General features: G+C 66.5%; 90 protein-coding genes (1 of these 90 cut by a window edge). 24 read left to right on the forward strand and 66 right to left on the reverse strand.

Annotated elements, in window-relative coordinates; translation table 11 throughout:
• The 9 genes from sufA to ACEQX1_RS17740 form a co-directional block, all read right to left on the reverse strand.
• On the reverse strand, positions 1-277 hold the 5' portion of the coding sequence (gene sufA / locus ACEQX1_RS17700; RefSeq protein ID WP_370194925.1) for a Fe-S cluster assembly scaffold SufA. 101 nt of this gene lie to the left of the window's left edge; only the first 277 of its 378 coding nucleotides appear in the window; its start codon is at positions 275-277; the stop codon falls past the left edge of the window.
• 118 nt (positions 278-395) lie between these two features.
• A complete protein-coding gene (locus ACEQX1_RS17705) occupies positions 396-815 on the reverse strand; it encodes a VOC family protein (RefSeq protein WP_370194924.1) in 420 nt (139 codons plus the stop codon).
• Positions 816-825: 10 nt separating this feature from the next.
• The gene (locus tag ACEQX1_RS17710) at positions 826-1,179 is read right to left on the reverse strand and encodes an SUF system Fe-S cluster assembly protein (protein WP_009209657.1); all 354 of its coding nucleotides are present in this window, start codon (positions 1,177-1,179) and stop codon (positions 826-828) included.
• A 147-nt stretch (positions 1,180-1,326) separates the two neighbouring features.
• Entirely contained in the window at positions 1,327-2,577 is a 1,251-nt protein-coding gene (locus ACEQX1_RS17715) for a cysteine desulfurase (RefSeq protein WP_370197258.1), read from the reverse strand.
• Positions 2,578-2,672: 95 nt separating this feature from the next.
• Positions 2,673-3,908 (reverse strand): Fe-S cluster assembly protein SufD, encoded by a 1,236-nt coding sequence (sufD, locus tag ACEQX1_RS17720; RefSeq protein WP_370194921.1) that lies wholly within the window; start codon positions 3,906-3,908, stop codon positions 2,673-2,675.
• Between the two features lie 2 nt (positions 3,909-3,910).
• Positions 3,911-4,666, reverse strand: coding sequence for a Fe-S cluster assembly ATPase SufC (gene sufC / locus ACEQX1_RS17725; protein ID WP_188076730.1), 756 nt, complete (start codon positions 4,664-4,666; stop codon positions 3,911-3,913).
• Between the two features lie 14 nt (positions 4,667-4,680).
• Complete coding sequence (locus ACEQX1_RS17730; RefSeq protein WP_228241001.1) at positions 4,681-4,998, reverse strand: antibiotic biosynthesis monooxygenase; 318 nt, start codon at positions 4,996-4,998, stop codon at positions 4,681-4,683.
• Entirely contained in the window at positions 4,995-6,518 is a 1,524-nt protein-coding gene (gene sufB / locus ACEQX1_RS17735) for a Fe-S cluster assembly protein SufB (RefSeq protein WP_024351749.1), read from the reverse strand. The genes ACEQX1_RS17730 and sufB overlap by 4 nt, the downstream gene beginning before the upstream one ends.
• Before the next feature lie 133 nt (positions 6,519-6,651).
• Complete coding sequence (locus tag ACEQX1_RS17740; RefSeq protein WP_370193433.1) at positions 6,652-7,839, reverse strand: cysteine desulfurase family protein; 1,188 nt, start codon at positions 7,837-7,839, stop codon at positions 6,652-6,654.
• Between the two features lie 187 nt (positions 7,840-8,026).
• Here ACEQX1_RS17740 and ACEQX1_RS17745 point away from each other — a divergent pair, with 187 nt between their 5' ends.
• The gene (locus ACEQX1_RS17745; protein WP_024351747.1) at positions 8,027-8,701 is read left to right on the forward strand and encodes an alpha/beta hydrolase; all 675 of its coding nucleotides are present in this window, start codon (positions 8,027-8,029) and stop codon (positions 8,699-8,701) included.
• A gap of 28 nt (positions 8,702-8,729) precedes the next feature.
• Here the strand turns inward: ACEQX1_RS17745 and ACEQX1_RS17750 are convergent, their stop codons facing one another.
• Complete coding sequence (locus tag ACEQX1_RS17750; RefSeq protein WP_370193434.1) at positions 8,730-9,905, reverse strand: anhydro-N-acetylmuramic acid kinase; 1,176 nt, start codon at positions 9,903-9,905, stop codon at positions 8,730-8,732.
• 89 nt (positions 9,906-9,994) lie between these two features.
• Here ACEQX1_RS17750 and tyrS point away from each other — a divergent pair, with 89 nt between their 5' ends.
• A complete protein-coding gene (gene tyrS, locus ACEQX1_RS17755; RefSeq protein WP_370193435.1) occupies positions 9,995-11,248 on the forward strand; it encodes a tyrosine--tRNA ligase in 1,254 nt (417 codons plus the stop codon).
• A gap of 29 nt (positions 11,249-11,277) precedes the next feature.
• Here the strand turns inward: tyrS and ACEQX1_RS17760 are convergent, their stop codons facing one another.
• Positions 11,278-14,499, reverse strand: coding sequence for a hypothetical protein (locus ACEQX1_RS17760; protein ID WP_370193436.1), 3,222 nt, complete (start codon positions 14,497-14,499; stop codon positions 11,278-11,280).
• A gap of 255 nt (positions 14,500-14,754) precedes the next feature.
• Between ACEQX1_RS17760 and ACEQX1_RS17765 the strand changes: the two genes are divergently transcribed.
• The 3 genes from ACEQX1_RS17765 to ACEQX1_RS17775 all read left to right on the forward strand — a co-directional run bounded on the left by ACEQX1_RS17765 (position 14,755) and on the right by ACEQX1_RS17775 (position 17,559).
• A complete protein-coding gene (locus tag ACEQX1_RS17765; protein WP_370193437.1) occupies positions 14,755-15,231 on the forward strand; it encodes a peroxiredoxin in 477 nt (158 codons plus the stop codon).
• Complete coding sequence (locus tag ACEQX1_RS17770) at positions 15,228-16,064, forward strand: ferritin-like domain-containing protein (RefSeq protein ID WP_188076723.1); 837 nt, start codon at positions 15,228-15,230, stop codon at positions 16,062-16,064. Before ACEQX1_RS17765 ends, ACEQX1_RS17770 begins: the two co-directional genes overlap by 4 nt.
• Positions 16,065-16,221: 157 nt before the next feature.
• A complete protein-coding gene (locus ACEQX1_RS17775; RefSeq protein WP_370193438.1) occupies positions 16,222-17,559 on the forward strand; it encodes a M23 family metallopeptidase in 1,338 nt (445 codons plus the stop codon).
• A gap of 84 nt (positions 17,560-17,643) precedes the next feature.
• On the opposite strand, the gene prfB is transcribed toward ACEQX1_RS17775, so the two are convergent.
• The 3 genes from prfB to ACEQX1_RS17790 form a co-directional block, all read right to left on the reverse strand.
• Positions 17,644-18,772, reverse strand: a protein-coding gene (prfB, locus tag ACEQX1_RS17780; protein WP_155898541.1) for a peptide chain release factor 2 whose coding sequence is annotated in 2 segments (ribosomal slippage) — positions 17,644-18,702 and positions 18,704-18,772 — 1,128 coding nt in all. Because the reading frame shifts where the segments join, the coding sequence is not laid out codon by codon here.
• Between the two features lie 126 nt (positions 18,773-18,898).
• Positions 18,899-21,349, reverse strand: a complete 2,451-nt coding sequence (locus ACEQX1_RS17785) for a penicillin-binding protein 1A (protein ID WP_024351738.1) — start codon at positions 21,347-21,349, stop codon at positions 18,899-18,901.
• Between the two features lie 234 nt (positions 21,350-21,583).
• Positions 21,584-22,780, reverse strand: coding sequence for an N-acetylmuramoyl-L-alanine amidase (locus ACEQX1_RS17790; protein ID WP_370197263.1), 1,197 nt, complete (start codon positions 22,778-22,780; stop codon positions 21,584-21,586).
• A 714-nt stretch (positions 22,781-23,494) separates the two neighbouring features.
• Between ACEQX1_RS17790 and ACEQX1_RS17795 the strand changes: the two genes are divergently transcribed.
• The gene (locus ACEQX1_RS17795) at positions 23,495-26,353 is read left to right on the forward strand and encodes an Rne/Rng family ribonuclease (RefSeq protein WP_370197265.1); all 2,859 of its coding nucleotides are present in this window, start codon (positions 23,495-23,497) and stop codon (positions 26,351-26,353) included.
• Between the two features lie 120 nt (positions 26,354-26,473).
• On the opposite strand, the gene ACEQX1_RS17800 is transcribed toward ACEQX1_RS17795, so the two are convergent.
• Positions 26,474-27,622 carry a pyridoxal phosphate-dependent aminotransferase gene (locus ACEQX1_RS17800; protein WP_372521795.1) on the reverse strand — a complete coding sequence of 383 codons (1,149 nt, stop codon included), beginning with the start codon at positions 27,620-27,622 and terminating at the stop codon, positions 26,474-26,476.
• 137 nt (positions 27,623-27,759) lie between these two features.
• Between ACEQX1_RS17800 and ACEQX1_RS17805 the strand changes: the two genes are divergently transcribed.
• The 6 genes from ACEQX1_RS17805 (at position 27,760) to aat (ending at position 33,077) form a co-directional block, all read left to right on the forward strand.
• Complete coding sequence (locus ACEQX1_RS17805; RefSeq protein ID WP_370197267.1) at positions 27,760-29,142, forward strand: M48 family metalloprotease; 1,383 nt, start codon at positions 27,760-27,762, stop codon at positions 29,140-29,142.
• 59 nt (positions 29,143-29,201) lie between these two features.
• Positions 29,202-29,981: a DsbA family protein gene (locus ACEQX1_RS17810; RefSeq protein WP_370195932.1), complete on the forward strand. Its 780-nt coding sequence runs from the start codon at positions 29,202-29,204 to the stop codon at positions 29,979-29,981.
• A gap of 117 nt (positions 29,982-30,098) precedes the next feature.
• Positions 30,099-30,533, forward strand: a complete 435-nt coding sequence (aroQ, locus tag ACEQX1_RS17815) for a type II 3-dehydroquinate dehydratase (RefSeq protein ID WP_370195927.1) — start codon at positions 30,099-30,101, stop codon at positions 30,531-30,533.
• A gap of 31 nt (positions 30,534-30,564) precedes the next feature.
• Entirely contained in the window at positions 30,565-31,044 is a 480-nt protein-coding gene (gene accB / locus ACEQX1_RS17820; protein ID WP_228241015.1) for an acetyl-CoA carboxylase biotin carboxyl carrier protein, read from the forward strand.
• A gap of 10 nt (positions 31,045-31,054) precedes the next feature.
• Positions 31,055-32,404: an acetyl-CoA carboxylase biotin carboxylase subunit gene (accC, locus tag ACEQX1_RS17825; RefSeq protein WP_024351730.1), complete on the forward strand. Its 1,350-nt coding sequence runs from the start codon at positions 31,055-31,057 to the stop codon at positions 32,402-32,404.
• Between the two features lie 4 nt (positions 32,405-32,408).
• Positions 32,409-33,077 (forward strand): leucyl/phenylalanyl-tRNA--protein transferase, encoded by a 669-nt coding sequence (gene aat, locus ACEQX1_RS17830; protein ID WP_370197269.1) that lies wholly within the window; start codon positions 32,409-32,411, stop codon positions 33,075-33,077.
• On the opposite strand, the gene ACEQX1_RS17835 is transcribed toward aat, so the two are convergent.
• From ACEQX1_RS17835 to ACEQX1_RS17875, 9 genes are all read right to left on the reverse strand, one after another.
• On the reverse strand, positions 33,017-33,424 hold the full coding sequence (locus tag ACEQX1_RS17835; RefSeq protein ID WP_009209683.1) for a DUF2155 domain-containing protein: 408 nt from the start codon (positions 33,422-33,424) through the stop codon (positions 33,017-33,019). The two genes, aat and ACEQX1_RS17835, sit on opposite strands and share 61 nt — an antisense overlap.
• Positions 33,425-33,582: 158 nt before the next feature.
• Positions 33,583-33,963, reverse strand: a complete 381-nt coding sequence (locus ACEQX1_RS17840) for an NADH:ubiquinone oxidoreductase subunit NDUFA12 (RefSeq protein ID WP_370195922.1) — start codon at positions 33,961-33,963, stop codon at positions 33,583-33,585.
• A gap of 104 nt (positions 33,964-34,067) precedes the next feature.
• A complete protein-coding gene (locus ACEQX1_RS17845) occupies positions 34,068-34,574 on the reverse strand; it encodes an N-acetyltransferase family protein (protein ID WP_370197271.1) in 507 nt (168 codons plus the stop codon).
• The gene (gene gatB / locus ACEQX1_RS17850; RefSeq protein WP_024351726.1) at positions 34,571-36,070 is read right to left on the reverse strand and encodes an Asp-tRNA(Asn)/Glu-tRNA(Gln) amidotransferase subunit GatB; all 1,500 of its coding nucleotides are present in this window, start codon (positions 36,068-36,070) and stop codon (positions 34,571-34,573) included. Before gatB ends, ACEQX1_RS17845 begins: the two co-directional genes overlap by 4 nt.
• 96 nt (positions 36,071-36,166) lie before the next feature.
• Positions 36,167-36,400, reverse strand: a complete 234-nt coding sequence (locus ACEQX1_RS17855; protein WP_370194822.1) for a hypothetical protein — start codon at positions 36,398-36,400, stop codon at positions 36,167-36,169.
• Between the two features lie 4 nt (positions 36,401-36,404).
• Complete coding sequence (gene gatA / locus ACEQX1_RS17860) at positions 36,405-37,886, reverse strand: Asp-tRNA(Asn)/Glu-tRNA(Gln) amidotransferase subunit GatA (RefSeq protein ID WP_370197273.1); 1,482 nt, start codon at positions 37,884-37,886, stop codon at positions 36,405-36,407.
• On the reverse strand, positions 37,883-38,353 hold the full coding sequence (locus ACEQX1_RS17865; protein ID WP_370194824.1) for a GNAT family N-acetyltransferase: 471 nt from the start codon (positions 38,351-38,353) through the stop codon (positions 37,883-37,885). The genes gatA and ACEQX1_RS17865 overlap by 4 nt, the downstream gene beginning before the upstream one ends.
• A gap of 7 nt (positions 38,354-38,360) precedes the next feature.
• Positions 38,361-38,648, reverse strand: a complete 288-nt coding sequence (gatC, locus tag ACEQX1_RS17870; protein ID WP_009209688.1) for an Asp-tRNA(Asn)/Glu-tRNA(Gln) amidotransferase subunit GatC — start codon at positions 38,646-38,648, stop codon at positions 38,361-38,363.
• Positions 38,649-38,791: 143 nt separating this feature from the next.
• Positions 38,792-39,493, reverse strand: coding sequence for a metal-dependent hydrolase (locus tag ACEQX1_RS17875; protein WP_187389626.1), 702 nt, complete (start codon positions 39,491-39,493; stop codon positions 38,792-38,794).
• Between the two features lie 107 nt (positions 39,494-39,600).
• Here ACEQX1_RS17875 and ruvX point away from each other — a divergent pair, with 107 nt between their 5' ends.
• Positions 39,601-40,071 (forward strand): Holliday junction resolvase RuvX, encoded by a 471-nt coding sequence (gene ruvX / locus ACEQX1_RS17880; RefSeq protein ID WP_187389625.1) that lies wholly within the window; start codon positions 39,601-39,603, stop codon positions 40,069-40,071.
• Here ruvX and ACEQX1_RS17885 read toward each other — a convergent pair.
• The 3 genes from ACEQX1_RS17885 to ACEQX1_RS17895 all read right to left on the reverse strand — a co-directional run bounded on the left by ACEQX1_RS17885 (position 40,032) and on the right by ACEQX1_RS17895 (position 42,748).
• On the reverse strand, positions 40,032-40,370 hold the full coding sequence (locus ACEQX1_RS17885) for a DUF6105 family protein (RefSeq protein WP_024351720.1): 339 nt from the start codon (positions 40,368-40,370) through the stop codon (positions 40,032-40,034). The two genes, ruvX and ACEQX1_RS17885, sit on opposite strands and share 40 nt — an antisense overlap.
• A complete protein-coding gene (locus ACEQX1_RS17890; protein WP_370197275.1) occupies positions 40,370-40,927 on the reverse strand; it encodes a hypothetical protein in 558 nt (185 codons plus the stop codon). Before ACEQX1_RS17890 ends, ACEQX1_RS17885 begins: the two co-directional genes overlap by 1 nt.
• A gap of 165 nt (positions 40,928-41,092) precedes the next feature.
• Complete coding sequence (locus tag ACEQX1_RS17895; RefSeq protein ID WP_370197277.1) at positions 41,093-42,748, reverse strand: acyl-CoA dehydrogenase family protein; 1,656 nt, start codon at positions 42,746-42,748, stop codon at positions 41,093-41,095.
• A 72-nt stretch (positions 42,749-42,820) separates the two neighbouring features.
• Between ACEQX1_RS17895 and ACEQX1_RS17900 the strand changes: the two genes are divergently transcribed.
• The 4 genes from ACEQX1_RS17900 to dprA are packed head-to-tail and all read left to right on the forward strand — an operon-like array spanning position 42,821 to position 46,820.
• Positions 42,821-43,774, forward strand: a complete 954-nt coding sequence (locus tag ACEQX1_RS17900; RefSeq protein ID WP_009209692.1) for an aspartate carbamoyltransferase catalytic subunit — start codon at positions 42,821-42,823, stop codon at positions 43,772-43,774.
• Complete coding sequence (locus tag ACEQX1_RS17905) at positions 43,771-45,084, forward strand: dihydroorotase (RefSeq protein ID WP_370192756.1); 1,314 nt, start codon at positions 43,771-43,773, stop codon at positions 45,082-45,084. Before ACEQX1_RS17900 ends, ACEQX1_RS17905 begins: the two co-directional genes overlap by 4 nt.
• Positions 45,085-45,693, forward strand: coding sequence for a glycerol-3-phosphate 1-O-acyltransferase PlsY (gene plsY, locus ACEQX1_RS17910; protein WP_370192754.1), 609 nt, complete (start codon positions 45,085-45,087; stop codon positions 45,691-45,693).
• Complete coding sequence (dprA, locus tag ACEQX1_RS17915; RefSeq protein WP_370192753.1) at positions 45,690-46,820, forward strand: DNA-processing protein DprA; 1,131 nt, start codon at positions 45,690-45,692, stop codon at positions 46,818-46,820. Before plsY ends, dprA begins: the two co-directional genes overlap by 4 nt.
• On the opposite strand, the gene ACEQX1_RS17920 is transcribed toward dprA, so the two are convergent.
• On the reverse strand, positions 46,809-46,985 hold the full coding sequence (locus ACEQX1_RS17920; protein ID WP_370192751.1) for a hypothetical protein: 177 nt from the start codon (positions 46,983-46,985) through the stop codon (positions 46,809-46,811). The two genes, dprA and ACEQX1_RS17920, sit on opposite strands and share 12 nt — an antisense overlap.
• 252 nt (positions 46,986-47,237) lie before the next feature.
• Between ACEQX1_RS17920 and topA the strand changes: the two genes are divergently transcribed.
• From topA to ACEQX1_RS17955, 7 genes are all read left to right on the forward strand, one after another.
• Positions 47,238-50,024 carry a type I DNA topoisomerase gene (topA, locus tag ACEQX1_RS17925; RefSeq protein ID WP_370192749.1) on the forward strand — a complete coding sequence of 929 codons (2,787 nt, stop codon included), beginning with the start codon at positions 47,238-47,240 and terminating at the stop codon, positions 50,022-50,024.
• A 3-nt stretch (positions 50,025-50,027) separates the two neighbouring features.
• Positions 50,028-52,298, forward strand: a complete 2,271-nt coding sequence (gene rnr / locus ACEQX1_RS17930; protein WP_370197280.1) for a ribonuclease R — start codon at positions 50,028-50,030, stop codon at positions 52,296-52,298.
• Positions 52,295-52,732 carry a DUF983 domain-containing protein gene (locus tag ACEQX1_RS17935; protein ID WP_188076703.1) on the forward strand — a complete coding sequence of 146 codons (438 nt, stop codon included), beginning with the start codon at positions 52,295-52,297 and terminating at the stop codon, positions 52,730-52,732. The genes rnr and ACEQX1_RS17935 overlap by 4 nt, the downstream gene beginning before the upstream one ends.
• A complete protein-coding gene (locus ACEQX1_RS17940; protein WP_370194251.1) occupies positions 52,729-53,487 on the forward strand; it encodes an NUDIX domain-containing protein in 759 nt (252 codons plus the stop codon). Before ACEQX1_RS17935 ends, ACEQX1_RS17940 begins: the two co-directional genes overlap by 4 nt.
• A gap of 20 nt (positions 53,488-53,507) precedes the next feature.
• The gene (locus ACEQX1_RS17945) at positions 53,508-54,707 is read left to right on the forward strand and encodes an MFS transporter (protein WP_370197282.1); all 1,200 of its coding nucleotides are present in this window, start codon (positions 53,508-53,510) and stop codon (positions 54,705-54,707) included.
• Between the two features lie 192 nt (positions 54,708-54,899).
• The gene (gene rpmG / locus ACEQX1_RS17950; RefSeq protein WP_024351709.1) at positions 54,900-55,067 is read left to right on the forward strand and encodes a 50S ribosomal protein L33; all 168 of its coding nucleotides are present in this window, start codon (positions 54,900-54,902) and stop codon (positions 55,065-55,067) included.
• A gap of 144 nt (positions 55,068-55,211) precedes the next feature.
• Positions 55,212-56,219, forward strand: coding sequence for a hypothetical protein (locus ACEQX1_RS17955; RefSeq protein ID WP_370194253.1), 1,008 nt, complete (start codon positions 55,212-55,214; stop codon positions 56,217-56,219).
• Positions 56,220-56,274: 55 nt separating this feature from the next.
• Here the strand turns inward: ACEQX1_RS17955 and ACEQX1_RS17960 are convergent, their stop codons facing one another.
• The 38 genes from ACEQX1_RS17960 to ACEQX1_RS18145 all read right to left on the reverse strand — a co-directional run.
• Positions 56,275-57,807, reverse strand: coding sequence for an acyl-CoA carboxylase subunit beta (locus ACEQX1_RS17960; protein ID WP_370197284.1), 1,533 nt, complete (start codon positions 57,805-57,807; stop codon positions 56,275-56,277).
• Between the two features lie 103 nt (positions 57,808-57,910).
• The gene (locus tag ACEQX1_RS17965) at positions 57,911-58,633 is read right to left on the reverse strand and encodes an ATP12 family chaperone protein (RefSeq protein ID WP_370192296.1); all 723 of its coding nucleotides are present in this window, start codon (positions 58,631-58,633) and stop codon (positions 57,911-57,913) included.
• A gap of 93 nt (positions 58,634-58,726) precedes the next feature.
• A complete protein-coding gene (locus tag ACEQX1_RS17970; RefSeq protein WP_370192295.1) occupies positions 58,727-59,434 on the reverse strand; it encodes an HAD-IA family hydrolase in 708 nt (235 codons plus the stop codon).
• Positions 59,434-60,420 (reverse strand): RluA family pseudouridine synthase, encoded by a 987-nt coding sequence (locus ACEQX1_RS17975; protein WP_024351704.1) that lies wholly within the window; start codon positions 60,418-60,420, stop codon positions 59,434-59,436. The genes ACEQX1_RS17970 and ACEQX1_RS17975 overlap by 1 nt, the downstream gene beginning before the upstream one ends.
• Before the next feature lie 37 nt (positions 60,421-60,457).
• Positions 60,458-60,835, reverse strand: a complete 378-nt coding sequence (crcB, locus tag ACEQX1_RS17980; RefSeq protein ID WP_370192293.1) for a fluoride efflux transporter CrcB — start codon at positions 60,833-60,835, stop codon at positions 60,458-60,460.
• 141 nt (positions 60,836-60,976) lie between these two features.
• The gene (locus tag ACEQX1_RS17985; RefSeq protein WP_370197286.1) at positions 60,977-62,593 is read right to left on the reverse strand and encodes a BCCT family transporter; all 1,617 of its coding nucleotides are present in this window, start codon (positions 62,591-62,593) and stop codon (positions 60,977-60,979) included.
• A 146-nt stretch (positions 62,594-62,739) separates the two neighbouring features.
• On the reverse strand, positions 62,740-64,098 hold the full coding sequence (locus tag ACEQX1_RS17990; protein ID WP_370197288.1) for a replication-associated recombination protein A: 1,359 nt from the start codon (positions 64,096-64,098) through the stop codon (positions 62,740-62,742).
• Between the two features lies 1 nt (position 64,099).
• The gene (locus ACEQX1_RS17995; RefSeq protein ID WP_370197290.1) at positions 64,100-65,656 is read right to left on the reverse strand and encodes a DegQ family serine endoprotease; all 1,557 of its coding nucleotides are present in this window, start codon (positions 65,654-65,656) and stop codon (positions 64,100-64,102) included.
• A 191-nt stretch (positions 65,657-65,847) separates the two neighbouring features.
• Complete coding sequence (locus ACEQX1_RS18000; RefSeq protein WP_370192291.1) at positions 65,848-66,243, reverse strand: hypothetical protein; 396 nt, start codon at positions 66,241-66,243, stop codon at positions 65,848-65,850.
• 10 nt (positions 66,244-66,253) lie between these two features.
• Positions 66,254-67,288, reverse strand: coding sequence for an NAD-dependent epimerase/dehydratase family protein (locus tag ACEQX1_RS18005; RefSeq protein WP_370192290.1), 1,035 nt, complete (start codon positions 67,286-67,288; stop codon positions 66,254-66,256).
• 145 nt (positions 67,289-67,433) lie between these two features.
• The gene (rplQ, locus tag ACEQX1_RS18010; protein ID WP_009209711.1) at positions 67,434-67,856 is read right to left on the reverse strand and encodes a 50S ribosomal protein L17; all 423 of its coding nucleotides are present in this window, start codon (positions 67,854-67,856) and stop codon (positions 67,434-67,436) included.
• Between the two features lie 149 nt (positions 67,857-68,005).
• Positions 68,006-69,034, reverse strand: coding sequence for a DNA-directed RNA polymerase subunit alpha (locus tag ACEQX1_RS18015; RefSeq protein ID WP_009209712.1), 1,029 nt, complete (start codon positions 69,032-69,034; stop codon positions 68,006-68,008).
• A 116-nt stretch (positions 69,035-69,150) separates the two neighbouring features.
• A complete protein-coding gene (rpsK, locus tag ACEQX1_RS18020) occupies positions 69,151-69,540 on the reverse strand; it encodes a 30S ribosomal protein S11 (protein WP_009209713.1) in 390 nt (129 codons plus the stop codon).
• Between the two features lie 104 nt (positions 69,541-69,644).
• Positions 69,645-70,013 carry a 30S ribosomal protein S13 gene (gene rpsM, locus ACEQX1_RS18025; protein WP_009209714.1) on the reverse strand — a complete coding sequence of 123 codons (369 nt, stop codon included), beginning with the start codon at positions 70,011-70,013 and terminating at the stop codon, positions 69,645-69,647.
• A 209-nt stretch (positions 70,014-70,222) separates the two neighbouring features.
• Positions 70,223-70,876 (reverse strand): adenylate kinase, encoded by a 654-nt coding sequence (locus tag ACEQX1_RS18030; RefSeq protein ID WP_370192288.1) that lies wholly within the window; start codon positions 70,874-70,876, stop codon positions 70,223-70,225.
• Positions 70,873-72,216, reverse strand: a complete 1,344-nt coding sequence (gene secY, locus ACEQX1_RS18035; protein ID WP_024351698.1) for a preprotein translocase subunit SecY — start codon at positions 72,214-72,216, stop codon at positions 70,873-70,875. The genes ACEQX1_RS18030 and secY overlap by 4 nt, the downstream gene beginning before the upstream one ends.
• 137 nt (positions 72,217-72,353) lie before the next feature.
• Positions 72,354-72,821 (reverse strand): 50S ribosomal protein L15, encoded by a 468-nt coding sequence (gene rplO / locus ACEQX1_RS18040; RefSeq protein WP_009209717.1) that lies wholly within the window; start codon positions 72,819-72,821, stop codon positions 72,354-72,356.
• A 120-nt stretch (positions 72,822-72,941) separates the two neighbouring features.
• On the reverse strand, positions 72,942-73,145 hold the full coding sequence (gene rpmD / locus ACEQX1_RS18045; RefSeq protein WP_024351697.1) for a 50S ribosomal protein L30: 204 nt from the start codon (positions 73,143-73,145) through the stop codon (positions 72,942-72,944).
• Between the two features lie 54 nt (positions 73,146-73,199).
• Positions 73,200-73,757 (reverse strand): 30S ribosomal protein S5, encoded by a 558-nt coding sequence (gene rpsE, locus ACEQX1_RS18050; RefSeq protein ID WP_009209718.1) that lies wholly within the window; start codon positions 73,755-73,757, stop codon positions 73,200-73,202.
• Between the two features lie 89 nt (positions 73,758-73,846).
• Positions 73,847-74,209: a 50S ribosomal protein L18 gene (rplR, locus tag ACEQX1_RS18055; protein ID WP_009209719.1), complete on the reverse strand. Its 363-nt coding sequence runs from the start codon at positions 74,207-74,209 to the stop codon at positions 73,847-73,849.
• A gap of 8 nt (positions 74,210-74,217) precedes the next feature.
• Positions 74,218-74,751 (reverse strand): 50S ribosomal protein L6, encoded by a 534-nt coding sequence (gene rplF / locus ACEQX1_RS18060; protein WP_009209720.1) that lies wholly within the window; start codon positions 74,749-74,751, stop codon positions 74,218-74,220.
• A gap of 41 nt (positions 74,752-74,792) precedes the next feature.
• Positions 74,793-75,191, reverse strand: coding sequence for a 30S ribosomal protein S8 (gene rpsH, locus ACEQX1_RS18065; RefSeq protein ID WP_009209721.1), 399 nt, complete (start codon positions 75,189-75,191; stop codon positions 74,793-74,795).
• Positions 75,192-75,203: 12 nt separating this feature from the next.
• The gene (gene rpsN, locus ACEQX1_RS18070; protein ID WP_009209722.1) at positions 75,204-75,509 is read right to left on the reverse strand and encodes a 30S ribosomal protein S14; all 306 of its coding nucleotides are present in this window, start codon (positions 75,507-75,509) and stop codon (positions 75,204-75,206) included.
• A gap of 25 nt (positions 75,510-75,534) precedes the next feature.
• Positions 75,535-76,098, reverse strand: a complete 564-nt coding sequence (gene rplE, locus ACEQX1_RS18075) for a 50S ribosomal protein L5 (protein ID WP_024351696.1) — start codon at positions 76,096-76,098, stop codon at positions 75,535-75,537.
• Positions 76,091-76,405 (reverse strand): 50S ribosomal protein L24, encoded by a 315-nt coding sequence (gene rplX, locus ACEQX1_RS18080; RefSeq protein WP_009209724.1) that lies wholly within the window; start codon positions 76,403-76,405, stop codon positions 76,091-76,093. The genes rplE and rplX overlap by 8 nt, the downstream gene beginning before the upstream one ends.
• A gap of 15 nt (positions 76,406-76,420) precedes the next feature.
• Positions 76,421-76,789 carry a 50S ribosomal protein L14 gene (rplN, locus tag ACEQX1_RS18085; RefSeq protein ID WP_009209725.1) on the reverse strand — a complete coding sequence of 123 codons (369 nt, stop codon included), beginning with the start codon at positions 76,787-76,789 and terminating at the stop codon, positions 76,421-76,423.
• Positions 76,790-76,851: 62 nt separating this feature from the next.
• A complete protein-coding gene (rpsQ, locus tag ACEQX1_RS18090; protein WP_024351695.1) occupies positions 76,852-77,100 on the reverse strand; it encodes a 30S ribosomal protein S17 in 249 nt (82 codons plus the stop codon).
• A 10-nt stretch (positions 77,101-77,110) separates the two neighbouring features.
• A complete protein-coding gene (rpmC, locus tag ACEQX1_RS18095; protein WP_009209726.1) occupies positions 77,111-77,311 on the reverse strand; it encodes a 50S ribosomal protein L29 in 201 nt (66 codons plus the stop codon).
• Positions 77,312-77,322: 11 nt separating this feature from the next.
• Positions 77,323-77,736 (reverse strand): 50S ribosomal protein L16, encoded by a 414-nt coding sequence (gene rplP, locus ACEQX1_RS18100; RefSeq protein ID WP_009209727.1) that lies wholly within the window; start codon positions 77,734-77,736, stop codon positions 77,323-77,325.
• Positions 77,737-77,763: 27 nt separating this feature from the next.
• Positions 77,764-78,471 (reverse strand): 30S ribosomal protein S3, encoded by a 708-nt coding sequence (gene rpsC, locus ACEQX1_RS18105; RefSeq protein WP_009209728.1) that lies wholly within the window; start codon positions 78,469-78,471, stop codon positions 77,764-77,766.
• Entirely contained in the window at positions 78,471-78,860 is a 390-nt protein-coding gene (gene rplV, locus ACEQX1_RS18110) for a 50S ribosomal protein L22 (RefSeq protein WP_009209729.1), read from the reverse strand. Before rplV ends, rpsC begins: the two co-directional genes overlap by 1 nt.
• Before the next feature lie 2 nt (positions 78,861-78,862).
• Entirely contained in the window at positions 78,863-79,141 is a 279-nt protein-coding gene (gene rpsS, locus ACEQX1_RS18115; RefSeq protein WP_024351694.1) for a 30S ribosomal protein S19, read from the reverse strand.
• A gap of 12 nt (positions 79,142-79,153) precedes the next feature.
• Entirely contained in the window at positions 79,154-79,990 is an 837-nt protein-coding gene (rplB, locus tag ACEQX1_RS18120; protein ID WP_009209730.1) for a 50S ribosomal protein L2, read from the reverse strand.
• A gap of 23 nt (positions 79,991-80,013) precedes the next feature.
• Positions 80,014-80,307 (reverse strand): 50S ribosomal protein L23, encoded by a 294-nt coding sequence (locus ACEQX1_RS18125; RefSeq protein ID WP_024351693.1) that lies wholly within the window; start codon positions 80,305-80,307, stop codon positions 80,014-80,016.
• A complete protein-coding gene (rplD, locus tag ACEQX1_RS18130) occupies positions 80,304-80,924 on the reverse strand; it encodes a 50S ribosomal protein L4 (protein ID WP_009209731.1) in 621 nt (206 codons plus the stop codon). The genes ACEQX1_RS18125 and rplD overlap by 4 nt, the downstream gene beginning before the upstream one ends.
• Positions 80,924-81,649 (reverse strand): 50S ribosomal protein L3, encoded by a 726-nt coding sequence (rplC, locus tag ACEQX1_RS18135; protein ID WP_024351692.1) that lies wholly within the window; start codon positions 81,647-81,649, stop codon positions 80,924-80,926. The genes rplD and rplC overlap by 1 nt, the downstream gene beginning before the upstream one ends.
• A gap of 25 nt (positions 81,650-81,674) precedes the next feature.
• On the reverse strand, positions 81,675-81,983 hold the full coding sequence (gene rpsJ / locus ACEQX1_RS18140) for a 30S ribosomal protein S10 (RefSeq protein ID WP_006205468.1): 309 nt from the start codon (positions 81,981-81,983) through the stop codon (positions 81,675-81,677).
• A 166-nt stretch (positions 81,984-82,149) separates the two neighbouring features.
• The coding region (locus tag ACEQX1_RS18145) for an elongation factor Tu (protein WP_370197195.1) at positions 82,150-82,276 on the reverse strand (127 nt) is incomplete at its 5' end.

An 82,276-nucleotide genomic window follows, 5' to 3' on the forward strand; every position in this document is an offset into this window, starting at 1 on the left:
AGCCGGACCGCAGGACGGTCTCCTCGTAATCCATCTCCGTACCGAGCAGGAACAGGACCGCTTCCGGGGCGACCAGCACCCTGGCGCCGTCCTTCTCGATCATGTCCTCGTTGGGGTTGGCTTCGGTTGCGAGGTCGATGGTGTATTCCATCCCTGCGCAGCCGCCCTTCTTGATGCCGACACGCAGGCCGAGCGCATCCGCGCCCTTGCTCGACGTGATCGCCTTGACCCGCTCGGCAGCGGCGTCGGTCATGCTCATCACGGTGAAGCGGCTCATGGCAGCCTCCTTTCGAGAAAATCTGTCACGCGGACACTATCAGAAAGATGGGGCGTTTCGCGAGGCGCCACAAGGCGAACGCTGCGTCGGCGTCCAGGCGCGGGCCATGCAACACCGCTCAGGACCGCGACCAGAGTTCACGCGTCGCAAGTTCGGCGGCATGACCGTCGGGATCGCGGAAATACAGGCTGTGGCCCCGTCCCCGCGACCATCGAACCTCGCTCTCGACCATGACGCCGCAGGCTTCGAGATGGCTGCGCCATTCATCCACCGAGCCCGGCGGAATGCCGAGCGCGAAGTGGATCGGACCCTGGCCGTCATGGGGCGGGATCGTCCCGTCCGGCGTCGCCACCGGTTCCAGCGTGGAGCCGCGGGCGAAAAGGATCAGGACCGTGCCGTCGGGCAGGCGGAAGACGCAGATGCGCTCTTCCTCGAACAGCGGCTCGATGCCGAGCAGCGCCGCGTAGAACGCCTTCGACCGCGCCATGTCGTCGACATAGAGGCAGGTTTCCAGCAATCCCGACAGCGGCGGTGTCATGGCGTCAGCGTCAGAACCAGCCGACGGCGACCTGCGCCTCTTCGCTCATCCGCTCGGGCGTCCACGGAGGATCGAAGACGAGGTCGACGCGGACCTGGCCGACACCGTCGACGGAGCTGACGGCATTCTCGACCCAGATCGGCATTTCGCCGGCCACCGGACAGCCCGGCGCGGTCAGGGTCATCTCGACGTCGACATTGCGCTCGTCGTCGATGTCGATCTTGTAGATCAGGCCGAGCTCGTAAATGTCGGCCGGGATCTCCGGGTCGTAGACGGTCTTCAGCGCGCCGACGATGTCGTCGGTGAGGCGCGTGAGCTCCTCGGCCGGGATCGCCGATTGCGTGCCGTTGTCGCCGGACGCCATGGCGACGTTGGCGGCGGCCGTGTCGTCTGCTGCGGGCTTGGGGTCGGCTTGGTCGGTCATGCGGTCATCCTTGCGGCCTGCCCCGGTTTCGCGTGATCGCGATGCTGCGGGGCCATGCCTTCAAAATCTTCTCTGGCGTGCGCCTGATCAGGCGAAGAAGCGCCGCGCCTTTTCGAGCGCCTCGGCCAGGCGATCGATCTCGTCGGTCGTATTATACATACCAAACGATGCCCGGCATGTGGAAGTCGCGCCGTATCGCTTCAAGAGCGGCTGGGCGCAGTGGGTGCCGGCGCGCACGGCAACGCCCTCACGGTCGATGACCATAGAAATGTCGTGGGCGTGGATGCCCTCCAGGTCGAAGGAGACAATGGCCCCCTTCCCCGGCGCTTCGCCATAGATGCGCAACGAGTTCACTGCGCGCAAACGCTCATGGGCGTAGTCGCGCAGGGTCTCCTCGTGGCCGGCGATCGCCTCGCGGCCGATGTGGCGCATGTAATCCAGCGACGCACCGAGGCCGATGGCCTGGACGATCGGCGGCGTGCCCGCCTCGAAGCGGTGCGGCGGCGCGTTGTAGGTCACCGCGTCCTCGGTCACCTCGACGATCATCTCGCCGCCGCCATTGAAGGGCCGGGTGCGCTCCAGCATGTCGCGCTTGCCGTAGAGAATGCCGATGCCGGTCGGGCCGTAGACCTTGTGTCCGGTGAAGACGTAGAAATCGCAGTCGAGATCCTGCACGTCGACCGGCAGGTGCACGGCGGCCTGGCTGCCGTCGACGAGCACCGGAATGCCCCTGGCATGGGCCATCGCGCAGACCGCCTTTACGTCGACGACGGTGCCCAGCACGTTCGACATGTGGGTGGTGGCGATCATCTTCGTGCGCGGCGTGATCGTCCGCTCGAAGGCGGCGACGTCGATGGAGCCGTCTTCCTCGACCGGGACGAAGACCAGCTTGGCGCCCTTCTTCTCGCGGATGAAGTGCCAGGGCACGATGTTGGAGTGGTGCTCCATGATCGTCAGGACGATCTCGTCGCCCTCGCCGATCTCGTTCATGCCGTAGCCATAGGCGACGAGGTTGATCGCCTCGGTGGCCGACCGCGTGAAGACGATCTCCTCGGCGCTCGGCGCGTTGAGGAAGTCCGACACCTTGCCGCGGGCCGCCTCGAATTCCTCGGTCGCCTTGTTGGAGAGGAAATGCAGGCCGCGATGGACGTTGGCGTAGTCTTCGGAATAAGCCTTCTGGATCGCGTCGAGCATGGCCCGCGGCTTCTGGGCCGAGGCGCCGTTGTCGAGATAGACCAGCGGCTTGCCGTAGACTTCCTTCGACAGGATCGGGAAGTCGCGCCGGATGGCGTCGATGTCGTAGGCGGGACTGGCCGCAGCCATCACGTCAGCCTTCATGGCACGGGAACTCCGGTTTGCGCGCGGGTCGCCTCGGCATGGCCAAGGGGCGAGACGGGCGCGGCCGAGATGTCGGCGCGCCCGTCAGGACCGCATTATCGCTCGTGTGCGAGCCAGGCGTCGATGCGCTCCATCAGCGCGCCTCCGGCCGCTTCATCTTCCAGCTCTTCCACGACCTCGGCGACGAAGGCCTTCACGAGCAGCGCCCGTGCCGGCTTCTCCGGAATGCCGCGCGACATCAGGTAGAACAGGTGATCGGCGTTGATCTCGCCCGCCGTCGCGCCGTGTCCGCACTGCACGTCGTCGGCGAAGATCTCCAGCTCGGGCTTGGCCGAGAAGTCACCCTGGTCCGACAGGAGCAGCGTGTTGCAGGCCATCTTCGCGTCGGTCTTCTGGGCGTCCTTGGCGACCTTGATCATGCCCTGGAAGACGCCGTGGCCACCCGTGACCACGTTCCGGAAGGTCTCCGTCGCGGTGGTGTTAGGCACCTGATGGCGCAGGGTCGTCGTCACGTCGACATGCTGGCCCTCGGTCAGAAGGTTCACGCCGCGGATGCGGATCTCGCTGTTCTCGCCAACGGATTCGACGTGAACCTCGTTGCGCACCAGCGCGCCGCCGCTGTTCAGGACGAACAGCTTGAACACGGCATTGGCGCCGACGGTCACGTTGAGCTGGCCGAGATGGGCGGCCGACATGCCCTTCGCCTGATCGATGATCCAGAGCACTTCGGCCCCGTCGGCGATGGTCAGGTGCGACACGCCGGTCGAGGGCGCGCCCGTGGCATTGCCCTCGATGCGCTCGACGAAGGTCGCGCGGGCACCCTCGCCGACCGTGCAGCGGGCAAAGCCGTGACCGCGCTCGCCGGTGCCGGCGCGCAGCTCGATCGCGGACGCCAGCGCCGTTCCGGCGGCGACATTGACCACGACGGCCGGTGCGCCGAAGGCGGCATTGACCAGGCGAACCGTATCGATCGGCCGATCGAGATGGTTCGGCGACTTGTTCCAGTCCGCCGCCTCGCTCACCGCCGCGATCTGCACGCCCTCGGGCGCGGTGGTCGCGGCCGGATCGCTCATCTCGACCACATGGCTGTTGTGCAGGAGCGGCGCCAGCAGCGCCGAATCCTCGCTCGCCGTTGCCTCGGCCGCCGGCAGGCGCCCCATCAGGGCGCGCAGATCGGTGTAGTGCCAAGCTTCGGTGCGCCGGTTGGGCAGGCCTTCACGGCGCAGGGCGTCGATGGCGGAGGCCGCCGTCGCAACGCTGCCGGCCCGCTCGGCGCTGTCGATCAGCGCCGCCTCGGCCGGGCTTCTTGTCTTGAGCTGATGCACCGACATGATCAGGCTGCCTCGTCGATCAGCTGGCCGTAGCCCTCGTTCTCGAGCTGCAGGGCCAGGTTCTTGTCGCCGGTCTTGATGATGCGGCCCTTGTAGAGGACGTGCACCGTGTCCGGCACGATGTAGTCGAGCAGGCGCTGGTAATGGGTGATGACCAGGAACGAGCGCTCCGGCGAACGCAGCGCGTTGACGCCGTCGGCGACGATCTTCAGCGCGTCGATGTCGAGGCCGGAATCGGTCTCGTCCATGACGCAGAGCTTGGGCTCGAGCAGCGCCATCTGGAGGATCTCGGCGCGCTTCTTCTCACCGCCCGAGAAGCCGACATTCAGCGGCCGCTTCAGCATGGCGGCGTCAATCTTCAGATCGGCGGCCGCAGCCTTCACCCGGCGCATGAAGTCAGGCGTGGTCAGCTCGGCCTCGCCGCGCGCCTTGCGCTGGGAGTTGAGCGCAGTCTTCAGGAAGGTCATCGTGGCGACGCCCGGGATCTCCAGCGGATACTGGAAGGCCAGGAAGACGCCCGAAGCGGCGCGCTCGGCCGGGTCCATCTCGAGGATCGACTCGCCGTTGTAGAGGATGTCGCCCTCGGTGACCTCGTAGTCGTCGCGACCGGCGAGGATGTAGGACAGGGTCGACTTGCCGGAGCCGTTCGGCCCCATGATCGCCGCGACCTCACCGTCCTGGACGGTCAGATTGACGCCGCGCAGGATCTCGGTTTCGTCGTCCGCCACGCGGGCATGAAGGTTCTTGATTTCAAGCATGTCAGTTCCTGCGATCAGTAGCTGCGCGTGTCGCGCAATTCATAGTGTTGCGAGCGTTCGTCGAACCGTTTCAGGACGCGCCGCGCCTCGTCGGGGACGTAGCTGCGCTCGTGGTCATCGCCGACAAAAGCCTTCACGTTGTCGATGGAATCGAATTCCATGATGGTGATGAACTCGACCTCGTCGGCAAGCGGGCGACGCAACACCTCAATGCGGCGGAACCCGGGAATGGCCTTGCCTTCGATGCCCTTGATCACCTCCGAGCGAAGGATCGCCTCGTACGTTTCGGCGTTTTCCGGCGTCGTGTATCCATGCCAGATCCGTTTGATCATCCCACCGAGCCTTCGAGGCTGATGCCGATCAGCTTCTGGGCCTCGACGGCGAACTCCATCGGGAGCTGCTGGATCACGTCCTTGACGAAGCCGTTGACGATCAGCGCCACGGCCTCTTCCTCGGGGATGCCGCGCTGCATGCAGTAGAACAGCTGGTCGTCCGAGATCTTCGAGGTGGTCGCCTCGTGCTCGAACTGCGCGGTGGCGTTCTTTACCTCGATATAGGGCACCGTGTGCGCGCCGCAGTCGTTGCCGATCAGCAGCGAGTCGCACTGGGTGAAGTTGCGGGCATTCGTCGCCTTGCGGTTGGCCGAGACCTGGCCGCGATAGGTGTTGTTCGAATTGCCCGCCGAGATGCCCTTGGAGATGATGCGGCTAGACGTGTTCTTGCCGAGATGCAGCATCTTGGTGCCGCTGTCGATCTGCTGGCGACCGTTGGACACGGCGATGGAATAGAACTCGCCGCGGGAATTGTCGCCGCGCAGGATGCAGGACGGGTACTTCCAGGTGATCGCCGAACCGGTCTCGACCTGGGTCCAGGAGATCCGCGAGTTCTTGCCGCGGCAGTCGCCCCGCTTGGTGACGAAGTTGTAGATGCCGCCCTTGCCGTCCTTGTCGCCCGGATACCAGTTCTGGACGGTGGAGTACTTGATCTCGGCATCGTCCAGGGCGATCAGCTCGACCACGGCCGCATGCAGCTGGTTCTCGTCGCGCTGGGGCGCCGTGCAGCCTTCCAGATAGGAGACGTAGGAGCCCTCGTCGGCGATGATCAGCGTGCGCTCGAACTGGCCGGTGTTCTTCTCGTTGATCCGGAAATAGGTCGACAGCTCCATCGGGCAGCGAACGCCCTTCGGCACGTAGACGAAGGAACCGTCGGTAAAGACCGCGGAGTTCATCGTGGCGAAGAAATTGTCGGACACCGGCACTACCGAGCCGAGATATTTCTTCACCAGCTCGGGATGCTCGCGGATCGCCTCGGAGATCGGCATGAAGATGACGCCGGCCTTCTCGAGTTCCTTCTTGAAGGTGGTGGCGACGGAAACCGAATCGAAAACGGCATCGACGGCGACGCGGCTTTCGCGCGGCGCGATCTCGTTGCCGTCCTCGTCATAGGTCGGCTCGGCCGCAGGCTTGACGACGCCGGCCAGCATCTCCTGCTCGCGAAGCGGAATGCCGAGCTTCTCGTAGGTACGCAGGATCTCGGGATCGACCTCGTCCAGCGAGGCCGGGCCGGACATGGATTTCGGCGCGGCGTAATAATGGATGTCCTGGAAGTCGATCTCGGGATAGTCGAGACGCGCCCAGGACGGGCTCTCCATCGTCTTCCAGCGCTCGAACGCCTCCAGACGCCAGTCCAGCATCCACTGGGGCTCGCCCTTCTTGGCGGAGATCAGCCGGATGATGTCTTCGTTGAGGCCCTTGGGCGCCACATCCATCTCGATGAGCGTCTCGAAGCCGTATTTGTACTGATCGACATCGATCTTGCGGACCTGATCGATGGTTTCCTGAACTGCTGGCATTCCAATTCTCCATACTCGCCGGATTCAAGGTCCGGTGGTCGGCGCGCCGCCGAAGCGCCCGGCCGCGCGGTGTAGATAGCAACGAAGCGCCCCGATTTTTAGGGCGTAGCCGATGTCCTGCGAACTCTTATCGTCACGCCGCGCGGTGGGCCCTCGCCGCCGGTGCGGCGCGCCCCGCCAGGGCGGCATATTCGCGAACGAAACGATCGAGATCGTGCGTTGCGGTGTCATAGCCGAAGCTGATGCGGATGGCACCGTCATCGGCAGAAATCTGAAGGCCTCCCCGCACCATCGCGTCGACCACATGGCTGCGACCGACCTTGCCCGACGAACATGCCGATCCGGCCGACACGGCGAGCCCGGCGAGATCGAGACCGATCTGGGCAGTTTCGGCACGCAGACCCGATGCTGCGATCGCCACCGTGTTGGGCAGGCGCGGCGCATGGCCGCCGAGAAGGGTCGCCTGCGGCACTTGCGCCAGAAGCGCGGTTTCCAGATGCCGGCGCAACGCCATCAGATCGTCGGGCGCATGCTCGAGCCGCTGCCGCGCAATACGGGCCGCCGCGCCGAGGCTTGCGATGGCCGGCACGGCCTCCGTTCCGGCGCGGCGCCCCTTTTCCTGGCCGCCGCCGCGCACGAGCGCGAAAGGCCGCGTCGCGGGATCGCGAAACATCATGGCGCCGACGCCCTTGGCCGCACCGAATTTGTGCCCGGAGACGAAAGCCGCATCGGCGCCGCTCGCCGCAAAATCGAAACCGATTCGGCCGATCATCTGGACCACATCGAGGATAAGCCGGACCGGACGATCGGCAATCGCCGTCCGGATGTCGTCCAAGGGCTGCAGGACACCGGTCTCGGAATTGGCCAGCGTCAGCGCCAGAAGGCCGGTCATGCCGTCTTCGAGGGTCTCGGCCCATGCGGCCAGGGCGGCGCAATCGACGATGCCGTCAGCATCGACCGGCAGGCGCGTCACGTCGGCGGAGGCGAAGGCACCGCCGTCACGCACGCAAGGGTGATCGGTATCGATGACGGCGAGACGCGAAACCCGCGTCTCCTGCCCATCCACGAGCCAGCGCGGCGACAGGCAGGTGGTGGCCGCCTCACTGGCGCCACTTGTGAAGGCGATCTGTTCGGCGTTGCAGCCGACGAGCCGCGCCAGTTCGTCGCGGGCGCTCTCCACCAGCTTCCTGGCGGCACGTCCTTCGCTGTGAACGGACGAAGCGTTGGCGGCATCGAGCGAGTCGATCAGCGCGGCGCGCGCTTCGGCCAGAAGCGGCGCACTCGCATTGTGATCCAGATAGAGACGCTCGTCTCTGCTCATTGCCTCTCGCAACGGTTCGGTCCGGGGCGCGATGCGCAAAAATCTTGAATTTTCGACGACGCCCGGACTACAAGACGCCTGATAGACGCCCGTAGTTTTGAATCATTCTAAACTGGACCCTACGAGGCCACTTCGGCTTCGTCAAGTCAGGCCAGCCGAGCCATCCCGCTCGCCAAGGAACATTATTATGCCCGAAGTGATCTTCAATGGCCCTGCCGGCCGCCTGGAGGGCCGTTACCAGGCCGCCAAGGAGAAGAACGCCCCGATCGCCATCGTCCTGCATCCGCATCCGCGCTTCGGCGGCACGATGAACAACCAGATCGTCTACAAGCTCTTCTACATGTTCGTGGAGCGCGGCTTCACCACCCTGCGCTTCAATTTCCGCGGCATCGGCCGCAGCCAGGGCGAGTTCGACCACGGTTCGGGCGAATTGTCGGACGCCGCCTCGGCGCTGGACTGGGTGCAGAGCCTGCATCCCGATTCCAAGCAGTGCTGGGTCGCCGGCTATTCCTTCGGCGCCTGGATCGGCATGCAGCTCCTGATGCGCCGGCCCGAGATCGAAGGCTTCTTCTCGATCTCGCCGCAGCCCAACTCCTACGACTTCTCCTTCCTCGCCCCCTGCCCGTCCTCGGGCCTGATCATCCATGGTGACAAGGACCGGGTGGCGCCGCCGAAGGACGTCCAGACCCTCGTCGACAAGCTGAAGACCCAGAAGGGCATCGTCATCACCCAGAAGACGATGGAAGGGGCCAACCACTTCTACAGCGAGCACACCGACGAGCTGCTCGGCGAATGCTCCGAATATCTCGATCGGCGTCTGGCCGGCGAACTCAGCGACCCGCGGCCGAAGCGCCTGCGCTAGGCCTCAGAACCCGGCACCGGGACGCCTGTCAGCGATCGGTGCCGGCCTCGGCGTCTCCGGCATCATCCGGCAGCGACAGGACACCGCCGGTCACCGCCTCGCGGCAGCCGGTGGTCGTCGGCCAGGTCAGCGGACGGCGGTCGAGCGACCGGATGGCGAGATAGCCCCAGGCCTCGGCCTCCATGGCATCGCCGTCGAAGCCGACCTCCTCGGCCGAGACGACCGACGCATCGGGCCCGGCGCCGGCTTTCAGATCGGCCATGATCGCCGGATGGTGGCGCCCGCCGCCGCAGATGATCCAGAGCTTCGGCTTGGCCGGAAAATGCTCGGCCGACTTCAGGATGGCCGCGGCGCTGACGAAGCATAGCGTACGCGCCACATCCTCCAGAGTGCCGCTGCCGGGCGGTGGGACCGGAAAATCGAAACGGTCCAGCGACTTCGGCGCGGGCCGGGCGAAGAAGTCCGTCGCCAGATAGCGTTCGGCCATGCCTTCGATCAGACCGCCCTCGCTGGCAATGGCGCCATTCTGGTCGTAGGGAATGCCCGCCTCGCGCTGCAGCCACTGGTCGAGAAGCGCATTGCCCGGCCCCGAGTCGAAGGCGACCGGATCGGTTTCGCCATCGAGCCAGGTGACGTTCGAGATACCACCGATATTCACGAAGACGACCGGATAGGTCCGGCGATCCGCCGGCAGGCTGCCGGCCAGCGCCGCGTGATAGGCGGGGACGAGCGGCGCGCCCTGCCCGCCGGCCACCATGTCGGCCGCGCGCATGTCATGGACCACCGGCAGGACCAGTTGGATGGCGAGGAGATCGCCCCGGCCGATCTGGACCGTCAGCGCCTCGGCCGGGCGGTGCAGCACCGTCTGGCCGTGAAAGCCGACGACATCGACCGACGCCCTGTCGATGCCGCACTCCTTGAGGAAGCGCGTGACCGCTTCGCCGTGACGGTGGGTGAGCGCGACTTCCAGCGCCGCCAGGTCGCCGGGACGTGCGTCGCGCTGCCGGATTGTCTTGGCGGTCTCCAGCGCCGCGGCGAGCTGGTCCCGGAAGGCCGCGTCATAGGCATAGACCCGCGCCGGTCCGCGTTCGACGACGGTATCGCCATCCGTGTCGACCAGCGCCACGTCGATGCCGTCGAGCGACGTGCCGCTCATCAGGCCGATGGCGCGGCGCAGCTTCGGTTGGCGCAATTTCGGCTCCACAACTGGAATTCTGGCGCAGGGCTGATAAACCGCACCCCACATCTAGCGGAGCGCCTGCCGCTCCGGCGAAAGAACAGGATCACCATTCCATGACCCGCTTCAAGTCCGAGTTCCTGGCGACACTCGCCGAACGCGGCTTCATCCACCAGACATCCGACGACAGCGGCCTCGACGAGCTGTTCCGCACCGAGACGGTCACCGGCTATATCGGCTTCGACCCGACGGCCGCCAGCCTGCATGTCGGCTCGCTGATGCAGATCATGATGCTGCACTGGATGCAGCAGACCGGCCACCGGCCGATCGCGCTGATGGGAGGTGGCACCGGCATGATCGGCGATCCGTCCTTCAAGGACGAGGCGCGCAAGCTGCAGACCGAGGACACGATCGCCGCCAATCTCGCCGGCATCAAGCGGTCGTTCCAGCCTTACATCCGCTTCGGCGACGGGCCGACCGATGCGGTCATGGTCGACAATGCCGAGTGGCTGCTGGAGCTGAACTACGTCGCCTTCCTGCGCGATGTCGGCCGGCACTTCTCGGTCAACCGCATGCTGTCCTTCGATTCGGTCAAGCTGCGGCTGGACCGCGAGCAGTCGCTGTCCTTCCTCGAATTCAACTACATGATCCTGCAGGCCTACGACTTCGTCGAGCTCTACAAGCGGACCGGCTGCAAGCTGCAGATGGGCGGCTCGGACCAGTGGGGCAACATCGTCAACGGCATCGATCTCGGCCGGCGCATGGAGGGTGCGGATCTGTACGCTCTCACCTCGCCGCTGCTGACCACCTCGTCGGGTGCCAAGATGGGCAAGACCGCCTCGGGCGCGATCTGGCTCAACGACGACATGCTCAGCGCCTATGATTTCTGGCAGTACTGGCGCAACACCGAGGACGCCGATGTCGGCCGCTTCCTGAAGCTCTACACCACCCTGCCGATGGACGAGATCGCGCGGCTCGAAGCGCTGGGCGGCTCGGAGATCAACGACGCCAAGAAGGTGCTGGCCAACGAGGTCACGGCCATGCTGCACGGCCGCGTCGCTGCCGAAGCCTCCGCCGAGACGGCGCGCAAGACCTTCGAGGAGGGTGCCCTGGCCGACAGCCTGCCGACCATCGAAGTTCCGGCGGCGTTGCTGGCCGAGGGGCTGGGCCTACTGTCGCTGCTGGTCTCGGCCGGCCTTGCCGGCTCCAACGGCGAAGCACGTCGGCACATCAAGGGCGGCGCCGTGCGGGTCAACGACGCGCAGGTGACCGACGAGCGGCTGACGGTCGGCACGAACGCTCTCGTCCAGGGAGTCGTCAAGCTGTCGGTCGGGCGCAAGAAGCACGTGCTGGTCCGGCCCGCCGACTGAGCAGCGGCACGCGCCCGCGCTGCGGGGCGTCAGTACTCGAAGATGCGCCGGAAGATGCCCGGCGCGATGGCGGAGATCGGGTTCACCGACAGGGTCGGGTCGTCGAGCGGCCCGGCCAGACGGTAGGTGATCCCGATCAGGCCGCCCTCCTGGCCATTACCCAGAATGCCGCCGAAGAAGGGGATCGCGCCGAACAGGCGGTTCACCCCATAGGCGGGCATGAAGGACCCGTCGATGGCGATGCGCTGGGCGTCGTCGACGATCACGCCCTCGAAGCTCGATCCGAAGATCGGCCCGCGAATGATGCCGTCACGGGCCACCAGCCGCGACCCGTTCCAGGCGAGTTGGGCCGAGGCCGCGTCGAAATAGGCATCCGAGGTCTGCAATTCCTGGCCCACGGCGCCAGCGAGACTGGCCTCGCGGTCGCGGGTCGTGCCGACGAGCCGCGCCAGCCGCGATTCGTTCACCAGCGTGAAGTCCTGCAGCGCCAGCTTGCCGCCATATTGGGCGGGCTGGTTGCCCGCCATGGCGAGCCGCGCCTTGCCGCCATACATGTTGGAATAGAGCCCGGTGAAGCGAAGCAGCGCGCCCGCGTCATCGGTGCTGAGTTCGACGCTTCGGCCTTCGCCGCGCTTCTGGATCGCCATCCGCAGCGGCGAGCCGTCCGCCGCCACGGCGGCGATGTCGGCCACCGGCGCGCCGGACGACTGCTGGCGAAAGGCGATGGTAGCATTGCGCAGTTCCTCGCCGCCGAAGCCGATCAGGCGATCCACCGCGATCGACAGGTCGAGCGGCGCCTGGCGGGTTCCGGTATCGGTCGCCGATGCCATGCCGCCGGCGCGCAGCCGGGCAAGGCCCGCCCGCGCATCGAGGCTACGTCCCGTCAGCGCCACCTTGAAGCCGCCGTCCTCGCGCCGGACGCTGCCGGAAAAATTGTCCGACCGGCTGAAGGCCGCCTTGTCGATCGTCACCGATTTCAGGCCGCCGCCATCGGCCTCGGCCCGCCCCTCGGCGTGGAAGCCTTCGCCTTCGAGCTTGGCGTTGGTCAGGCTGAGCGTGTTGTCGTCCGTCGTCATGTCAAAGGACAAAGAGGCCGGCACGCCGGGCCCCTTGCTCCAGCCCGTCGCCGGCAGCCGCAGGCGCGCGGCGGACAGATCGATCGCGGCGCGGTAGGTGTCGCCGGACCGCACCAGCGTCGCCGACAGGGCGCCGTCCACGACGTCGTCCAGGGTCGGAAGAATGGCCTGGAGCTGGCTCTTTTCCAGTTCGGTCGTGATGGTCAGGGACCGCTCGCCGACCGGGTTCGGCTTCAGCGGTTCGGCAAAGGCGATCCGGGCCGGGACGCCGTCGATCGTTGCGTCCACCTCGCCGAAGACCGTGCCCGGCGACAGGCTCGCCATGCCGGTGATCGCGCCGAGCTGGCGCCCTTCCAGCCGGCGTTTCAGCCCCACGTTGTCGAGGTCGGCGATTACCGTCCAGTTCTGCAGGACGGATTTCTCGCCCGGGCGGCCGAGGAGGAAGCGGGCATTCACCCCGGCCGTTGCCGCACCCGAGACCTCGTCGCTCTTCCAGCCGATCTTATCGAGTGCATTGACGGGGTCCCGGTCGGCGATCTCCAGAAGCGCCTGGGCCGGGCCGCCGATATTCAGCGAGAGCGACGCGATCACGCCGGCCTCTTCGCGTTCGAACTGGAGCGACGATGGCAGGATTGTCACCTCGGGAACCGCCGCGACCGTCGCCGAAGCGACCGAGATCACCGTCCTGCCGGCCCGAAAATCCAGATCGCCCGTGACGGCGGAGAGGTCGGGAAGATCGCCGACCGTGGCAAAGGCGGCACCGTCGATGGCAAGGGCGAGATGCATCTCCTCGGCGCTCGGGCTGATCTCGGGGTCCAGGATCTTCGGCAGCCGGTCGACGGACACGTCGAGCGTAAAATTGCCGCCCTCCACCCTGCCCGCATCGCCGGCATGGTCGATGACCCAGGATCGCGCCTCGGGCGAGATGATGATCGGCCAGAAGGCCTTCACCGTGGCCGCGTCGACATTGTCGAAGGTCAGGTCGGCCCGGATGCGGTCCTCCGGCTCCATCCCGCCCAGTGCTGCGGCCCCGGCCAGCCCGCCATCGCCGGTGTCCAGGACCAGACGCTCGATGTCGGCCGCCGCATCGGCCGGATCGAACCAGCCGCCCAGCGTCAGCTCGGCGGATCGTGGCGCGCCATCGCCCCCCGCGGTCGAGATCAGACGCGAACTGGCAAGGCTGAAGCCGTGATGGCCGGCGGCGTCGGCGACGAGGTTCAGCCCGCCGCGAAACTCAGCCTCGACCGACGCGGTCTCGATACGGCCGGCGGAGACGCGCGCATAGCTGCGCCCCTCGTCGAGTGTCAGTTCCAGGACGCCGCTCTGCAACGCGACGGGCATGCGGCCGATCAGGCGGCCTTCGCCGGCGTCGAGCCGTACGCGCAGGTTCCGGCCGGCGTCGGTGGTGGCGAGTTCGGCGGCCAGCGAAGCCGCCCCCTCGAAGGCGACGGATCGGTCCGCCACGTCCTGCGGTGGTTCGCCGAAGGCCAGCGGCAGCGGAGCGGTCTGGAGCGACAGTCCGGCCAGCCTGTTGCCGTCCGGGGCCAGGGTGGCGCGCCCGGTCACCGCGATGTCGCGACCGGCAAGGTGCGCCGTCAGGTCGATGGCGGTTTCACCCTGGCCGACGCGGCTGACCGTCAGGCGGTCGAGCCGCGTGTCGGGATCGGCGTTCAGGCTGGCGACGTCGGCCACCTCCAGCAGGCGCAGCCCGGCGTCATCGAGGGCCGTGAAGATGCGATCGGCCGTCCGGAAGATCTCATCCGGTACGAAGGGCTCGCCATCGTCCTCGCCCTCCAGGCTGCCCGGGTCCAGTCGCACCCGCTCCACGGCGAGGGTTTCGAGCGCGAGATTGCCGGACAGCAGGCTGGAGACGCCGATGCCGGCGCGCACCAGCGCCACCGTGCCGACCGTTTCGCCGGTCTCGCGATCGCGCAGGGCGACATCGGAGAAGCCCAGCCCGATCCGGCCGCTCGGGCCGATGCCGATCGTTTGCTGGCCCAGCGCGACGACATAGCCGGGACCAAGGGCGTTCGAGGCGAGCTCCTCGGTCTTGCGCCGCAGCAGGTCCTGGCCCGAATCGGTCCACAGGATGGCGGCGGCAAGCCCGCCGATCAGCAGGGCCGCGCAGATCGCGATGCTGGCCGTGCCGGCCAGGATACGGACGACAATCTTCATCTTCGGCGAAACGCCTCCGGACTGCGACCAGCCTCGTGCGCAGGACGGAATGGAATCTGCGCAGACATGGCGTCTCGGCGCTCCCCTGTCGACGCCGTTTCGAACCGGACGCCGCGCGTTGAACAATACGTCGCGCGGAGCATGCTTTCGCCCGCGCATCTCATCCGGCATCTTCGCCACCAGATCGTCAGCCGCCGGCTGATTCGTCCAGTCACCCTCTCCTGACGCACGATTTCCCCGAAAGGATGGCACGCCATGCCGATTTCAGCCGGTGAACCCTGTCCGACATTCAGGCTGCCCGACGATCACGGCGCGGTGGTCGCGTCCGACGATCTCCTCGGCAAGCCGTATGTCCTCTATTTCTATCCCAAGGACGATACCTCCGGTTGCACGCTTGAAGCTGTCGAGTTCACGCGGCTGAAGAGCGATTTCGACGCGATCGGCGTTCCGGTCTTCGGTGTCTCGCCGGATCCGGTGAAGAAGCACGGCAAGTTCCGCGACAAGCACGAGCTCACCGTCCGGCTGCTGTCGGACGAGGAGAAGACGCTGCTGTCGGCCTTCGGCATCTGGGTCGAGAAGAGCATGTACGGCCGCAAATACATGGGCGTCGAGCGGACGACGGCGCTGGTGGCGGCCGACGGCACGGTGGCGCGGCTCTGGCCCAAGGTGAAGGTGCCGGGGCACGCCGAGGAGGTTCTGGAGGCCGCGCGCCAGCTGTCTGCCACGACATGAGCAGCGAACCGCGCGAGGCCGGCGCCCCGGCAACGCTGCGCCAGGCCGCGATCGAGGCGCTCATGGCGGCCGATCTCGATGAAAAGGTCGAGCGCACCAACCTCGCCTGCCGGCTGTGGTTCGGTCGCCGCCTCGGGCTGCACGCTCCGCACGATCCGGCGCTGCCCGACCGGCCGGGCCGCCCGGCCGAGCCGGTCCTCGTCTCGCCGCGCACGGTCAAGCGCCGCTCGGTGCACACCGAAACAGGCCGGATCGCGCTGATCCACGCGCTCGCCCATATCGAACTCAACGCCATCGACCTGGCGCTCGACATCGTGGCGCGCTTTGCCAGCGAACGCGTGCCGCGTTCCTTCTTCGATGGCTGGATGACGGTGGCGCTGGAAGAGGCCAAGCATTTCCGGCTGCTGTCGCGACGGCTGGAATCGCTCGGCAGCCATTATGGCGCCCTGCCCGCCCATGACGGGCTCTGGCAGGCGGTGGAGGCGACCGCCCACGATCTGGGCGCACGGCTGGCGGTGGTGCCGCTGATCCTCGAAGCCCGCGGGCTCGACGTCACCCCGTCCCTGCTGGAAAAGCTGCTGGAGGTCGGCGACGCCGACACCGCCGCGATCCTGGAGATCATCTACCGGGACGAGAAGAAGCACGTGGCGATCGGCGCCAAATGGTTTCGCTTCCTGTGCGCCCGCGAGGGCCGCAATCCGGCGCAGCGGTTCCAGGAACTGGTGCGGGCGAGCTTCCGCGGCGACGTGAAGGCGCCCTTCAACGATCGCGCCCGCGCCGAGGCCGGCCTGACACCCACCTTCTACCGGTCACTCTCGCCGCTCTCGAGCTGAGCTCGGGGGCCGGTCACGCCTGCGAAAACGGGTCCGGGCGCCCGTCGGCAGCGGCCGGAAGGCGGTCGATCGGCTGCCGATCAAAGGAATGTTAACCTTACCCGAGTGTAATCAGGCGGTCGACGGGACATCGCGTCCCGGTATCCGGGGATGGGTAATGGCTGCGGTGAAGCACAGGCGAACATTCGGCGATCGACGCGAACCGCATACGGTGATCATCGCGCGCGGCGAACAGGTTCGCTACTTCACCATCGGCCGCAAGGCCCTGATGCTCGGCTCGGCCCTCGCCGCCCTCGTCGTGGTCACCTGCGTCGCGATCCCCTCCTACTATCTCCTGCAGGACGACCTCACCGTGCGCTATGCCGAGCGCCAGTGGAAGGTGACCCGCGACTACGAACAGCGGATCGCGGCGCTGCGGGCGCAGCTCGACACCGCCACGAGCCGGCAGTTCCTGTCCGAGAAGATGGTCGAGACCAAGGTGGAAGTGCTGCTCGACCAGCAGGAGGAACTGACCGCCCGCTACGACAAGCTGCAGCCGCTTCTCGAACGGGCCAAGGCCACCGGGATCATTACGACGGCCGTCCCGCTGCCGACGCAGAACCCCCGCACCTCGCCCGCCGATGAGGCGCCCTTGGAGACGGAGCCGGCGCTCGAAGCTCATGGCGATTCGCTGGACGAGGACGAGCCGATGCTCGACACGATCCGCACCAGCGCGATTCCCGGCGATGACTGGCGCACCGCGCCGATGACGGCCGCGGCGACCGCAGCGGCCGCGAAAGTCGGGCCGCGCCGCTTCGACGTCTCAGAAGCCGCGATCCGTCAGATCGGACGCTCCATCGACATGGCCGAGCTTCGCCAGATCGGCGACCTCCAGAGCCTCGCCGCCAAGGCACGCACCCGCACCGTGCGCATCGCATCGGCACTGACCGCGATCGGCATCGACCTGCCGCCGGACACCGTCGGTTCGGCCGTCGGCGGACCCTACGAGCCCGCGCCCGCCGATTTCGATTTCGAGGAATCCTACGCCGAACTCGATGCCGCGCTCGATACGCTGAAGAAGCTGCATGACGTCGCCGAGCGGCTCCCCCTGACCGAGCCGATGCCAGCGAGCACCCGCTCGAGCACCTTCGGCATCCGTTCCGACCCGTTCCTCGGCAAGCGCGCCCTGCATGCGGGGATCGACTATGCCCGCCCGAGCGGCTCGGCGGTCTCGGCCGTTGCGCCAGGCAAGGTCGTGCGCGCCGGTCGGGCCGGCGGCTACGGCAATCTGGTCGAGATCGACCACGGCAACGGCATCACCACCCGCTACGGCCACATGTCCCGGATCGACGTGTCGGTCGGCGACGAGGTGGGGCGCGGCACCCGCATCGGCGCGGTCGGCAGCACCGGTCGCAGCACCGGGCCGCATCTCCACTACGAAGTGCGCCGCGACGGCAAGGCCGTCGATCCGATGCGCTTCCTGCGCATTCGCGACCGGATCCGCCTGCCGTCCTGACACGGGGCCACGGTTTGCACCGGGCGCAACGCAAAACGGGCCACCGTTTCCGGCAGCCCGCTGAATGCTCTTGCGTCGATGGCGTCAGTCGATGTCGTCGACCGCGGCGTCGCCGCCATGGACCCGGTGCGCCAGCGCACCCTCCATGAACGGGTCCAGCCCGCCGTCCAGGACTTCCTGCGGCGAGGTGCTCTCGATGCCGGTCCGCAGATCCTTGACCATCTGGTACGGCTGCAGGACGTAGGATCGGATCTGGTGGCCCCAGCCGATATCCGTCTTCGAGGCCGCCTCGGCATTCGCCGCATTCTCGCGACGTTCGAGCTCGGCCTCGTAGAGCCGGGCGCGTAGCATGTTCCAGGCGGTCGCCCGGTTCTTGTGCTGCGAACGCTCGGCCTGACACTGGACCACGATGCCGGTTTCCAGATGCGTGATGCGCACGGCCGAGTCGGTCGTGTTCACGTGCTGACCACCGGCGCCGGACGCCCGGTAGGTGTCGATGCGGACATCGGATTCGTTGACGTCGATGTCGATCGAATCATCGACCACCGGATAGACCCAGACCGAGGCGAAGGACGTGTGCCGCCGCGCCTGGCTGTCATAGGGCGAGATCCGCACGAGCCGGTGGACGCCGGATTCGGTCTTCATCCAGCCATAGGCGTTGTGGCCCTTGATGAGCAGCGTGGCCGACTTGATGCCCGCCTCTTCGCCGGAATGCTCTTCCAGGACCTCGACCTTGAACTTGGCGCGCTCGGCCCAGCGCATGTACATGCGCTGCAGCATCGCCGCCCAGTCCTGGCTCTCGGTGCCGCCGGCGCCCGAATGAACCTCGACATAGGTGTCGTTGGAATCGGCCTCGCCGGAGAGGAGCGTCTCGATCTGCCGCTTGTCGGCCTCGGCCTTGATCTCGCGGATCGCAGCCTCGGCTTCCTTGACGATCTCGGCGTCCTTCTCCTCCTCGCCCATGGCGATGAGTTCGATATTGTCCTGCAGCGACTGGTTCAAGCGGTTCACCGCGCCGATGGCGGTGTCCAGGAACTGGCGTTCGCGCATGAGCTTCTGCGCTTCGGCCGGATCGTCCCAGATGGTCGGATCTTCCGCCTTGTTGTTCAGCAGGTCGAGGCGTTTGAGAGATTTCTCCCAGTCAAAGATGCCTCCTCAGCAGGCTTATGGCCTGCTTGATTTCGTCGACAAGGTTCTCGATCTCGGCGCGCAAGCCGCAATCTCCTAAATCCTGAGGGTATGGTCTCGCACCGGCGAGGAAGGCCTCGCCGTCGCGCGGGCGACGCCGGAGCCGGATCGCCGGTCGGGGTGGCTCTATAACGGTCCGTGGCCGGCTTGGCTAGAACAGCCCGCCGCCACCACCGCCCTGGACGATGGCCTGCTCGGCCTCCTGCGAGACCTGTCCGGAGCCGAAGCCACCGGCCATCTCGTCGGCGCCGATGATGTTGAAGGTGTCGGACGGCCCGGTGCCGGGCTTGAACGCCTCCATGATGACGTCGCCGCCCGAACCGCCGGAGCGCATGCCCGTCTTCCGGTTCACGGCGATCAGGTCCATGCCCTCGGGCACCTTGAACTCGACCGGCGGCACGCCTTCCAGGGCATCCTCCATGAAGTCGATGAACACCGGTGCCGCCATGCCGCCGCCGGTGGCGCCGCGGCCCATCGGGGTCGGGTTGTCGTAGCCGAGGAACACGCCGGTCACGAGGTCCGGGGTGAAGCCGACGAACCAGACGTCCTTCTCCTCGTTGGTGGTGCCGGTCTTGCCGGCGATCGGAACGCCGAGCGCAGCCACACGGGTGGCGGTGCCGCGCTGGACGACGCCCTCCATCATCGAGGTGATCTGGTAGGCGGTCATGGGGTCGAGCACCTGATCGCGCTCGTCGACCAGTTCCGGCTCGCTCTGGCCGTCATAGGCCGGCGCGTCGCAGGTCTGGCAGATGCGCTGGTCATGCTTGTAGATGGTCTTGCCGTAGCGATCCTGGACCCGGTCGATCAGCGACGGCTCCAGCGAGCGGCCGCCATTGGCGATGACCGAATAGGCCGACACCATGCGCAGCACGGTGGTCTCGCCGGCGCCGAGGGCCATCGGGAGGTATTTGCCGAGATTGTCGTAGATGCCGAAACGCTCGGCATATTCCGCGACAAGGTCCATGCCCATGTCCTTGGCGAGCCGGATCGTCATGAGATTGCGGCTCTTCTCGATGCCGAGGCGCAGGGTGGAGGGACCGGCCGAGCCGCCGCCGTAATTGGACGGCTCCCAGACACCGCCATTGCCGTCCGGCAGTGAGATCGGCGCATCCATGATCACCGAGGACGGCGTGTAGCCGTTGTCCAGCGCCGCGGCGTAGACGAAGGGTTTGAAGGACGAACCGGGTTGGCGATAGGCCTGGCTGGCGCGGTTGAACTCGGACTGGGCGAAGGAGAAGCCGCCGACCATCGCGACGACACGTCCGGTCTTGGGCTCCATCGCCACCAGTGCGCCCTGCACCTTCGGCGGCTGGCGCAGCCGGTAGCCGGCGCCCTCTTCCTTCTTCTCCACATAGACGACGTCGCCGCGCGACAGCACCTCGGCGGCGGAGCTGACATTGCCCTTCCGATCCTCGGTGTTCAGGCGCAGGGCCCATTTCATGTCGTCCCTGGCGATGCTCGCCAGCTCGCGCTCGGCGCCGCGGGCGCCCGACATGTCGCGCGGCGGCTGCAGGCCGATCTCCACGCGGCCCGCCTCGGCGGTCAGGACGACGGCCAGACGCCATTCGGGGACATCGGCGAGCGGCTCGATTTTGGCCAGCGACTGACCCCAGTCGCTGCCGATCTCGACCCGGGTCACCGGCCCGCGCCAGCCGCGCTCCTCGTCATATTTGATCAGCCCGTGCTGGAGCGCCTTGCGCGCCTCCGCCTGGAGCGTCGGATCGAGGGTCGTGCGGACGGACAGACCGCCCTCGTAGAGTGCGTCGACGCCGTAGCGCTGGATGATCTCGCGGCGCACGTCCTCGGTGAAATATTCCGACGACGCCAGATAGGTGCCGGTCGGCCGCGGATTGACGTCGAGCGGCTTTTCCTGCGCCTCGCTGGCGGCCTCGGCGGTGATGAAGCCGTTGGCGGCCATCTGGTCGATGACCCAGTTGCGGCGCTCGATCGCCCGGTCCGGATCGCGGAACGGATTGTAGTTCTCCGGCGCCTTCGGCAGCGCGCCCAGATAGGCGGCTTCCTCGATGGTCAGCTCGTTCACCGACTTGTCGAAATAGGCCAGCGCCGCGGCGGCGACGCCGTAGGAGCCGAGGCCGAGATAGATCTCGTTCAGATAGAGCTCGAGGATCTTGTCCTTGGAATAGGCCTGCTCGATGCGCAGCGACAGGATCGCTTCCTTGATCTTGCGGTCGAAGGTGCGCTCGTTGGTCAGAAGGAAGTTCTTGGCGACCTGCTGGGTGATGGTCGAGGCGCCCTGCATGCGGCCGCCCTTGGCCAGCACCATCACGGCGCGCGCCACGCCTTCGATGTCGACGCCCGGATGCTGGTAGAAATTCTTGTCCTCGGCGGAGAGGAAGGCGTTCTTGACCAGATCCGGCACCGCCTGGATCGGCAGGAACAGGCGCCGCTGGCGCGCGTATTCGGCCATCAGCGAGCCGTCGGCGGCGTGCACCCGCGTCGTGACGGGCGGCTCGTAGGCCGCCAGGACCTGATAGTCCGGCAGGTCACTGCCCATCTTCTCGATGTACCAGGCGAAACCGCCGGCCACCACGAGGAAGAAGACGGCACCGATGGCAAAGAAATAGCCGAGCAGTCTGATCATCGAAACTCCGTCCGCCCTGCGCCGCCGCGCCGGTCCGGTTCATGCTCCCCGCATCGGCTCGCAAGCCTTGGCCGGGAATTTGCAACATCCGCCGCGCATGGGACGCAGCGAACGTCCTTTTAACGTTTTCCTGCTGCGCAAATGCGGCGAGGCCATGGACATGGGTGCATGACGGCCCCGCAATGCAGGCAAGCGTTGTCGATTTACCACATCCGCCCGGATGCGCGTGCCCGATTAGCCGGGCTTGCGCGGTTCGGCGACCTTTTCCCCGAAGAAATCCATCACCGCCCGGGCGATCGCCGCGGCGGTGTCCTTGCGCCAGGCGTCGTCCGTCAGGAGCTTCTCGTCCTCGCGATTCGACAGGAAGCCGAGTTCGACCAGCACCGAGGGGACGTCCGGCGCAGTCAGCACCTTGAATCCGGCCGAGCGTTTCGGCCGGTTGATCAGGCGGATGTCCTCGCGCCGCAGGTCCCGGACCAGCGACGAGGCGAAATGCTCGGAGAAGCTGACGGTCTCGCGCCGGGTCAGGTCGAGAAGGATGTCGAAGACGGTCGGCTCGTCGCGCTGCCATTCCTCGCCGGCGAAGCGGTCCGCCGCATTTTCCGACGCGGCGATCTCGCGCGAGAGCTCGTCCGAGGCGGTCTCCGAGAGCGTATAGACGGTTGCGCCCCGCAGATCGGCGTAGCGGATCGAGTCGGCATGGATGGAGATGAACAGGTCGGCGCGTTCGCGGCGGCCGATCGCCGCGCGCTCCTCCAGCGGAATGAACGTGTCGTCGTCGCGGGTCAGCGTCACCTCGACATCGCCGCGGGCCTGCAACGCATCGCGGAGAGCCAGCGCCATGGCGAGGTTGATCTCCTTCTCCAGCGTGCCGGATTTCGACACGGCGCCCTTGTCGACGCCACCATGTCCGGCGTCGAGCACGACCTTCAGGACACGCCCCTGCGGCACGGCCGCCGGCACATCGGGTCCGGCGTCGGCGGTCTCCGGCGCCGGCCTCGACGGTGACGCCGCAGCGATCTTGCCGGACGTGGCCGGACGAATGGTCAGGGAGAGCGTCTCGCCATTCGCCGTCGCGGCGCGGTCGAGTTCGGCGCTGGCCGCACCCTTGAGGGTGAAGATGAAGCGATAGCGGTCGGCCGCGACCAAGCCATGGCGGCTCGCCGAGACGAGCGCGTTGTCGGGCGGCGCATCCAGCGCGGCAGCCGAGAGGGTGTCCTCGAAATCGACGGCGATGCGCTCGGGATTGCGCAGATGCAGAACCCGCGCCTCGGGCTTGCCGATGACGTCGAACGCGACGGTGAAGGCGTCTGCGTCGGCCGCCTGGGTCACCGCGGTGATGATCCGGTCCTCGGCCAGCGCGGGATAGTGGGCGCCCCACAGCAGGAGCGCCACCACAGCCGCCAGGGCTGCCCGGGCAAGCTCAGCCACCACGTTCCGGCATCGTCCTGTCATTGCACCCCTTCCCGGTCGCAGCGTGTCGCGTCCTCTGCGCGATAGGCCATCCCTGCTGACGCGACAATGTTGATGAGACTGGGGCGACGGCTCAAAGTCGCGCGGCCGAAACGCTGCGGCGGCTGTCGCCGCTCCGGCGACAGCCGGTATGCCGCTTCGCGCCCACGCCTCGCGCGATCTCTTACCTTGCGACCACAATCGCCGCGCCGCACTTGTTTATTAGGCATTCCCGTCATAAAATCGAACCGAGGCTTAGTGATGCGGAATCACATGCAGCTGCCGATTCGGAGGCACGAGTGCCCCGCGGACGTCGGCACGGCTGCGGCGAAAACGTCGCGGCAGGTTTGCGATCCTGCGACCAGTCACCGGGCCTCGAGCAGAATTTTCATTTCGCCGCAGGAGTTTCCTTCCCGGCGGATTTCCAACGTCGCGAATGTGCCCGGCTCGCAAGCCGCCAATTCGCCCGTTTCGTCGGCCGCCCGAGCGGCCATGTAGTTGTTACAGGTCGAATCTTGTCACCAGCTCCCGTTCTCCGATACCCGCCGCATCCCTTCACAAGGGGTCTGGCGCCGTCGAGTCACGGCCGCGCTGCAATGCCAGATTCCACCGATACGGGCTCGCGCCCTCCCGTCGACAGGCAGGCGCATGACGCCTTGCCGCGACCTGGTGCGAGCGCCCGGGAGTCCTTTCATGGCAAACAAAATGCTGATCGACGCGTCCCACCAGGAGGAGACGCGCGTCGTCGTCGTCCGGGGTAGCCGGGTCGAGGAATTCGATTTCGAATCCGAACACAAGAAGCAGCTCAAGGGAAATATCTATCTGGCGAAGGTAACGCGGGTCGAACCCTCGCTCCAGGCCGCCTTTGTCGAGTATGGCGGCAACCGCCACGGCTTCCTCGCCTTCAGCGAGATCCATCCCGACTATTACCAGATCCCCAAGGCCGACCGTCAGGCGCTGATCGAGGAAGACCTCCAGCGCGCGATGGAAGAGGAAGAGGCCGACGAGCCGAAGCCGACCCGTTCGCGTCGCGGATCGCGCAGCAAGTCTGCCGCACACAGCGACGAGACCGTCTCGGAAAAGGCCGAGGTCGACGAGAACGGTGACGAGGCCGGCTCCGACGCAGCGCCGAGCGACGCCGATCAGGGCGAGGCCCATGGCGACGAGACCGAAATCCGCGCCGCCGAGTCCGACGACGATCACGACGCAGACGCCGATGCCGATGGCATCACGACGTCCGGCGGCGACGGTGACGACGAGGAGAACGGGTCCGAGCGGTCTTCGCGGGGCCGGCGCGGCGGCCGTGGTCGGCGCGGGCGCACCCGCGCGTCCGGCGACGACGAGAGCAATGGCGACGAGGACGGCGACGACGAGATCGACCAGATCGGCTCCGAGGACGCCATGGAGGAAGTGCCGGTCCGCCAGGCACGCCAGCGCCGCCAGTACAAGATCCAGGAAGTCATCAAGCGTCGGCAGATCCTGCTGGTCCAGGTCGTCAAGGAAGAGCGCGGCAACAAGGGCGCGGCCCTGACCACCTATCTGTCGCTGGCCGGTCGCTATTCGGTGCTGATGCCGAACACGGCGCGTGGCGGCGGCATCTCGCGCAAGATCACCAATGCGGCCGACCGCAAGCGGCTGAAGGATGTCGTGCGCGAGCTCGACGTGCCGCGCGGCATGGGCATCATCCTGCGCACGGCCGGTGCCAACCGCACCAAGCCGGAGGTCAAGCGCGACTACGAATATCTGATGCGGCTGTGGGAGACGGTGCGCACCGTCACGCTGTCCTCGATCGCCCCTGCCCTCGTCTACGAGGAAGGCAGTCTGATCAAGCGATCGATCCGCGACCTCTACAACAAGGACATCGACCAGATTCTCGTCGCCGGCGAGACGGGCTACCGCGAAGCCAAGGACTTCATGCGGATGCTCATGCCGAGCCAGGCGAAGGTCGTGCAGCCCTATCGTGACCCGACCCCGATCTTCGTGCGGCAGGGCATCGAATCGCAGCTCGACAAGATGGTGCAGCCCCACGTCACGCTGAAGTCGGGCGGCTACATCATCATCAACCAGACCGAGGCGCTGGTCGCCATCGACGTCAATTCGGGGCGTTCCACCAAGGAACACTCGATTGAGGACACGGCCTATCAGACCAACATGGAAGCCGCCGAAGAGGTGGCGCGCCAGCTGCGTCTGCGCGACCTCGCCGGCCTCATCGTCATCGACTTCATCGACATGGACGAGAAGCGCAACAACCGCGCCGTCGAGAAGAAGATCAAGGAGTGCCTGAAGAGCGACCGGGCCCGCATCCAGGTCGGCAGCATCTCGCATTTCGGCCTGCTGGAAATGAGCCGTCAGCGGATTCGCGCCAGCGTGCTGGAATCCACCATGCAGACCTGCCCGGTCTGCGAGGGCACCGGTCATATCCGCTCGTCCTCGTCGTCGGCGTTGCACGTGCTGCGCACGATCGAGGAGCATCTGCAGAAGCACGCCGATCACGATCTCATCGTCAAGGTTCCGACCTCGACGGCGCTCTACGTGCTCAACGAGAAGCGCCAGCGGATCGAGGAACTCGAGCACCATCACGGCCTGCGCATCATCCTGGAAGCCGACGACAGCGCCGGTCACCAGGCGATCACCATCGCCCATGGTGCCGAAGCGACGAAGCCGGAAATCACGATCGATGCCGGCCAGCCGGACGCCCTCGCCGTCAGCGATGCGCTCGACGACGCGGCGGACGAGGAAGCGGCACGCCGCTCGGCCGACGAGCTCGACCGGATCGCCGAAGAGAAGCCTGCGGCTGAAGAAAAGGGCCGTGCGGAGGAAGACCGGAACGGATCGGACAATTCGGAAGGCGGCGGTCGTCGCCGCCGCCGGCGTCGGCGCAAGCGGTCGGGCGACGAGGACGAGACTGTCGCCGACGGCCAGTCGCGCGACGACCGTTCGGATCAGGACAATGGCGACGATCGCGACGGCGATGCCGAAGGCGACGACGAGACGGATGGCGGCGCACATCGCAGCACCAGCCGGACCGACGACGACAGCGACCGGGGCCGCAAGCGCCGCCGTCGCGGCCGTCGGGGTGGTCGCCGCAACCGCGAGGACCAGAATGGCGAGGGCGAATCCGGCCAGCCGTCCGGTGACGTCGCAGCCGATCAGGCTTCGGACGCGCAGCCGATCCACGCCACCGCAACGACGGTGATGTCGGATCAGGTCGCCGCAACGCCGGCCCCGGTCGCCGAGGATGCGCCGGTGGCGTCGCCCGCCGAGCCGGTCGCCGCGCAGAGCGAAGCGGCCGACAACGCCGACACGGCGGTCGTGGCAGAGCCTGCAATGCCGGCTCTGGCCGCCGAGCCGGTGGCCACCAGCGAGCCGGCACCGGTCGAGGCACAGCCTGTCGCAGTCGAAGAGACCGCGGCGGCCGCTGCCAACGACGATACGCCCGCCGCGCCGGAATCGTCCGATCCGGTGGTCACGTCGAGCACCTCGAACGATGCCGAGGCCAAGCCCGAAAAGCCGCGCCGCACCGGCTGGTGGGCGCGCCGGAGCTTCTTCTAGGGCGACCGCGCCGCCTCGCGCCCAGGCGCGGGACACGGCAGACATGAAAACGGGCGGCCCATCGGGCCGCCCGTTTTGCGTTCCGGGTCTGTTGTTGTGAGCCGGGACCGGCGCTGTCGGTCAGCCGGCGCGGCGGTCGGCGATCCGGTCCAGCGCCTCGGCGAGCGTTGCGTGATCGCAGGCATAGGACAGCCGCACGAAGTTCTCGCCGCGGCGGGTGTCGAAGTCGGTACCGGGGGTGATCGCCACATGGCAGCGCTGGAGGATGTCGGCGGCGAACTGCGTGGCGCCGGATTCGCCCTCGGGGATCGCGGCATAAGCGTAGAACGCGCCGTCGATGGGCGCGATATCGCGGAAGTTGAGCTCGGGCAGCCGGCTGGCGATGAGGTCGCGATTCTGCACATAGCCGTCGCGCACGACGTCGAGCTCGGCCGCCGCGTCGAACACCGCCGTGGCCGCGACCTGCGAGAGCTCCGGTGCGGAGATGTAGAGGCTCTGGCCTATCCGCTCGGCGGCCCGCAGCAGCGCCTTGGGCAGAATCAGCCAGCCGATCCGCCAGCCGGTCATGCAGTAGTATTTGGAGAAGGAGTTGACGATGATCGGCCGGTCGGAGAACTCCAGTGCCGTCGCTTCGGCTCGGCCGTAGGCAAGGCCGTGATAGATCTCGTCGGAGACGAAGCGGATGTTTTCGGCATCGGCATATTCGACCAGCCGGCGCAGTTCGTCGCGGGGCGTCACGGTTCCGGTGGGGTTGGCCGGGCTGGCGATCAGGACACCGGCGAGGCGGTGCTCCTCATGGGCGGCGCGCAGATGCTCGGCGGTGAGGATGTAGCCGGTCGTCCGGTCGACCTCGATCTCCACCGGCACCAGCCCGAGCGCACGCAGGATGTTGCGATAGGCCGGATAGCCGGGCGCGGCGAGCGCGATCCTGTCACCCGGATCGAAGGCAGCGAGGAAGGTCAGGTTGAAGCCCGCCGACGAGCCGGTGGTGATCATGATCTGCGCGGCATCCACCGTCTGGCCGTAGGCGTCGGCATAGTGGCGGGCGATGCGCTCGCGAAGATCCTGGCGACCGAGGGCGTCGGTATAGGCGATGCGGCCATGGTCGAGCATGGAGCGGGCGGCATCGCGCGCGATCTGCGGCGCCGGCGCGGCGGGCTGGCCGACGGCCAGCGACAGCACGCGATCACCCCGCGCGATCATCCGGTTGGCTTCGGCCAGAACGTCCATGGCGCGAAACGGGTCGATGTCGGACCGCTTTGATGCCATCATCGTGAGGGTTTCGGACAGGTCGGACCGCATGTTTCGCCTCGATTTCGCCGGATTGGGGTGAGGATTGCCAGACAGTGCCGGGATCGCATCGGGAATTGACGATCGCTCATCGGCCAGCATCGGAGGGGACTAGCATGAACATGTCGCTCGGCGCGATCTCCGCCCGCATCACATCGATGATCCTGGCGGCATCCGTGGCGCTGGCTCCGGTCGGCGTTCAGGCCGCCGGGAAGGACAAGGCCAGCCTGCCGATCGTGCGGGACGCCGAGATCGAGGCGCTGGTCGCCGACTATGCGCGTCCGCTGCTGAAGGCGGCGGGACTGTCGCGCTCGGGCATCGAGATCGTGCTGGTCAATTCCGACGCCTTCAACGCCTTCGTCTCCGGCCGCCGCATCTACATCAACACCGGCGCGATCACCGCGACGCAGACGCCGAACCAGCTGATCGGCATCCTCGCCCACGAGATCGGCCATCTGGCCGGCGGCCACCAGCAGCGGCTGCGCGAACAGCTGGAGCGCTCCCAGGCCATCGCCGTGGTCGCCAGCCTTCTCGGGGCCGGGATCGCGGCGGCGGGCGCCGCCGCCGGCGGCGGCAGCGCGGTCAGCGCCGGGGCAGGAGTGATGATGGGCGGCGGCGGTATCGCCCAGCGCAACCTCCTCAGCTACCAGCGCGGCGAAGAGTCCACCGCCGACCGGTCCGCCCTCACCTATCTGGAAGCGACCGGCCAGTCGGCCCGGGGGCTGGTCGAGACCTTCGAGATCCTCGATCGCGGCAATCTCTTCGCCCGCAGCAGCGGCGGGAACTACACCTCCTCGCACCCGATGCCGCGCGACCGCATTGCGGCCCTGCAGCGACTGGCCCAGGAAAGCCGGTTCTACGACCGGGCCGACAAGCCGGAACTGGCCGTGCGCCACAATCTCGCCCGGGCCAAGATCGTCGCCTACAATGACGGTGCCGGGGCAGTCCGCCGGATGTTCGCCCGCGATCCGCGCAGTCTGGCGGCCTATTACGGCGACGCGATCGCCACCCATCTTGCCGGGTCTCCGGCCTCGGCACTCGCCAAGGTCGATGCGCTGCTCAAGGCCCAGCCGAACAACGCCTTCTTCTACGAGCTGCGCGGCGATATCCTCGTCGATGCGGGACGCTCCCAGGAGGCGGCGGCCGCCTATTCGAAGGCCGCCAAGCTGGACAAGACGGGCTCGGGAATCCTGAAGGCCGAGATCGGTCAGGCGCTGGTGACCAGCGGCGATCCGGCCAAGATGGAAGAGGCGATTCGCCTCATCCGCGAGGGCCTCAGCTCCGATCCTGGCAATTCCGTTGCCTACCGGTTCCTCGCCATGGCCTACGGGCGGATCGGCGAAGTCGGCCGCGCCGAACTTGCCACCGCCGAAGGCTACTGGCATGGCGGTGCCTTCCGTCAGGCGAAGATCTTCGCCATCCGCGCCCAGCAGAAGCTGCAGCCGGGCACGCCGCCCTGGCGGGCGGCGCAGGACATCATCCAGACCGAGATTCGCTGACCGGCGATCCGCACCGAACCGAACAGAAGGACGCCGCACCCGTGCTTTCCATCCGACGCCTGACCGCCGCAACGGCCCTCGCCTGCACGCTTCCGCTGATCGCAGCCGGCGCCGCCAACGCGCAGGACAGCGCGCCCGCGGCGGCGCAGACGTCGTTCGACGCGAAGCAGACCGACGCGATCGAGACGATCGTGCGCGCCTATCTGATCGAGCATCCGGAAGTGCTGCTGGAAGCGCTCGACGCGCTGGAGGCCAAGCGGACGGCCGACCAGTCGGCGGCCCAGAAGGCGGCGATCGCCGAAGTCGGATCGGCGTTGTTCGAGACGCCGGAAGGCACGGTACTCGGCAATCCCGACGGCGACGTCACCGTGGTCGAGTTCTTCGACTACAATTGCGGCTACTGCAAAAAGGCGATGCAGGACATGGATGCGCTGCTGGCAGCCGATCCGAACATCCGCTTCGTCCTGAAGGAAATCCCGGTGCTGGGTCCGCAGTCGCTGGAAGCGGCGCGGGTCTCCCTCGCCTTCCGCGAGATCGCCCCGACCGAATACGCCGCCTATCACCGCGCACTCCTTGGCTCACGCGGCGCCGCGAACGAGGCAAGCGCCATCGCGGTCGCAGGGGACTTCGGCGTCGAGGAAGCTGCCCTGCGCACGGCCATGCAGTCCTCCGCCGTGACGGAGGCGCTGAGGCAGTCGAACGAGATGGCGACCCGACTCGGTATCAACGGCACGCCGTCCTACGTGGTCGGCGAAGAGGTGGTTCCCGGCGCGGTCGGTCTCGACAATCTGCAGGCGAGCATCGCCAATGTGCGCGAATGCGGAACCATTGCCTGTTGAGGAACGGCTGAGGGAACGAAACGCCCGTCGGGGCGCTTTCCCCACGCTGCCGATGCCTCTATACGGGGCTGTGAGCCGCGCGGCGCGCGTGCGATTGCCAGAAAAGACCGAGGGTCGATGACCTCGACGATCTACTTTCTCAACGGCCCCAATCTCAACACGCTCGGAACCCGCGAGCCCGAGATCTATGGCACGACGACGCTGGCCGACATTGAGGCCCGCTGTCGCGACGTGGCGGCGGGCGCCGGCTTCGAGATCGTGTTCCGGCAGTCCAACCATGAGGGCGAACTGGTCGACTGGATCCACGAAGCGCGCGAACGCGCCGTGGCGATCGTCATCAACGCCGCCGCCTACACCCATACTTCCCTCGCCCTTCACGACGCGCTCCGGGTCTTCGGAAAGCCCGTCGTGGAGGTGCATCTGTCCAACATTCACGCGCGCGAGGAGATCAGGCACAAGAGCCTGATCGCGCCGGTCGCCGTCGGCATGATCGCCGGCTTCGGCCCGGTGGGTTACGAACTCGCCATTGCAGCCCTCAAGGCGCGCCTGTGAACAATCGAGTCGAATAGACCGAAGGAATCGCATGTCGAAAGAAGACCACTCTGTCGACCCGTCGTTCGTCCGCGAGATGGCGAGCATCCTGAAGGACACCGATCTGACCGAGATCGAGGTCGAGCACGGCGAGATGCGCGTCCGTGTCTCCCGCCAGAAGGACTATGGCGGCTACGCCCAGCCGATGCACTACGCCGCGCCGTCGAGCCCGGCGCCCGCCGCTCCGGCGCAGCACGCCGAGCAGCCTGCCGCACCGGCGGCCGCCACCGGCCCGGAGAAGGGCACGGTCCCCTCGCCCATGGTCGGCACGATCTATCTGTCGTCGGCTCCGGGCGCGCGCGCCTTCGTCGAGGTCGGCCAGAAGGTCGCCGAGGGCGAGACGCTGCTGATCATCGAGGCGATGAAGACGATGAACCAGATTCCCGCGCCGCGCGCCGGCACGGTGACCAAGATCCTGGTCGAGAATGCGCAGCCAGTGGAATACGGCGAACCGCTCGTCGTGATCGCGTAAGGGGCGCGGCATGGTCAAGAAGGTCCTGATCGCCAACCGCGGCGAGATCGCCCTGCGAGTGCTGCGCGCCTGCAAGGAGCTCGGCATCCCGACGGTGGCCGTCCACTCCACCGCCGACAACACGGCCATGCATGTGCGCCTTGCCGACGAGAGCGTCTGCATCGGTCCGCCGCCGGCCCGCGACAGCTATCTGAACATCCCGCAGATCGTCGCGGCCTGCGAGGTGTCCGGCGCCGATGCCGTGCATCCCGGCTACGGCTTCCTGTCCGAGAATGCGCGCTTCGCCGACATTCTCGACGCCCATAAGATCACCTTCATCGGCCCCACCGCCGAGCATATCCGGATCATGGGCGACAAGATCGAGGCCAAGCGCACCGCCAAGCGTCTCGGCATTCCGGTCGTCCCCGGCTCGGCGGGCGCGGTAACCGACGACGACGAGGCCGCACGGATCGCCGCGGAGATCGGCTATCCGGTCATCGTCAAGGCTTCGGCGGGCGGCGGTGGCCGCGGCATGAAGGTCGCGAAGACGGCGCAGGACCTGTCGATGGCGCTGTCCACGGCCCGTTCGGAAGCCGGAGCGGCCTTCGGCGACGATGCCGTCTATCTGGAAAAGTATCTGGAGAAGCCGCGCCATATCGAGGTGCAGGTCTTCGGCGACGGCGCCGGCAACGGCATCCATCTGGGCGAACGCGACTGTTCGCTGCAGCGCCGCCACCAGAAGGTCTGGGAAGAAGCCAGCTCGCCGGCGCTCGACCAGGAGCAGCGCGACCGGATCGGCATGATCTGCGCCAACGCCATCGCCAAGCTCGGCTATCGCGGCGCCGGCACGATCGAGTTCCTGTATGAGAACGGCGAGTTCTATTTCATCGAGATGAACACCCGCCTGCAGGTGGAGCATCCGGTGACGGAAGCCATCACCGGGCTGGACCTCGTCCACGAGCAGATCCGCGTCGCCAGCGGCCAGGGCCTGTCGGTGACGCAGGCCGACATCCAGTTCGCCGGCCATGCGATCGAGTGCCGGATCAACGCCGAGGACCCGGAGACCTTCGCACCGTCGCCGGGGCGGATCACCCATTACCACATGCCCGGCGGTCTCGGCGTGCGGGTCGATTCGGGCGTCTATCAGGGCTATTCGATCCCGCCCTTCTACGACAGCCTGATCGGCAAGCTGATCGTGCACGGCCGCACCCGGACCGAATGCATGATGCGGCTGCGGCGCGCCCTCGACGAGATCGTCGTGGACGGCGTGAAGACCACGCTGCCGCTGTTCCGTGACCTCGTGGACAATCCGGACGTCGCCAAGGGCGACTACGACATCCACTGGCTGGAAAAGTATCTCGCCCGCAGATCAGCAGGGTAGGATCATGACACGGCGTGGTGGCCAGCGTTTCGAGATCACCCCGTCCATCCTGCTGAAGGCCTATGCCTGCGGCATCTTTCCGATGGCGGAAAAGGCGGACGATCCGGGCATCTTCTGGATCGATCCGACCGAGCGGGGAATCCTGCCGCTGGACGGCTTCCACCTGCCGCGCAGCCTGCGCAAAACCATCCGCCGGGCGCCCTTCGACATTCGCGTCGACACCGCCTTCGCGGCGGTGGTCGATGGCTGCGCGGAAGCCGCACCGGGGCGCATGGAGACCTGGATCAACGGCCAGATCCGGTCGCTCACGCTGGCACTGGCGCAGGAGGGCTTTGCCCATTCGGTGGAAGCGTGGGACGGCGACGAGCTCGTCGGGGGCCTGTATGGCGTGTCGCTGGGCGGCGCGTTCTTCGGCGAGAGCATGTTCTCGCGCCGCACCGATGCGTCCAAGGTGGCGCTGGCCTATCTGTGGGAGCGGCTGTGCCGTGGCGGCTACCAGCTCCTCGACACCCAGTTCCTGACCTGCCATCTGGAACGCTTCGGCGCGATCGAGATCGACCGCGACACCTACCAGGCGCTGCTGGCCGAGGCGATCACGGTGGATGCGACGTTCTACCCGGCAGGCGCCGGGACATCCGATTCGCTTTTGCAGCTTTTCAGCCAGACGTCATAGACCGGGTGCTCGACGGCGTTGAGGCCGGGAGACGCGGCGAACATCCAGCCCGAGAAGATCTGGCGGATGTCGCGCTGCAGGGTGATCTCGTCGACCTTCACGAAGGCGTCGGTCTTGGCGGCTTCGCCCTCGGCGCTGGTGTAGCAGACCTTCGGCGTCACCTGCAGGGCGCCGAACTGCACCGTCTCGTCGATATAGACGTCGAAGCTGGTGATCCGGCCGGTGATCTTGTCCAGCCCGGAGAACACCGCGACCTTGTTGGCGATGCGCTGCTGCGCCGAGGCCGGAACCAGCGCCAGACCGGTCGTCACGGCAAACAGGATCGACGCACATAGCCGACGGTTCATGGGGGCGTCCTCAACATTTCCGGCCCGCCGGGCCGGGCAATACGCGCTGTGTCTGCCGGCAGAATGCGGCGATGACAGGGAGATCGTCCGGGCCGCGATCGAAAAGGCCGAAAGCGGAGCCAATCAGGCGGCCGACCGCGCTCCGGACCGCCGTGCGATCAGGGCGTCCAGGCGTCGTAATCGTCGGTGACGCGCGGGCGCTCGGACGGAGTGAGCAGCGAGCCCTGCGGCCGGTAGGCCTTGGCCGTGCCGGTGTAGTTCGGCTGGTGCGGCTTCTGCCAGGCGCGCGGCTTGTAGTCTTCCTGCGAAGGCGGCGTATCGACCCGGTAATGGATCCAGCCGTGCCAGCCGCCGGCGATCATCGACGCCTCGGCCGGGCCGTTGTAGATGACCCAGCGCTTGGTGCCGTCGGCGTTCTGGTAATACTGGTTGCCGGCATCGTCCTCGCCGACCTTATGGCCCTTGCGCCAGGTGTAGAATCTCGTGCCGATCGTCTGGCCTTGCCACCAGGTGAAGATCTGCAGCAGCCATTCCTTCATGGGAATTCCAGTCCGTGTCGATGCGAGGACGTTATGCTGCCGCGGCCGCAAAATGTCCACCATGGATCGCGTTCGCTTCGCCCTTCGGCGGCGCCCTGCCCGGCTCAGCCGGCAGCTAGCGTCTTCTCGTAGACGGCGGCCGGAATGCCTGAATCGGCACAGCCGCAATTGGCGGTCGAGCCGGTCTGGGCGAAACCGTGCGCGCGGTAAAAGTCGATCGCCGGCGTGTTGGCTTCCTCGACCTCGAGGCGCAGCGTGCGCGCCGTCGGGAAGCAATCGGAAATTTCGGTCAGAAGATCGCGGCCGATGCCCTGGCGCTGGCAGCCGGGCCGGACATAGAGCTGGTGCAGGACGACCATCTTGCCGTCGCCGGCGGTCGCGGCGGCATAGGCCATGCCGCCGAGCCGCGTGCCGTCGTCGGCGACCAGGAACTCGGAGTTCAGCCGGTTGATCCGCGGCCTGAGCGCCTCGACCGAATGCCACGAGCGGGTGATCTCGCTCACCCGCTCAGCCCCGTAGATGTGGTCGTAGGTCGCGTGCCAGGTCTCGCCGAGCAACTGGCTGATCGCCTCCAGATCGGCCGTGCCGGCAGTGCGGACGAAGAAGGTCATTCCACGCCGAGTTTCTGCTTGACCAGCGCGTTGACCGCCTGGGGATTGGCCTTGCCGCCGGTCGCCTTCATCACCTGGCCGACGAACCAGCCGGCCATGGTCGGCTTGGCGCGGGCCTGCTCGACCTTGTCGGGATTGGCCGCGATCACCTCGTCCACCGCCGTCTCTATGGCGCCGGTGTCGGTGACCTGCTTCATGCCGCGCTCGTCGACGATCTTCTCCGGGTCGCCGCCCTCGTTCCAGACGATCTCGAACAGGTCCTTGGCGATCTTGCCGGAGATCGTCTCGGCGCGGATCATGTCGAGGATCGCCCCGAGCTGGTCCGCGGTTACCGGCGTCTCGCCGATGTCCTTGCCGGCCTTGTTCAGCGCGCCCAGGAGGTCGTTGATGACCCAGTTGGCGGCCTGCTTGGCGTCGCGGCCCTTCGCGACGGCCTCGTAATAGTCGGCGATGGCCTTTTCGGAGACGAGGATCGACGCGTCATAGGCCGACAGGCCGGCATCGCGGATCAGCCGGTTCTTCTTGGCGTCCGGCAGTTCCGGCAGGCCTTCGAGCAGCGCGTCGACATAGGCCTGGTCGAATTCCAGCGGCAGAAGGTCCGGGTCCGGGAAGTAGCGGTAATCATGCGCCTCTTCCTTGGACCGCATGGCGCGGGTCTCGCCCTTGGCCGGATCGTAGAGGCGGGTCTCCTGGTCGATGGTGCCGCCATCTTCGAGGATCGCGACCTGACGGCGGGCCTCGGCCTCGATGCACTGGCCGACGAAGCGGATGGAGTTGACGTTCTTGATCTCGCAGCGCGTGCCGAAATCGCCGCCGGGACGCCGCACCGAGACGTTGACGTCGGCGCGCATGGAGCCCTCGTCCATGTTGCCGTCGCAGGTGCCCAGGTAGCGCAAGATGGTCCGCAGCTTGGTCAGATACGCCTTGGCCTCGTCGGCCGAGCGCATGTCGGGCTTGGAGACGATCTCCATCAGCGCGACGCCGGAGCGGTTCAGATCGACATAGGACATGGTCGGATGCTGGTCGTGCATCGACTTGCCGGCATCCTGTTCGAGATGCAGCCGCTCGACGCCGATCTCGATCTCCTCGAACTCGCCCTTGGAGTCCGGGCCGACGGAGACCGAGACGATGCCCTCGCCGACGATCGGGTCCTTGAACTGGGAAATCTGGTAGCCCTGCGGCAGGTCCGGATAAAAATAGTTCTTCCGGTCGAACACCGAGCGGTGCTTGATCTCGGCCTTGAGGCCGAGGCCGGTGCGCACGGCCTGGCGCACGCATTCCTCGTTGATCACCGGCAGCATGCCCGGCATGGCCGCGTCGACGAGGCTCACATGATCGTTGGGAGCGCCGCCGAAATCGGTCGAGGCCCCGGAGAACAGCTTGGCCTCGGACGTCACCTGGGCGTGGACTTCCATGCCCACGACGATCTCCCAGTCGCCGGTGGCGCCGGAGATGAAGTTCTTCGGATCGGGCGTTCGGGTGTCGACGAGGGTCATGGGCGTGTCCAGAAACTGAAGATGGGCTGCCAGAACGGCTGGTTCAATGCGTGAAAACGGTCCGGTGGCGCAGCACGTTGGAGCGGCTGCAGCCGATCAGCGACCGAGTGCGGCGACGATGGTGTCGCGCTCGGCCTCGAGGCTCTGCGCGCTCGGCTCGCGCCCGGCGCGGCGATACCAGTATTCGGCATTGCTCTGGTCGCCTTCGACGCGGTGGAGATGTGCGTGGATCCAGGCTGCATCGGCGGAATGATCGTCCTGCACGATCGCGTGGGCGCCGTGCCAGTCGCCCGCCGCCAAGAGATCGAGTGCCTTGCGAAGATCCGCCATCAGCCTACCACCATTTTGCCGGTTCGAAGCGGCCGGCCGCCTGCTCGATGGCGCTGCCGATCGCAAACAGGGTCTCTTCCTCGAAGGGCCGGCCGATCAGCTGGAGACCGAGCGGCAGCCCGTCGCCGGAGAGACCCGCGGGAACGGCGAGGCCCGGCAGGCCGGCCATGTTCACGGTCACCGTGAAGATGTCGTTCAGATACATCTTCACCGGATCGGAGGCCATGTCCTGATCGGCGATACCGAAGGCGGCCGAGGGCGTCGCCGGCGTCAGCAGCGCGTCGATGCCGTCGGCATAGACGGTCTCGAAGTCGCGTTTGATCAGCGTGCGGACCTTCTGGGCGCGCAGGTAATAGGCGTCGTAATAGCCGGCCGACAGCACGTAGGTGCCGATCATGATACGGCGCTTCACCTCGCGGCCGAAACCGGCGGCGCGGGTGTTCTCGTACATCTCGGCGACGTCCTTGCCCGGCACGCGCAGGCCGTAGCGCACGCCGTCATAGCGGGCGAGGTTCGACGAGGCTTCGGCCGGCGCGACGATGTAATAGGCCGGCAGGGCGTATTTCGTGTGGGGCAGCGAGACGTCGACGATCTCGGCGCCGGCGTCGCGCAGCCAGGCGATGCCCTGCTGCCAGAGCGCCTCGATCTCCTCCGGCATGTTGTCGACGCGGTATTCCTTCGGAATGCCGATGCGCAGGCCCTTCACCGAACGCCCGACCGCGGCCTCGTAGTCCGGCACCGGCAGGTCGACCGAGGTGGTGTCCTTCGGATCGACGGACGCCATGGATTTCAGAAGGATCGCCGCATCGCGGACATCGCGGGCGATCGGACCGGCCTGGTCGAGCGACGACGCGAAGGCCACCGTGCCCCAGCGCGAGCAGCGGCCATAGGTCGGCTTGATGCCGACTGTGCCGGTCAGCGCGGCGGGCTGGCGGATCGAGCCGCCGGTGTCGGTGGCCGTCGCGCCGGCGCACAGATGCGCCGAGACCGCAGCGGCCGAACCGCCGGACGAGCCGCCGGGCACTAGGTCGGCATTCGAGCCCTTGCGGCGCCAGGGGTTCTTCACCGGGCCGTAATAGGAGGTCTCGTTGGACGAGCCCATGGCGAACTCGTCCATGTTGAGCTTGCCCAGCATGACGGCGCCATCGGCCCACAGATTGGCGGTGACCGTCGATTCGTAGCGCGGCTCGAACCCGTCGAGAATATGCGAGGCGGCCTGGGTGTGGACGCCTTCGGTGGCGAACAGGTCCTTGATGCCCATCGGGATGCCTTCGAGCGCGCCGGCCTCGCCCTTGGCCAGCCGCTCGTCAGAGGCCTTCGCCATTGCCAGCGCCTTGTCCGGCGTCGCCGCGACATAGGCGTTGATCTGCGGGTTGGCGGCCTCGATCGCGGCGTTGTAGGCCTGCGTCAGCTCGGTCGCGGAAAACTCCTTCGCCGCGAGCTTGTCCCGCGCTTCGGCGATGGTGAGAGACGTCAACTCGGTCATGGGGACAGCTTCTTTTCGTAAAATCGACAGTAATCGGAATCCGGGTAGTCGAGCACGGCGCCGCAGCGCGTGAAACCGGATCGTTCGTAAAGTCTCCAGGCCGCCTCGAAGCCGGCCGTGGAGCCTGTTTCCAGTACCAGCCGGCCGAGCTCCCGGCGGCGCGCCTCGGCCTCGATGGACTGCAGGACCAGCCAGCCGAGCCCGGACCCGCGCACCTCCGGCGTCGTGTACATGCGCTTGACCTCGCCGATCGCGGGGCTGTGAACCTTCAGCGCGCCCATCCCCACCGCGACGGACTGGCCATTGCGCACCACGAAGACGGTGGTGTCCTCACCCGCCATCTGCTCGGCGGTGAGCTGAAACTGGAACTCCGGCGGCGACAGCGGCTGCAGATGGTCGTTCAGCCGGGCAACCAGTTCGCGCAACTCATCCTGAAGCGGTGACTCCACCGCGACGGTCACCGTCATGGCGCGACTATTCCACCACCTTCGGCACGACGAAGAAATGATCTTCGCTGGCCGGCGCGTTGGCGACGATGTCGTCGGCCTTGGCGCCGTCGGTCACCTCGTCGGCGCGTTTCTTCATCACCATCGGGATCACCGACGTCATCGGCTCGACGCCCTCGACATCGACCTCGCCCAGATGTTCGACGAAGCCGAGGATCGCGTTGAGTTCGCTTTCCATCGCCACGACCTCGTCGTCGGTAACGGCGATCCGGGACAGCCGGGCGACCCGGCGGACTGTTGAAGCATCGACGGACATTGCGGTCCTACTGGTTGCAAGAGGAATTGCGCGAGCTATAGCGGCGCGCCCCTTGCGAGGCAACGCCGCAATGGCCGGACGGCCGGAGGCGCTGCTCTGCGCTCCGGCCGTTCGGTCCCGATCCGAAAGCTGAAACGGTGCGATCAGACCTCGAAGGCTTCGCCGATCGCCGGATTGAGGATCTTGCCGGCGTCGCCTTCCATCGCCTCGGTGAACTTGTCCGGGGTCTGGTCGAGGATCGGCAGCGTACCCCAGTGGATCGGGATGATCTTGTCGAAGTTGAAGTAGCGCCGGCAGGCGAGCGCCGCCACCGCCGCGCCCATGGTCAGCCGGTCGCCCACCGGCACCATTGCGACCTTCGGGGCGTGCAGTTCCTCGATCAGCGCCATGTCGGCGAAGATGTCGGTGTCGCCCATGTGATAGACCGTCGGGCCGTCGGCGAAGTGGAAGACCAGTCCGTTCGGCATGCCGAGATAGGTCACCGAGCCGTCTTCCTCGACATGGCCGGAGGAATGAAACGCCTGGGTCAGGGTGACGGTGAAGTCGCCGAAGCTCGCGGTGCCGCCGGTGTTCAGCGGCTCGATCGCCTCGATCCCCTTCTTGCCGAGCCAGCTGACCAGCTCGAAGGTGCCGACGACCTTGCAGCCATGCTTCCTGGCGATGTCGACGGTGTCACCGACATGGTCGAAGTGGCCGTGGCTCAGGACGATATGGGTGACGCCCGCAACGGCGCTGTCGATATCGCCCTCGAAATGCGGATTACCGGACAGGAACGGGTCGATCAGGATGACCGACGAGCCGGTGTCGATCCGGAATGCGGAATGGCCGAAATAGGTGATCTTCATGGGGGCTCCTTGCGGTCCGATCGCCGGCCGGACCTCTGTTCTGTGGGTGGTGTCCGGCACTCGGCGTGCTAACTGCACCGGCCCGTCCCCCGGTCAAGGAGAACGTGATGGCCATCGTGTCGCTGGAAGAGTTCGCCGACGCCGTCCCGAGCGGCACGACCATCGCCGGTCTCGACCTCGGCACCAAGACCATCGGCCTCGCCGTGTCGGACCGCGGCCAGCGCTTCGCCACGCCGCGCAAGGTGCTGCGGCGAACCAAGTTCACCGCGGATGCGAACGCGCTGGTGGCGGCGCTGAACGAGGACAGCATCGTCGGCATCGTCATCGGCCTGCCGCTGAACATGGACGGGTCGGAGGGGCCGAGGGCGCAGGCGACTCGGGCTTTCCTGCGCAATTACAGTCGCTTCGACGAACGGCCGGTGCTGCTGTGGGACGAGCGCCTGTCCACGGTCGCTGCCGAACGCGGCCTGCTCGAAGCCGACGTGTCGCGCAAGAAGCGGGCCGAACGGATCGATTCGGCGGCCGCCTCCTTCATTCTTCAGGGGGCGCTGGACCGGCTTTCGTCGCTGCGCTCATAGGCAAAGCCGTTCGCCAAGGCGAGCCGCGCGGCGCGCCGGGCTTGCCACCACGCCCGGATCTTCTTGCGGCGGCGGAAGGCGAGAATCGCGCCGAGGATCAGGCTGTCGATCGCGAGCGCACGCGCCACCAGCGGCGGGATCGTCGCCGGCTCGATGCCGAGGATCGCCCCGTAGACCATAAAGACCCGGTCGTGGGTTTCGCGAGAGAAGAGCGGGCCGCCGAGATCGTTCAGCGAGAGAAAGTACCAGCCCCAGAAAAAGACCAGGGGTCCGATCCAGAGCACCAGGAAGGTGCGCATCAGCGGCTCTCGCCATTGTCGCCGAACGGCGAGCGATGGCGGCGCATCAGCGCCTCGCGCTCGGCGGCGTGGATCGACCGGAGCACCGATTCGAAGGCGGCATCGTCGGCCGCGTCATCGACCTCTACCAGCCGGTCGAACAGCAGCGCCCCGAAGGTCAGCGCCAGCGCGACGAGGAAGCCCGGACCCTCACCGAACAGGGTGGCGAGCGGCGATCCGGCAATGCTTGCAGCGGCATAAAAGGCGAAGAGCGCGACCAGCACGGCCGCGGCGAGCGGCTCGGCCCGGCGGATGGCCAAGACCGACGGCGAGGAAAGCCCGGCGATCGCCATGCCGAGCCCCGTGGCCAGCGCCAAGAAGAGGCCTGCGAAGACGAGGGTCGCCTGGGCCGGCAGATAAAGGTCGGCGGCGATCGCGAGATCCTGCAGGAGCGGCGCGGCCGCGGTGCCAGCGGTCAGCGGATCAAGCCAGCCCGAATGCACCATGAGCCGCAGACTGCTGACAGCCGCGAACCCAATCCAGGCACTGAGCGCCAGGGTCGTCGCCATTCTGCGCATGGAACCTCCTCGTCACGGTTACCGATCCGTTAACGGCGACCCTGTCGGTGAGAGGCCTTCGCCGCAATCGAAACCGGTTGTTAACCTTAACGCGTCCCCTTCCTCTGCCTCCTTCAGTGTAAACGCCGCAGCTTGGGTTTCGGTTGCCAGAATCCGGTGCCGGGCTCAGCGGATCGGCGGGTAGAGATCCTCGACGATCGCCCGCGAATCATGGCGCAGGTCGAGCATGCCGTAGGTATGGCGGAAGACACCGCCGAGCCGTGTCTCGGTGAAGGCGTCGGCGGTCTGGCCCAATCCCAGCCGGCGCATGGAAGCGCTGGCGCCCGCGAGGGCCAGCTGCTCGGCCAGCAACCGGCAGGCCCCCTCGTCCGCCAGCGCCATCGACATTGCGGCGCGCAGGACGCCCGGCGTGCCACCGGCGGTCTCGGCCATGTCCGCCTCGATCGTCGCGATTACCGTGTCGAAGGCTTGCGGGTCGCGCTGCAGGATGCGCGCGAGATCGAGGGCCATCACGTTGCCGGAGCCCTCCCAGATCGCATTGACCGGGGCTTCGCGATAGGCGCGGGCAAGCCTGCCGTCCTCGACATAGCCATTGCCGCCGAGACACTCCATTGCCTCGTATGTCAGCCCCGGGGCCATCTTGCAGACCCAGTATTTGGTGACCGGGGTCATCACCCGCGCCCAGGCCGCATCGGCCTCGGAGGCCGCCTCCCCCGTTCGCCGATCGAAGGCTTCGGCCAGCCGGAAGGACAGCACCGTCGCAGCCGCGACATCCAGTGCCATGTCGGCCAGGACGCGCACCATCTGCGGCTGCTCGATCAGCGTCTTGCCAAACACGCGGCGCTCGCGGGCGTGATGCACCGCCTCGGCGAGCGCGCCGCGCATGAGGCCCGCGGAGGCCAGCGCGCAGTCGAGGCGGGTCAGCGTCACCATCTCGATGATGGTCTTCACGCCCTTGCCGGGATCGCCGACGCGCCGGGCATCGGCGTCGACGAACTCGACCTCGGAGGAGGCGTTGGAGCGGTTGCCCAGCTTGTCCTTCAGTCGCTGGAAGTGCAGCCCGTTCAGCGAGCCGTCGTCCCGGCGCCGGGGCATCAGGAAGCAGGTCGGCCCCTCCTGCGCCTGCGCCAGAACGAGGAACCCGTCGGACATCGGTGCCGACATGAACCATTTGTGCCCGGTCAGCCGGTAATGCCCACCGCCGGCGTCGACAGCGCGGGTGGTGTTGGCCCGCACGTCGGTACCGCCCTGCTTCTCGGTCATGCCCATGCCGAGGGTGATTCCGGCCTTGGTCAGCGGCGCCTTGACGCTGGGGTCGTACTGCCGCGTGGCGATCACCGGCAGCCAGGCATCGCGCAGCTTCGGCGCCGCCGCGAGCGCCGCGACCGAGGCGCTGGTCATGGTGACCGGGCACAGATGGCCGCATTCGACGCCGGCCGTCATGTAGAAGCGCGCGGCCCGCACCGCATGGCGGCGCCCGGCCTCCTCCTCCGGCCCCTGCCAGATCGAGGCATGCAGCCCGTCGGCGACCGAGCGCCGCATCAGCGCGTGATAGGCGGGATGGTAGTCGATCAGTTCCAGCCGCCGGCCCTTCTCGTCGAAGCGCCGCAGGCGCGGCGTCTCGATATTGGCAAGCCGCGCCAGATCGTGGGCCTCGAAGGAGCCGCAGAATCGTCCGTGGCGCTCCAGCGTCGTCAGGACCGGGTCAGGAAAATCGGCGGCCAGGAGACGCAGCAGCGGATCGCCGCGAAACGCGTTGAAACCGGCATAGTCGGAAGACTGGTTGGTCACCTCGTGGGTGTGGAAATTCGTCTCGGCCACACGCGACTCCTGTGCTTCACTCGCTCTCGATCCTTGCCGCTAAACCACGGATTGCCTATAGGCGTCGTTTTAATGAGCGCGACCCTGCCTTTTCCCCCGTTCGGCCAGCGACACCTTCTGGGTATCGCCCGCCTGCAACCCCACGAGATCGAACAACTGATCGATCTGGCCGAGGCGGAGGTGGCGGTCAGCCGCCGGCGCGACAAGAAGAAGTCGACGCTGAAGGGCCGCACCCAGATCAATCTGTTCTTCGAGGCCTCGACCCGCACCCAGGCGTCGTTCGAACTGGCCGGCAAGCGCCTTGGCGCCGACGTCATGAACATGGCGGTCGCCAATTCGTCGGTGAAGAAGGGCGAGACCCTGATCGACACGGCGATGACGCTGAACGCCATGCAGCCCGACATCCTGATCGTGCGGCACCATTCGGCGGGCGCCGTGGCACTGCTGGCCCAGAAGGTTGCCTGCTCCGTGGTCAATGCCGGAGACGGCGCGCATGAGCATCCGACCCAGGCGCTGCTCGATGCGCTGACCATCCGGCGCCACAAGGGCCGCATCGCCCGGCTCACGGTGACGATCTGCGGCGACGTGCTGCACAGCCGCGTCGCGCGCTCGAACATCCTTCTGCTCAATGCGCTGGGCGCCCGGGTCCGCGTCGTCGCCCCGGCAACACTGCTGCCAAGCGGCATCGAATCGATGGGCGTCGAGGTCTACCGGCGCATGGAAGACGGGCTGAAGGACGCGGACGTCGTGATGATGCTGCGCCTGCAGCGCGAGCGCATGGAGGGCTCCTTCGTGCCGTCGGTGCGCGAGTATTTCCGCTATTTCGGCCTCGATGCCGCCAAGCTGCGCCATGCCCGGCCCGACGCGCTGGTCATGCATCCCGGGCCGATGAACCGCGGCGTCGAGATCGCCTCGGAGATCGCCGACGGGCCGCAGAGCGTCATCGAGGAACAGGTGGAAATGGGCGTCGCCGTGCGCATGGCGGTAATGTCGGCCCTCATCGGCGGACCGGAGGCCTCGGCATGAGCGTCGCAGCCCCGACCGTCATCGAGCATGTGCGGATCATCGACCCGGCCCGGTCGCTGGACGCGGTCGGCACGGTCGTCGTCGTCGACGGCCATATCGTCGCCGCGGGCGCCGACGCCCTCAACCAGGGCGCGCCCGACGGCGCAGAGATTGTCGACGGCCGTGGCCTCTTGCTGGTGCCCGGGCTCGTCGACGCACGGGTGTTCATCGGCGAACCGGGCGGCGAACACCGCGAGACGATCGCCTCGGCCTCTGCCGCGGCGGCCGCCGGTGGGGTCACATCGATCCTCACCATGCCCGACACCAATCCGGTCGTCGACGAGGTGGCAATCGCCGAATTCGTGATGCGGACGGCCCGCGATACCGCGGTCGTCAACGTCTTTCCCGCGGCGGCGCTCACCCGCGGCCTGAAGGGCAAGGAGATGAGCGAGATCGGCCTCCTCACCGGGGCCGGCGTGCGCGCCTTCACCGATGGTCGCCACACCATTGCCGACCCTGTGCTGCTGCGCCGGATCATGACCTATGCGCGCGATTTCGATGCCCTGGTCATGCACGAGACGCAGGATGCGGCCCTGACCGGCAACGGCGTCATGAACGAGGGGCTTCTGGCCTCCTGGCTCGGCCTGCCCGGTGCGCCGGCCGAGGCCGAGATCATCCCGCTGGAGCGCGACCTGCGGCTCGCCGCCCTCACCGGCTGCCGCTACCATGCCGCCAAGCTCTCGCTGGGCGAATCGGCGGACGTCATGCGGCGGGCCAAACGGCGCGGCATCGCGGCGACGGCCGGCGTATCGATCAACCATCTGTCGCTGAACGAGAACGACATCGGCGAATACCGCACCTTCTTCCGCCTCTCGCCGCCGCTGCGCCGCGAGGAGGATCGCGCCGCCATGGTCGAGGCGCTGGCCGACGGCACCATCGACATCATCGTCTCGTCCCACGATCCGCAGGACGCCGACGGCAAGCGCCGCCCCTTCGCCGAAGCCGAGAGCGGCGCGATCGGCCTGGAGACGCTACTGCCGGCGGCGCTGCGCCTGCATCATTCCGGCGCCGTGCCGTTGTCGCGCATCGTCGAGGCGGTCACCGCCGCTCCGGCGAAGCTCCTCGGCCTCGATCGCGGCACGCTGGCGCCGGGATCCGTCGCCGACATGGCGCTGGTCGATCTGGAGGCGCCGTTCCTGTTCAGCGAGGACCGCATCCGCTCACGCTCGAAGAACACCGCCTTCGAGAACGCCCGCTTCCAGGGCCAGGTCTTGCGGACCTTCGTCGCCGGCCGCACAGTCTTCTTAGAATCGGACCGGAGCGGGGGCTGAATGGTGGATTGGGACTCAAGCCTCTGGCCGATCTGGCTGGCCTGCGTCGCCGGCGGTTATCTCGTCGGCTCGATTCCCTTCGGACTGATCTTCGCGCGGCTCTTCGGCCTCGGCGATATCCGCAAGATCGGTTCGGGCAATATCGGCGCGACCAACGCGCTGCGGACGGGCAACAAGCCGATGGCGGCGCTGACGCTGGCCGGTGACGTCCTCAAGGGAACCGTGCCGGTCCTGATTGCCTCGCGCTGGGGCGGCGAAGCGGCGATCCTCGCGGGTCTCGCGGCGTTTCTCGGCCACCTCTTCCCGGTCTGGGTCGGATTCAAGGGTGGCAAGGGCGTTGCAACCTATCTCGGCATCCTTCTCGGCATCGCGCCGATCGGCGTCCTGGTCTTCGCGGTGGTGTGGCTCTCGGTCGCCTTCCTCTTCCGCTATTCCTCGCTGGCGGCGCTTGCCGCCACGCTGGTCGTGCCGGTGGTCTATTTTGCACTCGGCTACATGGACGCCGCCGCCCTCACCGCGATCCTGACCGCCATCGTCTATATCCGCCATCACGCCAATATCCGCCGGCTTCTGGCCGGCACGGAGGGCAAGATCGGAGCCAAGGGGTGAGCCCCTCTGACGCCCCTCCCCACGGCGTCAGACTTCCCGACGAGACGCGGCTCGCCTGGCTCCGGCTGATCCGCAGCGAGAATGTCGGGCCCGCCACCTTCCGGTCGCTGATCAACCGCTATGGCGGCGCCGAGGCGGCGCTCGCGGCACTACCGGAACTCGCAGCGCGGGGCGGCCGCAGTGTCCGCGTCGAGAGCCTCGCTGCGGCCGAAGACGAAATGAACCGGGCCAGCCGCATGGGCGCCCGCTTCATCTGTCTCGGCGAGCCCGACTACCCGCCGCTCCTCAAGGCCACCGAGAGCGCGCCGCCGGTGCTGGCGGTGATGGGCACCGAGACGGTTCTCCATCAGCCCGCCGTCGCTATGGTGGGGGCCCGCAACGCCTCGCTCTCGGGGATCAAGCTCACCCGCCAGTTTGCCGACGAGATCGGCCGGGCTGGCTACGTCGTCGTTTCCGGCCTTGCGCGCGGCATTGATGCCGCCGCGCACGAGGCGGCGCTGACCACCGGCACGATCGGCGTCTTTGCCGGCGGCCTCGACCGGCCCTATCCCGACGAGAACCGGCCGCTGATGCGCCGGATCGTCGACGAAGGTGGGTGCCTCCTGTCCGAGCGGCCGTTCGGATGGGAGCCGCGCTCGCGCGATTTTCCCCGGCGCAACCGCCTCGTCGCCGGCTTGGCCCTGGGTCTCGTCGTGACCGAGGCGGCGCTGCGTTCGGGCTCGCTGATCAGCGCGCGGATCGCCGCCGAGATCGGGCGGATCGTCTTTGCCGTGCCCGGATCGCCGCTCGACCCGCGGGCCGCCGGTGCCAATCAGCTTTTGAAGAATGGTGCGATCCTGGCGACCGAGGCGAACGACGTGATCGCAGCGCTGCGACCGCTGGACGACCGCATGGGCTGGATGCCGCCCGCCATCGAGGAACCGCCCTCCGGCCAGGAAACCGACGAGCCGGCCGAGGGCGAACGCGAGCGCATCGTCGAGACGCTCGGGCCGACGCCGATCGATGTCGACGACATCATCCTTCACACCGGAGCGCGGCCGGGTGCCGTGCAACTCGTGCTTCTCGAACTCGATCTGGCGGGCCGCCTCGAGCGCCACCCGGGCGGACGGGTGTCGCTACTTCTGTGAGCGCTTGGCGCCGGTCGTGAGCTGGTGCTCGGCCTCGAGACGCGCCATCTCCAGGAAATAACCCAGCAACGAGTTATGCGGCGCGCCGGACACAACCTTAAGTTGCAGCAACATGTCGCGGACATACCGCAAGCTCGCTTCCCGGTCTTCCGGATGTGCTGTCATGTTCGGCACGCTCCCGAACGCGGCTTGAACTGGCCCCTGATCCTGAAGCCCACCGCTCCGTTGCAAGTTGGGAGTATAGAGATTTTCGCTTATTAGTTGCAACCTTTGCTGGGTCACGATCCAGTCGGGGTTGACCGGTCGCGCCGGACTGTCCATGTGACGGTGCGGTCGACGCGCTGCTCGTCGCTGAATTCTCCGCCGCACAGGCGACCTTACCGGGTCGCATCTCTCTTCTCTCAGGACTGCCTTGTCATGGATGTCGTCATCGTTGAATCGCCCGCCAAAGCGAAGACGATCAACAAGTATCTCGGCGGCAACTACCAGGTGATCGCCTCCTATGGTCACGTCCGCGACCTGCCGGCCAAGGACGGCTCGGTGCGCCCGGACGAGGACTTCGCGATGAGCTGGGAGGTCGGCAAGCCGTCCGTGAAGCGAATCAGCGAGATCGCCCAGGCGGTCAAGAAGGCCGACGGCCTCGTGCTCGCCACCGATCCGGATCGCGAAGGCGAAGCGATTTCCTGGCACGTCCTGGAAGTGCTGCGGCAGAAGAAGGTGATCGGCACCAAGCCGGTCAGCCGGGTGGTCTTCAACGCCATCACCAAGAAGGCCGTGCTCGACGCGATGGCCAATCCGCGCGCCATCGACGAGCCGCTGGTGGACGCCTATCTCGCCCGCCGCGCACTCGACTATCTCGTCGGCTTCACCCTGTCGCCGGTGCTGTGGCGCAAGCTGCCCGGCGCCCGCTCGGCGGGTCGCGTCCAGTCGGTGGCGCTGCGCCTCGTCTGCGACCGCGAAGCAGAGATCGAGCGCTTCAAGAAGGAAGAGTACTGGCAGATCGCGGCGATGCTGGCGACGCCGCGCGGCGACGATTTCCGCGCCCGCCTAACCGGCTTCGGCGGCGACAAGCTGCAGAAGATGTCGATCGGCGACGGCGACAAGGCCGAGACGATCCGCGCCATGCTGGACGGGGCGACCTACCGGGTCGACAGCGTCCAGGCCAAGCCGACCAAGCGCAATCCGGGCCCTCCCTTCACTACCTCGACGCTGCAGCAGGCGGCCTCCGCCAAGCTCGGCTTCTCGGCCTCGCGCACCATGCAGGTCGCGCAGCGGCTCTATGAAGGCGTCGATGTGGGCGGCGAGACCGTCGGCCTGATCACCTATATGCGGACCGACGGCGTGCAGATGGCGCCCGAGGCGATCGCCGACGCGCGCAAGTCGATCGGCGCCGCTTTCGGCGAGCGCTATGTTCCGGAAAAGCCGCGCTATTATTCGAGCAAGGCCAAGAACGCGCAGGAGGCCCACGAGGCCATCCGTCCGACCGAGTTCGGCCGCGCGCCCAAGGATGTCGAGCGCTATCTCGACCGTGACCAGGCGCGGCTCTACGACCTGATCTGGAAGCGCTGCATCGCCAGCCAGATGGCCTCCGCCGAGATCGAGCGCACCACCGCCGAGATCGTCGCCACCAATGGCGGCGAGACCGCGACCCTGCGCGCTACCGGCCAGGTCATCAAGTTCGACGGCTTCATCGGCGCCTATGTCGAGCACCGCGACGACAGCAAGGCGAGCGATCCGGGTGACGAGGACGACGACCGCGCCCGGCTGCCGGAAATCCTCGCCGACGAGGATCTGGCCAAGCGCGCCATCGAGGCCTCGCAGCACTTTACCGAGCCGCCGCCGCGCTATTCCGAGGCGTCGCTGATCAAGAAGATGGAAGAGCTCGGCATCGGCCGGCCCTCGACCTATGCCTCGACGCTGCAGACCCTGGAGGATCGCGGTTACGTGGTGCAGGAGGCCCGCAAGCTCCTGCCTGACGCCAAGGGGCGTCTCGTGACCGCGTTCCTGCACAATTTCTTCGAGCGCTACGTGGAGTACGACTTCACCGCGGCGCTGGAAGAAAAGCTCGACCTGATCTCGGCCGGCCAGCTCGCTTGGAAGGACGTGCTGCGCGAGTTCTGGCAGAACTTCTCCGCGCAGGTCGACGGCACCAAGGAACTGCGGGTCACCAATGTTCTCGACGCGCTGAACGTTGAACTCGGCCCGCTGGTCTTCCCGCCCAAGGAAGACGGCACCGAGCCGCGCGCCTGTCCGCGCTGCGGCAACGGCCAGCTGTCGCTGAAGCTCGGCAAGTTCGGTGCTTTCGTCGGCTGCTCGAACTATCCCGATTGCGGCTATACCCGCCAGCTCGGCACCAACATGTCGGGCGACGATGCGGCCGCCGACGAGGGTCCGTCTGATCTGGGCGTCGATCCGGAAACCGGCGAGCCGGTGACCCTGCGCACGGGGCGCTTCGGCCCCTATGTCCAGCGCGGCGAAGGCAAGGAAGCCAAGCGTTCGTCCCTGCCCAAGGGCTGGCAGGCCAGCGAGATGGATCTCGACAAGGCGCTGCGGCTGCTGTCGCTGCCCCGCGAGGTCGGCCTGCATCCCGAGAGCGGCAAGCCGATTCTGGCCGGTCTCGGACGCTACGGGCCGTTCCTCAACCATGACGGCATGTATGCGAATCTCGAGACCATCGAGGACGTGTTCGAGGTCGGCCTCAACCGGGCCGTCACCGTCATCGCGGAAAAGAAGGAAAAGGGCGGCCGCGGACGCGGCACTCCCGCGGCACTGGCGACCCTTGGCGAGCATCCCGAATATGGCGGCCAGATCACCGTTCGGGACGGCCGCTTCGGGCCCTATGTGAATGTCGGCAAGGTCAATGCGACGCTGCCCAAGGCCAAGGATCCCGCCAGCGTCACGCTGGAAGAGGCGATCCAGCTGATCAACGAGCGCGTCGAGAAGACCGGCAAGACGCCGAACGCCAAGAAGGCTCCTGCGAAGAAACCAGCGGCCAAGAAGGCTGCCACGAAGAAGGCGCCAGCCAAGAAGGCCGCGACCAAGAAGACGGCGGCGAAGGCCGATGCCGATGGCGAGGCAGCGGTGAAGAAGCCGGCGGCCAAAAAGGCGCCCGCAAAGAAGGCTGCCGCGGCCAGGAAGCCGGCGGCGAAGACAACCACGGAACCGCAGGCCGCCGACGATTCGGTGCCCTGGGATCAGGAGTAGACCTTGGCGAAAGGCCGGTCCCGGAACGACGCACCGCCCGAGCTCACGCGCGAGGCGGTGCTCCGCTTCATCGCGGACAATCCCGGCCGCGCCTCCAAGCGCGACATCGCCAAGGCCTTTGCGGTCAAGGGCGACGGGCGCGTCGCGCTCAAGGATCTCCTCGCCGATCTTCAGGCCGAGGGGCTTCTGGCGGGGAGCCGCAAGCGCTTCTCGACGCCGGGCGTCCTGCCGCCGGTGGCGGTTCTGGAGATCCGCAGCCGCGACGACGATGGCGGTCTGCTTGCCGAACCGGTGAGCTGGGACGAGGCCGTCGATGGCGAGCGGCCGCGTCTGGCCGTGCGGCAGGATCGCGCCAAGAGCCCGGCGGCGGGCCTCGGCGAACGCATCCTCGCCAGCATCGAGGAGGACGAGGGCGGCACCCGGATCGCCCGGATCATCCGCGTTCTGGAACAGCGCAAGACGACGGCTCTGGGCGTGTTCCGCGCCAAGCCCGGCGGCGGCGGCGGCCGGGTCGAACCGGTCGAGCGCAAGCAGCCGGAATACGCCATCAAGCCCGGCGACGAGAACGGCGCCCGCAACGGCGACCTCGTCGCCGTCGAGCCGGGGCCGCGCGCGCGTCTCGGCCTGCCCTTCGCCACCGTGACCGATGTCGTCGGCTCGATGGAATCGGAGCGCGCGATCTCGACCATCGCGCTGCATGCCCATTCCATTCCGCATGTCTTCCCGAAGGCGGTGCTGAGCGAGGCCGAGGCCGCCGGCCCGGCCAGCATGTCTCACCGCGAGGACTGGCGGTCCCTGCCGCTGGTCACCATCGACCCGGCCGACGCCAAGGATCACGACGACGCGGTCCATGCCGCGCCCGACGACGACCCGGCCAATCCTGGCGGCATGGTGGTGACCGTCGCCATCGCCGACGTCTCCTATTACGTCCGGCCAGGCACCAAGCTCGATTCCGAGGCTCGGCTGCGCGGCAATTCGGTCTACTTCCCCGACCGGGTCGTGCCGATGCTGCCCGAGCGCATTTCCAACGACCTCTGCTCGCTGCGCGAGAATGTCGACCGGCCGGCGCTCGCCGTGCGGATGGTGCTCGGCGGCAATGGCGAGAAGCGGCGTCACAGCTTCCATCGCGTGATGATGCGCAGCCACGCCAAGATCGCCTACGAGGCCGCCCAGGCGGCCATCGACGGAGCGACCGGCGACGTCGATCCGCATGTCACCGAGACGATGCTCAAGCCGCTCTGGGCCGCCTACGCACTGGCCCGTTCGGCACGCGAGCGGCGTCAGCCGCTCGACCTCGATCTGCCCGAGCGCAAGCTCAAGCTCGGCCCCGACGGCCGGGTGGAGAAGGTCGTCGTGCCGGCTCGCCTCGACGCCCACCGGCTGATCGAGGAGTTCATGATCCTAGCCAATGTCGCGGCGGCCGAGAGCCTCGAATCCAAGCGGCAGGCGCTGATCTACCGCGCTCATGACGCCCCGTCCCTCGCTAAGCTGGAATCCCTGCGCGAGTTCCTGCGCACGCTGGAAATCTCGCTGGCCAAGAGCGGCACGCTGCGCCCCTCGCACTTCAACGGCATTCTCAGCCAGGTGAAGGCCAGCGAGCACGAGAGTCTCGTCAACGAGGTCGTGCTGCGGTCACAGTCGCAGGCGGTCTACTCGCCGGACAATATCGGCCATTTCGGCCTGAACCTCGACCGCTACGCCCACTTCACCTCGCCGATCCGCCGCTATGCCGATCTCATCGTGCACCGGGCGCTGGTCACCGCCTTCGATCTCGGCGAAGGCGGACTCAGCCGCGAGGACGAGGAAAATCTCCAGGCGACCGCCGAGGAGATCTCGCGGGCCGAACGCCGGGCCATGGCGGCCGAGCGCGACACGGTCGACCGGCTGATCGCCCACCATCTAGCCGACCGGATCGGTGACGATTTCGAGGGACGCATAGCCGGCGTGACAAAAGCCGGTCTTTTCGTCGCGCTTCCGGCCTTTGGCGCCGATGGTTTCGTTCCCATATCGACACTGGGGAACGAGTTCTTCCATTATGACGAGGTCGGACGTTCGCTGGTTGGCGACCGCAGCGGCAACGGCTACCGCCTCGGCGACACCGTCGAGATTCGTCTGAAGGAGGCCATTCCACTGGCCGGCTCGATGCAGTTCGAGATGCTCAGCGAGCCGCGCAAGCTGCCGCGCGAGGCGGGCTCGTTCCACAAGACCGGACGCAAGCAGCGCTTCGGCCGCCGCGAGAAGAACGTCGCCGGGAAGGTCAGGAAGAAACGATGAACAGTGTGACCATGCACGCAGACGCCGAGGCCCGGGCCAACAGCGCCGAAGGTGATCGCCCGCTCTGGCCGGCGCTCGTCAACGGCTTCCGCTGCCACTGCCCCAATTGCGGCGAAGGCAAGCTGTTCCGCAGCTATCTGCGCAGCGTCGACGACTGCAGCGTATGCGGCCAGGAGATCCACCATCACCGCGCCGACGATCTGCCGCCCTATCTGACGATCTTCATCGTCGGGCATATCGTGGTCGCGCTCTTTATGGGCATCGAAGCCTCCTACGATTTGTCGATGTGGACGCATCTGGCGATGTGGGTTCCGGTCACGCTGGTGCTCTCGCTGGCGCTCCTGCAGCCGCTGAAGGGCGCCACCATCGGCCTGCAATGGTCGCTGCGCCTCGGCGGCTTCGGCACCGAGGACGAGGCGGATCGCGTCGGGTGAGCGAGGCCGGTGATCCGCTCGCCACACTGAACGCCGAACGGGCGCGGCTCGCCCGGCCGAGCGGACTGCCGGCGGCCAAGGCGATCCGCGACGCCGGAACGCTGCTCATCGTCGACGACAGCGACGGCACGGCCCGTGTCCTGATGGGGCGGCGCTCCACCAGGCATGTCTTCATGCCGGGACGTTATGTGTTTCCCGGCGGTCGGGTCGATCCCTCCGACCTGGCACTGGCCCGCGACTTCGCCCTCTCCGAACCCGCCTTCGACCGGCTCTGTGCCGGCCCCCCGGCCCGCTACGACCGACGGCGCGCCACCGCGACGGCGCTCGCCGCGATCCGCGAAACCTTCGAGGAGGCCGGCGCCATGATCGGCGCCCCCGGCAGCTTCGCCGGCAAGGGCGAGCACTGGAGCGTCTTCGGCGCACGCGGTATCCGCCCCGCCCCGGAAATGCTGGTGCCCATCGCACGGGCGATCACGCCGCCCGGTCCCCCGCGGCGCTACGACACCCGCTTCTTCTGCGTTGCCGCCGACGCGATTGGCCATCAGCTCGCCCTCGACGAATTGCCGACGGACGAGCTGGAAGAGCTCGCCTGGGTCGATCTGAACGCGCTCCAGGATCTGTCGCTGGCGCCGATCACCCTGCGCATCGTCGGCGATCTGAAGGCGCGCATTGCCGACGGGACCTGGCGCGACCCGGCGCGGCCGATGCCGTTTTACCGGGCCATTCGCGGCCAGTTCGTGCGCGAATCGCTCTGACGCAACGGGGGCGGTGACCGATGGACAGGCAAACCGCCGACAACATCGTGGCCGAAGCGGAAGCCGAGATCGAACGGGTCGACTGGGTTGCCGCCGGCGCCGCCATCGCTTCGATCAGCGCCGTCGGCATCGCGCTCGGTCTCGGACTGCCGCTGCTCAGCGTCATCCTCGAAAGCCGCGGCATCTCCACCACGATGATCGGCGCCAACACGGCTGTCGCGGGCGTCGCTTCGCTGCTGGCCGCGCCGCTCGTGACGCCCATTGCGCGTGTCCTCGGCGTGCGGCTGTCGATGCTGATCGCGATCGTGCTGTCCGGCGTCTCGGCTCTCGGCTTCTACTATTTCACCGCCTTCTGGACGTGGTTCCCGTTGCGACTGGTCTTCCACTTCGCCATCACCGCGCTGTTCGTCCTGTCGGAGTTCTGGATCAATGCCGCCGCGCCGCCGAGCCGTCGCGGCTTCATCCTCGGCATCTATGCGACCGTCCTGTCGCTCGGCTTCGCGCTTGGCCCCTACATCTTCTCGGTGGTGGGCTCGCAGGGCTTCCTGCCCTTCGCGATCGGCTCAGGCGTCATCTTCGCCTCGGCAATCCCGCTGCTGTTCGCCTGGGACCGCCAGCCAGCGCTGGGCGAGCGGCGCCACGGGGCGTTCTGGCGGCATATCGTGTCGGTTCCCACGGCCACCGGTGCGGTGCTGATCTTCGGCGCGGTCGAAGCCGGGGGATTCGCCCTCTTCCCGATCTATGGCGAGCGCCTCGGCTATACGGAGGCCGCGGCGGCGCAACTGCTCATCGCCATCGGACTCGGCAACGTCCTGATGCAGATCCCGATCGGGCTGATTTCCGACCGGGTACGGGACCGGCGCTCGCTGCTGACCCTGTTTGCGGCGGTCGGACTGGTCGGCACACTCTGCCTGCCGCTTCTGGGCACCGACTGGTGGCTGATGGCGAGCCTTCTGTTCCTGTGGGGCGGCGTTGTCGCCGGGCTCTACACGGTCGGCCTCGCCCATCTCGGCTCGCGACTCGGAGGCGCCGATCTTGCCGCCGCCAACGCCGCCTTCGTGTTCTGCTATTCGGCCGGCATGCTGGTCGGTCCGCAAACCATCGGGTCTTCGATGGATCTCTTCGGCTACAACGGATTTGCCTGGGCCTTGGCGCTGTTCTTCGGGCTTTATCTGGTTCTCACCGTCGCCCGCATGGTCTGGGCCCGCGACCGGTCTTGACTTGGCTGCCGTCATGGCTATGGTCCGGCTCGAATTCGCCGACGCCCTGCGCCGGCGCATCGTCGCGTGCTACCGCTGCAGCGGCTTTTCGCGAATCGAACAATTTGGGTTTCCGCCGTCATCTGGACGAACGGCACCGGCACAGGGCCGGTCGGTTCGAGACGCGGCACGCATCAGCGAACGGATAGGGCCATGGCCAAGGCAACCACGATCAAGATCAAGCTCCTCTCGACCGCCGACACCGGCTTCTTCTACGTCGCGCGCAAGAACAGCCGCACGATGACGGAGAAGATGGTCAAGACCAAGTACGACCCGGTCGCGCGCAAGCACGTCGAGTTCCGCGAAGCCAAGATCAAGTAAGCTCCGGCAGGCCTTCGCCTGCCAGGGACGAATCGAGCGCCGCTCCGGCAACGGGGCGGCGCTTTTCGTCGTTCAGGCGGCGGTTGTGCGCGGGCACAACCCAGAGTACCGTGACCATGCGGCAGATGCATGCGGAGCCCGGACATGGCGAAGCATCTGATTCTGGTTCACGGGCGCTCGGTGAAACCAGCCGGCAGCCTGATGGCGGCGATGGTCGAGACGGCCCTTCGCGAAGGGTTGCGACGGGCCGATGCCCGGATCGCGCTGGCTGATCTCCAAGCCGACGACCTCAAGATGTCCTTCATCTATTACGGCGACATCAACAACGAGATCGCCGCGGCCGATCCTGCCGAGCGCGCCATCCTCACCGCGACCAACGATCCGCGCTATGCGTTCCGGCCGGCCCTGCCCTTCGACCTGATCGAGGCCGGCTACGCCCTCACCTCGGCGCTGCGCCGCTTCAACCGGACGACCTATCGCGCCGTCCTCGCCGAGGCGGAGGACTGGCGGCTGCTCGACGAGGCGGCGGATATCGCCAGCCTGTTCGGCCAGCTCTTCACCTTCGGCTTTCTGAACGATCGGCTGATCTCCAGCGCGCTGCCGGATTTCTCGGCCTATCTCACCTCGCAGATCGTTTCCTCGGCGATCCGCAGCCGGCTGCAGTCGGTGCTCCTCCCGGCGATGGAGGCGCGCGACGACATCTGTCTCCTGACCCACAGCATGGGCTGCATCGTCGCCTGGGACGTGTTGTGGAAGCTGTCCTACATGAGCGAATACGAGCCGCTCCGGGCGCGTGGCGGCCATGTCGCGCGCTGGATCACCGGCGGCTGCCCGCTGGGCGAACCGGGCGTGCGGCGCAATCTGCTGGGCGGCTGGGCGCGGGCGAACGAGGAATTTCCACGGCAGATCCGGCAATGGCGCAACATCCACGCCGAGGACGACTACATCGCCCATGTCGAGCGGATGCGGTCCACCTTCGGCGCCATGATGCGCGCCGGCTTCGTCGGGCAGATCAGCGACCGCAAGATTTACAATTGCTGGCACTATGCGGATGCGGCGACCGGGGCCCTCGTCTCCAACCCGCACGATCTCTACGGCTACCTGATGCACCCGGCGATGGGCGCCGCCATCGCCGAATGGGCCCAGCACTGATCGCCGGCATGCCAGGCAGGCCGAGCGCTCCTCGCCGCCCTGTCCTCAGCTCCCCTTACAGCGGGATGTTGTCGTGCTTCTTCCAGGGGTTCTCGAGATCCTTGTTGCGCAGCATCGCCAGCGCCCGCGAGACCCGGCGGCGGGTCGAATGCGGCATGATCACCTCGTCCACATAGCCCCGCTCGGCAGCGACGAAGGGCGACAGGAAGCGCTCCTCGTAGGCCTTGGTGTGGGCCGCCAGCTTCTCCGGATCCTTGGCGTCCTTGCGGTGGATGATCTCCGACGCCCCCTTGGCGCCCATCACGGCGATCTGCGCCGTCGGCCAGGCATAATTGATGTCGCCGCGCAGATGCTTGGACGCCATGACGTCATAGGCGCCGCCGAAGGCCTTGCGGGTGATCACCGTCACCTTCGGCACGGTCGCCTCGGCATAGGCGAAGAGCAGCTTGGCGCCGTGCTTGATCAGGCCGCCATATTCCTGCGCGGTCCCCGGCAGGAAGCCCGGCACGTCGACGAAGGTCACCACGGGGATCGAGAAGCAGTCGCAGAAGCGCACGAAGCGCGCGGCCTTGCGCGAGGCATCGGAATCGAGAACGCCGGCCAGCACCATGGGCTGGTTGGCGACGATGCCGACGGTGCGGCCCTCGATGCGGCCGAAGCCGGTGACGATATTGCCGGCGAAGGCGGCCTGGATCTCGAAGAAGTCGCCCTCGTCGACGGTCTTCCGGATCAGTTCCTTGATGTCGTACGGCTTGTTGGCGTTGTCCGGGATCAGCGTGTCCAGCGACACGTCCTCGGCGGTCACCGACTGGCTGTAGTCGAGTTCGGGCACCGGCGAGGTGTTGGAGGCCGGCAGGAAGTCGATCAGCCGGCGCATCTGCAGCAGCGCGTCGACGTCGTTGTCATAGGCACCGTCGGCGATCGACGACTTCACCGTATGGATGGAGGCGCCGCCCAGCTCCTCGGCCGTCACCGTCTCGTTGGTCACGGTCTTCACCACGTCGGGACCGGTGACGAACATGTAGGAGGTGTCGCGGACCATGAAGATGAAGTCGGTCATCGCCGGCGAATAGACGTCGCCGCCCGCGCAGGGACCCATGATCACCGAGATCTGCGGAATGACGCCGGAGGCCAGCACGTTGCGCTGGAAGATCTCGGCATAACCGCCGAGCGCTGCGACGCCCTCCTGGATGCGCGCGCCGCCGGCGTCGTAGAAGCCGATGATCGGGGCACGGTTGCGCAAGGCGAGGTCCTGGACCTTCTGCACCTTTTCGGCATGGGCTTCCGACAGGGAGCCACCCAGCACGGTGAAATCCTTCGCGAAGACGAAGACGGTGCGGCCGTTGACCGTGCCCCAGCCGGTGACGACGCCGTCGCCGGGATAATGCTGCTGGTCCATGCCGAAATCGGTCGCCCGGTGCTGGACGAACATGTCGAACTCCTCGAAGGAGCCCTCATCCAGAAACACCGTCAGCCGCTCGCGGGCGGTCAGCTTGCCCTTGGCGTGCTGGGCCTCGATCCGCTTCCTGCCGCCGCCTTCGCGGGCCTTCTCGCGCCGCGCCTCGAGTTCCGACAGCATGTCGCGCATTGCCTGTTTCCTCACCTGTTGCGTCTGTACGCGGTCCTTGCGACCGTTCTGCCCTGCGGGCAGACCATAGCAGTGCCGCCGCCCGGGTCGAGCGGCGGCCGGCTTATTCGGTGTCCAGAAGGACGGCCGCGACCTGCATTTCCTGCCAGCGCAGTTCGCGGCGGGCGCTTGCCTCGTCGTCGGCGCCCCATTGTTCGATGTTCCAGTCCTCGTCGACATGGGCCCGCAGCCACACGTCCTTGGCCGTCAGATGCCCTTCGGCAAGGGCAAGGGCCAGCAGCGCCGACCCGGTCAGGGTCGTCGCCTGATGCATGGCCGCGACCTTGAAGGGATCGTCGATCCCGGCGAGGCGCTCCCGGAACGCGGCGATCGCGGCAGGCGGCTGGGCGACATGCATGACGCCCTCGGTCAGAAGATAGCGGGCGCCGAAGCTGTCCCGCGCCCAGTCGAGCACCGGGTCCCAGAGTTCCTGCTGGCGCGCCACCAGCCGTTCCGGCGTGCCAGCGCGATAGAACAGGAGATCGGTCTCGATATAGCGGGCGAGATCGTCGCGAACCGGAATCGGATCGTCGGCGATCGCCTCGACCACGGTGTTGACCAGCCGGGTCATCGGCATGGTCGCCGGATCGATGCGCTCGCGCTGGGCATCCCATTCGGCGGCGACCACCTCGGCGGCCCTCCGCATGGGGACGGCGAGCGGCCGTCGGCCGGGCGTCTTCACCGGCCGGCCATCGAGGAGGACCGCGAAGCCGTCGTCGGTCGGCGCCAGCGTCACCTCGCTGTAGAAGCGCTTCGGCAGTTCAGCCTTCGCCTTGTCCTGCGTCATCCGTGTCTCTCATCTTGCGTGCCGCACACAGAGCGCTGTCACCCGTGGCGCACCACATACCATTGTCGTCAACCGGCCTCGCCGGGACCTGCCCTACAGCGCCGGAGCGGCTTGCCGCATCGCGGGCTGGACGGTCAGGTCCGCCAGCCAGCGATCGACGCTCTCGACCAGCCCGGTCACGGTTTCGGCGACGGCATAGGCGCCGGAGGCAAGCAGCGGCGCCGGCTCATGCGTGCCCCAGGCTACCCCCAAAGCCGCGGCGCCCGCGGCCCGGGCCATTTCCATGTCGAAGACCGAATCGCCGACGACCAGCGCGTCGCGCGGCGCAACTCCGAAGACCGTGCAGCATTCCTCGACCATCGCCGGGTGTGGCTTGGACGGGCAGTCATCGGCCGTGCGGACCGCGAGGAAGGCGTCGGTCAGGCCATGGGCCTCGCAGATCGAGGCGACGCCGCGGCGCGACTTGCCGGTCACCAGCCCGACGAACACATCGTCGCGCGCTGCCAGATCCTGGACCAGCGCCTTCATGCCGGGAAACAGGTGCTCGCGGAAATCGGGATCGGCGCGCTGGATCCGGAAGGCCTGCCGGTAACCGTCGACGAGGGTCGCGACGAGCGCCGGCTCGGCCACGGGATGCAGCCGCCGGATCGCCTCGTCGAGGGACAGGCCGATAATGCCCCGCGTCGCGGCATCCTCGGGCGCCGGCAGGCCGTGCGCTTCGAAGGCCAGGCGCATCGTGGCGCAGATGACCCCGCAGGAATCGGCGATCGTGCCGTCGCAATCGAACAGAACGGCCTTCATCAGTCGTTCATCGCCGTTTCGTCGAAGCCGAACAGATTGAAGGTCTGGATCATGTGGGGCGGCAGCGGCGCGATCTGGTCGATGAAGCCGCCGCTCGGATGCGGGATGACGATGCGGCGCGCGTGGAGGTGCAGCCGCTTCTGGACGCCGCCCGGAAACTCCCAGTTGGTGTCGTGCTCGAAATATTTCGGGTCGCCCAGGATCGGGTTGCCGATATGCAGCGCGTGAACGCGCAGCTGGTGGGTCCGGCCGGTATAGGGCTCCATCTCCACCCAGGAGAAGTTTTGCGCCAGGTTCTCGATGACCCGGTAATGGGTGAGCGCATGGTCGGCGCCCTCCTCGCCGTGCTTGGCGGTCCGCATACGGTCGCCGTCCGGCGTCTGTTCCTTGACCAGGAAGGTCGAGATGCGGCCCTCATGGGGCACCGGCACGCCCTTGAGGATGGCCCAGTAGGTCTTCTTGGTGTCGCGCTCGCGGAACGCCTTGGTCAGCGCGGTCGCCGCGCCGCGGGTGCGGGCCACGACGAGGACGCCGGAGGTGTCGCGGTCGAGGCGGTGCACCAGGCGGGGCTTCTCGCCCTTGCGGCTGCGCCAGGCCTCCAGCATCTTGTCGACATGCCGGTTCAGGCCGGAGCCACCCTGCACCGCCAGACCCGCCGGCTTGTTGAAGACGAAGACCTTCTCGTCCTCGTAGATGAGCATCTGCGACAGCACCTCGTCATCGTGCTTGTCGCGCATGGTGTTGGCCGTCAGCGGCCCGATCTTCGGACGCCCCGCATCGCCGCTCATCGGCGGAATGCGAACCATCTGCCCGGGCTGCACCCGCGTATCGGTCTTGGCGCGACCGCCGTCGATGCGCACCTGTCCCGAGCGCAGCAGCTTCTGCAGATGGCCGAAGCCCAGTCCGGGGTAGTGCAGCTTGAACCAACGATCGAGGCGCAATCCCGCCTCGTCATCCTCGATCCGTCTTTGTTCGACCGACGCCATTATCTCATGCCTTCCGCTTGAACTGGTGCAGATAGCATCAGGCGAGCCCGCGCGCGAGGGCGAGACCGGCAAACAACGCCGCGATCCCCACAACCACCGACCCGATCACGTAGATCGCGGCCAATGTGTGGGATCCGCGCTCGGCCAACGCCATCGCATCGAGCGAAAAGGTCGAGAAGGTGGTGAAGCCGCCCAGGCATCCGGTGGCGACGAACAGGCGAACTTCCTGCGAGGCTCCGAAGCGGCGCGCCGCCAGCTCAATGAACAGCCCCATCAGGAACGAGCCGGAGACATTCACGAAAACCGTGCCCCACGGAAATCCCGCGCCGAACAGGCGCATGGCGGCGATACCGGAGAGGTGCCGGAGGGTGGCGCCGACGGCACCGCCGGCGGCAACGAGGAGAAGCTGTGACATGGCCGCCTTCTAACCGATGGCGCGACGTGGCGTAAGATGCCGGGGAAGCCCGGTGTCGGCGGGCCGAGAGAGCCGTCCGAACGCAAAACGGCGGGACCAGTGGCTGGCCCCGCCGTCGAATTCTCGTCCTGGGAAGGTGGCCTACTCGGCGGCGCGCGCTTCCGCCTCGGCGTGCTGCTGGAACGGCTGCTTCAGCTCCCCATGGAGGCCGCGCAGCGTCGAATAGCATAGCACGAGCAGCAGCACCGCGAAGGGAAGCCCCGTCGTGATCGCCGCCCCCTGCAGGGCCGCCAGACCACCGCCGATCAGCAGCGTGATCGCCACCAGACCTTCGAAGGTTGCCCAGAAGATGCGCTGGGGCACCGGCGCGTCGATCTTGCCGCCTGCCGTGATCGTGTCGATCACCAGCGAGCCGGAGTCCGACGAGGTGACGAAGAACACGATCACCAGGATGATGCCGATGAACGAGCTGATCGAGGACAGCGGCAGCTCGCCGAGCATGGCGAACAGCTTCACCGACAGGTCGGCGTCCACGATCCCGGTGTAGCCGGCGATCGTTTCGGTCAGCGCGGTGCCGCCGAAGATCGTCATCCAGATCACCGATACGACGGTCGGGATGAGCAGCACGCAGGTGATGAACTCACGCACTGTGCGACCGCGCGAAACGCGGGCGATGAACATGCCGACGAAGGGCGACCAGCTGATCCACCAGGCCCAGTAGAAGGTCGTCCAGCCGGTGCGATAGCCATCATCGGTCCGACCGAACGGGTTCGACAGCGGGATCACCTCGCGTAGATAGGCGACCGAGTTGCCGAAGAAGCCGTAGACGAGATCCATCGTCGGCCCGACTGCAAAGATGAACAGCATCAGCAGCAGCGCCAAGACCATGTTCAGCTCCGACAGCCGCTTCACGCCACCGTCGAGGCCGGCCACGACCGACACCAGCGCGACGGCGGTGATCAGGCAGATCAGCACGATCTTGGACAGGAGCGAATCCGGCACGCCGAACAAGAAGTTGAGACCGGACACCGCCTGCTCCGCACCGAAGCCGAGCGAGGTCGCCAGACCGAACAGCGTGGCGAACACCGCCAGGATGTCGATCAGATGGCCGGGCCAGCCCCAGGTCTTCTCGCCGAGCAGCGGATAGAAGGCCGAGCGGATCGTCAGAGGCAGACCGAGATTGTAGCTGAAGAAGGCCAGGGCCAGGGCGACCACGGCGTAGATCGCCCAGGGATGCAGCGCCCAATGGTATATCGTGGCGGCCATGCCGAGACGGCGTGCCGCCTCGATGTCACCGGGTGCGCCACCCAGCGGTGCAGCTGAGCCGCCTTCCATGGCGGCAGTGAAATGGGTGATCGGCTCGGACACGCCGTAGAACATCAGGCTGATGCCCATGCCGGCGGCGAACAGCATCGCGAACCAGCCGAAATAGCCGTAGTCCGGACGCGCGTCCTTACCGCCGAGCCGGATCTTGCCGTAGGGCGAGACGATCAGGAACAGGCAGAACAGCACGAAGATGTCGCCGGCGATGATGAACAGCCAGTCGAAGGTGTTGGTGATCGCCGGGCGCAGCCACCCGAAGAAGCCGTCGGCCATCGTCGGGAACAGCAGGGTGAAGGTGACGAAGGCGATGATGACGCCGGCGGAAATCGGGAAAACCGGATTATGAATATCCAGCCCGAACCGTTGCATGTTGTCTTGACCGACCTCGTAATCGGTTATCGAATGTTCGGCCAATTGGCCCGGTTCGAGAGACATCTGAACCTCGCTTTGCACGATTATGGAAATTCGGGGCGTCAAACGAAGCCCGGACGTTCAAGCCGCCATATTGCCACAGATCGGGCACGCGGACACTCCGGCGATATTCTCACCGGTGCTGATTACTTGGCGTCGCCGGAAAAGTATCAACCCCTGCGGTCACGATTGCGGCGAAGTTTCGCCCAATTTTGAAGCCGGTCGCCGATCGGGATCTCTGCACCACGATCAGTCGGCCGGTAGAATTGCTGCCGGTCCATCTCGTCCGGAAAATAGTCCTGACCGGAAAACGCGTCGGGCGCGTCATGGTCATAGGCGTATCCGGAGCCGTAGCCCTCGTCGCGCATCAGCGCAGTCGGGGCGTTGAGAATGTGTTTCGGCGGCAGCAACGAGCCGTGTTCCTTCGCCGCGCGCATGGCCGCCTTGTAGGCGGTGTAGACGGCGTTGGATTTCGGTGCGCTCGCCAGATAGACGGTCGCCTCGGCCAGCGCGAGTTCGCCCTCCGGCGATCCGAGATAGTCGAAGGCGTCCTTGGCAGCGAGCGCAATGCCCAGCGCGCGGGGATCGGCCAGTCCGATATCCTCGGAAGCCATGCGCACCAGACGGCGGCCGAGATACAGGGGGTTCTCCCCTGCGTCAAGCATGCGGCACAGCCAGTAGAGGGCAGCGTCCGGGTCCGAGCCGCGCACCGACTTGTGCAGCGCGGAGATCAGATTGTAGTGGCCGTCCTGGCCCTTGTCGTAGACCGGCGCGCGCCGCTGGACGATCTCCTGCAGGCCCGCCGCGTCGAAGATCTCGCCCTTGCGGCTGGCGCGCCAGACCTCCTCGGCCAGCGTCAGCGCGGCACGTCCGTCGCCATCCGCCATGCGCAGCAGCACCGCCCGCGCCTGCTCGTCGAGCGGCAAAGCCATGCCCTCGGTCGCCTCGGCCCGCTCCAGCAGCTTCACGAGGCTGGCCGAACCATGCGGCTTGAAAGTCAGCACCCGTGCGCGCGACAGGAGAGCGGCGTTGAGCTCGAAGGACGGGTTCTCGGTCGTCGCGCCGACGAGGACGACGGTGCCGTCCTCCATGACCGGCAGGAAGGAATCCTGCTGCGCGCGGTTGAAGCGGTGGATCTCGTCGACGAAGAGCAGCGTGCGCCTGCCGTTGGAGCGACGCAGCCGCGCCGCCTCGAACATCTTCTTCAAATCGGCGACGCCGGAAAAGATCGCCGAGATCTGCTCGAAGGCGTAGTCCACCTCATGGGCGAGCAGCCGCGCCACGGTGGTCTTGCCGGTGCCCGGTGGACCCCAGAAGATCATCGAACCGAGGCTCGTGGCCTCGAGCATGCGCGACAGGACCCCGCCCTCGCCCGTCAGATGTTCCTGGCCGACGACCTCGCCGAGTTGCCGCGGCCGCAACCGGTCGGCCAGCGGTCGGGAGCGGTCGTTCCGATCGTCCACCGCCGCTGCGGATGGACGCAGCCGCTCGCTCGGAGTGCCGCCACCGTCGCCGAAGAGATCCGCCATGTCAGCGCACCCGCCGCGCCAGTCGGCGTCCGTTCCGGTCGATCTCGAAGCTCCAGCCGCGATTGCTGTCGATGGCTGCAGCCTCCAGTGCCCTCGTGGTCATCACAGGCTCGCCGTTGACGGCGAGGACGATGTCCCCCGGCCGCAGCCCGAAACGCTGCGCGAGCGAGCCACGGGCGACCTCCGCCACGAGGACGCCGGTCTTTTCGAGCGGCATGCCGAACTCCTCCGCAACGCGCGGCGACAGGTTGAGGACGGTGGCACCGGCGAACGGATTCTGCCCGTCGATGGTGAGCGCGTCGCGCGGCGGTATCTCCGGCGCCGGCTGCAGCGGCAGTTCCAGCGTCCGGCGCTCGTCGCCGCGCAGCACCGTCAGACTCACGGTCTTGCCGATCCCGGCCGTCGCCAGCCGGTAGCCCAGGGCATCTGCGCCGCCGATCTCGAGGCCATCCACCGCCAGGATCACGTCGCCGACCGTAAGACCAGCGGCCTCGGCGGGTCCGCCGGGCATGATGCCCCGGACAAGAGTCCCCGACGGGCGGTCGAGCCCCACCGCCTCGGCGATGTCGGCGGTCACCGGCACGAAGCTCGCCCCGATGAAGGGCCGCTCGAAGCGCCCCCCGGCCTTGGCCGAACGGATGAAGCTCGCGACCATGTTGGCAGGGATCGCGAAGCCGACGCCGTTCGAGCCGCCCGAGCGCGAGAAGATGGCGGTGTTCACCCCGACCAGTTCCCCCGACATGCCGATCAGCGCGCCGCCGGAATTGCCGGGATTGATCGCCGCGTCGGTCTGGATGAAGAAGCCGAAATCGTCGACGCCGATATGGGTTCGAGCGAGCGCCGAGACGATGCCGCTGGTCACCGTCTGGCCGATGCCGAAGGGATTGCCGATCGCCAGCACGAGATCGCCGATCTGCAGCTGGTCCGAATCGGCGATCGGCAGGGTCGGGAACGGCCCCTCGCCCTCGATCTTCAGCACCGCCAGATCGACGCTTTCGTCCTTGAGCAGAACCTCGGTTTTGAACTCGCGCCCGTCGGCGAAGCCGATCTTCACCTCGTCGGCATCGGCCACGACGTGATTGTTGGTGACCACGAGCCCCGACGCATCGACGATGACGCCGGAGCCGAGGGACGATTCCATCCGCGGCTGGCGGTTGCGCGGCTGGCCGAAGAACTGACCGAAGAAGGGATCGCCGGCGAAGGGCGAGCGCTGCGCCGGGACGGCCCGCGCGGCATAGACATTGACCACCGCAGGCGCGGTCCGCTTCACCAGCGGCGCGAAGGAAAGCTGGATCTGCGCCTGGCTCTCCGGCACGCGGGCATCGGCCTCGCCGACGGGGGATGACGGCACCGGCTTCCCGGCCGGGGCGGTGTCGGCCTCGGCGACGCGGGTCTCGCCGTCATCGAGGGGGACGAACCCATCGCCCGGCGCCGCGCTGCCCGCCGCATCCTGCCCCAGGGACGGCTTCGGATCGTCGCCGTCGAAGACGTCGAGATAGGGGGCCGCGAGTACCCCGGCGCCAATCAGTAGACCCGCGAGAATCAGTTTCATCTGCATATCCGGTCCGCCGTGGTGGCTCGGCAGCATCGGACCGGCACCCGGAACAGGCGCTGGAACCGGATGCTCCCCTGCGAAAGGTCAAACGCCGCGCAGTGGCGGCCTGCTTTCGCATAGACCAGACCGCGGACGCGAAAAAGGGGCCGTTGCGGCCCCTTCCTCGTCATTCCGATCTGTGTGGCTGACGTCGCCTAGTCTGCGACCGCCGTCTGCGTGCTGGTCGCAACCGCCTCGTCAGGCAGGTCGGCCGTCGCGTAGCTGGCGGTCAGGACGCCAAATGCCGCCATGGCACACAGGAGGGTCAGAAAAGTGCGTCGCATGGAGAGCCGGCCCGTGGTGTTCATGATGTCCGCATTTTTCATAGAAGTTGTTTCATCCGCGTAAATGTCGCCACTTTTGCGTGGCTGCGTCCCGTTCTTGAGGGCAAAAGCGTTCGGCCGCCAAAAGGTTGCCTCGTTTTGAACGAAATTTCTGCTGGCTCCCCCGAGATCCCGCCTATGCCACGCCCCGACGGCCCTCGCCATGGCATTTGCATCACACTCACCGAATACGCGAAATGCGTAGCAGCCGAAGCTGGAGCGGCCCATGCGCGGCCTCTCAGGCGGTCCGCGGCAGCTGCGCGATGCTCTGCGCCATCGCGGCGACAGCGTCCTCCGGCGACCGTGCCGACAGGCCGAGGATGTCGCGCGCTGGCGTGGTGTCGAGCGATTTGCGACGACCGAGTTCGGGCACGGCGGCGCGTGCCTGCGCCGACAGGATCGCAGCAAGCCGCACGACGCGGTCGGGCAATGTCCAGCGCGGCAGGCGGCGTGCCTCACCGGGGCAGGCTTCGCCCACCACCTTGCCGATCTCGATCAGGCTCAGCGTGCCGCTGGACAGGGCGAAGCGCCGTCCGGACGCTGACGGCGCCGTCATCGCCGCCAGATGCGCGTCGGCGACGTCGCGGACGTCGGCGAGCGCGAAGGCGAGATCGGGAACGACGGGCATACGGCCCCCCATCACGGCCCGGATCAGCGCGGCCGAGGTGCCCTCGCCGCCTGCCGCACCTGCCCCCAGCAGCGGGCCAAGCACGAGAGCTGGATTAATCGCGACCAGGTCGAGCCCCGCGTCTCGCGCTGCATCCCAGGCGGCCCGTTCGGCCAGGGTCTTCGACAGGGCGTAGGCGGAGATGTCGGGGCTTTGCGTGTCCGACCAGTCGGCCTCGCCGTAGGACTCGCCGGGGCGCGGGGGATGGGCCGAATAGATCGCCGCGGCCGACGACGTCAGGACGACCCGCTCGGCGCCGGCGCGTTCCGCGGCGGCCATCACCCGCAGGGTGCCGTCCACTGCGGCCGGAACCAGCGCATGCCGGTCGCTTGGCGGGCTGGCAGGAAATGGCGATGCGGTGTGCAGCACATAGCGGCAGCCCGACGCCGCCTCCATCCAGCCGACGGCGTCGGTGAGGTCCGCAGCGAACAGGGACAGGCGATCGATATCCGCCCCGGCGGCGGCGAGGAGACGGCGAACGGCGTCTGCCTTGTCGAGCCCGCGCACCGTTCCGCGGACATCATAGCCGGCCTCGAGCAGGCGCAGCGCCACATGGCCCGCGATGAAGCCCGATATGCCGGTAAGCAGCACCCGATCCCGCGCCATCGCTAGCCTCCTCGTTCGTGCTGTCCCACCCGCACGACGACGCGCGGGTCAGCCGGCCACCCTCCGGCAGATAGCGTGGGGTGGAGCGGACAAGAAAAAGGGGCCCCATGGGCCCCTCGTTCCTTCGTTCCGATGATCGGGTCGATCAGGCTGCGTCGAGCTCGCCTTCGGCCTCGACGCGCTCGCGATCGATGGCGCCACGGGCTTCCGGGTCACGATCGACGAACTCGATGACGGCCAGCGGGGCGTTGTCGCCGCGACGGAAGCCGGCCTTCAGAACGCGGGTGTAACCGCCGTTGCGCTCGGCATAACGCGGAGCCAGCGTGTCGAACAGCTTGCCGATGACCGACGGGTCGCGAACCTGCGAGATCGCCTGGCGGCGCGCATGCAGATCGCCGCGCTTGCCCAGCGTGATCATCTTCTCGACGATCGGGCGCAGTTCCTTGGCCTTCGGCAGGGTGGTCACGATCTGCTCGTGCAGGATCAGCGAAGCGACCATGTTGGCGAACATCGCCTTACGGTGGCTGGCGGTACGATTAAGCTTACGACCGCGTTTTGCGTGGCGCATGGGATTTCCTCAAGTCAAATAAGCCGGCGTCATAGCGCCGGAAGTCGGGATCTTTGCGTCCCTGCCCCGTTCTCGGGACAGGCCGCCGTTCCTTTGAATGATTGAAATCCTCCCGCCGACGCTGGGCGCCGGCGGGAGGCAGTCTCGTTCTAGTACTGGTCTTCGTAGCGCTTGGCCAGATCGTCGATGTTCTCCGGCGGCCAATCCGACACTTCCATGCCGAGATGCAGCCCCATGGACGCGAGAACTTCCTTGATCTCGTTGAGCGACTTGCGGCCGAAATTCGGCGTACGCAGCATCTCCGCCTCGGTCTTCTGAATCAGATCACCGATATAGACGATGTTGTCGTTCTTCAGGCAGTTCGCCGAACGCACGGACAGCTCGAGCTCGTCGACCTTCTTGAGCAGCGCCGGGTTGAAGGCCAGCTCGGCCATCTGTTCCTCGGCACCGGCCGGCGCGCGCTGGTCGCGCTGCGGCTCCTCGAAGTTCACGAACACCGAAAGCTGGTCCTGCAGGATGCGCGCGGCGTAGGCCACGGCGTCCTCGCCGCTGATCGAGCCATCGGTCTCGATCTGCATGGTCAGCTTGTCCTTGTTCAGGTCCTGACCCTCGCGGGTCGCCTCGACCTTGTAGGACACCTTCTTGACCGGCGAGAACAGCGAATCGACCGGGATCAGCCCGATCGGCGCATCCTCGGCGCGGTTCTGATCAGCCGGGACGTAACCCTTGCCGGTGTTGACCGTGAACTCCATACGGATCTCGGCGCCCTCGTCGAGGGTGCAGATCTCGTGCTCGGGGTTCAGGACCTCGATGTCGCCGACCGTCTGGATGTCGCCGGCGCGGACGATGCCCGGGCCCTGCTTGCGCACCACCATCCGCTTCGGGCCTTCGCCCTGCATGCCGATGTTGATTTCCTTGACGTTCAGGACGATGTCCGTGACGTCTTCACGGACGCCCGGGATCGAGGAGAACTCGTGCAGAACGCCGTCGATCTGGATGGCCGTGATGGCGGCACCCTGGAGCGACGACAGAAGAACGCGACGCAGCGCGTTGCCGAGCGTCAGGCCGAAGCCGCGCTCCAGCGGCTCGGCCGTCAGGGACGCCTTCGAACGGCTTCCGCCATTCTTGAACACCACCTGGTTCGGCTTGGTAAGATCTTGCCAATTGCTAGCAATCATGCGGATGCCTTTCAGTTTCCTCGCCACCATCCAATCGTGGCGATAGGTCTGAGTGCGGAAGGCGGAACCCTTCCTGTCGGCTGCACACCGCGCTCAGACGAACGCGGCGAAAAGCATCAGACGCGGCGCTTCTTCCGGGGACGCACGCCGTTGTGCGGGATCGGCGTGACATCACGGATCGAGGTGATCGTGAAACCGGCGGCCTGCAGCGCGCGGAGCGCCGACTCGCGACCCGAACCCGGACCGCGGACTTCGACCTCGAGGGTCTTCATGCCGTGTTCCTGCGCCTTCTTGGCGGCGTCCTCGGCAGCGACCTGCGCGGCGAACGGCGTCGACTTGCGCGAGCCCTTGAAACCCTGCGCGCCAGCCGACGACCAGGCAATCGAGTTGCCCTGCGCGTCGGTGATGGTGATCAGCGTGTTGTTGAAGGTCGAGCTCACATGGGCGACGCCCGACGTGATGTTCTTGCGCTCGCGACGGCGAACGCGCTGTGCTTCTTTAGCCATTAAACTGTCCTGTTGATATCGACACCGCCGTAATTCCGGCAGCTACACCACGGCGCGCCCGAGGACGCGCCGCATCGTATGAAACGGTTCCGGAAGGACCCGTCTTACTTCTTCTTGCCGGCGATCGCCTTTGCCGGACCCTTGCGGGTGCGGGCATTGGTGTGCGTGCGCTGACCGCGAACCGGAAGGCTGCGACGATGACGCAGGCCGCGGTAGCAGCCGAGGTCCATCAGACGCTTCACGTTCATTGCGGTCTCGCGACGCAGATCGCCCTCGACGCGGTAGTCGCGGTCGATGATCTCGCGGATCTGCAGGACTTCAGCGTCGGTCAGGTCGTTGACGCGGCGCTCGTCGCCGAGATTGACCTTCTTGACGATGTCCTTGGCATGGGCAGCGCCGATACCATGGATGTACTGCAGCGCGATGACGACGCGCTTGTTGGTCGGGATGTTGACGCCAGCGATACGGGCCACAACCATACTCCTAGAATTAGATGGGCTCTGGGCCCGCCATACACAAGATGCGGAGCCCTGCAGCCGAAAGCGACCGATGCAGGACTCCGAATGAAGACATGCGCCGATCGCTAAGGATTCGCGAATAGCGCAGGCTATAGATCAGCGGGGCTTGACAAGTCAACCGCCCGCCCCTTGCGGCGGCCGTGGCCGCCGCCGGTTTCGACGCGTCAGGCCTTGCCCGAAACGATGCGCTCGATGCTCTCAGTCACCACGTCGATGGGCTGCATGCCGTCGACGGCACGCAGCGTGCCCTTGCAGTGGTAGTAACCGACCAGCGGCGAGGTGTCCTTGTAATAGGACCGCAGCCGCGTGCGCATGGTCTCGGCATTGTCGTCGGGACGGCGTTTGAAATCCGTCGAGCCGCAGACGTCGCAGACGCCCTCGACCTTCGGACGCTTGTCCTCGTCGTGATAGACCGCGCCGCAGCTGGCGCAGGAGAAGCGACCGGAGACGCGGTTGACGAGGATATCGTCATCGACCTTGATCTCGATCACATGATCGAGCTTCAGGCCCTTGCGTTCCAACATCGCCTCGACCGCATCGGCCTGGTTCAGCGTCCGCGGATACCCGTCGAGGATGAAGCCCTCGGCGCAGTCCGCCTCGTCGATCCGCTCGGAGACGATCGCGTTGACGATGTCGTCCGAGACGAGATTGCCGGAATCCATCACCGCCTTGGCTTTCAGTCCGACTTCGGACTGGGCGGTCACAGCGGCCCGCAGCATGTCGCCGGTCGAGAGCTGCGGGATCTTGTGCGTTTCGATCAGGCGCTGCGCCTGGGTGCCCTTCCCGGCTCCCGGCGGCCCCAACAATATCAGCCTCATCTGGCCCCCCGTCTTCCACCCCTGAGTTTCGCCTTCTTCACGAGGCCCTCATACTGGTGCGCCAGGAGGTGCCCCTGCACCTGCGCGACAGTATCCATCGTGACGCTGACGACGATCAGCAGCGACGTGCCGCCAAGATAGAACGGGACACCCACGGCCGAGATCAGGAATTCCGGCAGAAGACAGATGATCACCAGGTAGATGGCACCGACAACCGTGATGCGGGTCAGCACGTAGTCGATGTATTCGGCCGTGCGCTCGCCCGGACGGATGCCCGGAATGAAGCCGCCATGCTTCTTCAGATTGTCGGCCGTGTCCTTCGGATTGAACACGACGGCCGTGTAGAAGAAGGCGAAGAACGCGATCAGGCCGGCATACATCGCCATGTAGAGCGGCTGGCCGTGGCCGAGCGAGGCGATCGTCGCCGACGCCCAGCCCGGCAGATCCTCCGTGCTGGTGAAATTCGCGATCGTCACCGGCAGAAGCAGGAGCGAGGAGGCGAAGATCGGCGGGATGACGCCGGCGGTGTTCAGCTTCAGCGGCAGGTGCGACGTGTCGCCCTGGAACATCCGGTTGCCGACCTGGCGCTTGGGATACTGGATCAGCAGGCGGCGCTGGGCGCGCTCGAAGAACACGATGACCGCAATGCAGGCGACCGCCACGACGATCACCAGGAGGATCACAGCGGTGGACAGCGCGCCGGTGCGGCCGAGCTCGAGGAGATTCGCGATCGCCGAGGGCAGATGCGCCACGATGCCGGCGAAGATGATCAGCGAAATGCCGTTGCCGATGCCGCGGGCGGTGATCTGCTCGCCGAGCCACATCAGGAACATGGTGCCGCCGACCAGCGTGATCACCGCGGAGACCTGGAAGAACATCCCTGGATCGACGACGATGCCGGGCTGGGTCTGCAGGCCGGCGGCGATGCCATAGGCCTGGACCGTGGCCAAAAGCACGGTGCCGTAGCGGGTGTACTGATTGATGACCTTGCGGCCCTGCTCGCCTTCCTTCTTCAGCTGCTCGAGCGACGGAATGACCGACGTCATCAGCTGAATGATGATGGAAGCGGAGATGTAGGGCATGATTCCCAGCGCGAAGATCGCCATGCGTCCGACGGCACCGCCGGAAAACATGTTGAACAGACCGAGAATGCCGGTCGACTGCTGCTGGAAGGCCTGCGCGAGTGCGTCAGGGTTGATGCCCGGCATCGGAATATAGGTGCCGAGCCGATACACCAGAAGCGCACCCAGGGTGAACCAGATGCGCTTCTTGAGATCCTCAGCCTTCGCAAAGGCCGAAAAGTTCAAATTCGCGGCGAGTTGTTCCGCAGCCGATGCCATACTTTACCTGTCTCCGGGGTTGTCCGGCGGGTCGGCATCGAATGCGCGCCCGTACCGTCAGCCGCGCCGTCTACCGGCGGGCTCCTCCATGAGGAAGACCGAGAGATAGACGCCGCGTCCGCCGGGTGCAAGAAGCCTTAGGCTTCCGCTCCCACGGTCTTGATGGAACCACCAGCCTTCTCGACCTTCTCGACGGCCGACTTGGAGGCGCCATCGACGAGGAAGGAGACCTTGGCGGTCAGTTCGCCGTCGCCCAGGACGCGCACGCCGTCCTTGGCGCGACGCACCAGACCGGCAGCCTTGAGGGCTGCGAGATCGACCGTCGCCGAGGCGTCGAGCTTGCCGGCGTCGATCGCCTGCTGCACGCGTCCGAGCGACACGACGTTGAAGTTCTTGGCGAAGATGTTGACGAAGCCACGCTTCGGCAGACGGCGGAACAGCGGCATCTGGCCGCCCTCGAAGCCGTTGATCGAGACGCCCGAACGGGACTTCTGTCCCTTGACGCCACGACCACCGGTCTTGCCCTTGCCCGAACCGATTCCGCGACCGACACGCTTGCGCGAGTGGGTCGCGCCCTCGACGTCGGAAATCTCATTGAGTTTCATGTTGCTTCTCCTGGTCTACCGGAGGGTGGGCAACGCCCTGCCCTGCGCGGTAGCCCGATGCTCTGGCAAAATTACGGTCTGGTGCGGCCGCGCCCAACGCGATGCCGCTCCACGCACTCGTCAGGCCGGCTCGACCACGCGCACGAGATGGGCGACCTTGGCGATCATCCCACGCACGGCGGGGGTGTCCTCGAGCGTCCGGCGACGGTGCATCTTGTTCAGCCCCAGGCCGATCAGCGTCTGGCGCTGGTCGGCGGAGCGACGGATGGGGCTGCCGGTCTGCACGACGGTGACGGTGCTGCCTGCGGTTTTTGTTTCGGCCATCGATTGGCTCCTTCAGTCAAAGCGCGAGGAGTTCGCCGAACTCCCCGCATCCAATCAATCCTCGGAAGCGGCCTGCGCACCGATGACTTCCCGGCGACGTGCCTGGAGCTCGGAGTACTTGATGCCGCGACGCGAAGCGACGTCCTTCGGATGCATGGCCTGCTTCAGGCCGTCGAAGGTCGCGCGAACCATGTTGTAGGGGTTCGACGAGCCTAGCGACTTGGCAACGACGTCATGCATGCCGACGGCTTCGAAGACGGCGCGCATCGGACCGCCGGCGATGATGCCGGTACCAGCCTCGGCGGCGCGCAGGATGACCTTGCCGGCGCCGTGGCGACCGCTGACGTCATGATGCAGCGTGCGACCGTCGCGCAGCGGCACGAAGATCAGATCGCGCTTGGCGGCTTCCGTCGCCTTGCGGATGGCCTCCGGCACTTCGCGTGCCTTGCCGTGGCCGAAGCCGACGCGGCCCTTCAAGTCGCCGACGACGACGAGGGCGGCGAAGCCGAAGCGACGGCCACCCTTGACCACCTTGGCAACGCGGTTGATGTGAACGAGCTTGTCGACGAAACCGTCATCGCGGTCTTCACGTCGATCGTTACGAGGCGCCATATCCTGTTCCTTGTTCTTTTCCGGAGGCGTCTGTCGGTGGCGACCGCGTCAAGCGGCCGCAATGGTACGGGCGATGCGCCCGAGCGGCCTCAGAAGTTGAGACCGCCTTCACGTGCCGATTCGGCGAGCGCCTTGATCCGGCCGTGATAGATGAACGCGCCACGATCGAAAACCACGTCGGTGACGCCGGCTTCCTTCGCACGCTCGGCGACCAGCTTGCCAACCGCCGCAGCGGCCTCGGTGTCGGCACCCGTCTTCAGCTGCGAACGCAGCGAGGTGTCGAGGGTCGAGGCAGCGGCGAGCGTACGGCCCGCGGTGTCGTCGATGATCTGCGCATAGATGTTCTTCGAAGAACGATGGACGGACAGCCGAGGACGACCGTTCGCCACCTTCTTGATCGAGCGGCGGATGCGCGAGGCCCGCCGTCGCAGATTTTCCTTCAAGGTAGCCATTACGAGCCCTACTTCTTCTTGCCCTCTTTGCGGACGATCGTCTCGTCAGCATATTTGACGCCCTTGCCCTTGTAGGGCTCGGGGCCGCGGTACTCGCGAATCTCTGCCGCAACCTGCCCGACCCGTTGACGGTCGATGCCCGAGATGACGATCTCGGTCGGCTTGGGCACGGTGATCTGGATACCTTCCGGCACCGGGTAGATCACATCGTGCGAGAAGCCAAGGGCCAGCTGCAGGTTCTTGCCCTGCAGCGAGGCACGATAGCCGACGCCGTTGATCTCGAGCTTCTTCTCGAAGCCCGTCTTCACGCCGTTGACGATGTTGGAGATCATCGTGCGGGACATGCCCCACTTGGAGCGTGCATCCTTGGAATTGTCGCGCGGATCCACCTGGACCGCGCCGTCTTCCATCTTCACGAGGACTTCCTCGTTCACCACGAAGGTGAGCTCGCCCTTAGGGCCCTTTGCCGTCACGGTCTGACCGTCGACGGTGGCAGAGACACCCTCCGGCAGTGCGATCGGCTTCTTACCAATACGAGACATTTCGAAACCCTGTGCGTTCGCTGGGCGTCAGTGCCGCCGCGTCAGAAGACGCGGCAGAGCACCTCGCCGCCGACATTCTGTTCACGGGCGCTATGGTCGGCCATGACGCCCTTCGGCGTCGACAGGACCGAGATGCCCAGACCGTTCGCGACCTGCGGAATCGTCTTGGCCGACACATAGACGCGACGACCAGGCTTCGAGACGCGGGCGATCTCCCGGATGACGGGTCCGCCTTCGTAGTACTTCAGCTCGATTTCGTACTCGGACTTGCCGGCAACGAACTCGGTCTGGGTGTAGCCACGGATGTAGCCCTCGTCCTTGAGGACGTCGAGCACACGGCCGCGCAGCTTCGACGCGGGCGTCGTCACCGAGGACTTGTTGCGCATGATGGCGTTGCGGATACGGGTCAGCATATCGCCGAGCGGATCAGACAAAGACATGTCTATACCTCCTTACCAGCTCGACTTCACGATACCGGGGATCTGGCCATTGTTGCCCAGGTCCCGGAGCGCAATGCGGCTCATCTTCAGCTTGCGATAGTAGGCGCGCGGACGGCCCGTCACCTCGCAGCGGTTACGAATGCGAACCTTCGACCCGTTCCGCGGCAGTTCCGCGAGCTGGAGCTGCGCCTGAAAGCGCTCTTCCATGGGGGCGTCGGCATTCTTGGTGATCGCCTTCAGAGCAGCCCGCTTGGCGGCGTATTTCGCCACCATCTTCTGACGGTGCTTGTTCTGCTCGATCATGCCCTTTTTGGCCATTATCTCGTCCTTTGCTCGTCAGCCGTTACTGGCGGAACGGGAAGTTGAACGCTGTCAGCAGCGCCCGGGCTTCGTCGTCGGTGTTCGCCGTCGTACAGACGATGATGTCCATGCCCCACATCTGATCAACCTTGTCGTAGTTGATCTCCGGGAACACGATGTGCTCCTTGACGCCCATGGCGAAATTGCCACGACCGTCGAAGCTCTTCGGGTTCAGGCCGCGGAAATCGCGGACACGCGGCAGTGCGATCTGCACCAGCCGGTCCATGAACTCGTACATGCGGTCCTTGCGCAGCGTGACCTTGGCGCCGATCGGCATGCCTTCGCGGACCTTGAAGCCTGCGATGGAGTTGCGCGCATAGGTGATGACCGGCTTCTGGCCCGCAATGCGGCCCAGGTCCTCGGCAGCGACCGTCGGCTTCTTGGAGTCGGCAGTTGCCTCGCCGACGCCCATGTTGATGACGATCTTATCGACGCGCGGGACCTGCATCTCGTTCTGATACGAGAACTGGTCCTGAAGCGTCTTGCGGACCTCTTCGCGATAGACGCGCTTGAGGCGCGGCTCGTAAGCGGTTTCCGTATCAGCCATTGATCTGCTCTCCCGAGCGCTTGGCGACGCGCACCTTGGTGCCATCGTCGAGTACCTTGAAGCCGACGCGGGTCGCCTTGCCGTCCTTCGGGTCAGCGACCGCCAGGTTGGAAAGCTGAATGCCGGCTTCCTTGTTGATGATGCCGGCTTCCTGGGAAGCGGTCTGACGCTGGTGGCGCTTGATCATGTTGATCCCACGCACCAGTGCACGACCGTCCTTCGGCATCACCTTAATGACTTCACCCGACCGGCCCTTGTCCTTGCCGGCGAGCACGACGACCGTGTCGCCCTTGCGGATCTTCTGCATCGTCCGCTCTCCTTCTTACAGAACTTCGGGGGCCAGCGAGACGATCTTCATGTGGTTCTTGCCGCGAAGCTCGCGGGGAACCGGGCCGAAGATACGGGTGCCGACCGGCTCTTTCTTGTTGTCGATCAGGACCGCGGCGTTCGAATCGAACCGGATCACCGAACCGTCGGCGCGGCGGATGTCCTTGGCGGTACGTACCACCACGGCCTTCATCACGTCGCCCTTCTTCACACGGCCCCGCGGAATTGCCTCCTTCACGGAAACGACGATGATGTCGCCGACCGAGGCATATTTCCGCTTCGAGCCGCCCAATACCTTGATGCACATGACACGACGCGCACCGGAGTTATCCGCGACGTCGAGGTTTGTTTGCATCTGAATCATGTCAGACCGCCTTCAAAGCTTGCTGCCGGGGTGCGCTTGACGCGCGCGTCCCGGCCAAATCATCAACTGGCTGCTGCCGCTTCGCTCGAAACGACGATCCAGCTCTTGTCGCGCGAGATCGGCCGCGTCTCCTCGATGGAGACGATGTCGCCGACCTTGTACTGATTGCTCTCGTCGTGCGCCTTGTACTTCTTGGTACGGCGCACGGTCTTCTTGAACAGCGGGTGGGTGAAGCGACGCTCCACCAGGACCACTACCGTCTTGTCGTTCTTGTCGGAGACGACCGTCCCCTGCAGGATACGTTTGGGCATATTCTCGTCCTCAGGCCTTGGCCTCGCCCGCCTTCAGGCGAGAAATCGTCTTGATCCGCGCGATGTCGCGGCGCACCTTGCGCACGCGGGCGGTGTTCTCGAGCTGACCCGTGGCACGCTGGAAGCGCAGGTTGAACTGCTCCTTCTTCAGCTTGGCGAGCTCGTCGGTGAGTTCGTCCTGGGTCATTGTCTTGACGTCGGAAGCTTTCACTTCAAACTCTCCTATTCGGCAATGCGCTGAATGAAGCGCGTACGGATCGGCAGCTTGGCCGCGCCGAGACGAAGCGCCTCGCGGGCCGTCGTCTCGTCGACACCGTCGATCTCGAAGACCACGCGGCCGGGATGCACCCGCGCCGCCCAATAGTCAACGGACCCCTTGCCCTTACCCATGCGGACTTCGGTCGGCTTGGAGGTCACGGGCAGGTCCGGGAAGATCCGGATCCACACGCGGCCCTGGCGCTTCATCTGGCGGGTGATCGCGCGGCGGGCCGCCTCGATCTGACGCGCGGTGACCCGCTCTGGTTCCATCGCCTTCAATCCGAAGGCGCCGAAATTAAGGCCGGTTCCGCCTTTTGCGGTACCGTGAATGCGTCCCTTGAACGCCTTCCGGTACTTTGTGCGCTTTGGCTGCAGCATCTTATGTCACTCCGAATTCGATAAGGCTCAGGCGTGCTCGCGACGACGACCGCCGCCGCCCTGACCCTCGCCTTCGACCTGACGGCGCTCGGAGGCCATCGGATCGTGCTCGAGAATCTCGCCCTTGAAGATCCAGACCTTGACGCCGCAGATGCCGTAGGCCGTCTTGGCTTCGGCAGTCCCGTAGTCAATGTCGGCGCGCAGCGTGTGCAGCGGCACCCGGCCTTCGCGGTACCATTCGGTGCGCGCGATCTCCGCGCCGCCGAGACGGCCGCCGCAATTGATGCGGATGCCTTCCGCGCCGAGGCGCATGGCGGACTGGACGGCACGCTTCATCGCACGGCGGAACGCCACGCGGCGCTCGAGCTGCTGGGCGATGGACTGGGCCACCAGGGTCGCATCGGTCTCGGGCTTGCGCACCTCGACGATGTTGATGTGCGTCTCGGCGTTGGTCATCGCAGCGAGCTTCTTGCGAAGCTTCTCGATGTCGGCGCCCTTCTTGCCGATGACGATGCCCGGACGCGCCGAGTGGATCGTGATGCGGCACTTCTTGTGCGGACGCTCGATGACGATCTTGGAGACCGCGGCCTGCTTCAGCTCGTTGAGCAGATAGGCGCGGATCTTCAGATCCTCGTGCAGCAGGTGACCGTACTCGCCGGTGTTCGCATACCAGCGCGAATCCCAGGTGCGGTTGATGCCGAGCCGAAAACCGGTCGGATTGATCTTCTGACCCATTATGCGGCCTCCTCGATTGCGGCGATCTCGCGCACGACGATCGTCAGATGCGAGAACGGCTTCTCGACGCGGCTGGCACGACCGCGACCGCGGGCATGAAAGCGCTTCATCGTGATCGACTTGCCGACATAAGCCTCGGCGACGACCAGCGAATCGACGTCGAGATCATGGTTGTTCTCGGCGTTGGCGATGGCGCTTTCCAGCGTCTTCTTGACCGTCTCGGCGATCCGCTTGCGCGAGAAGGTCAGGTCCGCGAGTGCGGCGTCGACCTTCTTGCCGCGGATCATCTGCGCGACGAGGTTCAGTTTCTGCGGGCTGACACGGATCGTCCGGGCGACCGCTCTCGCCTCGTTCTCCGACAGCCGACGTTCGGCTTTGGCCTTGCCCATTGCTACTTCCTCTTCGCCTTCTTGTCGGCGCCGTGGCCGTAATAGGTGCGGGTCGGAGCGAACTCGCCGAACTTGTGTCCGACCATATCCTCGTTGACCGACACCGGAATGTGCTTCGAGCCGTTGTAGACGCCGAAGGTCTGACCGACGAACTGGGGCAGGATCGTCGAACGACGGCTCCAGATCTTGATCACATCGTTGCGGCCGCTCTCGCGCCCCTTCTCGGCTTTCTTGAGAAGGTAGCCATCGACGAACGGACCCTTCCAGACGGAACGTGTCATGAAGAAATCCTCTTACTTCTTGCGCTGATGGCGCGAGCGCATGATGAACTTGTCAGTCGACTTGTTCTGGCGGGTACGCTTGCCCTTGGTCGGCTTGCCCCACGGCGAAACCGGGTGACGACCACCGGACGTACGACCTTCACCACCACCATGCGGGTGATCGACGGGGTTCATCACGACACCGCGAACGTGCGGGCGACGACCCAGCCAGCGCGAACGACCAGCCTTGCCGAGGTTGATGTTCGAGTGATCGGCGTTGGAGACCGCGCCGACCGTCGCGAGACAGGACGACGGGACCAGGCGCTGCTCGCCCGAATTCAGGCGCAGGATTGCGAGACCCGAGTCACGACCGACGAGCTGTGCGTAAGCGCCAGCCGAACGGGCGATCTGACCACCCTTCTCCGGCTTCATCTCGACGTTGTGGACGATCGTGCCGACCGGCATGGCCGACAGCGGCATCGCGTTGCCCGGCTTGACGTCGACGCCGGACAGGCCCGAGATCACCGTGTCGCCGGCAGCCACGCGCTGCGGCGCCAGGATGTAGGCGAACTCGCCATCCTCATACTTCAGCAGCGCGATGAAGGCGGTGCGGTTCGGATCGTACTCGATCCGCTCGACCGTCGCCGACACGTCAAACTTGCGACGCTTGAAGTCGATGATGCGGTAGGTCCGCTTGTGACCGCCGCCCTGGTAGCGAGCCGTGACGCGACCGGCATTGTTGCGGCCGCCCTTCTGGCTGAGGCCCTCGGTCAACTGCTTGACCGGCTTGCCCTTCCAGAGGCCCGAGCGATCGACGATGACCAGCTGACGCTGGCTCGGCGTGTTCGGTTTGAAATTCTTAAGTGCCATTGCCTAGCTCCCTCCGGTCCCGATCAAAGACCGGTCGAGACGTCGATGGACTGGCCTTCGGCCAACGTCACGACGGCTTTTTTCTGATCGCTCTGGCGGCCGATGCGGCCACGGAAGCGCTTGACCTTGCCCTTGCGGACCATGGTGTTGACGGCGGTCACCTTGACATTGAAGAGCGCCTCGACGGCGGCCTTGATGTCCGGCTTGGTCGCCGTCCCCGGGACGTTGAAGACCACCTGGTTGTTGTCGGACAGAAGCGTCGACTTTTCGGTGATCACCGGGCTCGTGATGACGTCGTAATGGCGCAGATCGGTCATTTGAACCGCTCCTCGAGAGCCTCGACCGCAGCCTTCGACAGAACCAGCGTCTGGCGGCGGAGAATGTCGTAGACGTTGATGCCCTGAACCGGCAGCACGTCCATTTGCGGGATGTTGCGAGCCGAGCGCGTGAAGTTCGCGTCGAGCTCCGCACCACCGATGAACAGCGCGTTGGTCAGGCCCAGATCGGCGAAGGTCTTGACCATCGCCTTGGTCTTGCCCTCGGCAGCCTTTAGCTCGTCGATGACGACGATGCCGCCCGACTTGGCCTTGGCCGACAGCGCATGGCGCAGGGCCAGAGCCCGCACCTTCTTCGGCAGGTCATGCGCATGGCTGCGCGAGACCGGACCGTGGGCCTTGCCACCACCGCGGAACTGCGGCGCACGCGCCGAGCCGTGACGGGCACGACCGGTGCCCTTCTGGCGGTACAGCTTGGCGCCGGTCCGCGCGATTTCCGCACGGCCGAGGGTCTGGTGGGACCCCTGCTGGCGCTTGGCCAGCTGCCAGCGAACCATGCGCTGAAGAATGTCTTCGCGCGGCTCGAGACCGAAGATGTCGTCGGCCAGGGTCGCCGTGCCGGCGTCCTTGCCGTCGAGGCTTTTGATCGTAACGTCCATTATTCCGCTCCCTCGGAAGCGTCCGCGGTCTCGACAGCAGCACCGTTTCCGGCGTTGCGGAGCGCGGCCGGCTTCGGCGCGTTGTCGGGCAGCGACGCCTTCACGGCGTCACGAATTTCGATCCAGCCACCCTTGGAGCCTGGGACGGCGCCACGAACCAGGATCAGGCCCTTCTCGGGATCGGTGCGCACGACCTGCAGGTTCTGCGTGGTCACGCGGACGTCGCCCATATGGCCGGCCATCTTCTTGTTCTTGAAGACCTTGCCGGGATCCTGACGCTGACCGGTCGAACCGTGCGAACGGTGCGAGACGGACACGCCGTGGGTGGCGCGCAGGCCGCCGAAGTTGTGGCGCTTCATGGCGCCGGCGAAGCCCTTACCGATCGAGGTACCGGTCACGTCGACCATCTGGCCCGGCACGAAGTGCTCGGCCGTGATCTCGGCACCGACGTCGATCATGTTGTCGTCCGACACGCGGAACTCGACGAGCTTGCGCTTCGGTTCGACCGAAGCCTGGGCGAACACGCCGCGCATCGGCTTGGACGTGTTCTTGACCTTGGCGAGGCCAGCGCCGACCTGGACGGCGGTGTAACCGTTCTTTTCCTTGGTCCGCTGGGCGACGACCTGGAGGTTCTCGACCTTCAGGACGGTGACCGGAACATGCTCACCGACGTCGTTGTAGACGCGGGTCATGCCGACCTTCTGTGCTATCACACCTGAACGCATGGGCGTTATCCTTCCCGTGCTCGGATCAGAGCTTGATCTCGACATCAACGCCGGCGGCGAGGTCGAGCTTCATGAGCGCATCAACCGTCTGCGGCGTCGGATCGACAATGTCGAGGAGCCGCTTGTGGGTGCGCATTTCGAACTGCTCGCGCGACTTCTTGTCGACGTGCGGCGAACGGTTCACGGTAAACTTTTCGATCCGCGTCGGCAGCGGGATCGGCCCCCGCACATTCGCGCCGGTGCGCTTAGCGGTCGACACGATCTCGCGGGTCGACGCATCGAGAACCCGGTGATCGAACGCCTTGAGGCGGATGCGGATATTCTGGCCGTTCATTTTATTCGTCCTCTCGTCGGAGACCACCGGCGCGGCGGCGCTTTCCGAGCGCTTGTCTTGTCAAAGCAGCCAATGTCGCGCGGGGCGAACCCCGGCTCGCCCGCGGGGGGGCAAAGAACCGGGGACGCCGCTCTCAAGCGCGCGGCGTCCCCGAGATCGCTTCGTCCTACTCGATGATCGAGGCGACGATGCCGGCGCCGACGGTGCGGCCGCCTTCGCGGATGGCGAAGCGCAGCTTGTCTTCCATCGCGATCGGCACGATCAGCGTCACGTCCATCGTCACGTTGTCGCCC

The organism is Aurantimonas sp. (assembly GCF_964217435.1).
Classification (GTDB): domain Bacteria; phylum Pseudomonadota; class Alphaproteobacteria; order Rhizobiales; family Rhizobiaceae; genus Aurantimonas; species Aurantimonas coralicida.

Bases quoted from the DNA above. Each gene is read 5' to 3' on its own strand.
- ACEQX1_RS18005 (WP_370192290.1), bottom strand. From the start codon at position 67,288: ATGGCGCGGGATCGGGTGCTGCTTACCGGCATATCGGGCTTCATCGCG.
- ACEQX1_RS17710 (WP_009209657.1), bottom strand. From the start codon at position 1,179: ATGGCGTCCGGCGACAACGGCACGCAATCGGCGATCCCGGCCGAGGAG.
- accC (WP_024351730.1), top strand. From the start codon at position 31,055: ATGGTCAAGAAGGTCCTGATCGCCAACCGCGGCGAGATCGCCCTGCGA.
- ACEQX1_RS17845 (WP_370197271.1), bottom strand. From the start codon at position 34,574: ATGACCTTCTTCGTCCGCACTGCCGGCACGGCCGATCTGGAGGCGATC.
- ACEQX1_RS17745 (WP_024351747.1), top strand. From the start codon at position 8,027: ATGCCCGAAGTGATCTTCAATGGCCCTGCCGGCCGCCTGGAGGGCCGT.
- ACEQX1_RS17945 (WP_370197282.1), top strand. From the start codon at position 53,508: ATGGACAGGCAAACCGCCGACAACATCGTGGCCGAAGCGGAAGCCGAG.
- rpsN (WP_009209722.1), bottom strand. From the start codon at position 75,509: ATGGCCAAAAAGGGCATGATCGAGCAGAACAAGCACCGTCAGAAGATG.
- gatC (WP_009209688.1), bottom strand. From the start codon at position 38,648: ATGTCCGTCGATGCTTCAACAGTCCGCCGGGTCGCCCGGCTGTCCCGG.
- sufD (WP_370194921.1), bottom strand. From the start codon at position 3,908: ATGTCGGTGCATCAGCTCAAGACAAGAAGCCCGGCCGAGGCGGCGCTG.
- gatA (WP_370197273.1), bottom strand. From the start codon at position 37,886: ATGACCGAGTTGACGTCTCTCACCATCGCCGAAGCGCGGGACAAGCTC.
- ACEQX1_RS17835 (WP_009209683.1), bottom strand. From the start codon at position 33,424: ATGAACCGTCGGCTATGTGCGTCGATCCTGTTTGCCGTGACGACCGGT.
- tyrS (WP_370193435.1), top strand. From the start codon at position 9,995: ATGACCCGCTTCAAGTCCGAGTTCCTGGCGACACTCGCCGAACGCGGC.
- sufC (WP_188076730.1), bottom strand. From the start codon at position 4,666: ATGCTTGAAATCAAGAACCTTCATGCCCGCGTGGCGGACGACGAAACC.
- ACEQX1_RS17905 (WP_370192756.1), top strand. From the start codon at position 43,771: ATGAGCGTCGCAGCCCCGACCGTCATCGAGCATGTGCGGATCATCGAC.
- aroQ (WP_370195927.1), top strand. From the start codon at position 30,099: ATGACCTCGACGATCTACTTTCTCAACGGCCCCAATCTCAACACGCTC.
- ACEQX1_RS17760 (WP_370193436.1), bottom strand. From the start codon at position 14,499: ATGAAGATTGTCGTCCGTATCCTGGCCGGCACGGCCAGCATCGCGATC.
- rplB (WP_009209730.1), bottom strand. From the start codon at position 79,990: ATGGCACTTAAGAATTTCAAACCGAACACGCCGAGCCAGCGTCAGCTG.
- rpsE (WP_009209718.1), bottom strand. From the start codon at position 73,757: ATGGCGCCTCGTAACGATCGACGTGAAGACCGCGATGACGGTTTCGTC.
- rpmG (WP_024351709.1), top strand. From the start codon at position 54,900: ATGGCCAAGGCAACCACGATCAAGATCAAGCTCCTCTCGACCGCCGAC.
- ACEQX1_RS17770 (WP_188076723.1), top strand. From the start codon at position 15,228: ATGAGCAGCGAACCGCGCGAGGCCGGCGCCCCGGCAACGCTGCGCCAG.
- ACEQX1_RS18015 (WP_009209712.1), bottom strand. From the start codon at position 69,034: ATGATTGCTAGCAATTGGCAAGATCTTACCAAGCCGAACCAGGTGGTG.
- ACEQX1_RS17995 (WP_370197290.1), bottom strand. From the start codon at position 65,656: ATGCAGATGAAACTGATTCTCGCGGGTCTACTGATTGGCGCCGGGGTA.
- ACEQX1_RS17805 (WP_370197267.1), top strand. From the start codon at position 27,760: ATGAACATGTCGCTCGGCGCGATCTCCGCCCGCATCACATCGATGATC.
- secY (WP_024351698.1), bottom strand. From the start codon at position 72,216: ATGGCATCGGCTGCGGAACAACTCGCCGCGAATTTGAACTTTTCGGCC.
- rplQ (WP_009209711.1), bottom strand. From the start codon at position 67,856: ATGCGCCACGCAAAACGCGGTCGTAAGCTTAATCGTACCGCCAGCCAC.
- ACEQX1_RS17955 (WP_370194253.1), top strand. From the start codon at position 55,212: ATGGCGAAGCATCTGATTCTGGTTCACGGGCGCTCGGTGAAACCAGCC.
- ACEQX1_RS17855 (WP_370194822.1), bottom strand. From the start codon at position 36,400: ATGGCGGATCTTCGCAAGGCACTCGATCTCTTGGCGGCGGGCGACTGG.
- ACEQX1_RS17730 (WP_228241001.1), bottom strand. From the start codon at position 4,998: ATGATCAAACGGATCTGGCATGGATACACGACGCCGGAAAACGCCGAA.
- ACEQX1_RS17765 (WP_370193437.1), top strand. From the start codon at position 14,755: ATGCCGATTTCAGCCGGTGAACCCTGTCCGACATTCAGGCTGCCCGAC.
- ACEQX1_RS17960 (WP_370197284.1), bottom strand. From the start codon at position 57,807: ATGCGCGACATGCTGTCGGAACTCGAGGCGCGGCGCGAGAAGGCCCGC.
- rpsK (WP_009209713.1), bottom strand. From the start codon at position 69,540: ATGGCTAAAGAAGCACAGCGCGTTCGCCGTCGCGAGCGCAAGAACATC.
- rpsS (WP_024351694.1), bottom strand. From the start codon at position 79,141: ATGACACGTTCCGTCTGGAAGGGTCCGTTCGTCGATGGCTACCTTCTC.
- ACEQX1_RS18030 (WP_370192288.1), bottom strand. From the start codon at position 70,876: ATGAGGCTGATATTGTTGGGGCCGCCGGGAGCCGGGAAGGGCACCCAG.
- rplP (WP_009209727.1), bottom strand. From the start codon at position 77,736: ATGCTGCAGCCAAAGCGCACAAAGTACCGGAAGGCGTTCAAGGGACGC.
- rpmD (WP_024351697.1), bottom strand. From the start codon at position 73,145: ATGGCCGAAACAAAAACCGCAGGCAGCACCGTCACCGTCGTGCAGACC.
- ACEQX1_RS17775 (WP_370193438.1), top strand. From the start codon at position 16,222: ATGGCTGCGGTGAAGCACAGGCGAACATTCGGCGATCGACGCGAACCG.
- topA (WP_370192749.1), top strand. From the start codon at position 47,238: ATGGATGTCGTCATCGTTGAATCGCCCGCCAAAGCGAAGACGATCAAC.
- ACEQX1_RS18125 (WP_024351693.1), bottom strand. From the start codon at position 80,307: ATGACCGATCTGCGCCATTACGACGTCATCACGAGCCCGGTGATCACC.
- ACEQX1_RS17900 (WP_009209692.1), top strand. From the start codon at position 42,821: ATGAGCGCGACCCTGCCTTTTCCCCCGTTCGGCCAGCGACACCTTCTG.
- rplR (WP_009209719.1), bottom strand. From the start codon at position 74,209: ATGGCTACCTTGAAGGAAAATCTGCGACGGCGGGCCTCGCGCATCCGC.
- ACEQX1_RS17865 (WP_370194824.1), bottom strand. From the start codon at position 38,353: ATGACGGTGACCGTCGCGGTGGAGTCACCGCTTCAGGATGAGTTGCGC.
- ACEQX1_RS17795 (WP_370197265.1), top strand. From the start codon at position 23,495: ATGGCAAACAAAATGCTGATCGACGCGTCCCACCAGGAGGAGACGCGC.
- ACEQX1_RS17715 (WP_370197258.1), bottom strand. From the start codon at position 2,577: ATGAAGGCTGACGTGATGGCTGCGGCCAGTCCCGCCTACGACATCGAC.
- ACEQX1_RS17975 (WP_024351704.1), bottom strand. From the start codon at position 60,420: ATGGCGTCGGTCGAACAAAGACGGATCGAGGATGACGAGGCGGGATTG.
- rpsH (WP_009209721.1), bottom strand. From the start codon at position 75,191: ATGTCTTTGTCTGATCCGCTCGGCGATATGCTGACCCGTATCCGCAAC.
- ACEQX1_RS17990 (WP_370197288.1), bottom strand. From the start codon at position 64,098: ATGGCGGATCTCTTCGGCGACGGTGGCGGCACTCCGAGCGAGCGGCTG.
- ACEQX1_RS17965 (WP_370192296.1), bottom strand. From the start codon at position 58,633: ATGACGCAGGACAAGGCGAAGGCTGAACTGCCGAAGCGCTTCTACAGC.
- rplX (WP_009209724.1), bottom strand. From the start codon at position 76,405: ATGCAGAAGATCCGCAAGGGCGACACGGTCGTCGTGCTCGCCGGCAAG.
- ACEQX1_RS17920 (WP_370192751.1), bottom strand. From the start codon at position 46,985: ATGACAGCACATCCGGAAGACCGGGAAGCGAGCTTGCGGTATGTCCGC.
- aat (WP_370197269.1), top strand. From the start codon at position 32,409: ATGACACGGCGTGGTGGCCAGCGTTTCGAGATCACCCCGTCCATCCTG.
- rplO (WP_009209717.1), bottom strand. From the start codon at position 72,821: ATGAAACTCAATGAGATTTCCGACGTCGAGGGCGCGACCCACTCGCGC.
- rplV (WP_009209729.1), bottom strand. From the start codon at position 78,860: ATGGGCAAGGCCAAAGCCGAACGTCGGCTGTCGGAGAACGAGGCGAGA.
- ACEQX1_RS17885 (WP_024351720.1), bottom strand. From the start codon at position 40,370: ATGCGCACCTTCCTGGTGCTCTGGATCGGACCCCTGGTCTTTTTCTGG.
- rpsJ (WP_006205468.1), bottom strand. From the start codon at position 81,983: ATGAACGGCCAGAATATCCGCATCCGCCTCAAGGCGTTCGATCACCGG.
- ACEQX1_RS18000 (WP_370192291.1), bottom strand. From the start codon at position 66,243: ATGGGCCGCTCCAGCTTCGGCTGCTACGCATTTCGCGTATTCGGTGAG.
- ACEQX1_RS17935 (WP_188076703.1), top strand. From the start codon at position 52,295: ATGAACAGTGTGACCATGCACGCAGACGCCGAGGCCCGGGCCAACAGC.
- plsY (WP_370192754.1), top strand. From the start codon at position 45,085: ATGGTGGATTGGGACTCAAGCCTCTGGCCGATCTGGCTGGCCTGCGTC.
- rplD (WP_009209731.1), bottom strand. From the start codon at position 80,924: ATGGACGTTACGATCAAAAGCCTCGACGGCAAGGACGCCGGCACGGCG.
- crcB (WP_370192293.1), bottom strand. From the start codon at position 60,835: ATGTCACAGCTTCTCCTCGTTGCCGCCGGCGGTGCCGTCGGCGCCACC.
- sufB (WP_024351749.1), bottom strand. From the start codon at position 6,518: ATGCCAGCAGTTCAGGAAACCATCGATCAGGTCCGCAAGATCGATGTC.
- ACEQX1_RS17705 (WP_370194924.1), bottom strand. From the start codon at position 815: ATGACACCGCCGCTGTCGGGATTGCTGGAAACCTGCCTCTATGTCGAC.
- rplE (WP_024351696.1), bottom strand. From the start codon at position 76,098: ATGGCTGATACGGAAACCGCTTACGAGCCGCGCCTCAAGCGCGTCTAT.
- accB (WP_228241015.1), top strand. From the start codon at position 30,565: ATGTCGAAAGAAGACCACTCTGTCGACCCGTCGTTCGTCCGCGAGATG.
- rpsC (WP_009209728.1), bottom strand. From the start codon at position 78,471: ATGGGTCAGAAGATCAATCCGACCGGTTTTCGGCTCGGCATCAACCGC.
- rplN (WP_009209725.1), bottom strand. From the start codon at position 76,789: ATGATTCAGATGCAAACAAACCTCGACGTCGCGGATAACTCCGGTGCG.
- ACEQX1_RS17970 (WP_370192295.1), bottom strand. From the start codon at position 59,434: ATGAAGGCCGTTCTGTTCGATTGCGACGGCACGATCGCCGATTCCTGC.
- ruvX (WP_187389625.1), top strand. From the start codon at position 39,601: ATGGCCATCGTGTCGCTGGAAGAGTTCGCCGACGCCGTCCCGAGCGGC.
- ACEQX1_RS17840 (WP_370195922.1), bottom strand. From the start codon at position 33,963: ATGAAGGAATGGCTGCTGCAGATCTTCACCTGGTGGCAAGGCCAGACG.
- ACEQX1_RS17890 (WP_370197275.1), bottom strand. From the start codon at position 40,927: ATGCGCAGAATGGCGACGACCCTGGCGCTCAGTGCCTGGATTGGGTTC.
- ACEQX1_RS17785 (WP_024351738.1), bottom strand. From the start codon at position 21,349: ATGATCAGACTGCTCGGCTATTTCTTTGCCATCGGTGCCGTCTTCTTC.
- ACEQX1_RS17985 (WP_370197286.1), bottom strand. From the start codon at position 62,593: ATGTCTCTCGAACCGGGCCAATTGGCCGAACATTCGATAACCGATTAC.
- rplF (WP_009209720.1), bottom strand. From the start codon at position 74,751: ATGTCTCGTATTGGTAAGAAGCCGATCGCACTGCCGGAGGGTGTCTCT.
- rplC (WP_024351692.1), bottom strand. From the start codon at position 81,649: ATGCGTTCAGGTGTGATAGCACAGAAGGTCGGCATGACCCGCGTCTAC.
- ACEQX1_RS17800 (WP_372521795.1), bottom strand. From the start codon at position 27,622: ATGGCATCAAAGCGGTCCGACATCGACCCGTTTCGCGCCATGGACGTT.
- ACEQX1_RS17740 (WP_370193433.1), bottom strand. From the start codon at position 7,839: ATGAGCAGAGACGAGCGTCTCTATCTGGATCACAATGCGAGTGCGCCG.
- ACEQX1_RS17875 (WP_187389626.1), bottom strand. From the start codon at position 39,493: ATGAAGATCACCTATTTCGGCCATTCCGCATTCCGGATCGACACCGGC.
- gatB (WP_024351726.1), bottom strand. From the start codon at position 36,070: ATGACCCTCGTCGACACCCGAACGCCCGATCCGAAGAACTTCATCTCC.
- rpsQ (WP_024351695.1), bottom strand. From the start codon at position 77,100: ATGCCCAAACGTATCCTGCAGGGGACGGTCGTCTCCGACAAGAACGAC.